Here is a 115,343-nt window from a genome sequence, read left to right on the forward strand (position 1 = left end):
CGCAAAGACAAAACCATGTCTAAAGTGGCTCAACTTTTGTCTGAATACGATATCGAGAAACTAGCCAACTACTTTTACACACTGAATCAAAAAGGGTCACCTCAATGAGTTTAGACAGAAGACAATTTCTTAAAGCTGCGCTTTCCGCTACTGCCGTTTCTGCATTGCCGGTTTCTTGGGTATTTGCGGCTAATCGACCTGAAGATTTGGCAGCACTCGATATCAACGCGTTAACGTGGGCAAAAGCCGAAGATCTTCCTGATTACTACACTGTTTTGAATACCAACCCTCTGAATGCCTACCCACCAGAAAGTATGCTTGCTCCAGCAGTCACACCAGCAGAGGTCCCTTTTGTTCGATGGAATGGCTTGATGCCAGATTTTGAAGAAATGGATCCTGAGACTTGGACTTTTGAAGTGAAAGAAAGTAAAACTTACACGCTTGCAGAGCTTAAATCCAAGTTTAAACATCATACTCAGAGCTTGGTGTTGGAGTGTGGTGGTAACAGTCGCAATAACTTCTATCCAAGTACCAAGGGGAACCAATGGAGTAACGCAGGCGTTTATTGTTCGCAATGGACTGGTGTCTTGCTTAGTGATGTTCTTAAAGATTGTGGCATTAAAGACGATGCGGTTTACGTAGGAAATCACGGCTTTGATAAACACTTAAGTGGTAAAGGCGAAGCGATTTCACGCGGTGTGCCTATTGCGGCTGCAATGAATGATAACGCATTGATTGCATGGGAAATGAATGGAGAGCCTATTCCATACCTTCATGGCTTCCCACTTCGAACCGTGTTTGGTGGGCGGCCAGCCTCGGTCTCTCAGAAGTGCACCACAGGCATTAGTATTCGTAACAAGATTCATGACGGCCATAAGATGGCAGCGCCTGCTTATCAAGTGCCAAAGTATCCGATAGCACCAGGTGAGAAAGTCGATAACAAAGATTTCCGAATCATTGAAGAGATGATCGTTAAATCGTTAATTACTTCACCAAAGAGCGGAACTGAGTTTTCGCTTGGTAAAAAAGTCACGGTCAGCGGTCATGCTTGGGCTGGGCTAAGAACCGTTGAGAAGCTGCAAGTGAGTTACGACTACGGTACTACTTGGCACGATGCGAAGCTTAATAGACCCGTCAATAAAGGCGCATGGCAGCAATGGGAGGCCGATCTCGAACTTCCAATGACAGGCTATTACGAGATTTGGGCAAAAGCGACGGACAGCGAAGGCGACAGTCAGCCCGTTGTGCAACCGCAATGGAATCCGAAAGGCTATTTGTTCAATGGTTGTCACCGTGTTGCAGTCCGAGTGTCGTGATGAAGCAAATTGACGATAAGCCTCTTTGTGATAACCCTACGCACGCCAACTCTGCTCACGCTCGGTTTACAGACGTAAGCAAGCGTTCTTACCGCAAAGGCATAGTGAGAGCGGTACTGGTGTGCAGCTTGTTAACGTCGATGCTCGCACATGCCGATGAGATTCCAGAAAATCCAAAAGAGTATTACGGTGTAGACAAGGCATCTGGGCTAATTATGGCTCCAGGCTGGGAAGTGGTTAATGGCCAGTGTAATGCGTGTCACACCAGCCTAATCGTGGCTCAAAACAGCGGCACTAGAGAGCAGTGGCGAGAAACGATTCAATGGATGGTTGATACTCAAGGCTTGTGGGACTTGTCTGATACATGGGATCCAGTACTGGATTACCTGAGCACTTACTACCAAGACAAAGGCATCGACATGAACAAGTATCGTCGTAAGCCTATTGATAGTGCCTTGATGCCACCAATGCCGGGAGCGCATAAATGACGACAAATTCAATGACGTTCGTGTCTATATTTCTGGCGCCTGCGATTGCCGTTATGCTGCTTTCTGCATGCTCTGATGAACATTCCGAATTTCACACTAAGGTAGTGCCCAAAATTGACGTTGAGCTAGAAAAAGCTGAGCCTTATATACCAAGTTTGGTTGCGGGCGAGAAACTTGCTCAGAACCTTTGTAGCCAGTGCCATGGCGATAAGATTATTCCTTTTGTGCAATCTTACCCAAACATAAAGGGACAAAAGGCGAGTTATATCCTAAAGCAATTACGTGATTTCAAAAGCGATGAACGCCAAGACTTATACATGCAGTCGGTAGTGAAATCTTTGTCAGATAGAGACTTACAAGACGCGGCTGCGTTTTACAGCACGTTAAAACCCTTGGATTTGTACAACCGCTCTAAAGAGTATTATCACCAATAGTTTGGAACGGAGAGGTGGTGACAGACAAGTGAACGATTTACTTATCAAACAAGAATTAAAAAGGGCTGCGAGTGCAGCCCTTTTGGCGTCTATCGATATTATGCGGTTTGCGTTATGCCGCTTTAATGTGCGTTGTAATGTAAGGCTGCCATGCTTGTTGGTAAAGCTCTAGAGATTGGCGTCTTAGGCTGTTGATTTGTGCCGCTTCGATGTCGTTAATCGGACGTTTTTCTGCAATCGCGTGACGCTCAATGCCTTGGATGATTTCGTAAAGCTCGTGTTCCGGACCACTTTTCACATCAGCGATGGCTCTCAAGTGAAGCTGAACTTCGGCAATAACATTGGTTTTAGGTAAACGAACCAAAAGGTTCAAATCACGGTAGCCAGAATCAGCCGGTGATTTGAATTTGTTTTTTACTTTTACCACATCCGCTTCGCGGCTTAGTGCTTCGTAAACTTCAACCAAGCTTTCAACATCGTTAGCGATGATGGTTGCACGGGCTAAGTCGGTAATTCTTGATACATCGCCATCTAACTCAAGGTCAATTTTCTCTTCTGCTCGTGCTTGAGATTTAACGCCGGCAAATAGGGCGTCTGAGTTAGTTAGTAGGGCGGTACTTTTACAGATGGTTTCTAGTTCAGCCTGAGCTTGATGAGCTTTGCTGTACAGAATATCGAAGTCGGTATAAGGCTGAGTCGGACGTGAGTCGAATGCTTTGATGCCGTATAAGCCGCTAAGGCTGTGGCGGAATACGTTTGATGAAACTTGGTTTTGCGCAGGAGTGCGCGATTGATCAGTTGAACTCGTTGAAACAGGTGCTGCTGCGAATGCAGGCGCTCGGCTCAATACTAGAAGCATTAGGGCCGTCGTACGGAGAAATACACTCATTCAAACTCCAAAATACAAGGTTACAAAAACGGGTAATCAAAAGGGGTAACCAGTAACGCATAAGAGTAAAAACAGCTTAACTACACTAACCAATCTCGCTATATATTAGATGGGGTTAGTTAAGACCGAAACCAACTCTAACGTTTAATATTGCTTTAAAATGTGAAGATATAGACAAATCATTTAAGCGTTTGTTCCCAAATTTTGAGAACTTTGAACCTCGGCAATCTTCTTTGTTAACTCGCGTCGTTTTCAAGTTTGAATCAAGCGAAGGTTGCTCTTACTTCTCTATACTGTACCCTTGCATTATGACTGTTTAACATGAACGAAAGATGAATAATCCTGAATTTTGGCACAATAAATGGGCAGCCAATCAAATTGGTTTCCACCTTGAAGATGTAAATCCACTTCTTATCGAGTTTTGGCAAAAGACCAACCCTAGTTACGACAAGAGTGTCTTCGTGCCTCTGTGTGGCAAGAGTGAAGATTTGATTTGGTTAGCGACCAAGCATGAAGAGGTTCAAGGTGTTGAATTAAGCCAGATTGCGGTTCGCGCATTTTTCTCTGAGCACTTATACACCCCGACAGTGACTCAAATCAGTGGCCAACATGAGCTTTATCAATTCGATGAGCTGAGTGTTTACACCGGTGACTACTTCACTGCGCCCATTCAGCCAGTTGACATCATTTATGATCGTGCTTCTTTGGTGGCGTTGCCTGCTGAAATTCGCGTGCAATATGTGGAACGTTTGAAGCAACTGTTAAAGCCAGGCGGCAAGATTTTATTGGTGACATTGGACTACGATCAAAGCGAGATGGCAGGGCCTCCGTTTAGCGTACCTAAGCTAGAGATCGATCAGTTGTTTGCTGGTTATAAGATCACTTTGTTGAATCAAGATATCGCAGACGATGAACACCCTAAGATTGCGAAGAAAGGCTTGTCACGATTCAGTGAAGAAGTGTATTTGATTGAGTCTGGCGCTTAAGCTGAGTTTACATTTGAGCCAACAGCTAAAACGAACAAAAAGACGGGCTCGATAGCCCGTCTTTTTTATTGTTCAGATTTGAACTCTTGATTGTTCAGAATTGAATAGCTGGTTAGTAAATCACTTTTACTTTTGCAGCGCTTTCAATGGCGTCTTCTATTGCTGTCTCTGTGCTATTACGGCGAGTAAGCGCCACACCAAGACGACGGCGACCATCAATGTCAGGCTTACCAAATAGACGAACTTGCGTTTGTGGTGCATCTAGCGCTTCTGCAAGGCCTTCAAAACGGATGTTTGTCGATGTGCCTTGGCCTAAGATAACCGCTGATGCGCATGGGCCGTATTGCGTGATTGATTTGATCGGCATACCGGTAAACGCGCGAACGTGCAGTGCGAATTCCGACGAATCTTGAGACATCAAAGTAACCAAGCCTGTATCGTGTGGGCGAGGGGATACTTCATTGAAGATTACGTGATCGCCTTTAACGAACAACTCAACACCGAAGATACCGTGACCACCTAACGCGTTAACCACTTGCTCTGCCGTGTATTGCGCTGCTTTCAGAGCGTTGTCTGACATGACTTGTGGCTGCCATGATTCACGGTAATCACCATCTTCTTGACGGTGACCGATTGGTGCACAGAAATGAACGCCGTCGACTGCGCGAACGGTCAGTAGCGTGATTTCGTAATCAAAGTCGATGAAGCCTTCAACGATCACACGGCCCGCGCCAGTACGACCACCTTCTTGTGCGTAGTCCCAAGATTTTTGGATGTCTTCTTGTGTTTTGATAACACTTTGACCTTTACCTGATGAACTCATTACTGGTTTCACAACACAAGGCATACCTACGAATTCAACAGCGGCTGAGAAATCTTCAAAGGTGTCTGCAAAGCGGTAAGGGGACGTACTCAGTTTCAACTCTTCTGCGGCTAGACGACGGATACCTTCGCGGTTCATGGTTAGCTTGGTTGCATTCGCAGTTGGAACGACATTCAAACCTTGTGCTTCTAGCTCAACTAACTTGCTGGTGGCAATAGCTTCGATTTCTGGAACCACGTAATCAGGTTTTTCTCGTTCGATGATAGCTTGAAGTGCATCACCATCTAACATGTCTAGTACATGGCTACGATGTGCGACTTGCATCGCTGGTGCGTCTGCATAACGGTCACATGCAATAACTTCCAAACCTAAACGTTGGCACTCAATAGCAACTTCTTTACCCAATTCACCTGAACCTAATAGAAGTACACGAGTAGCATTTTCACGAGTAGCGGTACCAAACATAGAAATTCCTTCCGATCTTTTGAACGATTGATTGAAAACGGGGTGATCATACTTATTTGAAGAATAAAAGCAAACGTTTGCGCGGCTTGTGGCGTGAATTAGAAGCATAAAAAAAGCAGCCCTGGAAAATAGGGCTGCTTATTTAAAATATTGTTAACTACATGTACTTAAATTGCTAAGTAAGTCACTGGAATATCGGGGTTAATCGCTTCCAACGTCGATTGAGTATCCGCTAAGTGGCTAATGCTGCCATCCGCGATTTCAACCAAGGCTGCGTTTTCAATCTGTTCGAAATCGAAGCCAGCCAATTTCAGTTGAACAAGTGCGACTTGTAGTGGCGGTAGGCTCGGGTTGAATGCTGCGTTTTCTGCGTATGCACCCGTTAAGATTTCGCCAGTTGTTAACTGTAGTGAAACGCCGCTTAGATTTTTAGTATATGGCGCATGGCTACGGTTTAATGCTGCTAGTGCGCTTACCACAACAGGGCTGGTTTCTTCTGACGTGTACTGGTGATCCAGCTTAGTCATTAGGCCAGTAGTAATACCCAAATCAGCAGGGCCGAAAGAGTCAGGTAGGTATTCTTGCAATGACATTTCATCACGCTGTGGTAATTGAACTTTAAGTTCTTTTGCCGTCGTCAGTTCGTTCATGAATTGGCGACAGTGACCACAAGGGCTGAAGTTGATCGTGATATCAGAAAGGCCTTCTTCACCCTTCATCCATGCATGGCTGATGGCTGATTGTTCAGCATGAACCGTTTGACCAAGTTGTGCACCGGCAATTTCCAAATTTGCACCGAAGTACAAGCGACCAGATAGGCCACGCACGATGGCACCAACATAGAATTCAGAAAGCGGCGCATAAGAGTATGCTGCTGCGATTGGCAGTAAAGCTAGGCGAGCTTCTTTATCAGAAAGGCCGCTTGCATCCAACAAGCATTGAAACTGCTCTTTAGAGATAGTGGCGTCAAAGTTGTCTGCTAATACGATGTCACTCAAAAGCGCTTTCATTGATGTTGGAGCACTTTCCAGCGCCAGGGTAATACGACTGTTCATGTTGAATCCTTAATTGACCTTAGGCTTTAATTCTATGCAATGCTCAGGATTTTTCTGTGACAATGATCACTATTGCTTTGTTTTTGTTACATTGGTTTGCATAATTAGAGTGAAGTCACAGATGAAATCGATTGCAACGACAAAAACTACCATTGATATCGCACTTATTGCTTGAAATTGAGTTTAGTTTGTCTCGTATTGATGAATAAATGAGAGAAAAAAGCCCAAGCTATCACTGAAATAATCAGGTTATGCTTGGGCTTATTGATATCTGTAACGCTTAAAAGTCGCGAACCAGTGAGTTTAGCTATTTACCAACTCATCTATTAGAGCACGTATAAACCGTAATCAAAGTGGTTAAGAATAGAACCAAACTACAAGCGAAAATATACTCGGTGCGATAATCGAGGTAATGACGCCACAGAGAACAAGCGCTAGAGAACTGAATGCCGCATCTTCTTGGTTCTTTTCAGCACATGTCGCAGTGCCTAATGCGTGAGATACCGTGCCCATGGTTAACCCTCTGGCGATCGGGCTCTTAATGCCAATCAGGTTATAGATTGGGTAAGCAAAAATAGCCCCAAACAGACCAACAATCAAAACGAGAATCGCAGCAATAGCCGCTTCACCACCTAAATGGCTTGAGACTTCCATTGCGATAGGTGTGGTGACCGATTTACCCAGTAGGCTGGCAATTAGGCTTAAGTCTGCTTTAAAGGCGACCGCAATCAATGCTGTTGTTGTCATCGACATCACACTGCCCAGCGTGCAAGCAAAGGTGATGATGCGCCAGTTCGCTCGAATTTGAGGTAACTGTTCATATAGCGGATAAGCAAGCGCCACAACCGCAGGCTGAAGCATGTAAGTAATCCAAGTGTTGTCTGCGTAGTAGGTCTCGAAAGGGACCTTGAAGAACAACAGAATAGGAATAATGATGCCAATGCTGATCAGTAAAGGGTTGCACAGCGGTGAGTTCACTTTCTGGCTTACCCAGCGAGCAAATAGAAACACGACAATAGTGAGTAGAATCCACATGATTATTTACCTCTCGAAAGCAAGCGGTCTAAGAACCATGATAGAGACACCAATACGATCAGCGTTCCGCCAACTGCACTTGCCATAATTGGTAGTGCATTGGCGATAAGCATGTCGAAGTGATCCATTAATCCAACACTGATTGGGACGAACAATAAGATCATCAAACGAATAATCAGACTGGCTCCGGGCTGTACCCAATGTGAAGGGACGATACCTATCACCATGGCAGTAAATAGGATCAACATGCCAAAGATACTGCCTGGGATAGAGGTCTCTAGATATTGTTGTAACGCGTTGCCTGCAGTGAGAGCACCTATGATTAAGGTGAAGGAGATTAAGCAGTAAACGAGTTTGATCAATCTTTCTTTCAAAGTGTCACATCTCTTGATAATGAATTAACTAGCTAACTTTTCTACGTACTGATAAACCGCTTTCAAGATAGCCATTTTCTTCTCGTCGCTTTCATGTTCATGCGCGAGGTTTTCGAGGTTCAACATATAATCCTCTAAACGACTCTCATAATACTCACGACAGTGGTTAGCCCACTTAAGTTGTTCAGCTTCGTCTAGCGTCCATGGGAAATGGCGAGCGCGGTAACGGAACAACAAAGGCTTAATACGTTCGTCACTAAAAGTGATGCCCAGTGCTGCCAAGTTATTTGGGTCAGTTTCGCGAATGATGTTCATCGCGGTCTTGTCAGCTGGTGAAAAGAAGCCGTCGTAAAGGTGTGTGTCTACGTCATTGCTTTTCTCGTATTCACGCTCTTGTGAATATAAACCGATCAGCTTTTCACGGATCTCTGGATGTTCACGTAATAGGGCTAGATTCTTCAAACACTGTTGACGATCGATACCGATCGTTTCAGCATTTTCAGCAGTGAGCGTTTTTGCTGGCGCGAGAATAGGGCACTTGTTGAGTTGTACCAGTTTGATTGGTACTGGCAGTTCGTCTTCAGCAAGCTCACTGCGCTTGGTATAAAGCCTTTCTCTTAGTTCATCAGCATCCATTTCCAGTAAAGGACTTGGGTCTTTCGCTAGGTCGACCACGATAACTGCGTTTTGGTTAGTCGGATGCCACGCCATAGGCACCACCCAGCTTGTGTAATTACAATCACGACCGAACATGCCAGAAACGTGCATTAAAGGCGTCATGTTTACGATGTCGACTAAATCGTTCAACTTGCGCTTATGACGCATGTTGTAGAGGTAATCAAACATCTTAGGCTGTGCGGCCTTTAACTTCTTAGCCAGTTCGATAGTCGCAATAACATCAGCCATCGCGTCGTGCGCATTTTCGTGTTCGATGCCGTTTGCCACAGATAGGTGTTCCAGTTTGAAACTTGGAAAACCTTCATCGTTCGTTGGCCAGTTAATACCTTCAGGGCGCAGTGCATGAACCGCACGCATCACATCCAGTAAATCCCAACGTGAATTGCCGTTCTGCCAGCTCCACGCATATGGGTCGATAAAGTTACGGTAACAGGTATATCGCGTTACTTCGTCATCGAATCGAATGCTGTTATAGCCAAGGCTCGTCGTATTTGGCTTAGCAAGCTCGGCATGAATCTTAGCGATAAACTCAGGCTCGGGTAGGCCTTGAGACATGGCTTTTTGAGGTGTAATACGGGTTATTAATGCAGCTTCAGGTCCAGGCAGATAATCAGCAGGAGGTTGGCAGTAGATAACCAAAGGCTCTCCGATAATATTGAAATCTTGGTCGGTACGAACACCGGCGAACTGACTCGGGCGATCTTTCGCTGGGCTAACGCCCCATGTTTCGTAATCGAAAAAGAAGTAGGTCGACTGATTATCTGAACTCATTGAATTTCCTGAACAGCAAGCGGGAGCCGTTTACTGTGGCTGAAGGTTAGTTTTGTTCAGTATCTGATAGTATGCGGTACGCGTGCAACCCAGATCATAAATAAATTGCCGTAAAACGGTGGTTTACTATTCAATCGAGTCGATAGGTGTGCTTTTAAATCCAATTGTGACTGTTTCTTAGCGACGATTCTGTCTGTTTGCCTCTTTCGAGCACCTTACCTGTTGGTCTTAATGAATTGGGTTTACAGGTACCGCGAACGATCTTGTTTACGTTTTGCTTTAGCGGAAGTGGTTAGAGGCACCCTGATTATCTCTGTATTGATGTTTCAATTGCTGCATCTACCTGTCGAGCGCTCCGCCCAGAAAGGCGCTCATCTACTATATAATCCTCTTAGCCTTAATTAATTTCTGGGTATTTATGAGTGTAGAAATTAACTTAATTGGTGAGTTCTACTTGTCTCATTTTTAATACTTTATAGGCGCCTTGTTTTAATTGGGTAATAAAAGGATTGGTAATATTTCATTTTTATTACAGATTGAGGTCAATGCTGATCTGTTTCACTTTTGAGACTATATTGCAACACGATGATCTATATAATAATTAACCTTAATTAAATAAGTGTTTATTGTTCCCCTTTATGTTTGGTTATTTTAATGGAATTATCTTTCATGAAAAATAATGGCGTACAAAAATAAAGGAATTAAATGTAAAACCAGTTTTATATCTATTTGGTGGAATTATTTAAATACCACTATTTTTGCTAGTGTTATTTGTGTCAATTTGCGTGATCTTATTCTCACTGCGCCTCATTTCTTTATAAATTAGTGTCAATGTATATATTTTATAAATAGGATTGCTGTTACTTAATTGTTAACTCTGATTAACTATTAGGTAACCCTAATAATAAAGCCGATTTTATATAAAGGATTAAAGAAATGAACAAAATTTTTAAGGTTGTTGCTGTCTCTGCACTTTCTATCTCTTCAGCGAACGTTTTCGCTGTGAGTGACACTTTTGATGCAACACTAGAAGTAAAACAAGCAATTACGATGACAAAAACAAGTGATCTTGACTTTGGTATCATCACTTCAGATAACACAACAGATGTTGTTATCGCTCAAGGTGATGCAGGAGCTGCGGCATTTACTCTTTCTGGAGAGTCTGGTGATGCAGTAACAGTAAGTATTTCTGATACTAACTTAGTTAACGGTGTAAATACGATTGCAGCAGAATTCGACTTTAATAACGCTATTACTCTTACTGGTGGTAGTGCGGATCTTAATATTGGTGGCACAGCACGTACTTCAAGTGCAACATTAGTTGCTGGTACTTATACTGCAAACGTTGCAGTAGATGTTACTTACCAGTAATTGATATAAAACAAGTCTAATAATAGCGACTGCTATTTATCAGTCGCTTTTACTATGAAACTATTTTTAAAACATTCCCTTTGTACTGCCATCATGGTTTTTTCTTTTTCATTATATGCATTAGAAATTATTCCAGAAAATATGGAAGTAAAATTTCCAGGTATGTATATCTCTGGATCTGGACAAAATGCCGATGCTAACCCAGCAAATAGCCAGGTTTATGTCGTCCGTTTTTATGTTGAAGGAGAGCCAGGGAAAAAAATTGTGGTTTCTCTTCCTTCAAAGCAATACCTCAACCATTCTCGTAAATCCAAGCGGCTTCGTATTCGGAAGTTCTATTTTGGTTGTGGGTTATCAAAACGAGGCCGAGCCAAAATAAAAGGCAACGGCAGAACCAAATTATTGTGTATTGGTGCAAAAGTTAAAATTGGCGCTAATCATCCTGCCGGTGTTTATACCAGTACTATCCCCTTTGAGGTTAATTATAAATGAAGTTGTTTATCTCATGCGTTTTCGGCTTACTTTTCACCGCTCAAGCCTATGCTCAACTCCTGATCGCTCCGACTCGTTTTGTTCTTGATGCTGATACGTCGGTAACGGAAAAGATTGTTGTCGAAAATAACTCCGATCAACCCATTCGTTTGGAGATAAAGCCGATTTACCGTCCTGTAAAGGCCAGTGGCTTGGTGCGCACTGATACGAGTGTGACCCAGTCAGAGAACATCGCGAACTGGATTAAAGTATCGCCCCCAATTATTCGTGAGTTGAAGCCAAATCAACGACGTACGGTTCGTTTACGAATGACAGCATTGCCAGCAGATATGCCTGACGGCGAATATCGTGCGTATTTGTGGTTTTCTCCTATCGCCAAAGCGAAAGACTTATCGGAAGTCGACTTGTCGGGAAAGGCTAAATCGAATAATGGTTCGGCTTTTGAGCTTAACTTCCACATCAACAGCTATGTGCCTGTTTATGTTCAGAAAGGGGAGCCAGTACAAGACGTTAAGTATCACTGTGATGATCAAAGCATTACGATTCGCAATGACGGTAACTTCCAGTTCAATGCCAAACTGAACGTTGATGACCATATTGAAAAAGTCGTGTTGCTCCGCAATGCTGAACTGACTAAACCTTTACAAAAAGGGTCAAAGGTCTCGTTAGTTCAAAACGAAAACTCGTTGTTCGAATGCGTTTTGTAGCGAGAGTGCAGACGACTCAAGCAAAGTAAAATGCTTAGACGTGTGGTTTGGTATGCCCTGTTGTTGTTCTTTTTGTCTCTGTCTCTGGCGGCGCATTCAGAAGTGAGCCCAGAGCCGAGTGAACTGTATCCTGCTCATATCGAAGTGCGCGTTGGTCGAGTTGGAGATAGCTTCTACCGTGTCATGATGGACGACTACGAAGAGCCCTTTATCTCCATCTCAAACGCTGCGTTTTCATTGTTGGAAATGAACGGTCAATGTGATGAAAGCGGGTACTGCGAAATCTATCTGCCGCAAGATGTCGGCAGAGAATCCCCTCCGTATATTGTCGATACTGAGCAAGCTATCTGCTATCGCGATGAAAACAATATTCAGTCGATTAAATATGAAGTGATTGACTCAGAAACCTACATTCATTGGTACAGTTTACAAGCGTGTATTCCGGCCAAAGTGCGCTGGGATATTGATGATTATCGGCTAACCGTCTCTCCTGAATTTAGCTCATTGACAGAGTTAGAGACGGTTATCTCTAAGATGAAAAATGAATCACGGCAGAAAGCTGAAGCGTTAAAGCGTGCGGGAAATATCCCGGCGATTGAACCTCAGGCTACAGTAGGTTTGGCGACTCGAATCGCTACTTCTGTTTATCATGACAGCGAAACTGGCGGTGATCTTTACGCCATTTCCGATACCATCCTAACGACCGAGAACTCGGTATCTCGATTGTCTATAGACTCACGAGAAGATAACCCCATCGTTTACTACAATATTGCGGTAGAAGCTCATGAAGGTGAAGGCTCTTTAGAAATAGGTCATGTGTTGTTGGATGGCAGCGTTTTTACCGTCAATCAAACATTGGAAGACGGCCTTTATTACACTAATCGAAAGCGACAACCTGAGTTTGGTAACCTGCAATTAGAACGTACCACCCAGCCTAATATTAGTATTGATGTGTTGGTGAATGGCATCTATCAAACCACGTATCGCTCCGATGAATTTGGCCGTTTTGTTGTTGAAGAAGACAACATCTCACCCGGTGACACCATCAAGTTTCGTTACTATCTATCAAAGGGAGTTTGGAGAGAAGAAGAGATCACGGTTGCAGGTTTAGAAGATGCCTTTCTTCCGAGTAACGAGTGGGGTGTTCAAGTTGTCGGGAATGAAGGGGCAGATCGAGCAGGTGCCGTGTCTTTGGAGTATGGACTCGCGGATTACTTCACCGTAGGCAGTGCCTTTATGAGACAAGACGGTAAGGACCTGATTGGCTTTCAGGGACGATACTTGCCCACCCATTGGTTTGCAGGTCACATCGGTTGGTTACCTGATTTCGACCGCTTTCCAATGGAGTTTGATATCTTGTTGGGAAGCGACCAATCCGCTTCGATAGAGCTCAATAAAACTGATGAATTAGATTTGGAGTCGATGGAGTACCACGTCTTCAAATATAATCTGTCTCTAGCCAACCTAACGGCATTTTTGACGGTGAGAGATGACGAGAAAGAATTGAGTGTCGAGCCCAAGTTTAACACCAAGGTATCTCCCAACTTATTTCTCTCTTATGCTGGCGACTATCGTTATATCAAGAGCTCCCATAAAGACGATTATCTACACACAATAGGGTTAGCCAAGAGCGGTTTTTCAGACACCTCTTGGAATGTATCGGGCACAGTGAATGGTTCTGGACACCATGAACGAACCGAGTTTTCGTTAAGGAACGCGTGCAAAGAGTGCATATTAGACCCACTTAATGCTTTTCAAGAACTTACGACCAATGTATCCGCAAGATATCAAAAGCAAGAGGTGTCATTTTCGGCTTCTCTAGAAGCGCGTGTGAACCCTTATCTGCTCTTTAAATTGGAAGGAAACGAAGACCGTTATAGTGTGGAGGTGAGCACTGAATTTGGCGCGAAAACCTATTTTGATAAGAACATAGGCGAGTTCGTTGAGTGGAATAAATACAATCATTCTAAGCTGACGGGAATTGTTTATGATCACCACAAGCAGCCTATCGCGGGTGTGAGCTTACAAATACTGGACCAACGTGCGGTGAGCGATTCAAAAGGGCGCTTCGAATTCTCAAGTGTTCCCGCGCGCGACAATCTGCCTATCTATATCGATGAAGGTGCGCTTGACCTTAACTTAACGCCCATTCAAAACCCTGTATTTGTGAATACTAAACAAGTCGGGTTGACCCATGCTCATATCGAAATGGTAGTGTCATTTGGCGTTGATGGCACAGTAGAGGGAACGCTGGAAGATAACGCATATTTACACTTCAAACACATACAAAAAGGCACGGAATATTCGAGTGAAATCGAAAGCGATGGATTCTATATGGTAGAAGGGCTCATCGCGGGTAAGTATATTGTCACCTTAGAGATGGGCGACAAAAGATACGTGCAAGGTGCCGACTTGGACGGTGACTTTTGGGTAAGCGATCTTACATTCAATCTCATCGACTTCCATAAGGTGTATTAGCACTCATCAATCTACTTAATCAGAGGGAGGCGAGAGGATAAACCTCAGCTTTTGCTTGATCGTCAGTTCTTGGCTTTGCATCGCTTTGAACAAGCCTCTCCATTCCTGAAAGGTCACCGTTATCGGGTTAAAACTGTTTACGGGTTTGGTGACGCCGTAACGCACGATTTCAACCTCAGGTTCGAAGGTACCGAATAGCTTGTCCCAGATGATAAGAACACCAGCGTAGTTTTTATCGATGTATTGCGGGTTTCTGCCGTGATGTACACGGTGGTGAGAGGGTGTGTTGAAGAGGTATTCCAATGGTCCTAAGCTTCGTACCCATTGAGTATGTACAAAGAACTGCAACCCTAAATTTAAAAGCACCACAAATATCACCCATTTAGGGTCAAAGCCTATGATGACTAAAGGCACCCAAAATAACCACATGCCTGCAAATGGGTACATTAAACTCTGACGGAAAGCCGTACTGAAGTTCATGTTTTCTGAACTATGGTGTGCCACGTGTGCCGCCCACATCCAGCGAACGCGGTGGCTTGCCCTGTGAAACCAATAATAGAAAAAATCTTGCAGAACCATCAGTACGATAAAGCTGATCACACCCATTTCGATATCCATTAAGTGCCAGCCGAATAACCAAAGATACAGTTGAACAATCAGTAATCCGGTTAACAAATCGGAGAGCTGGTGCATACCCGCCAACGTAAAGTTACAGAGCACTTCAGACAATTTATAACTCGAATTGTCGGGTAATCGACCTTGCTTCTGGCCAATAAAATACTCGGCCAACATACAAAGCAGAAACAAGGGAGCCAACACAAGCAGTAGCCATTCTGGGTGATTGATCAGTGAGTCGATATCCATTTCCTGTTCCTGTTCCTTTTTTGTTTTTGCTTCGTGACTAGGCGCGCTACCAGCGTGCGAAATGATCTTCAGTAAGACCAAGCACATTCTCTAGCTGATGGATGATCCCGTCGTTGTCTTGAATTGAACCTGAAAAGTGGCCGATGAACTGTCGGAAGTTACTTTTAAGTACCCATAAATTGACCTTTTCACTGCGTTGGTTAACAGGGGTAAACGTCAGGTTGATGCGCCCATCTTGCGATGTGATTGTCCAAGGGTGGTCGATATCATCTCGGTTAAACATAAAGTGCACGGGGTTAAGTAGGTGTCTAGAGCCATCAACCCACAATACGTTCTCGCAAATACCGGTTTCGTTCACGCCTGCCGCGAGGTTTAAGGCAATACTTTTCTGATCGGTAAGTGAATTAATGCTTGCCCAGCGCCAACTGGTTTCACGCCTCATGTATCCAGCGGAAAAATCATACCCTGCAAGTGCTTGGTTTAGGTCGATGATATTTCCTTTGGCTTCGATATGCCCAGATACAGCTAAGGCATTGTGTTTTTGGGTGAACGTCCAACCTGAGTATCCCGTTGGGCTGCACATTGCCATCGGAAGGCTGTTAGCTGGCGGAGTGAATCTGACATCCGCATTGATGATTTTTGTTTTGAGTCGCAGGTGCCATTCGCCATCGTGAATTTCAAACACAATGCTTTGCCCTGCGATGTGTGTGATGCCTTGAAACGGTGAAGAGGTCACTTGTTTATCTAGGCTCAAAGGGCGTAGCCATGAACACTCTTCAAGTTGGTTGTTTTCGATGTCGTATAGATAAACAAAGGCTGAGCCTAGATAACGAATATCTGCAATGGCGACACCAATGATATGAGTAGGTGTAACGATACTGACAAACTGAAATTGTTTATAGTGGAAGTGCCTTTGCCATGCGTTGGCTTTGGTATCCATGGAGTTTCGGTAGTCGAACTGTTCAATGTTAAGAGCGTGAGGAATGCCGTCAAAGTGCCCAATAATGGGCTGACCATTTGTGTCAATAATGCTATCTGGGGCTGGTTGAGTCTGTATCATGGCTCGCTCGTTTACATAACGTTAACAATTGGTGTTATTGTGTCGTTAGAACGATTTAATTGGGAGGTCATTTCCGGACAAAGGTGAATCTTCCATCACGGTTTTATGCATGTCGGTTAGTTATGATTAGTGAACACAAAGTGAAAGCACATAGGGAGCGTGGGGTGGACATTCTCGCTGAGTACATGCCAACAGAGCATCGACATCAATTGGGCACTTTGGATGTCGTACTATTGTTGAACACCTTAGAGCGGAGAGGTGTTGATGTTGAACAACTGTTGATTGGTGCGGGCTTATCTGGTTTGGACTTACGAGACCCGAATGGAAAGTTGACCTACGCTGACAAACTCTCACTGTTCAGCATTGCCAATCAACACTTTCCTGATGACGGGTTGGGCTTATGGCTCGGAGAGCATGCAAGCTTGAGCCACTTTGGTGTGTTGGGCTATGCGCTGTCGACCAGTCAAGATGTAGCAGAGGCCATCAAATCAGGCTTCAAATATCTGCGTTTAAATGGGCCGATATTTTCCGTCAAGTTGCTTGTAGATTCGGATCTGGCGGCGATTCAAATTGAAAATACGTTAGAGGTGGGCGACTTGCTGCCTTTTTGTAGTGAGTATTTTCTCAGCTCTGTTGTGTCTCTGTTTAAAGAACTGACCGGAGAGCCACTTTCAATAAACCAATTGTCGTTACCTTATGCGCCACCCAATTACGCAGAGCGATATCAAAGCCGTTTCGATTGCCCTGTGCATTTCAAGCAAAGGATGTGTGAGCTGCGCTTTGATGCTTCCGTTTTACCGCAACCTTTGCTGACTCACGATGCGACGACGTTAAAACGCTACCTTGCTTCTTGTCAGTCGATAGTTGAGACATTGGATTCTGAGCATCTACTGACAAATCAGATCAAAACGATCTTCTATCAAACCGCGGCCAGTGTCCCCAGTATTGAACAACTTGCTTACGAGTTCGGCTGTAGCTCTCGAACATTAAGACGAGACCTAACCACTCAAGGTTCGAGTTATCAAACACTACTTACCGAGGTTCGCGTCGAGTTAGCCAAAGAGCTGTTACTCGGCACAGCAATGAGCATCGATGAAATTGGCGAAAGGCTAGGGTATAGCGACCCCGCCAATTTCAGACGAGCATTCAAAAGCTGGCTAAATAAAACACCGGCGCAGTTTCGCAACGGTCTCAGTTAATCTGGTTATAACTATTGTCTCTCTTTATTTCTTAAAGAACTGCTCACGAAATTCAGTTATTTGTTGTTGGTAATAACTGTCCCATTCCTGAGTATCCCAATTAGCATGACTTGCAGAGCGTTGAGAATCTAAGCTCGATTTTAATTGATCAAGTTGGTCGTGATACGTCATCACCGTCTGCTGTTGTTGAGCCACTTGTTGTTCACGCACAGCGATATAATCGGCCTGTTCGGCATCTAAATATGCATCTTGAAGTTCAGCCTTGATCGTCGCTAACTCAACAGAGCTGTAGCTGTTTGGCAGTAATGAAACAGCAAGCTCGTATTTTTGAGCCGGAGTCTCTGCATTTAATGTTCCTGTTTTACTTTCCCATTCCGAGATCAAACCTTGGTAGTGCAAGACAAACTCAGTGGGCTCAACTTCCTCAAGCGTGTTTGCTTTGAGCGTAAAGTCCAGATGCGCAAATTGATCGGCAAATAGCTGGTGGGCTAACTCTCCCCAAATCTCTTGTGCAGACTGCTTAAACAGCTCAACACGCGCTTCCAAAGAGTCAACGGATTCAAGTTGAATTGTGCTTTCCATTACTTGCCAATCAGTAGATAGCTTGGGGTAATCACTTAATAGTTCAAACCATTCTATCGGTAATTTAGATTTCAACTGCGCGAGTTGTTCAGTGCAATTGCCCACTTGTTGGCAAAGCGTCCAAAACTTATCGAGTTCATTCAGCAGCGATTTACCTTCAAGTTCAATTAGGTCTTCTGCATATACTTTTCCGTGCAGGTTTTCAGTTTGGACTTGTTTACCTTGCGAAACGCGATTGTCTGAAACGCTTGTCGTCTTTGATGTGGGACCATTGTCATCAGCCGTTTTAGAAACGCGCTTTTTTGCTTCTGTGTGTTGAACAGAAGATTGCGGTGTTTCAATTGATTTTGATGACCATGAGTAGCCAACAATGCTCGTCACAGCGACGAGCATTAGGATTAATATAACTCGATGCATTATCCGTTCACCGCGCTACTTGATGACAGCACTAACAGGGAAGTGGTCTGAAAGGTTGTAGTGCTTCCATAATTCACTGCTGGTTGAGCGAGGAACATCAACGCGGTTATTGTTGTGAGTTTTTTGTGCGTACTCTGAACTCACCACCACGTAATCCAAGTATTCGACGTTCTCACCACCCGACATAGGTTCACCCGCAAAGTTGTTGATGCGTGGGTCAAAGGTAGAAGCGGTATAACCTGAATATTCAGGCTCAGCGGCTTGCAGGTTAGCGAACATGTGTTGGTAGTCGTCTGGGAACTTCAGCTTGTTCACGTTGAAGTCGCCGCTGTAAATAACCGTCTCTGAAGTTGGTATTTCCAGTGATTGAGCAAGCTGACGCATCTGTTTAAATTGGCGCTGTCGGTAGTCACGAGCGGTATCGGTATCAAATGATGCCGTGTGAGTACCAAACACGTGGTAAGCCTGGCCGTTTTTGATGACTTCAGCGTAATTCACGCCTTTGTCTGCGAAGCAGTCCGTTCCGGTGCAATCAGGAAAAACGTACTGTGCTTCGTTGACGATTGGGTAACGGCTCACAATGATCACGCCGCCGTCATAGATGTTGATGCCATCTTTATCGATCATCTTGGTTTGGTAAGGATACTCTTTCGCTAGTTCACGCAGGAACTCATCTCGTCCGTTGGCAAACACTTCTTGAAGCGCTAACACGTCGTAGCCCTTAACGTATTGAGGGATGAGGTCGTAACGATCGCCGATGTGCGAAGCGATAGCGGGTAGAGCCCAAATGTTGTAGGTCATCACTTTCAATGTGTTGGCATCTGGCTCTGGTTGCTCATCCACTTTTTGTGGGGTGATGGTGTAGTAAATATCATCGTAGCGAGCGGTGTTATCAGCTTTGAAGGCAAGTTCCGTATTCACATCAAAAGCGTCGGTTGAATTACGGTGAATATTACGATCATCATGCAGTGTTAAGTCGACGTCTGCTGTGCTCAAACCGTGTTGCAGTGTTGAGTTGTACCAATGTCCTTCCATGGTTTGATTAAGTGTGACGCTCTCCCCAAGAGAATTTGAGACTACTGTGTCAAACTCATATGTCTTACCGGACTTCACGCCTGTCCAGCGGTTGAAACTGATCAGCTTTTTGGTTTCCCACGGGCCAATTTGTTCAACATGTTGCTGCCACTCATCACCGAACTGAAGTAGGTCGGTACCAGTATGATTGGTTTGAATCGTCATCACTTGGTTGGTGTTGTTGGTCAGGTACACATCGGTATCTGCAATAGCCGAGGTTGAGATGAATGAAGCTGATGCAAGTAATGCACTCAGGCAAGTCCATTGAGTTTTCATTTTCACGTTATCCTTACTGATTGGTTTAAAGAATAACGTAGTAAAGAGTTATGACATTGGAGTTATAACTCTATCAGAATTGTCCAAATATTAGATATATGCCATGGTTTTATAAATTCGATTACTCATTGATAATTAACATATTGCTTTGTCGGAATGATAAGTGATACGCGCGCACGCTAACAAACAGAGGAACGATTTGGATTTGAGGCTAAGTCACTAGTGGTGTGTTTTCGTGGAAATCATAGGTCGGGAAATAACCAGAAATGGATGCTGTGAATAACGATAAGGGATAACGCTAACCGCCTTGCTCTATCAGCATAAATTTTGCCATTGTTCAGTAAACAGATTCCTCAAAAACAGGTATGATAGTGTCGTTTTTAATCCTGAACTGGGAAAGTCATGGCAAAGTTAACACTCCAAGAGCAAATGCTTAAAGCTGGCTTGGTAAATGAGAAAAAATTAAAGAAGGCGAAGAAGGGCTCTAAAAAGTCTCGCGTTCAGTCTCGTGAAGCAAAAGCGGCAGCAGAAGAAACTAAACTGGCGCAGCAAGCGAAAGACAAAGAATTAAACCAACAGTTGAAAGAACAGCAGTTGAGCAAAGAAATTAAAGCTCAAGTGAAGCAACTGATTGAGATGAACAAGATCGAACAGAAGAATGGTGAGATCAAATACAACTTCACCGATGGTACGCTAGTTAAATATCTTTACGTAGAAGATCTGACTCAAAAGCAACTAAGTAAAGGTATTCTAAGTATCGCGCGTCAAGGCGAAAGCTATGTTGTTATCCCTACTGCGGTAGCGAACAAGATCGCGATGCGTGACGAAGAATCTATCGTTGATACTCAAGCTTCAAGCTCAGATGAAGTAGACGAAGATGACCCGTACAAAGACTTCGTGATCCCAGATGATCTAATGTGGTAGTCCTCGACTAAACCATTATCTAATTCGTCAATTACTTGTGGCGTTGAAGAAGTATCAAAAGCCCCGATGTGTCTTACATCGGGGCTTTTTCAATGTTGGCAACTGCATAGAATTATTTATGGGCTCATCTGAACAGGTCGTGTCTCTCTATATTTGAGAAATAATTCATTGCCAGTGCCTCACTTACGACCGCTTTACTGGTAGGTAAGTAGGTTACCGACTAAGGCTTTGGCCTGCTAATCGGCAACAATGTCTGCGATGTCGAACGTTGAGTCTTGTTGGTTGTTTTTAAGCTGATGATATTCGAGCTGATATTGCTCATAGCCATCAAAATAGCAGTCGCCGATTTCATTGCGTGGGCAAATTTGTACATCGTCTCTTGCGACCAGTTCAGTTGAACAAGATGGGCAGTGTTTCATAGATCCTCCTGATGGAATCCCAGTGTATAACCGGCCCCATTAACTCAAACTTTTGTTTCGTTGTGATTTCATTTTTAAGTCACGCAACGGGTTTATTTGTCATAAACCAGCCCTTTGCTATTGTGGTTAATCACTAACAAAGGGCCAGTTGTATACGACGTTTATTGATTGCAAACTGGCTTTTTGAGCCTTTTTTATTGGATGCTACATATATTGAAGCGAGAGCGACTGCCACCTCCAAGCATTCTTACATTGTCTTTTCTTCCTAGCGATTTCCAGGCAGTGCTTTCTTCTGCGCTGAGGTTTGATGGTTGGTAATCCAAGTTAGCATATCGCGATACCACTACTTGTTTTTGCATGTTTTCTGAAAGATTGTCGATAATATTGGTTGTTACTTTGCCGTCAGAGTAGGCCATCACTAACACTTCGTCATTGTCTTCCAGTGCCGAGGTTAGGGCTGTTTGGTTGCCTTCGTTGTACTGAACATCTCGATAACCTTGTGTCTCGTCTGTTCTTTGACCGGAAATTGCTCGATACAGCAGGTTCTTTTTCCGTTTCTTTAGCGAGCCCAGTGGCGTTTCATTCGCGGCACTGTATAGGTTGACCACTTTGATGTCGTTCTGAGCTGCGTATTTCAAAATGGAACTTTGGTTACTAAGGCCTCTTCGTGTAAGCGCTGGCGAGTTTTGCAGGCTTTGAGAAAGGCGCTGTTCGGTAGCATCAACGATAACAATCGCTGGCTTGTTCCCTTCACTTAATGACTTTTGGAGTGCTTGTTTAACTTCTATATGAGCTTGCTTTCCTTCTACGGTATCCCATTTAGGGGCATGCTGAGGTGTTGCAGATGGTCTAGTTTCAAGGGCATAGGGTTGATAGTCGTAGTGCTCTTTGGGCCAATAAGTATTGCGCTTCGCTTTTCCTAGATCATCAGCCAAATGAAACTCGCTCACTACTTTTTCATTTTTTAAATACGCCTTAGCCTTTTCTTGTCCCAGTGCTTTCCAATGGAAATACATATCTTCGCGAAGGTTGATCATTGATTGTCTGGCACTACTGATTTCCGTTACAGGATCTCGCCCATTTTCAGCATTGTTGTAGTGTGTAATTCCTGTCGTTTGGTACTCATAATTCGGAATGACATATTCTGTGATTTGGTTGGTGTCGGGATGTCGATGAGACAAAGGTGTATTGCCTTGTGGAACAGCGCCAGAAGCAAAGTCTCGAGCGTGGATGAGCTCATGTCCTAAAGCGACAGTTTGATCAAATGGTGTGTTCTTTCCTGGAATGTTAACCATTTCTGTGGTGGAGAAGAGTATTGTATTCGATACACCTTTACCATTGAATTGTCGTTGCCATGCCAGTGAAGCTTTTTGTTGATCTTCGAATATCGAAGGTACTGTCTCGAATAGTCGGCCTGGGCCTTCAGGCTCCCTGATCACAGTGACAACAGTGGCCTTTGATTGATCGACTCCAACCGTATGTTCAACTAGCGGTTCAACAGCATCATCGGGTGCATTTACTGGTTCGTAGGTCGCGATTTGTCGCAAAATCTCACGCCCTGTTGGCGATAGTTGCAGGTTGCGAATTAACACGCTCATGTCTGCAAGGTAGGCGTCACTCTTGGTTTGCACGTATAGATTTCTGGACATGCGATAGAGGTTTCCATAAGCCGTGGAATTGTATCCTTCGATGACTTTTACGCCGTCTGGATCATCATAAAAGAGTCCAAATTCAGAACCTTTTCCAGCAAATGTACCGCTTGAATTAATGAGTAGCATCAAGGTCAAAAGGGATAGTGTAATTTTATGTTTCATAGACTTATTCCTCTAATGCCAATTGAACTTCAATCCAATCTTCTAGCTCTCTAAGCAACATATGGTTGATGTGTGGAAGCATGGTAAAGTCATCCTCCTTAACGATGGCTCCTAGTTGCGTTACTGCCGTTTGAATATCTCCTTGGCTTAACGTGTTCTTGATATCAGCAAGGTGTGACCAAATCTGATGGGTTGAGATTTCGCCAACTTGAAACGCAATGGTGTCTTGATGGTCTTGTGATAGATAGCTCAAATGCAGAGGTGATAGCGTGCTGTTGAACAGTTGATGTTTACTGTTGGTTGATATATTTGATTCTGACTGCTGATGCTGTGCTATTTGAAGATAGAGAGAAAGATCGCCCAATAAATACTGAAGTTGGTTGGCACTTGTCGCCTTCATAGCCTTTTCCGTTATGCTGTCAATAGCGCTTTGAAAGTTTCGCTCAAAGTGAGCGCTAGGTTGCGACATCACGTTATCGAGTATGTCTGCCATTTGAGGGGCATAAAACCTAAGGTTTGCTGCAGAGTAAACGCTAGGAAACGGTATCGAGTAATTGAGAGAGCGTATGTAAGACATTGAAATAGCCAGTTTGAATTGCGGCTGAATAAAGTATTTAAAAATTTCATATTGTTTGATTTGATCTAATACCCCACCACTTGGTCGTTCTGTTAGCAGCAGCTCGTACCAACGGCTAATCTGATACCAATTTGTACGATTGTCGGGGTTTGAACCGTCGATTCCTTTGCTTTCTAGATAATCCACTAAAGACGTTTGGTAGCTAAGAATCTCTATGTCAGTTAGCAGGGATAATTGCTGCTCAAACACCTGATTAGAGAGCTGGCCAGATATGTAGGCATTAGCAGTATTGATTAAGTGAGTTTTAAATAAGCCAGCTGGCCAACCATCAATAACTCTTGATGCAATATGCTCTTCGACATTAAGTTCAACCTTTTTTAGCAACACTTCTGATAACTCTGGGTCCTTTTTAGGGTGGTAAGTATCGTATAATGCACCAGAGTCTTTACACGCATCGACAGAGGCTTTAATGCCTCCTGGTACAATGGCAGGAACTCCCCAACATTCTCTGGCTGGGCGTATCAGTAAGGTAGCAGTTTTAAGTTGCTCTTCACTGAGATAATCAAGTCCCCAAACTTCGTTTGCATACTCTCTCAGTCCACTTTGCCTGACTTGAAATTCCAATGTGCTTCGGTTGATTTTGCTGTGTGTTATGATCGATGCGACGTGAGGTTTTGACCTTTCTATTAGCCTTTTAACTATGTTCATTCTGTGCGTGGATAGTCGGCGTAAAGCGATTTCAACGAGCTCTCTTTTCTTGCTATGTAATTTTAAAGCGAGCGCGTGGTAGTCATCTTCGTTTAGGTTATTAACTAAATTGTCAATGCGTAAGGGCCCTTCAGTGCGAATACAGCGTTCTAGTTCTGTTAAAGAGGAGCGAACGTTGTGGCATAGAGGTTGGTGCAGATTTGATTCAGGCGATACATGCGCGATAGATTTCAACATTTCTAAATCAATGCGTGCCATTTGCTTAGAAAGTTGCCTATCGTATGCAGCGGTCAGTCGGCGATATTCTGTGTCAGCTTCAAGAAGTAAGTGGTCGACATACATTTTGGCACTCTGTAATACGTGATTGTCGTATCTGTTAAGTAGAGTAATTGCGTCCTCTTTTTTGTGATGGAAGCGATAAAAATCTGGCGAGTGGTCACTAAACACGTAATGTGATTGACTTTCAAACTCTTCAATTTTTTCTTTCGCTGCGAAGTACTTAATATCATTCGACAATAGGTTTAACTCGTCACCAACGAGAGGAATGATGGAAAAAACAGAAGCGGCTTCATCAAGACGGGTAGAGGATTCCTGAGAAAATGTACTTACCATGTTGTCTAGCCAAAAGCCCACAGCGACCGCATCTCCAACTGGCCCTAAAACTTCCAGCGTAGAAGAGCCTGCTTTACCGAGGCGGTTGAATAGACTTTGTTCGCTTAGTGTACTTTCATAAGTTTGCGGGACGCTCGCGAGTGCTTGCTCTGTTTGTGGCCAAGCTGCCGAAAAAGAGTTTGTATGAGCGTCGTGTTCAAGTTCGCCTAGTGCAATGCCAAACTGTGGCTCTGAATAAACTTCGTTTCGAGCCCATGACGTTATTCGATTCTGATTAATCGCGTTTAATGATTGAATATCTTGGACGTCGTCACTAAGACAAAATGCGACGGATAAGGGGCTATACACAATGGCAACGAACCGCCATAAATGGATTTTTTTGGTCATATTTAGGTAGTGGCTTTCTTTGGTGGTTGGGAGGAAAAGCACTTCTCGAACAGTGTTCAAGGACGACAGAGGGAACCTGCCCAGAACAGTTGTTGATTAAGTGTTTTGGTTTACTTGTGGATATGGAAGTAACACTAAGCTCACCACTGGTGTGATGAGCTTAGTGTTGGAGTACAGTTGTATTTTTAGTGTTGTGTTGGAGTAATCATTAGCTGAGCATCGTGATAACCGAGTCGATTTAGCGCGTTAGGGTCGAAATTGGTAACGACGGTTATATCGCCCGCATGGTAGGTTTTGTGGTTGGTTAATATGTTCACGACATCAAATGAATCGACAGACTGCTCCGCACCGATATCGATCATCCCGGAGTATTGTGACTCGGCACTAAACTGACCAGAAACATAAGAGTAGAAGGGGCGAACACTCGCGCCAGCGGCATATTGCATGCTGCTAAGGCCATATTCGTTGATTGCCCAACTCCAATCCCACCATTTCATTTCTCCAGGAATATAGCGGTGATCCCATTGGTAGCGGATGTTCGCTTGTTCTTCACTGTTGGTTCCCATTGTAAAGGTATGAGAAACAGTTGGACGATTTGTCGGGTGATTGCTGATTGCATTGCCGCTAAAGCGAAGGAAGCCAGTAAAGTTAACGTCGTAACTCATCTCGGCTTTTATGCGGTAAGGGTAAGAGATGGTCGAGCGTAAGAACTCGACTTGAAAGGGCAGTACTGAATTTGCGGGAACCGTAATGATAGCTTGCAGTTCGCTCAGTTCAGAACGAGATCCATTATTGGTATCAGAAAAACGCTGTTCTTCCTCTAAAAGTACTCGTACGTCCGTTTTACCAACTTGTGGCCATTTAAAGTTATCAGAGATGATTACCGAATCAGCGAGATCAAATCTATTGGTTTTGTGCCAACGAGTCGATTGTTCAAATTGAAGGTCAACGATGATTTGCTTAGGCTCGTTGCTTTCGTTGATTGCGTAGGCTGATACGGTTTTAATCAGTTCCTGAGCTGGCTCTAAAATCGTGCCGTGCGAAAATGCTTCGCTGTCTAAGGTGTAAGAGAAATTATCGACTGTGATTGTCGTTTTCTCATTACAACGCATGCCACTGCAGCTCCCGTTGTTATTCCCTTTTATCTCCCAACCGTCGTTGAGCTGTTTGATTGACATGTCTTGACCGACATAGCGGGCATTGTTACCACCCACCCATGCAAAACCAAGATTGTGAGCCAAGTAACTTAGTGGTCTGATAAAGTTTCCGTTGTCGTTGATTAAAGCGCTTTGAACCTCAAGGTTGTCGCTCTCTTGAATCGCTTGTTCATCGTAATAAGGGAGGCCCGCATCTGGCGAGTTTGGATAGCACCAAGTGTTGTCGTTTGCTTGCCCTTGTTTGATGAGTCCGTGATAGCCAGAGCCCATAATCTCCCAATCGTCCTGAAGGCCGACAATGTCCCACACGTTCATGCGAGAAATAAGAGCTGTTTTATGTTCTTGAGCTTCAAACTTATTAAGTGGGCGATAGTCTGAACGGCAACTATCGTCACCGAGTTTATCTAAGACGATCTGGTCAGAGTAAATCTTTGAATGAGCTGTAAAAGCTATTAAAGAGAGGGCAGCGCTGAATAGTATGGTTTTACTGACGTTAAGCATGAATAATTTCCTAAATGGCATTTTCTGGCTATTTTTATTAGAAGCGATTGTTAGATTATATTTATATTATTTTGAAGCCGAGGGCCCCTAGCGGTGTGTACTCTGTCATATAAAACAATGCCAAAAATACTGAATTAAATTGAAATAAATTCCTTATTATTATCAGATGGTTACAGTAATGGTTTTATTATTTTATTGATGGATATCTATGTAGGTGTTCATTCGGCATAAAGGCTTACTTAAACCCTAAATGGATAAGCGGTTGGATATAAAAAATGAAGGGCAGTGAGAGGATAAGATAGAAGTACTTTGCGGTTGCTTTGAACAAAAAATGCAACAAACAATCGTTCGATTGCTGCTGCATTATGTTTGTAAACTGGAGCTAACTTAGCTGCCGATAATCTTCTGAGCTTCCAAGCAAGCGATTAAGCATCGCCTGGCTTTTCTCGCTTACTGTTCCAACCCATGAAGTTGTAGACATTGTATCGAGCGAAGCCTATTTGCTCGTGCAGGGCAAAGTCTGTCACTGCAAAGTTGTACCACAATGGCAGCCACGAAATCTGAGCCGCCATATAATCGGCTCTTACCGGAATTACGTTCAATCCAAAGTGGTTGAAATAGAGTTCACTACGACGAATGTGCAGGCCTGATGACACCAAAACAACGTTGTCGAATTGATGATGCTTCATTAGGTCGCTCGTCAATTGCGCATTTTTCCAAGTGTTCACGCTATTTGGTTCTTGGATGATGTCGGCTATTGGAACCCCCAGCCTAAGCAGTTGCTGTTCATAAATCTCAGCTTCTGTGACGCCGTTATTCTGAGCATCACCCCCACTGATGACCACTTTGCATATGGTTTGTTCTTTTGCACAATCTTTATATTGGCTTGCAGTTTCGCTGATTCGGCCAAAAGAGAAAAAAGCTGGCTCGAACTCTTGCGTGCTTTTAATTAGTTGCGTGCCTGCACCCAGAAGAACAATGGCGTTATTGTCAGACCATTGGATATCAGGCTTACTTTCATAATTCGCTTGTAGGTCGTCTAATAAATAACGAGGGATCAAACCTGAACCAATCAATACAAATGACGATATAAGAAGAAGAGATAAAAAAGTAGAAGTTGTTCGCCATTGAAGTAAACGTGTAATGCCAACGAATAGCAGAAGAAGTAAAAGTATAATAAAGCTCATGAGGATCCCGTTATCGAACTGATGCCAAGGTGGTGTCGCATGCTGAAGCGTTGCATCATATATCAATCATGATGATGCTTCATAGCTAACTCATTGTATTATTGAACAAATGCACGATTTCTTTCTATTAATTATTAATGCTCGCGATAGTAGTAACTGAAACGCTTTATTATTGTTCGATTAATCCCTCTTAAAATATAGGTATATAAATCAGGAGGGTTATTTAAACCTTACTCAATGCTATTTAATTTGTTTTTTCATCAAATTCTAGTCATTTCGAACCTTTACTTAAGTTATCAAAGTAATCCTGAACAAACTTAATGAACATTTGATGTTTCTTTGCCGGATATATGACTTGAGGGTAGAACAGATAAATACAGTTATCTTGTTGCAAGCATTCATCAGTAAGCACTCGTTCTAACTCTCCACGTTCAATCTCTTTTTCTACGTAATAACTCGCGATTCGAATGATGCCACTGCCTTTCATCGCTTGCTGTTTGAGTAAGTGGTTATCATTACTCGAGAGCCAGCCAGATACCTCAATGTTTGCTGATCGTAGCGGCCATTCGGTTTGGTGTAACGTCGCTAAGCATTGGTGATGTTTAAGCTCATTCGCATTGCTTGGGTGACCGAACCGCTTAAGGTAGCTTGGTGTCGCGACTAAGTCGTGCTGATAGGCAATTAAACGCTTCGCGATCATGTTTTCAGGTGGGGTGTTAGTGGCACGAAAGGCGATATCGATATCATCTTGGTTAAGATTGAAGTTGGTGTAACTGCTGTTTATCTCGAAGCGAACCTCTGGGTATTGCTCCCTAAATTGTTGGCAGATATCAAATAGGAAGACCTCGGTAAACATCTTTGGTGCTGTCAGCCGTAATGTGCCTTTAACGATGTCGTGTTGTTCTGAAACACTGCGTTCTAGCTGTAGTACTTGAGAACGAATGGTTAAGCCTTGTTGTAAGGCACGTTCGCCTTCTTGGGTTAATCGAACGCTGCGTGTCGTTCTTACAAGAAGAGGGCACTGTAAATCGCTCTCTAGTCGTTTGATTTGCTCTGAAAGATAACTCTTCGATATGCCAAGTTTCTCTGCTGCCTTGGTAAAGTTAAGTTGCTGAGCAAGCTCTACAAATAGGATCAGTCGTTCTATTCTCTTGTGCTCGTTCATGTGCGTGTTCCTTTAAAACGGGTTAATTCTATTGTTCGCCATATCAAACAATTAATTCGTAACTAGCATATTCTGTTTTCTAAAAAGGACAATATGATAGAGGCATATTTATTGGCATCAAATCTTCTAAGCGAGATCAGATATGACGAACAGCATTGATTCAACAAGCAAAACAGATAATAAAAAGAACATTCCATTATCAACCTATCTAGAGAATGTTGGGCAAGTCGCCTATGGATGCATGGGGCTGGGTGGTGGTTGGAACGACAATCCAGTAACGGCGGCTGATGTAGCGCAAACACGCAGCGTAATTGACACTGCACTAGAATCAGGAATCAATCTGTTCGACCATGCTGACATTTATACTTTTACTAAAGCTGAGCAAGCCTTTGGTCAAGCGTTACAGCAAGCTCCTGAATTACGTGATCAATTGTTCATTCAATCTAAGTGTGGGATTCGTTTTGAAGGCGAGGGGAACGTTGGCCGTTATGATTTCTCGGCAGATTGGGTAGGCCAATCGGTGGAAGGCATTCTGAATCGCTTGAATACGGAAAAGCTCGACGTGTTGCTTCTGCATCGTCCTGATCCGCTAATGGAGCTCGATGAACTGGCAAGAACGCTAGAGAACCTGAAAGCACAGGGTAAGGTCGATTTCTTTGGTGTGTCGAACATGAACAGCAACCAAATCCAGTATCTGCAATCTGCGCTAGGTCAGCCGATTGTCGCGAATCAAATTGAAATGAGCTTGGCAAAGCTTGATTGGTTGAATGATGGGGTGATGATTAACTCACAAGGTCACCATCAATCTGATTTTGCTGCAGGCACACTAGAGCATTGCCAAATGAAGGGGATCCAACTGCAAGCTTGGGGCTGTTTGGCACAAGGCCGGTTTGCTGAGCAAGGTTTGTATTCAGAACATGAAAACGTGAAAAAGACCGCGCACTACGTGGCTCAGTTAGCAAATCAATATGGTGTTGAAAGTGAAGCGATTGTGCTGGCGTTTTTACTTCGTCACCCCGCAAGTATTCAGCCTGTTATTGGCACGACTAATCTACATCGAATCAAAGCCTCTACAGTCGCGACGCAAATCACCTTAAGTCGTGAAGAGTGGTACAACTTATACGTGTATTCACGTGGTCAGGCGTTGCCATAGGGGATGAGTATGTTGAATCAAAAAATAGTACAGCAACTCGTGTACAGTGCGCTCGATATTGCAGGGCATAATAACCAAGCAATTGCGGTGAGCGTGTGTGATACACATGGTGAACTGCTTGCGTTTTCCCGAATGGACAACGTCAGCGTGCAAGCCGGTTTGTTAGCTCAAAACAAAGCCTATACCTCAGCACGAGATAGACAACCGAGTGGTAACTTGGGCGCATGGGCGAGGGCGACAGGTAAAGACGTAAGCTATTGGACAGATCCGAAAATCACAGGTTTTAAAGGTGGTGTACCTATTCAACATCAAGGGCAGGTGATTGGGGCGATTGGTATCAGTGGGTTGAGCGAAGACGACGATGAAGTATTAGCTGAAAAAATAATTCAGCTGGTGCTTTAAGTTCTGCTGCTTACAAAGTCACTCTGATAAAAGACAGATAATAAAAAACCGATGCATTTGCATCGGTTTTTTTGCTTACTCATACCAAGATCTTTAATCGCTCTTGAATACGGAAGTCGAATTAAGCGTTCGCTTGTTCCAACTCTTTTTGTTCTTTCTTACCCAGTATACGACTTGTAATCGTACCGGCTGTCATTGCACCTGATACGTTAAGCGCAGTACGTGCCATATCGATAAGTGGTTCGATAGAGATAAGCAGAGCTGCGATAGTCACTGGAAGACCCATAGCTGGAAGTACGATAAGTGCTGCGAAAGTTGCACCGCCACCCACACCCGCGATACCGAATGAGCTCACCGTAATAATAGCAATCAAAGACAGAATGAAGTTGATGTCCATTGGGTCGATGCCCACGGTTGGCGCAACCATGACGGCTAGCATGGCAGGGTAGATACCCGCACAACCGTTCTGGCCAATTGTTGCACCGAAAGTTGCAGACAAGTTAGCAATCGCTGGTGGCACGTTTAGCTTAGTAATTTGAGCTTCAACGTTCAGTGGAATCGTTGCTGCAGAACTGCGTGAAGTGAAAGCAAATGTCAGTACAGGCCAGATTTTCTGGAAGTATTCTTTTGGGTTTACGCCAACAAAAGAGACCAACACACCGTGAACAACAAACATCAGGATGATTGCGACGTAAGAAGCAACAATGAAACCCAGTAGGCTTAGGATGTCTGAAGCACTTGATGTTGCGACAACTTTCGCCATTAACGCAGCGATGCCGTATGGCGTTAGTGCCATAATCATCTTAACTAAGCGCATTACGATAGATTGAGCCGCTTCAACGAAAGTGCGAATTGGTGACTCTAGCTCTTCTTTTTCAGCCATTACTTTACGAGCAGCAATACCTGTAAGCACACCGAAGATAACAACTGCGATGATTGAAGTAGAGCGAGCACCGGTTAGATCTGCAAACGGGTTAGTTGGAATGAAGCTAACCAGCATTTGTGGAATCGTTAGGTCAGACACACTTCCCATGCGGCTTTCTAGTGTTGCAATACGAGCCGTTTCACGAGCACCTTCTGTTAAGCCTTCAGCCGAAAGACCGAATGCTTGAGCTACTGCAATACCCACAATCGCAGAGATCGCCGTTGTTGCCAGTAATACTGAAATAGTGATGCCAGAAATTTTGCCCAGTGAACCGCCTTTCTCAAGCTTCACCACGGCAGCAATCATTGAAACCAATACTAATGGCATGATCACCATTTTTAGTAGTCCAACATAGCCACTGCCAACAACATTTACCCAATCCAACGTTTCTTTGATGACCGGGTTGCCTTCGCCAAATAGCAGCTGTAAGCCTAGGCCGAATGCGCTACCAAAAACTAAACCTAATAGAACAAGGCGAGAAAGTGTGTTTTCTTTTTTCTGCTGTCCGTAGAGAAAAAATAGAATACCAATGAATACCGCTAAGGCAGCGATAGTTGGGAATGACATTTAATGTCCTTATGAATTACTTCAGATTGATGGGCGGCCTAGATATATAGGCTTAAGTACTGTTAGCTAAGATAACGTTCTGTTACAAAACGTAAAATAAAGAAAAGTAATTGATTAGAACAATTAGTAATATCCACTCAATTAGATGAATGGATATCCAACATTTTGGTGAATAGATGAGCTTTTTAGCGATATTTTGCCAATAAATTGAGCATGTCACTTGACGAGTAAATTTCTACATTTTGGAAATTATTTTCGAATAATCGGAACAGCATGGTTTGTGCCACGTCTTTTGACTGAATAGGGCGCAGGTTTTTATATTTACCAATCATAAATGGTGACAACAAAGGGAAGATACTTTGTAGGAGTTTTTCGTCGGCTCGTGGCTGAGCTCTTTCGCCAACAAGAGGGCCAGGACGAGCAATAAACAGCTGTTTGAAGCCGATACGCATCAAATTCTGTTCCATCTGACCTTTGCATTTTAGGTAATGAGAATAGGATGTTGGTGATGCACCATAGCTTGAAACCACAGCAAGTCTTTCTACTCCGATAAACTTCATCGACTGAGCCACTTGGCTGACCAATTCAACATCGACTTTACGCAATGCTTCTTTGGAACCCGCTTTTTTCTTGGTAGTACCTAGGCAGATAATACCTAAGTTGGGCGTCGCTTTGGTATCGTCCCAGCTTGTTACTTGTAGATCACTATGAATGAGCGTGTGGAGTTTGCTGGAGTTAAACTGAGAATCTAGTGCTCTTCGGGACAAAGCGTAGATATGCTCGACCGCGGGTTCGTCTATGAGTAAATCCAAAACGTGTGAACCTATCAGGCCTGTTGCTCCTGCAACAATGACCGATGCTTTGTCTCCTGAAATGCTCATAGCTATCCTTAACCCTTTGCAAGTGCCTGTTTAATATAAACAGTGTTTGAATTTTAAGCGAATAAAACTTTTGAACAACGAGTGGTCAGTTGCGTGGTTGATAGGTTGATAGGTTGATAGGTTGATAGGATGGAAGTCTAACAATAAGTTAAAACGGGGCTGGTGGTCTAAAATCTAATGTTCAATATTAATTAGTGCCAGATATAACAAAGCCCGCTGGGCAACGGGCTTGTCATAATCATGTGAAGGATAGTGGGATTTTCTTCACTTTCTTACTTGCTTTTTTACTCGATTTAATTGGTTTCCTTTTGCTTTGGTTTGCGAACATTTCACCTCCTAAATCTTTGTTTTTTACTAATCTACTGTTTGTTACTAAGTGAGGGGAGTCACTTTTTGTTACTGTCTTACTGAACTTGCTTTGTTGCTAACTTCTCGATGGAGAGAGACCGACAAGTTGCTTACTTAACTTATCAACGGAGAGGGTTTAATAAGTTGTTTTATATAAAGCATAAACGATGCCAAAATGTAACCTATTGATAAATCTATTATCAGTATTGTTGGTGTTTTAGGGTTCGTCAATTTGAATGTCAATTTGAGAAAAAACCAGTGGGATCTGTTTAAATTAAGAACACTCTCTATGGTTTCTGTTGATTAGGCATAGATACGGCATTGCTTAACACGTAAACTGAGTCGTAATTCACATAGACCAAGGACGTGCTATGAACCTCAAGCTTGATACTCTTGCTCCCACTCAGATTTATCACCTGATGACACAAACCGTTGTTCCTCGACCTATTGCGTGGGCATTGACGGAATCTTCTGATCAAGAGTACAACCTAGCGCCTTTCTCTTATTTCACGCCTGTTTCCAGCAATCCGCCGCTACTGATGTTATCGGTTGGGAAGAAGCCATCGGGCGAAATCAAAGATACCACCCGCAATGCCCTTGAAACGGGTAAGCTGGTGATTCACATTGCTTCTTCAAGTTCTGCAGAAACAATGACGGCGACTGCAGCCACACTCGATCACGGTGATTCTGAAGTAACTGCGAATAATATTGAGCTGGTTGAATTTGAAGGCTTTTCTTTACCAAGAGTAAAAGAGTGCGCGGTTGCTTTTGGCTGCACCTTGTACGAAGTAAAAGAAGTTGGAGAGGTGCCACAAAGCCTCGTCTTTGCTCAAGTCGAAACTGTGTACATCTCCGAAGATGTGATTGATCAAGAGAGTGAGCGTCTTAAGGTTGATGCGCTGGCATTGGACCCTTTGTCTCGATTGGGTGGCGGTGAATACGCGACGCTTTCCAATGTGTTCTCTGTCGCACGCCCTAAGTAATAATCCCTAAGTAGCAAACCCTAAATCAACGTACCCAGAATAAGCGTTTTTAAAAACTATGTTAGATACAAAATACTCACAGTCCATCCAACATCGCATCGACCAAAAAACCAAGCCACTCGGTGCGCTTGGCCTACTAGAAAAAGTCGCACATCAACTGGCATTGATTCAGAGCCAAGGCAAAGAAGCTGCGGTGGAACACATCGAATTGAACAAGCCGAGTATCATCATTTTTGCAGGTGATCATGGTATTGCTGATGAAGGCGTGAGTATTGCCCCAAGTGCCGTCACACAGCAGATGGTGTTGAATTTCTTAAGCGGCGGCGCAGCGATTAATTGCTTTTGTGCGGTAAACAACGTCGATATTACAGTCGTGGATACTGGGATATTGTTGCCTGTTGAATCTGACAGTGACATGTTGGTTTCTCAGCGCTTAGGTACGCGAACCAACAACTTTGTCAACGAAGCGGCAATGAGTTTAGAAACGGTTGAACGTGGGATTGAACTGGGTGCAGAGCTTGTATCTAGAACCATTTTGAATGGCACGAATATCATCATGTTTGGTGAAATGGGCATCGGTAATACTAGCAGCGCTTCAGCGATTTTAAGTGCACTAGCAAACCGTACTGCCGTTGAATGTGTTGGCCTAGGCACTGGCATCAACAATGAACAGCTTGCACGTAAAGTGGCTGTGGTTGAGCAAGGTGTTGCTCGCTGCAAAGGCATAGATGCGAAAGAAGTTAAAGATATTAAACAGGTACTAGCACAAGTCGGCGGCTATGAAATCGTTCAAATGGTCGGTGGTTTCCTTGGTGCATACCAAAACAGTACACCGGTATTGGTCGATGGCTTTATCGTGTCGGTTGCGGCGTATGTCGCGACCTTAATTGAGCCGAACTGCCGTGATTATATGATCTTCGCTCATCGCTCAGAAGAGTCAGGCCATAAAATCCTACTAGAGCTACTAGACGCTGAGCCACTGCTCGACCTTGGATTGAGACTGGGCGAGGGCACAGGTGCTGCTTTGGCTATGCCAATTATTCGTGCGGCAGCCGAGTTTTACAACAACATGGCAAGTTTCGAAAGTGCCGGAGTCACTGTTTAATGAGTGATGCACCAGAAAGATCGTTGAAAGATCGAGTTACTTATCAGTGGGAGTTGTTTGCGCTGGCGATGGGCTTCTTTTCTCGTTTGCCAATGCCGAAGAACACTCCCTATTCATCAGAGCGAATGAACCGTTCAGGTCGTTATTTCTCAATGGTCGGTTTGTTGCTTGGCGTATTGTGTGGTGGTCTGTTCTTACTGCTCGATGCGGTATTGCCGAGTACGATTGCGATCTTCTTGATGATGAGTTTTAGCTTAATGCTGACGGGTGCTTTCCATGAAGACGGCTTAACCGATATGGCGGATGGTATTGGTGGCGGCATGACACTTGAACGCCGCTTGACCATCATGAAAGACAGCCGTATTGGTACATACGGTGCGTCTGCTCTGGTTATGGCTCTGCTGGGTAAGTGGGTTTTATTGAATGAACTCGTGAGCATGACTGGACTGTTTATGGTTATCGTCGCGAGTTATACCTTTAGCCGTGCGATTGCGGCTTCCCTTATCTACGACATGCCTTATGTCAGCGATTTGGACACCAGTAAAAGTAAGCCATTGGCCAACAAACAAACCAAGGGCGAGCTTGTCTTTTTGCTAATTATTGGTGTGCTGCCAAGCTTGTGGTTTGGTCTTGAATTCGCTTTGGTTTTATCTGTCGTCGCATTTCTGTTTAGAGCAGGTATTAAAAAGTGGTTAATGGCTCGAATTGGCGGCTTTACTGGCGACTGCTTGGGTGCGGCTCAACAGTTAATGGAGTTGCTGACTTATCTTGTATTCATAGCTGCTTTTTACAATGGCTTTCTATAACGGCGTCCTATGACAAACACGAATCAAACTTTTCAAGCGAATCAAATTAATCAAGCAAGTCAGCGAAGTAGCCATCTGGTATTGGGTGGAGCTCGTTCTGGCAAGTCGGGTTTTGCAGAGCAACAAGCATTATGTGCGCTTGAAGCATGTTCAAATGGACGCCTCAATTATATTGCGACAGCGACATATCTTGATGATGAAATGCGAGAACGAATCGCGCACCATAAAGCACGTCGAGGTGAGCAGTGGATTGAGCATGAAGTACCCGTCGAGTTAGCCGAAAAACTGCAATCTTTTACCCAAGATGATGTGGTGTTGATTGACTGCCTAACATTGTGGTTGAACAACATCATCTTTGAATTGGGTGATGACGCAACCAATGAACAGGTTGAAGCCGTGGTTGAGGCTTTAGTGCAAAGCGTTGAGCAAAGTCCGGCGCAAATTATCATGGTGTCTAACGAAGTCGGTTTAGGTGTGGTACCTCTGGGTAAAGTGTCGCGCTTATTTGTCGACAATGCAGGGCGAATGAACCAAGCGCTAGCTCGCGTTGTCGAACGAGTTACGTTGATCGCCGCAGGATTGCCACTGCACTTAAAACCATCTAATCATTCGTTTGATACTCAAGGCTAGGTCGCACTCATGGTCAATGGAACAACCAAAAATATCTATTTGCTGCGACATGGCAAGGTTGACGGGAAAGCAGCACTGAATGGTTTATCTGACGTGTTGGTTAACCCAAACCTTCAACAGCGGATTTGTGATGAGTTGGCTCAGAACGATGTCGCTTTCGATGGTGTTATTACTTCGCCATTACGACGATGCAGTGATCTCGCGAGCTTGTATGCAGAGCGTATGTCAGTGCCTTTATCTTTTGCTCCAGACTTCCAAGAAATGAACTTTGGTGAGGTTGACGGGGTCGCATTTGATGAACTTCAAGACAAGTGGGCGATGCTAGACACCTTCTGGCAAGATCCCGCAAACCATCAACTGACTGGTGCGGAAAGTTTACAGAGCTTCCATAACAGAGTAACTCAAGCTTGGTCGCAACTTTTGAATGATCCAAGTGACAATCTATTGCTGGTTACTCATGGTGGCGTAATTCGAATCTTATTAGCGCATTGCCTTGATATTGATTGGAAAAATCCGAGCTTGTACTCGAAGTTATCGATTGAGAATGCGTCGATAACCCATATTCAAGTCACTCAGTTTGCGCAGAGCTTTATCAGCGTTAAAGCGATAGGGCTGCCTGTTCTCTGAGTGTTCAAAAACACAGTTTAAGAATTAATAATCTACTAAAAATATTAGAAGTATTAAAAGTAATTAGAAGTATAAAGCGGCGTGAACAGTCGCTATACCAAATTGGTATTACTACCTACGTGAAAGGAATTTAGTCATGACAACTCCAAGTTGGGATTTAAGCATTGCTTATCGCGATCTTGATGATGCAAAAATCGAACAAGACATCGAACTGATTCAACAGTGTATTGAGCTCTTGTACCTGCATGTTGAAAAGCGTCACATCATTCTGGCAATGCAAAACGCAATCCAGACCTCAGAAGCGGCAGGTACGTTACTCAGCACAATCAATACCTTTGCTAACTGTCACGCGTCGGTCGACGCGACACACACAGAAGCAAAAGCACTGCTTGGCCGTGTAGCTAAGCTGAACTCTGAAATGTCTCAAGCATTCAGCCCTTATGAAGACACCTTAATTCACGCAGAACCTGAATTTGTGAATGCCGTATTAGAGCATGATAGTGCCGATGTAGCAGGGCAGCGCTTTGCTATTGAAAGCTCACGCAAACTATCGAGCAGCCGCCTTAGTGTTGCTGAAGAGCAGTTATTAGCTGCGATGAAGGTTGATGGCCGTGATGGATGGGGTCGTTTATACGACAACCTAACGGGTTCTTTAAAACTTTCGCTAAAGCTAGACGGCGAAGACGAAGCTCTAGGTTTCTCGCAAGCGGCGAGCCTGTTGTACGGCAGCGAATTCGACAAACAAGAACCTGCATGGCGCGCGGTTCAAGGTGCGATGAAAACGCATCAAGAGTCTTTTGCTTCGATCCTAAACGCATTGGCTGGATGGCGACTGACTGAAAATAAAAAGCGTTCAAAAATAAGCGACGTACATTTCTTAGATCCAAGCCTACATGGCAGCCGAATTGTTCCAGAAACCCTAGACACCATGATGTCGGTGGCAAAAGCCAATCGCGAGGTTGGTCAGAAAGCGGGTCTGTTGATGGCTAGAGTTCACGGCTTAGATGAAATGAAGCCATGGAACCATTTAGCCGCTATGCCGCCGCTGGGTGACAGTGAATCTAAGGTTTACCCATTTGATGAAGCGATCGAAGTAATCAAAACTGCTTTCGCTGAAGTCAATCCAGAGATGGCTGATTTTGTCGCATTAATGGTTGAAAACGGTTGGATTGATGCCGCTCCGGCTGCGAATAAACGCCTAGGGGCTTACTGCACCAAGTTTGCTGCGACACGTACACCGCTTGTATTCATGACGTGGAGTGGTAGCCGCTCTGACTTAATGACACTGGCACACGAACTGGGCCACGCGTTCCACAACTGGGTAATGAAAGACATGCCGTTGTGTCAGACACGCTACCCAATGACGCTGGCAGAAACCGCTTCTATTTTTGCAGAGAACATCGTTCGTGACCACTTGTTAAAGCAAGCACAAACACGCAATGAGAAGCTGGAAATGTTGTGGGAAGAGCTTTCTTCTTCACTCGCTTTGATGGTGAATATTCCGGTACGTTTCGAGTTTGAAAAAGCGTTCTACGAGCAGCGTGAAAAAGGCGAACTGACGGCTAAACAGCTGTGCGACTTGATGGAAACCACTTGGAAAGATTGGTACGGCGATGCAATGACAGAAGCCGACCCTTACTTCTGGGCGAGCAAGCTGCACTTCAGCATCTCTCAAGTGAGCTTCTACAACTATCCATACCTGTTCGGTTACCTGTTCAGTAAAGGAGTTTACGCACAACGTGATGCTAAGGGCGAACAATTCTACGGTGATTATGTCTCATTGCTTCGTGATACTGGCAGCATGATGGCGGAAGAAGTGGTGCAAAAGCATCTCGGAATGGACCTGACTCAAGCGGATTTTTGGCAACAAAGTATCGACATGGTCAAAGTTCAAATCGATGAATTCGAAAGATTGCTGAATCAGGAAGATTAATTGATCTCAATCTGTTCATAGCAGGTCAGAGCTGTGTTAGCTTACGTGGCTCTTATCTTGCTGACATGACTTGAGAAAAGCTGAGACGACCCAAAGTTACTTTAACTAGAGAAAGTTATTTGGAACAGATGTCGGTTAGTAAAGCCAGCAGGTAATATAAAAATATATGGGTAGTATTTGTGATTGATAACGGAGTTTCTGTTGATAAGTGCGATCCTAGCGACACAATTTCTATGTACAATTTATTAACATACGGCCGTGCAATTAAGGAGTAGCGCATGACGAAGACCCTCTTTCGCCAATCATTTCTTTTTGACAGCCTAGATCTTGAGCAAGAAGTGTTTGCAGGACAGACCGTACTGAGTAACGGTGTTGAAATTAAGCTTCATCAACGTGGTGTATTGGAAGTAATTCCCGCGGATTATAATTCTGAAACTAAGAACATCATCTTCTCAACAGGTGTTCATGGTGACGAAACGTCACCGATGGAGCTAGTAGATAAATTAGTTGAGGATATTGAGACAGGCTTCCAAGTAGTAAATGCTCGTTGCTTGTTTATCATCGCTCACCCAGAAGCGACCAATGCGCATACGCGTTTTCTCGATGTGAATATGAATCGTCTGTTTGATGAAAAGCAGCACGAAAGCAATCGAGAAGTGGATATTGCGAAGAACTTGAAGTTCTTGGTTACTGAGTTTTACAAAGAAACGGAGCCTGCCACTCGTTGGCATCTAGATTTGCACTGTGCAATCCGTTTATCTAAGCATTACTCGTTCGCTGTGAGCCCTAAGGTTCGCCACGAAGTACGCAACAAGGAGCTTTTCGATTTCATTAACAGTGCCCACGTTGAAGCTGTGTTGCTGTCTAATGCACCAACCAGCACCTTCAGTTGGTACAGCGCTGAAAACTTTGAAGCGCAAGCACTGACAATGGAATTGGGTCAGGTAGCAAAAATTGGTGAGAACCAACTTGTTAAGCTCACTGCTTTTGATTTGGCGATGCGTAACTTGATTGCTGAAGCTGAGCCTGAGCATCTGCCTAAGCGAACTATCATGTATCGTGTGAGCCGCACTATTGTTCGTTTGCACGATGACTTTGATTTCATGTTCTCTGATTCTGTAGAGAACTTTACCGCGTTCAAGCACGGTGAAGTATTTGGTCATGATGGTGATAAGCCACTGATGGCGAAGAATGAAAACGAAGCCGTGGTATTCCCAAATCGCAACGTGGCCATTGGTCAACGAGCTGCCTTAATGGTGTGCGAAGTTGAAACTCGATTCGACCACGGTCAGCTTGTGTACGATTAATACCTAGCTGGGTTTAAGCGACTAAAACAACCGCTCAACTGGTTGAAATATCAAGGTTCACATTACGGTGTGAGCCTTGAGTTTATTTAGGGATACAGGTAAGGTTACGCGAACAATTTCAAAGTAGCTTGATATGGATTTCCAACAACTTCTTCACCAAAAACAGCGCAAATGGACGCGAGCCATTTATCTGATGGCAGCACTGCTTGTCGCGCTGAGTGCAATTTACCTAATGGTTGGCGATCTCTTCATTTCCCCTCTGGGCACCTTGTCCGCGTTAGAACAAAAACTACTGATTGATTTACGCTTACCTCGATTATTGGCGGCTATTGCCATCGGGGCAGGTTTAGCTGTATCTGGTGCAAGCTTGCAAGTCTTATTAGGAAACGTATTGGCAGAGCCGGGTGTGCTGGGTATTTCTGGCGGTGCGAGCTTAGCCATGGTGATCGTGCTGTTCTTCTTGCCGTTTGCTCCTACACCAGAACTCTTCATGATCGCTGCCGTTTTAGGCTCACTCTGTTTTACCGTTATTCTGGTGAGCATGGTCAAAACGATGCGACTGACCACGGCCAAATTATTGCTGGTGGGTGTCGCGTTAGGCATTCTTTCAGGTGCGATGGTGACATGGGCGTTCTATTTTAGTGATGACCTCAGCCTACGTTTACTGATGTATTGGCTGATGGGCAGCTTAGGTGGCGTGACTTGGTATCAACACTCGCTCACCTTAGTCATGATTCCCGTGATTGTTTGGTTGTGTCTGCAAGGCAGTAAGTTAGATAAGCTGATGATTGGCGAGACGCATGCCGCACAGTTAGGCGTGAACGTTCCGAGATTACGTTGGCGTCTAATCTTCGCTGTGTCTATTTTAGTTGGATGCGCGGTGGCATTGGGCGGCGTGATCAGCTTTGTTGGCTTGGTTGTGCCACATTTGTTGCGTTTAGCGATTGGTACCGACAACCGATACCTTCTTCCTTTGTCTGCCGTTGCTGGTGCAGCATTGCTTGTATTTGCTGATATTTGTGCAAGAACTTTATTGGATTCAGCAGAACTACCCTTGGGTGTGATGACCACCAGTATCGGTGCGCCTATCTTCATTTGGATGTTAATTAAAAATCATGATTCAAATTAAGAGCCTGAGCGTCGGCGCTCGTTTATTACCACTATCATTTGAGCTCAAGCAAGGGCAGGTGACTCACGTTATCGGCCCCAATGGCAGCGGTAAAAGTACCTTACTCGAAGCGATATCTGGTATTGGTGATGGCTATAAAGGTGATATCAAGTTCGATGGACGAGACTTATCTGTGTTGTCGCTACAAGACTTATCATTACACCGTGCTTATCTTTGTCAAAGCGCAAGGCCAGCCTTCAACTTAGAAGTGTTCCAATACCTTGCGTTGTCTCTGCCAAGCTCTTCACATGGCCTTGATACTGAAATCAACGCAGCTTTGGAAGAGATAAGCCAGATGTTGGACATCACAGACAAACTTCATCGTTCCATTCAGACACTGTCTGGTGGTGAATGGCAACGCGTTCGTTTGGCGGGAATGTGTCTGCAAATTTGGCCGACGCTTAATCCTTACGCAAAGCTGCTGATCCTCGATGAACCTGCAGCTCCGTTGGATATTGCTCAAGAAGCGCTGCTGTATAAGCTTATCGAACGAGTGGCTGATAAGGGCATTGCGGTTATTATGGCTAACCACGATCTGAACAGAACCCTAAGACATGCAGACCAAGTGTTGTTGCTCGACAAAGGCGTACTTCAAGCATCAGGTAGTGCAGAACAAGTGCTTACCCCTGAGCAGCTAGAGTCCGTGTTTAACACTGAAGTCAAAAGTATCTCAGTCGATGATCAAACTTATCTGTTGTTTGGTTAAAAGACAAATTGGTTAAGCCGGTTATTGGGTTCAAGGCGAGTTAGTAAAGGAAGCAAACATGTTTAGATACATCCAAAGGCGAAGAATCAAAAAGGTGATTAAGTTACTGTCTGCAAAGATGGTACAAAGTTACGGGAGTCGTGATTTTTTCTCGATCGGTCAAGTCGAAACAAGTTCTCGTGAGTTGAGTAAACGCCAACAACAGATTGCTTTAGCCTTGTTTGCGGATCCGAAAGATTTAGATGTTGAATTGGTTCCCATTATCCAGCTGTTACGTAATGATGTGTCTAATGACTTCTTCGGCGGCGAGAATTACACCGCGCGCGATGTGCTCAATCTTTTAGGTGGCGGCGGTTGGAAGGGTGGTCGTATGGACGATGACATGTCACATCGCATGGGCATGCATAGCCGCTATTAAATATCGTCTTACCACCTAACACTGTATATCCCCAAAAGCGGCTTAATCATTAAGCCGCTTTTTTATTCACTTTGAATATTGTTTCCTCAATCAACACAGAATACTGAGATCCAATAATTCGAAGCAACATCATCTATCTACAACGCTTTTGTTTGAGTTGTGTGATGCTGATTCCTATCAATATAAAACCCGCTGTCATTGATAAAATTGACGTATATATTTTTCGTTGTTCTTCAATTAATAACTATAAACCTTCGAACTGCAATTTAGGTTGGTAAGTGACCAATTGATGTTGTGCTCAGGGTAAAATAACAGAGAGTGGGAAAGTGAAAACAGCAAATAATAATATTCTAAAAATAGCAGTGGGGATGGCTATGCTATCCAGCGTGCCATCAGTGGCAAACGCTCATGGCTGGTCTGAATTTCCAAGCGCACGTCAGAATACGTGTTACGAGCAGGGCGGAGTTTGGTCAGGTACGCCACCAAATGCGGCGTGTGCTCAAGCAAAAGATATTTCAGGCTCATATCCTTTCGTTCAACGCAACGAGTATGCGAAAAACATCCAAGATTTCAACAACATCAATGCTGTAAAGGCTGCGATTCCAGACGGCACTTTGTGTTATGCCAATGATTCGCAAAAACGCGGCATGGGTGCACCTCATACAGGCTGGACTCGCACCGAGCTAAATACTGGTACATTTGAATATGTATTCAATGCGACTGCACCACACAACCCGTCATTCTGGGAGTTCTACCTAACCAAACCAAACGCCGACCTGAGCAAAGGCCTAGCGTGGGGTGATTTAGATCTTATCCAAGAAGTTGGGAATGTTCCTGTAAGTGGTGGCAAATACCGTATCAACGTAACGATTCCTTCAGAGCGATCTGGCGACGCAATTCTATATGTACGTTGGCAACGTGACGATGCCGCGGGTGAAGGTTTCTACAACTGTTCTGACATCACTATCGCGGGGGGAACAACTCCTCCACCAGATCCTACACCTCAACCTGATCTAGTTCGTGGCGACCTGTTTGTTTCTGACCAGTTTGGTACGCCAGAAATTGGTGAGACGGTTAAATACGACATCATCAACAAGTACGGTGAAGTAGCGCGTAGCTTCGACATCGTTATCGACGCTTCAAACGTTAACGATTGGGCTCGTTTGTTGGCTTCAGAAGTTAACGGCTGGCATGAAGAGTTCAAAGATGGCGCGATCTTCATTGGTGACTGGCACGCTGAAATGCAGCACTACATGTATTTCCAAAACGATCCTTCACGTAACTTCTTCAACTCAAAAGATAGCCGTGCTTCTGGTCAGTTAACGCTGATTGATGGTGGCGACGGTGGTGTTGAACCATTGAAAGGCGACATCTACGAGCTAGTGAAGAGTGACAACGTAGTGAATGCTGGCGACAAAGTTGTGATTGCAACAAGTGAAGCGGCGACATTAACTCAAACTCAAGGTTCTGCGGTAAGCATCCAAAATAACGGTACTGCGTCAGTTGTCGTAGATACGACTGGTATTGTAGCTAATGAAACCTTGTCATTCATGGCTAGTTCTATTGAAAGTGATAGTGTTGAAACCTTCACGTTCGAAGTGATTGCCGATGACGGTGGCGTGACACCAGACCCAGATCCAACGCCGGATCCTGATCCGACTCCAGACCCAGACCAAGGCTCGTGGGATTCATCAGCGACTTACCTAGGCGGTGAAGTAGTGACGTATTCAAACCAGTCGTGGAAAGCACAATGGTGGGTTCAAGGTGGTACAAACCCTAAAGCGACCTACGAAAATGATCAGTGGGGCGTTTGGCGTCCAGCTAACTAGTCGGCTAGTTAATCTAAACTAAGTAGCTCAGTAATTAAGGCACCACACTCGATTTATGAGTGTGGTGTCTTTTCTTGTGGGAGGGATAAACAAGTCGACCGTGAGGGTAATTGGGTTTAGGGTAAGGCTTTGTTATACCTGAATGTCCGAATGCTTCGAATATCCACGGTTTAGTAACCTTTTACACATTAGATAGAAAAGACTTTTTGATGAAAAAATCTCAGATACTCGCCAATACAATCAAGAATCAGATAGAACAAAACATCTGGCTGAGTGGTGAGAAGATCCCATCAATTAGAGACGCGTGTAAGCGCTATAAACTCAGTATCGAGACGGTACTGCAAGCCTATCAACAGCTTGAAGACCAAGGCTATGTGCGTTCAAAGCCTAAGTCTGGCTATTTCGTGTTACCGCATAGAAATGTATTCACCTCAGAATACACGCAACAAAAAGCCATCAAGCCGTATCCCGTTAAAATCAGTGACCTGCTTTACGATGTGCTTCAACGAGCCAAAGACCCTAGCATCATTCCACTTAGCTCGGCATTTCCAGATCCTGCTTTGTTTCCGCATCAAGCGTTGTCGCGCAGTTTAGCCAATGCAAGTCGTCAAATGCCCGATAACAGCATGCTTACTAATCTGCCACCGGGCAGTGAAACGTTACGCAGGCAAATCGCTCAGCGCTATCAAGCTGGTGGGCTAGATGTATTGCCCGACGATATTGTGATCACGTCTGGGGCAATGGAAGCACTTAACTTATGCCTGCAATCCTGTACCGAACCGGGTGACTTGGTCGCGATAGAGTACCCTGCGTTTTACGGTGTGTTACAGACCATTGAAAGGCTTAATCTTACCGCTGTTGAGATCCCGACCGACCCTGAAACCGGTATCGATTTAGATGTATTGGAGTCGGTGTTTGCTTCAATGGACATCAAAGCATGTTGGTTCATGACAGAATCGCAAAACCCTGTTGGCTATTCGATGAGTGATAACAACAAACAGCGACTCGCCGAGTTAGTGAATGACCATAAGATCCCAATGATTGAAGACGATGTGTATCGTGAGCTTCACGTTGGAAACCAAAGTTCATTGCCAGCCAAAGCTTATGACACTGGCGAGCAAATCATGCTGTGTGGTTCGTTTTCCAAATCACTGTCGCCGGGCTTTCGAATTGGTTGGGTAGTTGCAAGGAAACAAGCGTTAAAGATTCAGAGATTGCAGCATCTATCGACACTCTCCAGCAGTATTCCGATTCAGCTTGGCTTGTCTCACTACCTGACGTTTTATAGCTATGACAACCACCTTAAAAAGCTTCGCAAACTGCTGAATGAAAGGAAGAAGGCGCATATAGCACTTCTAGAGTCCAGTTTGCCTAAGAGTGCTCTGATTCATAAAAGCCAAGGTGGTTACTTCCTTTGGGTAGAGTTGCCTCATTCTGTTTGTGTAGAGAAGCTTTATGAGCAAGCACTTGAACACAACATCTCTGTTGCGCCGGGAATTATATTCAGCAGCGACAAAAAGTTCTCTCATCATATTCGTCTCAACTCTTCGTACGCTTGTGACGACAAAATAGCAGAAGCCATTCGTACGCTAGGTGGTTTGATTCAGGCGATGGAATCACAAGCCTAAGTCGTTAGTCGCTCCTCGACTATGTTTACTTGAAATCTAGCTTGTCACTCGTCGGACAATTCAATCTGTTCTGTTTTTTAACAGCTGATCTGTTCTAGTTTGGTTTGTTCGAACTGTGCTGAAATACGCTCCAATTCTTAATATGAAAGCCATCATTATGATGTTTGGAGCTTAAATGTTTGATGTAGTTGAATTGTCGCGTTTACAGTTTGCGCTAACCGCTATGTTTCACTTTCTCTTCGTCCCGTTAACTATTGGTATGTCTTGCTTACTGGCGATCATGGAGTCGATCTATGTGCTTACCGGTAAGCAAATCTATCAGGACATGACTCGCTTTTGGGGCAAACTTTTTGGTATTAACTTCGCTTTAGGTGTCACGACCGGATTAACCATGGAGTTCCAGTTCGGCACCAACTGGTCTTATTATTCTCACTATGTCGGCGACATCTTTGGTGCTCCTCTTGCTATCGAAGCCCTTGTTGCATTCTTCCTAGAATCCACCTTTGTTGGACTGTTCTTCTTCGGTTGGGAAAGACTGTCCAAAGGCCAACACCTTGTCGTGACTTGGTTGGTGGCGTTGGGCTCTAGCTTCTCTGCATTATGGATTCTGGTTGCTAACGGTTGGATGCAAAACCCGATTGGGTCGGAGTTCAATTACCAAACCATGCGTATGGAAATGACTAGCTTCGCCGAAGTGGTGCTCAACCCGGTTGCTCAAGTTAAGTTCTTGCACACAGTCGCTTCAGCTTATACCTGCGGTGCGATGTTTATCCTTGGCGTGAGTTCTTACTACTTGCTTAAAGGTCGTGACGTTGCTTTTGCAAAACGTTCGTTTGCTGTCGCAGCTTCGTTTGGCATTGCTTCTATAATATCGGTGATCGTATTAGGTGATGAGTCGGGCTATGAACTGGGTGACGTCCAAAAAGTGAAACTTGCGGCAATTGAAGCGGAATGGCGCACCGAACCGGCACCTGCGGCGTTTACTTTGTTTGGATTACCAAATCAAGAAGAAGGCAAAACTGACTTTGCTGTGAAAATTCCCTATGTGATGGGGATTATTGCAACGCGATCTTTGGACGAGCAAGTGACGGGACTTCATGATCTGCGTGATCAACATTTAGTGCGTATTCGAAACGGTATTATTGCTTATGAATTGCTAGAGCGTTTGCGATCTGGCGATACCTCACATGAGACAGAGCAAGCTTTCGATCAAACCAAGCACGACCTTGGCTACGGCTTATTGCTCAAGCGATACACAGACACCGTGACTGACGCAACTGAACAACAAATCCAACAAGCAGCCGATGATTCAATCCCAACTGTGTGGCCTCTGTTCTGGTCATTCAGAATCATGGTGGGTTGTGGCTTCATTATGTTGTTTGTCTTTGGTGCGGCCTTCCTGCAAACCTACCGTAAAAACATTACGCAAAAGCCTTGGTTATTGAAGGCGGCACTTTGGTCAATTCCATTACCTTGGGTGGCAATTGAAGCAGGTTGGTTTGTTGCGGAGTATGGTCGTCAGCCATGGGCGGTGGGTGAAATCCTTCCTGTGACGGTCGCAGCCTCTTCGCAAACTGTTGAGAATCTACTTACGTCTCTCGCACTAATTATCAGCCTCTATACCGTCTTCATCATTGTTGAAAGTTACTTGATGATTACCGTTGCTAAAAAAGGCCCAAGCAGTTTAAAAACGGGTCGCTATCACTATGAACAAACAACAACATCACTTGAAGCCAAATTGGCACAACAAGTTCAACAATAAGGCGACTGACTCATGTTTGAATATGACACATTGCGTATAATTTGGTGGGTTCTGATTGGTGTGTTGCTGATTGGATTTATGAGCACTGATGGCTTTGATATGGGAGTAGGAGCGTTGTTACCGTTTATCGGTAAAACCAACTCTGAAAGACGAGTGATGATTAACTCCATTGCACCCCATTGGGACGGCAACCAGGTGTGGTTAATTACCGCAGGTGGCGCTTTGTTTGCAGCTTGGCCGTTAGTGTATGCGACATCGTTTTCAAGCTTATATGTTGCTATGTACTTGGCTCTTATCTCATTGTGGCTGCGTCCTCTTGCACTTGAGTACCGAGCCAAGATAGACAACGACCAATGGCGAAAAGTGTGTGATTTGGCAATTTCATTTTCAGGCTTCTTCCCGCCGATTTTATTTGGTGTCGCGTTTGGCAACTTGATGCAAGGGCTTCCGTTCTCGCTCAATAGCTTGCTTATGGTTGAGTACCACGGATCGTTTGTTGATTTGCTTAATCCGTTTGCTCTGTTGTGTGGCTTCGTTGGGTTATTGATGGCGTTGTTGCAAGGTAGTGCTTGGCTGATGATGAAAACGACAGATGCGCTATACAACAAGGCAAGATTGATGGCGCAGGTAAGTGCAGTGTTTGCGGCTAGTCTCATGGTGCTAGGTGGTTTAGCGATAAGCCAAATTGATGGTTATTTGATTGCCAGTGAGTTGAACCATAGCGCTGTTTCGAATCCATTAAATAAACAAGCAATAGTAGAAACTGGTGCTTGGTTAACTAACTTCGAGATGTACCCTTGGATGTGGTTTGCGCCAATTGGCAGTGTGCTTATTCCGCTATTAGCTTTGATCAGCGCAAGGTTGAAATGGGATGCGATTGCTTTTATTAGTTCAAGCCTGACTAACGCTTGCATCATCTTAACGGCTGGTTTTGCGATGTTCCCATTCATTATTCCGTCTAGCGTTAATCCAAGCCATAGCCTAACTCTGTGGGATTCAACCTCCAGTGAACTGACCTTGAACATCATGACAGGCGTAGCATTCGTGATGGTGCCAATCATCCTGTGTTACACCGCTTTTAGTTATCGCACAATGTTTGGACGACTCGATAACGAGTATGTCGAACGTAATGGCGATTCACTGTATTAAGGAGTTTCTCATGTGGTATTTTGTTTGGATATTAGGCTTATTCCTAGCCTCTGCATTTGCAGTTTTGAATGTCATTAGTTTAGAGAAAAGTGAGTCAGAAACTGAGTCTTAATCGATGGGCTGGGCTATATAAGAAGACCAGAAGTGTGAGTTTCTGGCCTTTATTACACCGTTCTTTAAATCTTGGCTTTATTAGTTAGTGGCACAAAATGGTAAGACTCGATTCGCGCGAATGACTAGAATTATCTCAAACGAAACAAGTGAGCTAAGACTCAGTTTAGTCACTTTATCTTATTCGAATGGATGCTTTCAAAACTCGAAAGAGGATTAACTTATGTACGAACTAACACTGATTCTAAGCCTAATGATGGGTGGCGCTGACAGCACTGCAGAAATGGAAGTTAACACTCAATTTACGACTCTTGAGCAATGTAATGAAGAAGGCGCAGCGTTAGCTAAGAAGCTCAATGCTACGGATCTTAAAGTCATGCAAGTTCAATGTGAACGTGACTAATCAAGAGAGCTAGTTTAACAATATGGGCACATATCTTTGTGTCCATATCACATCAACATAATAACCTATTCTTTACTCTCTCCATCGGAAACTCTTCCGTTAGCCACTACAAGTAAAACCATATTATTAACACGCCTTCGTCAAAATACTATTTCCCCTCCATTTGCTAATTCCTTAATTTGAAACAATTTCATCTAACCTATTGTTAAATATTTACTATTTGATAGTGTGTCTAGGTGCACATTGAGGATGTGCATCACATTTAGCGAAGAATAATAGTAGGAGTTGCGATGAGTATTATAGTGAGACGGTCTGAACCGTCAGATGCAAAGGGAATAAAAGAAGTTTACGAATGCACTAATGCTTATACCGGTACGCTGCAACTCCCAAATCCATCTCTGGAAAGCTGGCAGAAACGAATCTCTAATATGCCCGACAACGTGTACTCGTATGTCGCGATGATCGACGATGAGATTGTTGGTAATTTGGGAATGGAAGTGTGTGTAAACCCGAGAAGGCGTCATGTCGCTTCATTCGGTATGGGTGTTAAAGATGATGTATTAGGCAAAGGTGTCGGTAGCCAACTGCTCGCGACCGCGATCGACTTGTGTGATAACTGGATTAACATTAAACGACTGGAGCTCACCGTCTATACCGATAACGAACGAGCGATCAGCCTGTATAAGAAGTTTGGCTTCGTGATTGAAGGAGAGTCGGCTGGATTTGCCTTTAGAAATGGTGAATACGTTGCGGCTTATCACATGGCTCGACTGGTATAGTGTTCTGCTTCTAAAACACGGCTCCAATTAACACAGCTAGAGTTTTCTAATAGATAATAAAACGCCACGTTAAAATAACGTGGCGTTTTCGATTTCAGTCAACTGAGGCTTTAAAGTGTTTCAGTTGTAGCCTTACTTAAGCCGTTAGAGGCTCAAGGTTCGCAGGGCGGTAGTGTACTGATTTTAGTACTTTACCTTGGCGAATTGTCTTGCCTTCAGAAACGAAATCTTCCGCACACTTAGCGATGATGTATTCGCCTTTTTGAACCGCCATCAGTTTGATGTTCTGCTCAGCATAGAAAGCTTCAGTTTCTGCGTATTCTGTTTCGTTACGACACACTTTGCTCATGTTGCTTGAGTGTACTTCGTCCCAACAAGGTAGAAAGTCGATTGAACGGTTTTTAGAAACATTCAGCAGCAGGTCGATTAAGTAGCTAATTGCTAGGTTGTCTTCAACCTTCGCTTGGCCAAGGTGAACCAAACGTCCCATCAAAACATAAACGCTGTCTACAATAGCGTCCGCTTGTTCGATTTTTGAGTCAGCTTCTGCAAGTTCTGTTAGTTCTTCGATCGCTAGAGAGGTGTGTAGCGTATCGCCTTTTTCGTCCATTGTTTCAGGAGCAGCAACAGGCAGATCAAAAGTATTGCGGAACTCTTCAATGTCGCGGTAAAGGTGATCGTAGATTTCTTGGCTTAGTTGAGAAAGGTTCATTTTCCTGTCCATTCTGTTTCGTTAATGGGGTATTTTACCAAAGCTGGGAATAGGGTGCTAACGCAAAGTCGAAGAAGTCGACTTTTATTCATTGGACCAATGAGGTATTTTGCATACAAACCAATTGATTATTGTGTTTTTTTACCCTTTACTCTTCTTAATATACCAAATATTAATGTTGCCACTAACTCTGGCTGCAATGGGATCCCAGTTATGAACCAAGCTAGTGAAAGTGAAATTGTTATACGCCGCTTGTATCAAATCACCAATGATTATCGAAAGGGTTTCGATATTCAGATCGCTCAGCTGCTTATCATGGGGCTTGAACGCTTCAACTTAGATATTGGTATCTTATCTAAAGTCGATGGTAATACTTATTTAGTTGAACACTGTGTCACACCCGAAGGCGTTGAACTCAATAGAGGGGACACCTTCGATTATCGCTCGACCTACTGTGAGATCACGTGTAAATCGATTAGGCCTATCTGCATTGAACACTGTGGTAAACATGATAAGTATGCGACTCATCCTGCCTACCAGTCATTTGGTCTGGAGTCTTATATTGGTGTCCCTATTTTCGTCAATGATGAGCTTTATGGCACCTTAAACTTTTCAAGCCCGACTCCTTATCATCGTGAATTCAAAGAGTTCGACATTGACGTGATGAGGTTAATGGCTTCATGGATAGAAGTGGAACTCGTTAGAAGACAGCAAGAACGAAAACTCAAAGAGCTAAACGAGAAGCTAGAGTACCAAGCTCTTTACGATCCTCTTACACACTTACCGAATAGACGCTGCTTGTTCAAAACGCTGAATGCGGAAGTAGAGCAGTTAAAAGGTTCTTTAGGAAAAGGGACACTCGCGGTTGTCGACATCGATTTTTTTAAGGTCGTTAATGATACTTACGGCCATCAAATGGGTGATGTTGTTTTAAAGAAAGTGGCGAACGTGTTGAGTCATAACACTCAAGAGGGAGAGTTTGTGGCGCGCTTTGGTGGCGAGGAGTTCATTCTTTGGTACCCCAATAAAACACCAAGTTGTGTTGAAGATAAGTTCATGACTCTTTTGCAAGAGATGAAGAAAATCACACTAGATAGAAAGCCAGTCACGATATCAATCGGTGCATGTCATTTCAAATTGAGTACTGGAGACACTAAAGGGGAAAGAATGTCGGCGTTAGACTCGTTAATCAAAGTTGCCGATGAATGCCTGTACATTGCTAAACAAAATGGACGAGATCAGTTTATTTCTCGTCCATATCATCAAGAACACTCCGGTTCGTAAGCCGAAATTGATTTGTTCTTAATGGGCAACTGTCGCAATTAGCTGAATAGATAAGGGAACAGCTGACGGCGTTCCACTGGCGTTAAAGATTCAACTCTTGCTATGTTCGTATCAGGAATCGCTTCAGGGTTAGGGTAGTGCTTCAACACTTTTTCCATACTTGCTTCACGAATCAAATGGTAAACCGGATACGGTGAGCGATTCGTTAGGTTTTCATCGTCTTCTGGATCTGCACCACCAAAGCAATAGTCTGGGTGGAACGTCGCTACTTGATAAACGCCTTCCCAGTCTTCCTGCTTAATCAGGGCTTCAATCCAATCAATGAACATGTTGTAGTCGAAGAAATCTTGCAGCATGTTAGGTACAACCACCAACGTCGTCTCTAATTCCGCAACTGGCGTGTTATCTAACTCTACGAAATGCGTCATGATGTCTTGCAACAACGCTTCTTCAGTATTCGCTTCACTCACAAAGATCTTAATTTGTTTATTACGTTGTGGCTTGGCTGCGAATGGACACAGGTTTAGGCCAATAACGACATCGTCTAACCATTGTTTTACTTGGTCGTGGATGGTTTGAAGATCTGTACTTTGAGTGTTCGACATAACAGGTTTCGAAATGAAATTTTGCGTAGGATATCAGAACGGACGTTAATCAAAAGCAATAATTCAATCAGACAGTTTGTGTTACTTAAGCTTCAGCTAGCTTTGAGGTTGATCCTTGAAGTTGTTTTAACTGATAGACCCAAGCAAAAATCGCAATATAGAAGATTGAACCACCTGCGATCACACCATTCCAGCCAAACAGTTGCCAACAATACAAGAGTAAGAAACCGCCCAAGCTCCCGCCTATGTAATAGTGGACTAAGTAAAGAGCGGTTGCTGTGGCCTTAGCGCTCGGTGCTTTTTGACTTACCCAAGAGTAGGCAAGGGTATGGGCGAAGAACGCACCGCCACTAATCAGCAATAAACCAGCGAGCATGAACGGAACCTTATCGACCGCAGAAACGAGCATTCCAACTAAGCTGATACACACGCCCATCAATATTCCGCTTAACGGATCAAAACGAAGTGTCCATTTGTTAGAGAGTTTAGAACTTACCGTTCCGGCCAAATAACATAGGAATATGAGTGAAGCCAAACCAACAGGTACTGAATGAGGTTCGGATACCAACCTAAAGCCCATTACCGAATACAGGTTAACGAATAGCGCGAAGTTAGCGCCCCCAATCAACATCGCGAGCCACAAGGTGCGGTTTCTTAAGTGCATCACTACAGAGCGGTTATGATGAAAGAACAGCCCTTTCTGTGGTTTGAAGTTTTGCTGGTCAGGCAGGCTATACGCAATATAGAGCGCGCCAAGTAAAGAGCCGACAACGAAAAACAACACAGTCGCATGCCAGTCGAAATAATCCGTAATCAAGCCACCTAATACACGCCCGAAAATCCCACCTAATGAGTTGGCCGCAATATAGCCACCAATCGCGACCGCAAAAGCTTTGGGTGATAACTCTTCGACCATATAGGCAACCGCTACGCCAGCAAAAGCTGCGACCGCAATTCCCATGAAAGCTCTCGCAATCACCAGTTGTAGCAAGGTTGTCGTGAACACCATGCTCAATCCAATCACAGGAATTGCGAATAAGCTGAATAGAATAATAGGCTTTCGACCGAAGGTTTCAGATGCGATTGCCCAAGGCACCAAGCTAATCGAAAGGCCAAGTGTCGTTGCGGCAAACAGCCAGTTGATCTGAGTTTCTGATACTTGGAAGTGCTCTGCCATGTGCGGCAAGATAGGCTGAAAGAGGTAAAGGTTACAGAAAATAATAAACGAGCCAATCGCCAATGATTGGGTGATGCGTTTGTATTGAGGACTGTCTTTATCAAACATTTACGTTGTGCCTGCGCGAGTTAATAAGCTATTTGTGAACAAGTTATCAGCACAATTGTGATTAAAGAAATATATTAAAAATATCACCTCTATATATAAAATATATCGACATGCTTGAATCAAAACCTCTTCGACATTTTCTGGTCGTTGCTCAATTTGGTAACTTTACTCAGGCTGCAAAAGCGCTGCATATTGCACAGCCTGCATTGAGTATCTCCATTAAAAAGCTAGAACAGACACTTGAGTTGATTCTATTCCGTCGAGGAGATAAATCCGTCACTTTAACGGAAGAGGGAAAGGTACTGTTTGAGCATGCGAAGCGAATCGCCCAGCAGTTTGATGATGCTCAGCTCGCAATGAACGAGTTAAAGGGGTTAGAGAAAGGAGAGGTGCGTTTAGGGGCGCCAAGCATGATGGGAAGCTACTTTTTCCCGCAAGTCGTAATGGCATTTAAGAGCCAATACCCAAACCTAAAACTGACGATTATAGATGCTGGTACTGCTTCGATTCGTGAAATGTTATTAAACGGTGAGCTTGATATCGGCGTGATTAATCATGAAAACGTGCCTGATGACCTCGAAACTGACCACTTGTTAAGCTCAGAAATGTTAGCTGTTGTTGGTAAAGAACACCCATTGGCAACTCAAGCATCCATCACCTTTGAAGAGTTTTTCGCTCAAGAGCTGATTATGTTCAAGTCTGGTTATTTTCACCGTGACTTTATCGATGCGACCTGTAAAAAATACAACCTAGACATGACCATCGCATTCGAAACCAACTTGCTCCCGATGATTCTTTCTATAGTGAAGCGAGAGTTCGCCATTACCGCACTACTCAGCTTAGTGACAGAGTACGAGGAAGATGTTGTCGGCGTGCCATTCAAAGACCCTGTGAAACTGAACCTATCTTTAGCCTGGAGAAAAGAAGGCTATCTGTCTAAGGCAGACAGAACCTTTATTGATTTCGTGAAGCAATATGTGTGATTTTTGGTCGTCATGTCGGCGATTAATATGAAGCAATATCACACTTTTTGTGATTTATGAGATCGATATCACTTATTTAAGCGTGGGTATTAAGGGTTTATGATTTACTTAATATGCCTCGGACTTAATAATCAACAGGACTTTTAGGTATGGTGTTCTGTTGTTATGAAATGCGAATGTAAAGAGCAAAAGTTGGTTAGGATTCATAGAACGTTTATGGATCGTTTCTTTGGTATTAAAGGAAGATACCAGTGCGTGAACTGCGGTATGGTTTTCAAAATCAAAGGCTGATGCGCTGTAATTCTTGTGTCTTACTAAAGATAAAAACAAAGCCCGCACATCCTTGGTTGGATCTGCGTGCTTTGTTGTGCAGAAGTACTAAGCTCTTAGGCCACGTTATGTGTTCTTTGAGTTATACATCTTATCGAAGTTTTTCTGATTCCAGCCGACCATCACTTGGTCACCGATCTTAAGCACAGGGATAGAACGAGCACCCATCGCCTGTAATTCTTTACGGCCACGCTGCATTTTTGCATTCGTTAGGCGATATTCAATTTTCTTCGAATCCAAATAGCGTTGTGCATCTTTACAGTGCGGGCATTTGTCTGCGACGTACAATACAACACGTTTCATTTTTACAATCTCTTTTTGAGTGTAGCTCTTGGTGAATCTCGCTAAAGTGTAACGAATCCTAGGTGATTAGAAAAGTGTGATCAGTTACACTATGCGGCTCAATTTTCAAGACCACAACATATTGTCGTGGTGTAACTTGTACGGTCTTTCAGCATGCATCCTTCTTTACGCTATATTCAAGGCTACCCGAAGCACATTCTCGACCCGGTAACTCAACTTGTTGAATCAGGTAAATTGGTGCCGTGGTTTGAAGCTCGCTACCCAAAGAATCATGAAATCAAAAGCGAGAAAGCCCTGTTTGACTATGCGATTGAGATTAAAAATCGCTACATGAAAAAAACGCCACCGATCAGTAAAGTGATTTACGACGGCAAGATACACCTAATTAATAATGCATTAGGTCTGCATTCTTACGTCGCGAAGAATCACGGTGGAAAGATCAAATCGAAGAACGAGATTCGTATCGCCAGTGTTTTTAAAAATGCACCAGAACCTTTGCTGAGAATGCTGGTGGTGCATGAACTGGCGCACATCAAAGAGAAAGAACACGACAAAGCCTTTTACCAACTATGCTGTCACATGGAGCCGGAATATCATCAACTTGAGTTAGATGCCCGTTTATTCATGATGTATTTAGACTTAAAGAAGTAGCCCAATGAGCCAATCACAAAATAGAACTACGCTAAGCCTGTCGAAAAACAGTACCTCCTCAACAAAAACAAAAGACAACCAAGCTGATCAAGGTAACCGTAAGCACGGTGATATTAAGCCAAATGCAGGCAAGCCAAGCAATAGCAAGCGTATTTCTACAAAGAACACATCTGATAAAAGTCGCAAGAATAGTGCACCCAAAGGCGCTGGCAACAACAACGCAAAGCGACCTTTTGCAAAAGATAGCAAAGGTAAACAGGGTGCGAATAAGGGGTCATCGAATAAGGGTTCTTTTAATAAAACTGCTTTTAACAAAAACGCAGCCCAGAAAAGACGCTCGGCTGAAAAACCTCAAGGCGGATTGCACCCAAGGAACCAACACACAGGCCGATACGATTTTGACTTGTTGGTCGCGGCATTGCCTGAGTTGAAAGAACACTTGATTAAGAATCCAGTAGGGGAAGATACGGTCAACTTTTCTGATCCTATGGCGGTAAAGCTTTTGAACAAAGCTTTACTTGCTCATCACTACGGCGTGAAACATTGGGATATTCCTGCGGGTTACTTGTGTCCGCCTATTCCCGGACGCGCTGATTACATTCACAGGGTGGCAGATATCCTGAATAGCGATGGCCAAGGAGAACCTTATAACCATGCTTCGGTTAAAGCGTTAGATATCGGTGTTGGTGCAAACTGCATCTACCCAATCATCGGTGCGACAGAGTATAAGTGGCGTTGTACTGGCACGGATGTGGATCCTGTTTCAGTGAAAGCGGCGAACTTTATTGCAGAAAGCAATGTGAACCTAAAAGGTAAGATCCGCAGTCGTTTGCAAGCAGACTCCGAATCCATCTTTAAAGGTGTGATCAAGGATAATGAGCGTTACGATGTCACTATCTGTAATCCTCCTTTCCATGGTTCACAAGAAGAAGCTGAGCAAGGTTCTCAACGTAAGCTAGACAACTTAGCAGCCAATCGAGCGAAGAAAGCAGGCCTACCGTTTAAGCCTGAGCGTAAAAACAAGAAGACGGTGCAGAAGCCCGTAGATGCAGCGAACAAACCAACATTGAACTTTGGTGGTCAGAAAACCGAGTTGTGGTGTCCGGGTGGTGAAGCTGCGTTTATCTTGAAAATGGCTAAAGAGAGTCAATTGTTCTCGACGCAAGTCTTGTGGTTTACGACGCTGATTTCTAAGAAAGACAATGTAGACATGATTCGTTCAGAACTTGGCAAGCTGAGAGCAAAACAAGTGAAAGTGATTGAGATGTCGCAAGGACAAAAAGTCAGTCGCTTCGTTGCTTGGACATTTATGGACGACGAACAGCGTCAGCAATGGATCGAATTGAAATAACGAATCCAGAATTGAAGTAACCGGTTCAAAACCGACCTCTAAAATTAACAACGGGCTTGCTGATACTTTCAGCAAGCCCGTTTTTGATCTAATTATTTAATCATCTAAAACCCTAAGCTGGTTCAAGCAGAAAGCAGCTCGTCTAATTCCCTTTGATACTTCTGTTGTAATGCGCCGTTACCGGCTTTCTTTTCTAGTTCGATTAAGATCTGAAGTGAGGGGACTTGATAGCCATAACGTTGATGGAATTTAAACAGACGCAGACGAGCATCATTATAATCCTCAGTGCTGACCTCTATCTTAGAGAGCTGAAGAATTGATTTTACGCGGTTTGGATCGTGGTCAATCGCTCTCGTGAAGTAGTATCGTGCTTGGTCCACTTCGCCCGCCTTAAACGCACAAAAAGCCGCGTTTTCATAACTTGCAGACACTAAATAATAGTAGGGCTGATCGATAGCTTGGTTGAAGTATTTATCGGCTTGCTCGTATTCCCCCTGTTTACATAGAAAGGTGCCGTAGTTATTGAGTACGTTGCCATTTTTTGAATCCAAGCGCAGAGCTTTTTGATAAGTCACTCTTGCTTCACCAATTTCGCCGACTCGTTCAAAGTAGTGAGCCATAGACAGGCGTGCGCGATAGTAACTTGGTGCATGTTTAACGGCGAGTTCAAGATTCTCTCTAGCTCTTACCATGTTGCCTTGCCCCATATACCCCAAGCCTAACTCGATTCGAGATTCAGACATCGCAATAGGATCGCTTTCTATTTTAGGTGGTCCTTCAGTCACAGAAACGCAGCCAACCAAAGAGAATGAGGCGAGTAGCGCGAGATTTGATAGTAGGGGGTATGAAAACAACGATTTGGCAGGCATGTGCGGCTCCTTATGAACACAAACACATCATATGAAATCGCAGTCGTCGAAGTGGTAAATCTATTATGGAATGCGAGCCACACACCATAAAAAAACCGCGCTCAATTAGCTGTTTTATCAACAACCTACCGAGTGCGGCTTTATCAAAATTGATTACAACGAATTATTAATTACTACGAACTGTTGATTACAACGAGCTAACGTTTAATCGTCTTTAGTGAAGTTGTCTTCGCTGAAGTGATCCAGATCGTACGGCGTTTGCTGGTAAACACAGTAGTTTAGCCAGTTGGAGAACAGCAAGTGCCCATGGCTTCGCCAGCTTGCTACCGGCTTATTGTCTGGATTGTTGTTCGGGTAGTAATTGATAGGAATCACCGGCTCCATGCCTTCCCCTAAATCACGAACGTATTCACCGTGTAATGTATGGGCATCATATTCTGGGTGACCGGTTACAAACACGTTTCGCTTATCTTTGGTTGCGGCTAAGTAAACACCAGCAACGTCAGATGTGGCAAGAATATCCAGTTCAGTATGGTCGTTTAGGTATTCTTGTGAGAAATCGGCATAACGCGAGTGAGGCGCTAAAAACGTATCATCAAAACCACGTAGAAGAGGGTGGTATGGGTTATGTATCTCGTGACTGTAAACACCAGAAAGCTTCTCTTTACGTGTGCGTTTTGGCAAATCATACAACAGTTTTAAGCCTGCTTGAGCCGCCCAGCATACATACAGAGTCGAGGTAACGTGTTTATTGGCCCACTCCATGATGGTTTTGAGGTGATCCCAGTAGATAACATCTTCAAATTGAACCAAGCCAAGCGGTGCACCTGTGATGATCAATCCATCAAAGTTTCTCCCTTTGACCATTTCAAATTGGCGGTAGAAGTTATCAAGGTGTTCTGTCGGCGTGTTTTTGCTTGGTCGGTCATCAATGCGCAGCAGCTCAACATCCACTTGCAATGGACTGTTTGATAGTAGGCGTAAGAATTGAGTTTCAGTTTCAATCTTCTTCGGCATTAGGTTGAGGATCAAGACTCGAAGTGGACGAATTTCCTGTGTCGATGCTCTTGATAGCGGCATAACAAAGATGTTTTCTTCACGAAGAACATCAGATGCTGGCAGTTGGTCTGGAATGCGAATAGGCACAGCTTTCTCCCTAAGCTAGATATGTAGACGTCTATACTTCTAAATCTATAGTAGTTTGATACGCTTGTCGATATACAAAGTGGATAGTTGTAAATTATTTGTGTTTTCTATCAGAAGCAATACTTAGCTTGCAGGGGCACGCTGTGTTTTGTTCATACATTTGTGTAAGGGGAATTGATTGGTTCAAGTCTGTAAGATTGGTGGAGTTATCAGAGCACTTAGTTAGTATTTGAGATAAACTTGAGCTTTCGAATTAGCCTGTAAAGTGACAGATGAAGTTAATACTCATTCGAGGGTTGCCTGGCTCGGGTAAATCAACAAAAGCAAAGACCTATGATGCATTACATGTCGAAGCGGATATGTATTACGTGAATGAGCAAGGTGAGTACTGTTTTGATCCTAGGCAATTGCAGCAAGCGCATGAGTGGTGTCAGAACACGACAGAAGATGGCTTAAAGCAGGGGCTTGATGTGGTGGTATCGAATACCTTCATCAAACAGTGGGAAATGAAGGCTTATCGTCAACTTGCACTCAAATACAAAGCATATTTGGTTATCGAAGTCTGCCGAGAGCAATTTGGCAGCATTCACGATATCGAACCATCGGTGATTAAGCGCATGGCGAAAGATTGGCAAGAATAGCCCTGTGCTTTTTTGCAACTTAGTATCTGGCTAACGAATCAAACACAACGACCAATATTTAAACTCAAAGAACAACTCCAAGGTAAAAATTGAAATGGCAAAGCGCTCTGTTGTGGTCGACATGACCTCTTATGGTATTTACTCCACATGGGATTCAAAATCTAAAGACCTGCCAAAAATCCAAGAGTTCACCACCATTGTCGATGCTGAAATTGATGTCGAGTTTGGCTACATTCTGAATATCAAAAAGGCCAAGGGTGAAAAGATCCGTTACTGCATCTACCACCCAGATATCACCACAGACAAAGGTGAAGTCTTAGAACCGTTTGATGGTGAAGAGTACGTCGGCAACAACGATTGGGATTTTTACTTAGGTGACACTATCTGGGCTCCTGTCTCCAACAAACTCGGTAAATGGCGTATGACGGTCGAGCTAAAAGGAAACATCATAGCCGACAAGACGTTCGATTTAGTGGGTAAAGACGAAAACCAGTTCTGGAAGCGCAGGGGATTCTAATTAATCAGCGTGATAGTGCCTAAAAAGTAACGTCATTGGCTTCTGTGATCTAAAGTTTAACTCGACATAATTCAACTACTTATCTCTCAAAAACATAAACCTAATATCAATGTGCAAGGATTAACTTTACGGTGCGGAAAGTGTTAACGATACTCGTCAACTTCTAGCGCATAGTTAGTAAAACGTTGTCATTGGGGTTATTTGAACCCTAACTGGATTCATAGGTTTAGCTTAGAGTTTTCAAAGCTTTAAGTAGGAAGAAAAATGCCAAAGTACAAATTTGAATTAATCTTGGATGTTGATGAGAGTCGAGTTGCGCATAATGACTCTAAAGAAACTCATAAAAATGTTGATGTAGCAGGATACGTGTTCATGAGTAAGAAAGAAACTGAACTTGCTAGGTCGGTTGTTATTGATAATATTTGGCAATCAATGGCGAAAGAAGACCTTGATTATCTGTTGAGACTGAGCATGTCATCGCGACGAATCGAACTCGGACTGAGGGAGATTCAGGAATGACAACTAAGTTAATACCCACGGTTTTACTTTCGGTGTTTGTATTGTCGGGATGCAGTACTGGAATAAATCATGTTGGCGAGCCTCAGCAGTTTAATCCAGACGGTGTAATGGTTGATGAGTATAGTCTCAACGATTATGGCTATGGTGTTCACATAGTGGCTGAATTTTCGGAATACCAAGGAATGAGAAGTTCAGAAAGCGGTTTTAGAGGGTGCACCAATATTTTGAACAACGTTGCGATGAAGCACGCAACAAGCAAGGGTGAACGAGTTACTCGTATAAGCTGGAGAGAAATGAAAGACTACGGCTATATCGATCATGGACGAGACATCATTACTGCTGTTATGAATGTTAATTGTGAGTACTATTTTGATTACATCAAATAGCGGCTATTAATCGAGAACAATAGACAATAGACAACAAAAAAGCCGAGTCACACGTTATGTGGGGACTCGGCTTTTTGATATGAGCTAAATGGTATTCCTACCTAGCTTAGAAGCAAGGCTATTGAGTCACGTAAGCGACAACAAACTCAGTGATTGCGACCATGTCTTTCACTGCAATGTACTCTTCAGTGGTGTGAACTTTCGCCATACCCGTAGATAGGTTAACCGTTGTTAGACCTTTCGCGTTGAAGTTGTTTGCATCGCTACCGCCGCCAGTGCGTTTGGTGTTCGCCGTTACGCCAAGCTTTTCGAATGCTGATTTGATAGAAAGAATATGCGGATGATCGTCTGCAATCACGAATGCATCGTAAGCGCGAGTTGATTCGATTTCTACTTCAGCACCGAACTGCTTCGCGCTCTCTTGGAATGTCGAAATCATGTGTTGAACTTGCGCTGTTAGCTTCTCACCGTTCAGTGAACGCGCTTCTGCTACGACTTTAAGCTCTGGCATTACAATGTTAGTTGCTTGACCGCCTTCAACAATACCCACGTTTGCTGTTGTTTCTTCATCAATACGAAGCAGGTTCATTTTAGTGATAGCGTCTGCTGCTACTTGAATCGCGCTGATGCCTTCTTCTGGTGCTAAACCAGCGTGTGCAGGGCGACCTTTGATCTTCGCAACGATTTTCTGTTGGCCAGGTGCTGCATTTACGATAGTACCAATCGGGCCGCCTGTATCTAGAACAATAGCGTGCTCAGATTGAATGTAAGACATATCAAAGTTCAAAGAACCAAATAGACCGCCTTCTTCGAATACGGTGAACGCGATTTCAATGGTTTTGTGCGCTTGGCCTTCAGCTTGGATTACGCGAACCGCTTCCATAATAGCTGCGATGCCAGATTTATCGTCGCCGCCTAGGATCGTGTTGCCTTTTGAACGGATGATGCCGTCTTCGATGATTGGCTCAATGCCGATACCTGGCGTTACTGTGTCCATATGGCAGCTAAATACTGTGCTACCTGGAAGTGTGCCATCTAAACGAGCGTAGATGTTGAAACCGTTCGACACTTCTTCAGGAACGGCCAGTTTATGTACGTCAAAGCCTAGTTCGCCTAGCTGCTCAGCCAGTGCTTCCGCGATGGCTTTTTCGTTGCGTGATTCACTATCGATTTTCACAAGATCGCAGAAATGGTCGACAAGACGTTGTTCATTAATTTGGGTCATTGTTAATTCTCATTATGTTTCCGCTCGTTCGTCAGAAGTCACGGCTATAGGAACAGGAAAATCACTATAACGCCAATGTGCCAGATGAATGCCTGAGTTAAATCAAGAAAGTTGCCTGATTATTCTATTTAATTAGAAAAATCTTATTTATATCGTCGAGCTGGCAACATTTTAATCTGTGTAGGGCTCGGGTATAATACGTTTCTAATATAGATAAACAGCAGTGATATGAGAATTCAATTTGGAACGGCCTTGATACATGAATAAAAACAACGTTTTAGGGTCCTTTCTACTCGTTTTAGCAATGAGTGCCGTACTCGGGCTTTATTTGTTGTACCCATTGCAGGACGACGACCTGAGTCATACGCAATCAACGAATACTGCTGCTTACACCCCAGAAAACGAACTTTCTAAGTCCGCATATGGGCTCCAGTTAATCAAACTGCTTGAGCTATCTCGAGGTGATCCACTTCTCGCGCAACAAAAGCTTGCGGAGCTTGCAGACACTTCACCTGCAAAACCTTCAGCTATTTACCAAGCTTACCGTCTGATGATTCTGTCAAATGTCGCCCATCATCAGCAAGATACAGAAGCCGTCATAAGATACATTCAACAGCTTGAAGAATTGGCTGACCACAAAGATTTGTTGTGGTTGAAAGCCCAGTCGCTTGTTGAATTATCCATCGAGAATTTGAAAGAAGGTGAACTCGCTGCCTCTGAAGTTCAAATTCGTTCCGCAATCGATATTGCAGAATCCATAAGATACGAAGAACTGTTGGTCAAAGCCTATAATACGGCGGGAGCAATCAATAACGTTCGTAACGACCTCCAAGATGCTCAATACTTTTTCCATCAAGGGATACAACTAGGGAAAAAGTACCCAAAACATATTTATAACAGCAAGCTCATGTCTAACATGGCATTGCTTTACATCTATTTGGAAGATTGGCCGAAAGCACTCAAGATCATTGAGAAGGCCAAAAAACTCTATTATCAAAGCGGATTACTTGAAGATGAGGCCATTGGTATCCTCTACATTAACGAAGCCTTTACCTATTTAAGCAGTGGCGACCTCGTAAAAGGTCGTATTGCTTATAACAAAGCGAAGCAGCTCAATAGTGAGAGAGTAAGTACGCGATACAAGGTTCTATTGCTCAGAACATACAGTGATGTATTGCTTGCGGAAGGGGAATTCCAATCAGCACTCAATGTGACGAATCAATGCATTCATTATCCTGGGGTCGAGAAATACACGCTTCAACATGGGCAGTGTTACCTCAACCGAGCGTTGGCGAAAATCGGACTGAATAAAGATGATGATACCCTGACAGATTTTCAACACGCGTTCGACATTTTTGAAGTGGTGGGTAGCCGAAGTTGGAAGGTACTCGGATTAAAAAGGTTGGCTCAATATTACGAATCAAAAGGTAATCTTGATAAGGCATTACACTATTACAAGCTATATTATAAAGCTAATAAAGCGCTGCTTTTTGACAAGCGCCAGAGTGATATCTTTCTTTTAGAACAAGACTTTGCAACAGCGACACTCGCGAAGGAAAACGAATTACTCAACACGGAAAAAGACCTGAATGAGTTGTTACTGCAAAAGCAGCAGCTTAGGAATCGAATCGTTGTCGCATTGATCATTATGGTGGGTATTAGCGCACTGCTATTGATGATTCGGTTGCGTTCAATCCAAAAAAAGAACAGTGCCTTGTTAACCCAATCAACGACTTGTGAGCTTACCGGCTTGTTCAATAGGCGCTACCTCGAACAATTACTAGCTCAACCTATGCCATTCGGGCACACCCAATTTGGAATGAGTTTGGCGATTCTAGACCTCGATTTCTTTAAGAAAGTGAATGATACCTACGGGCATGATGTTGGTGATCAAGTGCTGGTGGAAGTGGCTAAGCGTTTAGGTCAGGTAGTACTTCAAAATGATGTTGTTGCACGTTGGGGCGGGGAAGAGTTCGTTCTGTTACTTTCAGGCTCTCAAGATCCAGAACAACAGCTAGAAACCATCAGGCTAGCCATCGCTCAGCATCCTATTGATACTCATGCTGGAACGTTGAGTCTTACCTGTTCAATCGGTGCCACTATTAACATCGCTCAAGAGCAAGTTAACAATGGTACCTATAAGAAGTCGCTTAAAGCCGCTGATGATGCTCTGTATCAAGCCAAAGAGGCAGGTAGAAACCGAGTGGTTATCGCTGAAAGTTAATCTCTAATCCGGGAATAAAAAGCCATTCTGATCGTGGTTAGATAAGAATGACTTCTAGGCGGTAATTTGGGTATCAGTGTTAGATGAGCGTATTTACTTACTTTACGATACCTTGCAGCATTTCTACTAATTCGCCTTCTGTTGCAGGCTCTTTTGCTAGTTCTATCACTGCAGAAGATCCACCTTTCAGCATGTAGGCTTGCGTCCCGCAATGGTCGTAGTGGAACCACTTACCATCTACACAAACATCGGTGTAACATCGAGGGTCTTGTTTTAGTGTCATATCAACTTCCTTATTAACATTTGCCTAACGTTTTTTAATCTAAGTGATCACAAATGTGCGCAAATTGATCTACATCAATCTAGGGTGTAAATATTCTTAGAATGATCAAATTGGTGAGCTATGTCGAACTCATCAAGTGACACTTTCTTCTTAGAACGCTTGAAAGGGCGTGATGTTTGTTAGTAATTGATTTTCTTTTTCTTGCCACATGCTGGCTTTCTACTTAGGCTACAAACTCTTCTAATCTCCCTATTTACGTGATTGCATTCAAAAATGACTAATATTTTTATCGTTGTAGTGGTTCTTGTTGTGTTCTTTTACTTTATTCAAAAGTATGTGTTTAAACACGACGACACCAAAGACCACGCTTACCAAAAGAAAGGGGCATTGCTCAACGTACAGCAAGCCACCTTTTATACGGCCTTGATCTCCGCTGTGGGTAATCACGGCGTGGTGTTTGCAAAAGTGAACATGGCAAACGTACTTGCGCCTGCAAAATCGAATACCAAGAAAAACTGGTTCATCGCGAACAATAAAATCGCACGAAGCTACTTCGATTTTGTGGTGTGTGACCCGCGTACATTAGAGCCCAGAGTCATCATTGAGCTCGACAACGGCAAAGAGCTGAATAAAGGCAAGGTAGATCGCGAGAAGCTGCTAATACACGTGTGTAAATCGGCAGGGTTACCCTTAATTGGCGCATCGGTAAAACACAGCTACCAAGTAAGTCGTTTGAAAAGGTTATTGGCAACTCATATTGACCTTATTGAACCATCGAAAGAAGTTCGATTCTGTAAGAAGTGCGGTAGCCCGATGATCATCAAGCTGGCAAGCCAAGGTGATTATAAAGGTCGACGCTTCTTTACATGTAGTCGTCAACCTAATTGTACTTACACCGAGAACTACAATGTTGTGTTCGATGTGGATGAAGATTCTAACTAATATCTTGAGTCAAAACGCTTCATCTGGGGGATAAGGCACGAAAGAGGCAGATGTATGTAGCTATTGAAGTAGAGGCAAAATGTGATCTACTTCAAGCCATTGATCTGCTTTGTGTTTAAAATTTATTCTGATTGTTGTTTTTAAAAGCAAACGATCAGTTTTGTGCAAATTTATCCTTGCGCGCTACCCATTCACTCGCTATTATCCATCTCGTTCTGAAGCGTTAGCCACTTAATAAAGCGGTTAGTTAAGTTTCACAACATTGCCCGCTTAGCTCAGTTGGTTAGAGTACTTGCATGACATGCAAGGTGTCACTGGTTCGAGTCCAGTAGCGGGCACCAAATTCGTTCAAAAAAGCCCACCTAGCGTGGGCTTTTTTGTGTCTGTAATTCCTATCTTTATTAAATGTTCAATTTTTCCATGATGAACGATTCTAAGAATTAAGCTTACGACCTCTAATTGTTATTTTGCCCTTGTTGCCGCTAATTAATCGAAAGCGGGCGATCTTCATCACAATTACTAATACTTATCTAACGCTAAATCGTCATATGCAACCAACCCAGATATTATCGAGTGAGATTGATATACGAGTTGACTTATGTCGGTAAACACTTCTTTTTACAACGAAAACGCGCTCCAGCTTTCAAAGCAATATGATTCTTTGGAATTTGAAAATGTCCACCGTGCGTGGCATGTGTATTGGCCTTGCGGTGCTACAAGGATACTTGATGTCGGTGCTGGCTCAGGCCGAGATACGAGGTGGTTTGTTGAACAAGGTTGCTCAGTGGTAGCTGTTGAACCAGCAAGCGAACTTCGACAGTTAGGGATCTTAAACTCCTCGACTCAAGTTCAGTGGTTAGACGACGCTCTGCCTGCTTTAAGCAAAGTCAGAAAACTGTGTATTCAGTACGATTTGATTTTACTTTCAGCGGTATGGATGCATTTAAATTTGTCGGTTCGAAAAAAGTCGATCGATGTATTGTCTGAACTGCTTTCCGAGAATGGAAAACTAGTGATCACATTGCGTCATGGCGGCTTTAATGATGGCCGCAGTGCTTACCGTGTTTCAGTTGAACAATTAGAAAGGTTAAGTGAAGCTGTAGGGCTGACAGTCTGTCACGTTGCTGAAGACACTGATTCATTGAAGAGAAAAGAGATATCTTGGCAAACCGTAGTGTTAGAACATACAAGATCTAACAAAAGCAAGGGTCGATAATGGCATTAGAGTATTACTTAGATCGTTTTCAAAACCTGAAAATGAACAATGCTGGTGGCAAAAAAAGTCCTCATAAAGTCTGTATGTTGCTGGCTGTTATGGATCTAATTCAAGCAGGGCATATTTCGACCAATAAGATCTGCCTTAACCAAGCCCTTAAAGAACGGTTTACTCATCACTTTGATAACCTAGCTCAGGGGGCTGACAAAAATACCCCAGAAAACCCTTTCTTCCATTTGAGAAGTGAAGGCTTTTGGCACCTTTTCTTCAATGACGGTTATGACGATACATCAACCAGTCGTTATTCAGTAAAGGCGGTCTCGCACGCATATATTGACGATGAGCTGTTTAGCTACATGAAAAGCTATATCGTTTCTAACGAACTAAAGGATGCTTTAGTTTCTAATCTATCTGATTTAGCGACGTTATATCATCAGTGGTTGATTGATATTGGTAAATCTGAAAAAACCGCGAAGAACTACCTTGGAGCCATAAGAGGCTCGATATCTAATTGGTTGATGGATGCTGGTGATCTTGAAGCACCGCTTACCGATATCAATTCGTATCGTGAGTTTGTTGGCTATGAAGAAAAAGCGAGAAAGTTGGAACAGTTTCAAGTTCGTGACTCTAGGGGTAAGGGGATGTACAGTGCCGCTTTGTCTCATTACCACAAGTTTTTAGCTGATCTATCTCAAGTAGATGTGAATGCAGATATTAAACAAGTTATGACTGATAACACTCTGTCCGAGACTGAAAAGACTATTTTGGTCAATACAAGGGTAGGGCAGGGTCACTTTAGATCAAAACTAATTCAGATGTGGGGTGGTTGTGCTATTACGGGGTATCGAAATACACAGCTGTTATTGGCTTCACACATTAAACCTTGGCGAGACTCTAGCAACGAAGAAAGACTAGATAGGTTTAATGGTTTATTGCTTCTTGCCAACTTAGATAAAGCGTTCGACCTTGGTTTCATCTCCTTTGATGATTATGGAAAAGTAATGATTTCAAGCTACTTGGAATCACCTGATGTGATCGGTTTGAAGGAAGATATGGCATTTAGCATCATGCCGGCTCACAGACCATACCTTCGTTACCATCGAGGCGAGTTATTTAAGGGCCGATAATTCATTGCCTTAGGTTTACCATTGGCTTAGAAGACCAAGTATGGCCTTAGTTCCTCAATGTTTTCTAAGATGATCTGTTGCCCCTTTGGGTTTGAATCTAACACATTGATATCGATATTATATACGCTGATAAAAGCTGCATAGGGTGAAGTTATTATAGTGGAGCTTTTAGTACGAGTTATTTGATTCATTAGATATTATTAAAGTGCTGAATAATCTTAAAGGTTAGTTTCTAACTAGGTTTTATTACAGATTTATGAACGGCTAGGTAATGAAGAATTCGAAGTAAATAAAAGTGCATATATTATCTGATGTATACAATGTAAATTATATGTATTTTATATGATTTGTTTGGCGTTTATATTCTGATAAATATCGGTATTGAAATATCACACTCGAAGCGGGAGAGTGCAATAGAGTGTGATTGTCATGATTTTAATAGAGCATTATTGGGCTAAGTCAGCAACAAATGTTTGTTTATAGCTGGAGCTCGTTTTTAGCTCGTCCTTAATCCATTGGTTAAACAAGCTAAAGTCAGAATGTATTTGCCAGAAAAGGGATGCAATAACTCGTTTGCCAAAAAAATCGGGGTGGTCTGTAATCACCTTAAGTTTACTGTCTTCTACGTTCCCTTCGATGAGAAACCCCGGTAAAAAAGCAATGCCTTTTTGAGCTTTGCACAGTTCGATAATGGTGGCTAAATCATCTAGTCGCCATAGGTTATATGAGGCGATGTTCGACAAATTCAGCAGCTCTTCACAACCATCCATTAATAGAACGCGCTGAGATGGCGTATGAGACTTCAAGGATACTAAGTCTTCGTGTGCTACCCACCAACAGTTGACGTGAAAAAGCTCTTCTATATTAAAGTCGTTATTTGTCTTGTGATAGGGGTTACCTAACGCTAGGTCTATCTTTCCTTCATTAACGTAATTACCTAAAACGAAACTTGGTTTAGTCACAACAAGTAGGTCGACATTAGGGAAAGCCTCTGAAAATGCCAACAATGCCTTTTTTACGTTTTTGTTGAAAACTAATGGATCGATACCCACGCGGTAAACTATCTGGTCGGATAGATTCATTTGTTCTGCAATAGTGATTAACTCACGATATTTCGATACGACAGGTAAAGATAGTTGGAATAGGCGTTTTCCTTTCTCAGTTAACCAGACTTTAGAGTGTTCTCTATTAAATAAATTGAAACCCAAGTCAGACTCAAGGTTTTGCACAGCGGTACTAACCGTTGACTGAGACTTGCCAAGCTTACGTGCAGCAGAGCTAAATGAACCTTCTTCAACTACTGCTATGAACGAAACAATATTTTCGAAATGTAGTTTCATGATTCGACTAACCTTTTGACACAAAGAAATTATATTTTTTATGGTTTGTTGATTCGAAGAACAATAGCGTGATGATAATTGTATTTCAACATGTTTTATAAGGAGTAATAAAGATCGATGAATTATCTATTAGGCTAGTTCCAAAGCTTATATAAATTTTTGATTAAGTTAAACATTGACCTATGTCTTATTTTTTCAAGTTTATAAATTTAAATATTCATTTTGTTTTTTAGCTGATTTTTAATGTAAGTGTTTGTCATTTATGGACTTTGTATTTTTGTTGGTATTTTTAAGGTGTTTGTTTTGATCATTTTTTACACGACCTATAGATTGAATCGATAGGGGGTATTTTCCATAGATTGGTGGTGCTAATTATAATGGCGACGAATTTTCAACAGCCCTTATAGGAAGACATAATAATGATTACTAAGCTATACGTTAAAACAAGCATGTTTCTATCACAATTCAAGAACGATGAGCGCGGAGTAACTGCAATTGAATATGGTCTTATTGCAGTAGCAATGGCTGTATTAGTAACTACTGCAGTAGGCGCAGATGGTTTCATTGGCAAACTTGAAGGTGCTTTTGAAGATGTAGCTACTGCTATCGATACTGCTAGCAGCTAACATCAAGCCTTATTGGCTAATGTAGAATATATCGAAAGATATTTGTGCCAGACCTATGTTTTCATTGGTCTGGCTCAGTTAATTGGGAATACCAATTAATATATGCTAACGCCAATCCATATAAATTTAGGCAATATTTCCAATTTTGAGTTTTGAAGTGTATTTACTGATTTTGGCAATCGTGTGTGTCTATGTATCGGTTACCGATTTTCTCTATCGCAAGATACAAAATTACGCATTGTTGATATTACTCTTTTTGCAATGTTTTCTGTCACCGTTAGACATTCAGATTATGAGTTTTTTACTTGTGTTAGGGGGAGGGTTGCTTGTTTACGCCCTGATTTGGATTGGAGCCGGTGATATTAAATATGCCGCGGTTCTATCACTAACCATACCTCTCAACGATTTACTTTGGGCGTTTGTTATGACGGCTTTTACTGGCGGATTTTTAGCCGTTATTTATCTCGTAAATAACAAGCTGATAAGTAAAAAGCTAATAAGAAAAGCGTCGAACGACCAACAAGGAATTCCATATGGTATAGCAATTAGCATTGGATTCTACTTGGTAATTTTAACTCAAAACACGCCACATATATAAACCTCCAAGAATGAGAACATTATGAGATCTCGACTGGTATTACTTGTTGCCATTGCTGCCTTAATAGTTGGCGCGCTAGGCGTTGTCGATTTGTTGAAGAGTGAACCTCAACCGACAACGACCGCTGAAGTGGTGGAAGAAACAAATGAAGAGCATGTTGCCGTTTGGATGACCACGGAACCTTATGAAAAAGGACGTGCGATCGATGCGCAAGGTGTCGTAAAACAACAACTCCCTCTTAGTGAAGCATTAACGCTTGGTGTCAGAGAAGACGCACAAATCAGCTTTTCGCCCTCTATTTTGCTCAATCGCAGCCTTAGCGCAGGTGAGGTTGTGCTACCTGAATATCAAGTGACGCCTGGCCAGCCCGGATACATCGACCTTTTGATCTCGGAAGGCATGACGTTATACCCACTTAAAGTCAGTGACAAAAACCTAATCAACGATTACATCCGCCCTGGAACGTCCATCGATATCCTCACTGTGAGTTCTCCAAACGATAACTTAGCTGGAAATATCGATAAGCCGAAGCGCTTTAGAGGGGTGAAGGCGTCAATGTTTCTTAAAAACGTCAAAGTACTCAACATTGGCAATGACGCAACTGGCGACAGTTCTATTACCGCTCGCGCTCCGAGTAAAGAGGATGGACTGACGACGGTGGTCATCGAAGTTAGCCCCGACGAGTTACCAAAACTTGCGCTAGCACAACGAACAATGCACATCGAAATTTACCGAAGCCAAACCTACACGCAACCCGAGTTCGCGGAGGTGCGCAATATTATCGATAATTATACAGGGATTGCTGAGTTACGTGGTAACGAGAACAACCCGAGAGAGGCTTTGTGATGATGATTCACCATCGAATCAAACAAGTACTGTTTGCTTCCATTCTAGCGCCGCTGATTGGCTTACTTTCTATAACAAACGCTTTTGCCGCCGATCGCTCCATCACGCTCAACGATGGTCAGCACATCCAGTTAAAAAGTCCGATTGGCCAAGTGTTTATCAATAACCCTGACATCGTCGACTACAAAATAATCAACGACAACACGATAGTTGTGTTCGCCAATGCTATTGGGCAATCACGACTGATCGTCTATGGCATTGATGGTGATGTTCTGCTTTCAGACCGCATTATTGTTGATTTGGATTTAACGGATATTAGACGACAACTCAAATTTCATTTCCCTGATGCCAAAGTCAAGATTCAGTCTGTGGGAGAGCAAGTCGCCGTGAGTGGTCTTGTTGATTCCGAAGCGACTCGTGACGACATCTATCGTTTGGTTGCCACTCTGCTTGGACGAGAAAAAACAGAGAAATGGGACAAAACGGTGAAACTGGAGTTTAAGTCCGACAACTCAAATTATGAAGAGCCCGAAAGCATGGTGTTTGCCCGTAATATGACGTGGGAAGGGATCATCGAACGCATTGAAGTGGCGACGACTCAGCAAGTGAACGTCAAAATATCAGTAGCGCAAGTAACTGAATCATTTGGACAAACTGTTGGTGTTGATTGGAGCTCAGTGGGTTCAAGCGTTGGCGAATTTGTTTTCGACCAGTTCGACGCAGCAAACCTAAGTACGTTAATTACTGCACTAGGCAACGACCAAATCGCAGAGGTTCTGGCTGAACCTAACTTAACCGTGTTATCCGGTGAGTCTGCAAGTTTCCTTGTAGGCGGCGAAGTGCCCGTTATCGTGTCGACGAACAGCAACGTGAACATCTCTTTCAAAGAGTTCGGCATCAAACTCGATCTCACTGCGAAAGTGCTTAGCCAAGACAGAATCCGTATGCAATTAGCCCCGGAAGTAAGCGAAGTTGAAGGTTATGTAGAAGCGGCCGGAATCAAAGTCCCGCAACTGGCTTCTCGACGTGCGATGACCACCGTAGAGTTAGCCGATGGCGATAGCTTCGTTCTTGGTGGCTTGATGAGCAGTGCTGATTTGGAAAAAATGCAAAAAATCCCTTTTGTGGGCGATATACCAGTTCTAGGTGCCGCATTCCGCAAAGCGACCACAGAAAGAAAACGAACTGAATTGATCATCGTTGCCACCGTGAATCTTGTTGAACCAATTAAACCGAAAGACATTCAACTGCCTTACATCAAGAAGACTTCCACATTGGCGCGTTGGCTAAACATTAAGTGGGATGGTAAGTCGGTGACATCTTCCGATGCAACGATTCGTCTGTTGTCGCAAGGAGGGTTTATCCAATGAAGAAATTACTATTAATGGCGTTATTTACCACGTCACTTTTAGGCTGCGCCTCTGAGCAATATTTTGTTGGTCATGGTGCTGAAGCCTTGGTGTACAAAGAGCACCACAGCTTTGAGTTTGCGATGAAAAACCGCACTGAAACCACCAAGCAGATTACCGCTTTGATTCAAGATATTGAATCAACGGACAAAGAAGCCACTTATGTCGTGGATTACAAATCAACCCGCAGCAAACAGATGTTGCAGGCGATTTTCGAACAATATCCGTCGCATGTCATCGCGCCACAAAGAGTCTTGTATCGAAATGCTCAGTTGTTACCGAGCGACTTAAAGATTCAGGTGACCTTAATGCGTTTGAAGACTCAAGAATGCGCACCAGCACAGATTCACGTTCGGTTGAGGCAGCCAGACTGCTTTGCTGAATCGATGCGCTTGAAGCAAGTGGCTTACAAGTCTCGATTGGTAGGAGAGCAATAATGTTTGACCTGACTAAAGCATTAACAACAAAGGCCAAGCCAGTTCAGACCGGAACGACAGGTGTTGCCGGATGTACTTTGTTCTATCAATCTCAAGAGTGTTTAGACCTTGTTCAAGAAGTCTTTCGATTTGAAGGGTGGAATGATCCTGCATGCGTTAAAGCCAAAGCCGGCTTGACCAAGCTGACAGAACAACAAAGTAGCCACATTGTGATTCTAGAGCTTAATGAATCGACTAATGTGGTTGAAGACGCTAAATCCTTTGCCAGCAAACTACCCACGCATAAAGGGGTGGTTGTGATTGGTAAAGAGGATGCGATTTCTACGCTTCGTTCTCTCAAAGACATGGGTTTTTACTACGTGTTCTGGCCAGTGAATAAGCAGGAATTTGCTGACTTCTTGAACCACGTTGGTAAGAACCTGAAGACTTTCTCTGGTGTGAGCCAAAAACGTAAAGCGAAGCGAGTTGCGATTGTCGGTTCAAAAGGCGGCGTGGGTGCATCGTTTCTATCAACCGAGTTGAGCTCACTATTATCGACACAAGGTTCGGACACGATTCTCGTCGATCATCAATATGCGGATACCAACCTTGATGTCTTGCTCGGCCTAAAAGACTTTAAGCCGAGAACCATTGACGAGTTCACCGCACCATTGCATGAAATGGATGAAGAAGGGGCGTTGAGTTACTTAATCAATGCTCGCAAGAACTTACGTCTGTTGGCGATTGATGGCGACATGAGTCAAACCGATGTTCTTAATTACAACCAAACCTTGTGTGACCTGTTAGCGCGCAACACCAATTTCATTATTGAAGACTTTTCGGGTGGCGTGGATTTCAAAGTTGAACCTCAACTCTTGGTAGAAAACTTTGATGTGGTTGTGTTGGTGTTGGATGCGTCAGTGTCTTCAGTAAGAAGTGCAAAACGACTGTATGAAAAAGTCTCCAACTTACAGCTTTCGCTATCGTCGCGTACTCGTGTGATTACCGTGGTGAACTACCATCGTCCGGAAAATGCCTACGTCTTACAAAAGCCCAACCTGATTAAGTATTTAGGCGCCAATGTTGACCTCGAAGTCGATTATTGCAAAGCGTTAGCGCACATCATTATCGATGGTAAACGCGGCCATAAGCATGACCGTCACATAAGCCGTTCTATGGAGCAACTAGTGAAGCTGATCAATGGTCAGCCGATGGACCAGAAGGGCATGAACTCTTGGTTGAAAAAGGTGCGTGTTAAATGAGTTCTAACAAAGACTTATACCTCGCGTTTCGTGGGCAGATCTTTGAAGCCCTAGATGCAGAAGCGGTTCAGAAAATGAGCCGTCGAGACCTTGAATCGCAAATACAAGCAGCGGTTGATTTGTTGGCGAATAGCTACCAAAGACCGATTACCTCGATGATGAAGTCAGGCTTGGTGAAAAGCCTGATTGATGAACTGTTTGGCTTGGGGCCTTTACAGCCCTTGGTCGAAGATCAGTCCATTTCCGACATTATGGTCAACGGACCCAACAACATCTTTTTCGAACGACACGGCAAGGTGAAAAAGTCCGAAGTCTCGTTTGTGAATGAAGAACAGTTGTTAGCCATTGCTAAGCGTATTGCCTCACGTGTCGGAAGACGTGTCGATGAACTTTCGCCGACGGTCGACGCCAGGTTAGAAGACGGCAGCCGTGTGAACATCGTGATTCCTCCCATTTCGTTGGATGGTACTTCGATCTCTATTCGTAAGTTCAGAGAGCAGAATATCGGCTTTGAAGATTTGATTGGCTTCGGGTCTATGTCTCCAGACATGGCGCGAGTGCTGATGATCGCTTCGCGCTGCCGCATCAATGTGTTGATTTCTGGCGGTACAGGTTCAGGTAAAACGACATTGCTTAACGCGTTATCTCAATACATTGCCGAAGATGAACGTATTGTCACCATTGAAGATGCGGCTGAACTGCGCCTGCAACAACCCAATTTAGTTCGACTCGAAACACGTACCTCGAGTGTTGAACAAACTGGAGCAGTGACTCAGCGTGAGTTAGTGATCAATGCGCTTCGTATGCGTCCAGACCGCATTATTCTCGGTGAGTGTCGTGGCTCCGAAGCGTTTGAAATGCTGCAAGCGATGAACACCGGACACGATGGGTCTATGTCTACATTGCACGCCAACACGCCGCGTGATGCGATTGCTCGTGTTGAATCGATGGTGATGATGGCGAACCTAAATCAGCCTCTTGACGCGATCAGAAGAACGATCGTGAGTGCCGTGCAAATGATTGTTCAGGTTAACAGGTTGCGGGATGGGTCTCGTAAGATCACAAGCATTTCGGAAATCGTCGGCCTAGAAGGCGACAGCGTGGTGATGGAAGAGATTTATCGTTTTCGTTATGACGACGCGCATTATGGAGAAACCGTTAAAGGTGAGTTTGTTACCGACGGCATTATGCAGCGATCTGAGCTTGTGAAAAAAGCGCAATTCTTCGGGCTCTACGAAGAGCTGAAAGCATCGTTTAAGGGGGCCTAGCATGCTTTGGCTTTCGTTAATCCTCTTTGCGTTTGTGCTGCTTTTGATCCGAGATTCAAAGGTAAAAAAGGTCAATCAGTTTTTCAATATTGAAGAAGTAGAAGCTGAAAATTTCAATGCCATTAACGTCAAGTCATTGGTACGTAAGCAAAACTGGCAAAAACTCAAAGAGTCGGTGTCACCCACGTTGATGGTGTTAGGTCCACGCTCTTCTTTGTACATTGCGCTCTATATCACGGGCAGCATCATCGCATCTTGGTACATCGTTGTTGAGTTGTTATCAATCACCAATACGTGGTTTGTACTGGGTTCATCTATGGTGTTTACCCTTTGCGGTTATCGATTCCTGGTCACAAGAAGACGTCGAGAATTTGAGAATACGTTCCCTGATGCGCTGAACATTCTGATGAGTGCGGTAACGGCAGGTGACAGCTTAATGCAAGCTATCGGTTATGTTGGCGATGTGATGCATAACCCGATTGGTCGTGAATTTAAGCTAATGGGTGACCGACTGAAATTGGGTGAGTCACCAGAAGTGGTGCTTAAACGATCGTGCAAAAACTATCCTTATCCGGAGTTTCTTTTCTTTACCGTGACGATCAGAGCGAATATCGCGCGAGGCGGCCAACTCAAGGGTGTGTTAGCACGGCTGATTAGAGTGCTGGTGGACTCTCGAACACTCGAGAAAAAGAAGATGGCGATGACTTCAGAAGCCCGAATCTCTGCCAAAATTGTTGCAGCGATCCCTTTGATTTTTATGCTCATTCTTAACTACGTCAATCCAGATAATGTGGAGTTTGTTCTCTACGACCCTGAGGGAAGGCTGGTACTGTTTTACGTATTGGGTAGTGAGCTTTTCGGTTTATTCCTTGTTTGGTTATTAGTGAGAGGAGTACGCGCATGATGTTACTGGCTTCCCTTATCGTTTTGTTTTTTTCGTTACTGTTTCTGATTGTCGATTCGATTCGTAAGGAGCAAAGACATAAGAAGGTTGCGCTCTATATCGGAGATCATTCTGCTCGTGCGCCGTCGCGCGTAAATCGCTTTTTTGTTCGTTTTGGCAAAGAACATCGACAAGAACTCGAGCAAAAAATGATTGAGGCGGGTTACTACAACACGGACTGGGCCAAATTCTATTTTCCGGCCAAGTTGTTGGTATTAGCGTTGGTTTCTGGCTTGGTGCTGTTAGGGGATATGACACCCACCAACAAACTGATCGTGGTTATTTTCTCGCTGATTGGCGTCATTGTCGTCCCAGATACAATGCTGCAAATGCGACGTAAGATGTTGATCAGTAGAACCTCAGCTCAACTGCCGTATCTGCTCGACATGATGTCGGTATGTGTTCAAACCGGTATGACGATTGAAGCGGCGCTGGTTTATTTGGGCAAAGAGCTTGCTGAATTCGATTCAGACCTTTGTTACCAAATTAAGCGCACATCCGATTCAGCGAAAATACACGGACTGGAAAAGGCGCTCAATGATCTGAGTGAACGTATTCCAACGCCTCCAGTACGAAGCTTTGTTCTGACCATCATTCAAAACCTGCAATACGGCACATCCGTGGCTCAGGTGCTAAGTGATCTCGCAGAGGACATGCGAAAAGTCCAAATTCTTACGGTTGAGGAAAAGGTCGGTAAGCTCTCCGCGAAGATGAGTGTCCCTTTGATCCTTTTCATCATGTTCCCGATCGTCATCTTGATTCTCGCGCCGAGCATCATGCAAATGACATTGAACATATAGGGAGACGACAAGTGATTGGAAAACGTTTTTGTCTGATTTTGTTGTCGATGAGTGTGCTGGCGGGTTGTCAATCGGCCCCTTCACCACAAAACCAGCAGCTTGGCGACGTGACTAGCATGGAAAAAGTGAAGAACTATGACGGCTTGATTAGTTATTACAAAACCGAGCTAGGGCAGGGTTCCGAAGACCCAGAGGTAAAAGAGAAACTGGCATGGGCATATTTTCATAAAGGGGATATCGAGTCGGCAGACTTCTATGTTCAGCATTTGCAAAAAGAGGGGTTTGAAAACCCCAACTTGTACCAGTTAGAAGGGCAAGTATTTGATGCAAGAAATGACGTTGAAAGTGCCATTGCTGCTTATATGAAGTCAGTAGATGCGGGAAACACAACAGGTCAAATTCACGTCTTACTCGGTGTGTCATACACAAAAGTTGGAAGATTTAATGAAGCTTACCAAGAACTGAATCGAGCTCGTTTACGCGGTTATGACGATGTCGTTGTTAAGAACAACATTGCGATGATTCAAATGGCGAATGGTGACTACCAACAAGCGATAGAAACGCTAGCCCCGGTTTTAAAAGAAGACCCGGCGAATAAGATCGTTAAAGCGAACCTAGCTATCGCACTAATGAAAACCCAGCAAATCGACTCAGCCAAAAAGTTACTTAAAGGTGACTTCTCAGCGGAAGAGATCCAGAGCATCGCCGCTGAATTAACTCACTTAGGAGTTAACGATGAAGCGTCTTAATAAGCAGAAGGGTGTGACGGCGATTGAGTTTGTGTTGGGTGCGCTTGTTCTGTTTTTCGCCACCTTTGCGATCTTCGAATCGAGTTACCAAATCTACGTTGTGAACATGACCGAGTATTCGCTGAGAGAAACCATCAGAAATACCAAAATATATGAAGGCGAAGGGATCAACGAGCAGTACGAAAATAAGTTCAAATCGTTAATCGAAGATGATGACAATCTATGGAGTTTCTTAATTGATAGCTCAAGGTTCTCCATCACAGGTCAGTACTTCAAAACCTATGACGATTTCGTCGCGAACAGGGGGCACTCTGATCAAGGGTTGAACTTCAATTACGACTTAGCCGAGATCACCGTGACCTACCGCTATACCCCAGTCATTAAACTGGCTGGTGCAGCGGATAGGGATATTTCAAGCACTATGGTTTTGAACTTAGAACACGAGGGGTGGGATAATGATGCGCCGTAAACAACGTGTGTCTTACGCGATTCGCCAGCAAGGTTCATTTACCGTTGAATTGCTGTTCATTCTTGTGGCGTTGTGGGGTGTTTATCTGTTTGGCGCAGACTTGAGTCATCAGCTACTCGTGCGTGCCAAGCTCGATCGATCCAGCTTTGCTTTAGTCAACGTGATCAAAGAGCGTACTCGTTACTTTGATGCCGACGTGTTGGCAGGACAAAACCTACCCGTAACTAATTCAGAGTTAGAAGACATGGCTAAAGTGGCAAGTCGAATGCTCAATACACCAGTTGATAACGTGGCGATCAAGATAGAGTCATTGACCAATAAAACGAATGTCGCTGAATTCTCAACCCGCAAGTACAGAAACTTAAATTGCCAAACCGATTCGATTCTCGAGCATGCGGGTTTAGCTCCGGTAGAAAAGGGCGTTGTGTATCCATTGTACCGAATCAGTCTTTGTGAAGAGCAAAGCTCTTGGTTCAAGCCCTTCTTCAACGGTGGTACCAGCACCACGGTTAAGATTGGCTCTTCTTCAATCATGCCTGGGAGATAATGAAATGAAAATGCAGCACGATCGTCATATCAATCGCCAGCATCTCAGTCTCCAAAGACAGCAAGGGGTTGCAGCGGTGTGGATGGGCTTATTGCTTGTGCCAATTATGGGCATGACCTTTTGGGCGGTTGAAGGCACACGTTATGTTCAAGAGACTAGCCGATTACGAGATTCAGCAGAGGCTGCTGCGATTGCGGTGACGATTGAAGATCAACCGGATCAGGCACGTGGGCTCGCGACCAAGTATGTCGAAAACTACGTGCGAGACATCAAATCAACCAATTTATCAGCAGACCGAGTTCATCAAGCGGAAGACGAGGGCAATGGGGTTCTGGAATACATCCAATACACAGTGAATGCCAAGACGACGCACGACTCTTGGTTTGCGAGTAGCTTTATCCCTTCGTTTGATCAGCAGCAAGACTTAGCGGGACGTTCGTTAGCTCGGAAGTACCCTGTTTATCTTGGTGATAACAATATCGATATTGTTTTTGTGTCGGACTTTTCCGGTTCAATGAACGATAGATGGGGCTCAAGTCGACACATAAAAATCGACGATCTAAAGACTGCCATCGATGAAATATCCAGCAAAATTCTTTGCACATCGATTAAACAGGACTATGTCGATGGAGAGTGGAAATACGTTTGTGACGAACCGGGTGAAGATACAACCGGAGACAAGCTGCTTAACCGAGTTGGCTTTGTGCCTTTTAACGTTCGAACGAGGGAAATCGTCTCGGGAAATCAAGCTCGTGCGACAAGCCAGCTGAGCTACAAAGATAACTATAAAACGAACGTATCACCTTATTCCTACAACGATGTTAACTGGGATTACTGGCGTACGTATTCGCAAGATTATGTACTTAGATGTGCTGGTCGCGAGTCACGTTGTCCAAATCCAAAATCGGATAATAGAAAGTACGCCAAACGTATTAAAGATGTGATTGATCTAGATCGTTACCTTGTTGCCGATGTTTATAACTATGTAGATTTACCGACATCAGTGTCGACGATGTTTACGGACAAGTCGGGGTTACAGCCCGATTTCTATGGCGTGAGTGGAACAAAGCTATTTAACGCGCATGGATCTTCCAATTCATCGCAGTTTTCCAACATTCGCTTATCAAACAAGCTGTCAGATTTAGACCCGATTAATTCGATGTGGGCAGACGGCGGGACTGCGGCTTTTCAAGGTATTTTGAGAGGTTCTCAAGTGCTCCATGACGGTGATCCGAACAGTTCCGACCAAGAAGAACAGCAAGTCTACAACAAGAAAATTAAGATGCTGCTGATTTTAAGTGACGGGCAGGAAAGCCCTGATAACGGCATCCTCAAAGGGTTAGTCGATAGAGGCATGTGTGACAAAGCAAGAGAGGAAATACCAGGCTTATACATAGGTGTCATCGGAATTGATTTTCGAGCATCTCAGCAAAGTGGTTTTCAAGACTGCGTTGTCGACCCAAATGAAGACATTATCGATGTATCTAACCTAGATGAATTGATTGAAAAGATAGAAGAACTCATCCGTAAAGGCTCAAAAACAAGCGGAATCACTAAGTTGTACTAGAGGAAAATATGAAAAAGTTAATGATCAGTTCAATCGTCATATCGACATTGCAATTTAGTCTTATCGCTCATGCAGAAGAAGGTATCAGTACTTATTGCGACACTGCGTTCAGTGAATATCAACACAGTGTTACGGTTGACGATGTCGTTGGCATTGCACAGCACAGACAGGGCTTTTTACAAATAGAGCAGCCGTCTGACAGCAGTGAGCTAAAACAAGCGTTAGCAGGTCAATCCAATCTAGGTATGAACCAGTCAGGATGTAAGACTTGGATCAGTAACCAAGAACGTCAAGGGTTATTAGCACGCCTTCATTTTGGATTTGACCAACACAACTTAACGCCGATGGGCAGTAAAGCTCTGAGTCAACTTGCAGGCGAGTTAAAGACTAACGGCAGTGCGATTACGGTGGATGGACACACTGATAGCACTGGCGAAGCAGGTTACAACCAAGCATTGGGGCTTCAAAGAGCGCTGACGACGTCGGACGGTTTAATCGCGGATGGTGTCGAGAAAAATCGCCTTGTGATTCGTTCGTTTGGTGAAAGTAAGCCTATTGCCTCCAACGCAACGTCAGAGGGTAGAGCCAAGAATCGACGCTCCGAGATTTGGGCTTCTGAAAACGATAGCGTTGAATTAGAAAATTAGGATGTTGGGGTTGGTTGTTGCTTGGCAATAGCCACCCTAAATTATCGCTTTTAGAATTTTGTTGTAACGGACTCTAATGAATATTCAATCAAGTTTAACTGTCTGACACTAAAGAAATATTAATGCTTTTTGATAAAATCTCTTCTGAAGGGATGGAAAAAAATATCGATATAGATACGTGGGTATCTATATTGGATAACATACGAGACATAATGGATGCATCTAATGCAGGCATCATTATGATCTCTGATTTGAGTTGTTCTGGTTCTGAAAGTGTTTGGAGTTCCTCGAACGTATCGTGCAACCAGCACAAGAGCAGAATTAGCTGCTTTTGTGAGTATGTGCATAACGAAAATCGCACGGTCTATTTGAGTGGTCACGCTGGTGGAGAATACGTTTCTGCAAAGGGAGCAGATGCCTATAAGTCTTTTTGCGGTGTTCCGGTAAGAGATATCGATGGCGAAGTGTTTGCGGTGCTTTTGGTGTTTGATTTGAGCCCAACAACGTATACGCAAAGCCAAGTTAACTTGATTGAAAACATTTCAACCTTGCTGCGTTCCGAAATCCTATTAAAAGAAGAGAGTCGGATTTTATACAAAAACAGTCACTTTGATATCATGACAACGCTGCTTAATCGAAGGGGCTTTTTTCATGAATTCAACAAAGCAAACATCAGCGACGGAGAGATTGTTTGTTTGTATTTCGACTTGGATAATTTGAAGTACATCAATGATACCTATGGCCACTTCAAAGGTGATGACTATATCTCTGGCTTTGCGTCATGTATAAAAAACAATTCAAAGTACAACATCATATCGGCCAGAGTCGGTGGTGATGAATTCATCGTCGTCATACATTCAGAAGAAACTGGTTATGCTTCTGAGTTAGTTAATAAAATTCACGCTGAATTCGATGACTTCATTGAAGGTTTTCGTTGCGATGATGAGGTTCCGCTCGGTTTTTCATATGGCTGTGGTACTGCAGACTCTCGAAGCTTCAATATCATCAATCTAATAAAGTCGTCCGATGAAAACATGTACCTCAACAAGAAGAACAAGATTTAGATATTGGTGACAGCTGTAAAAAAGCCCACTGGATGTGGGCTTTGATGTAGATGTAGATGTCGATGTAGATATAGTAGCTTTCTAAACTAGCCTCGAATGATCATTTGCTCGCGCTCTGGACCAACCGATACCATTACAATTGGCACGCCCATCAACTTTTCGATGCGAGTTACGTAATCTTGTGCTGCTTGAGGAAGGCTCTCAAACGTGCGGCAACCCGTGATGTCTTCATCCCAGCCAGCCATATCTTCATATACAGGTTTTAGCTCAGCCGTTTGTGGCCAAATCGGGTTCTCAGTGTGTTCACCTGAGTAAGCTGTACAAATCTTAAGTTCAGATAAACCAGACAGGCAATCGATTTTAGTCAGTGCGATTTCAGTCGCGGCTTGCAGGTCAACGCCATTGCGAGTTGCTACAGCATCAAAGTAACCCATATCACGTGGGCGACCCGTTGTTGCACCATACTCGTTTGAGCTTTCGCGGAAGCTGTCTTGCTCTTCCATTGCTGTAACTAGCGTGCCTGTACCAACAGACGAGCTGAACGATTTAGCAACGGCAATTACACGCTCAGGGCGAAGGGCAGGTAAGCCACTACCGATACCCGCGTAAGCTGCGGTTACATTCGAAGACGTCGTCCAAGGGTATTCGCCGTAGACAAGGTCACGGCCTGCACCAAGTTGAGCTTCAAACAGTAGGTTCGCGTCTTGTGATTGCAGTGCTTTAAGCGGCTCAGTCACGTTGCAAATGAATGGGCGCCAAGCTTTAGTCACTTCAAGTAGCCACTCTGTCATTTCAGAAGCAGTCTGAGTGAAATCACATTGAGGGTATAGCGCTTTAAGTTGAGGCATCTTCCAATCAAGTAAGAATTGAATGCGCTGCTCTAAAATCTCAGGTTGATTCAGCCAACCTACAAGAATGCCTTTCTTCATCACACGATCGCCGTACGCTGGTGCAATACCTTGACGTGTTGAACCGTAAGCGCCGTCACCTAAACGTTCTTCTTCAAGCGTATCTTCAAGGGCGTGTAAAGGCAGGCACAGTGTCGCACGGTCTGAAATCGCCATTTTCACTTTGATACCAGCCGCTTGTACTTCTGCAATTTCTTCAGTTAGTGCTGCAGGGCTGATTACCATGCCAGGGCCAAGAACCGCTGTACAATCAGGATTAAAAATACCACTCGGTAGTTGGTGCAGTTTGAATGTACCGAAGTCGTTTACTACGGTATGACCAGCATTGTTTCCGCCTTGAAAGCGAATGCTAGCAGAAGCTTGGTCTGCTAAAAAATCAACGATACGGCCTTTGCCCTCGTCGCCCCAGTTTGCGCCCACAACAACTATAGATGGCATAATTTTTCTCCTAACTGATTGAGAAATCATGTTAGGCCTACAAAGTGGATAAGAGAAATTAATTATCTTTATTATCTTGATAAGGATTTCATATATCATGTAAAAAACCTGGGAGGGACATGATGCTGGATATCAATTTGTTGAAAACGTTTGTAACGCTAGCGGAATATAAGCATTTCGGAAAAGCAGCCAACGCACTCCACATGACGCAACCGAACGTGAGTTTGCATCTAAAGCAGTTAGAACAACTTACACGCATCAAGTTAATAGAGCGAAGTCCGTTTCAACTGACTCAAGCAGGCGAAAGGCTCTTAGAGACAAGTCAAAGAACGTTACTCGAACTGCAGATCTGTCAGGCCGATCTCAATGCGATTAACGATCTCAAAATAGGGACGTTAACCATTGCCGTGAGTGACATCATTTCTCGATTCTTATTGATCCGTCCTTTCCAAAAGTTTAAAGCGCAGTATCCGGGTATTGACCTTACCTTGTTGAATACCACGTCATCTCAGGCATCGAGTTTAGTTAAGAATGCTCAGGCGGATCTCGGTTTTGTGATTGCGAAAGAGCAACACAACGAGTCGCTCTATTTTACTAAGCTTCAAGAGCTTTCATGGTGTGCGTTAGGCGATGGCTTAGATATCCAAGACTCTGATCGTTCCACTGAAAGTGATCTAACAGATGAAGGTGTAGAAGCGGAACTCACCTTGATTCTACTTGGCCACGATACGAGAACCCGCGACTTTATTGATGAAGGTTTGCCAAGCCTAAACTTACCGAGTCACAGGGTAATGGAAGTAGGGAGTGTAGACGCTCAAATCGACTGGGCAGAAGCGGGGTTTGGAGTAGCTATCATTCCTGAGTTTGCAATATCTACTAAGCAACATCTGAAATCAAAAGTGACGCCATTAACCAACTTCTCAAGCACAAGCCTTGGTTATATCGTGAGGCAGAACCAAGTCTTGTCTAAAGCGACCAAGCAGTTATTAGGCTGGGTGAATGATGAGATTACTCTGTTACAAAACAAATAAACGCCATCACTGACTTTGAGTTACCTGAGCCTGCCAAGTGTGGGCTTTTTGTGTTCTGTTAATCATCGTTTTCTAGCATGCTAATTCGTAGGTGACTTCCCAAAATAAAAGGGTCGCTAATGAAGTGCTTGGTTGATACGGTATAATTCAATGATATGAAAGTTACTTTAGTACGCTAGTTTGGTAAATAGAACATGAAAAACACTGATTTTAGTCTGATCCCGTATTTTGTTGTCATGATGGAAGAGCTCTCTATCTCGAATACCGCGAAACGTTTTGGCGTAACCCAGCCCGCGATTAGTAAGGCGCTTAACCGACTAAAAGAAACCTATGATGATCCGTTGTTTGTGAAAACGAAGGAAGGTTATAGACCGAGCAGTTTTTGTTATGACATCTACCCTCAGATAAAACAGGCCTACGATGCCTTTGAATCGACTTTTCCAAGTAAGCGAAAGTTCGACCCAACAAAAATTGAAAGGTCGTTTAATGTCGCTTGTATTAGTGGTGCAACTTATTCATTGATGAAGCGTGTATCCGATATCCTCTATGCGGAAGCGCCAGATATCGGTCTTCATATTGACCCTTACTATACCGCAGACATCATCCTAGACCTTCGCCAACACCGATATGATTTGTGTATAGTCCATACGCCTATCAACGATCCGGCAATGGAATGTATTCAGCTCTCTAACGAACCTATGGTGGTTGCTTATGATAAAAACCACCCTAGATTAGCGGACGAGATTACGTTAGAAGAATACCTTGAAGAGAAGCATGTTCTTCATAGTATGTGGGATACCAAAGAATCGCCATTAACCAAAACCAGTAAGTATGCGAAGAGTAGAAAGGTTGCACGAAAGGCGCCTGGCCCATTTGAAATGCTTGATATGGTAAGAGGGACGGATTGGCTTTGTATTAGCCAAAAATCGATACTTGAAAGGTATGGCCTGCTGGATGATTTTAAGCTGTCGCCTTTACCGTTTGAATCGGATCTTGGTACTGAATATCTGGTGTGGCACAAGAGTCGTAATGCAGATATGGCGCATTCATGGTTTAGAAAAAAGATTGTTGATGCCTCACAAAAAAAGCCCCAGTGGGGCTTTAATTAGTCAGTTATCTTTAATGGTCGGTAGCCGGGTTATTTAGCTGTTGCTACGCTGTTTAACCGTTGCTCCGCTATTTCGCGTTTTGTGCTTGCATCTGCTGAATTAGCTTTTGCATTTTTAGCGTGTTGTAATTGATATCTGCGGCGCTGAAGCCTTGGCCTTGTTGCATTGGGTAATCGTTTAGAGAGCCCATGAATTTAATCACTTCTTGAGACATTGGTACGAATAACCACATGTTATCTACCATCCAACGAGTGTACATGCCAGATTCTTTCGCTGCTGTTTCAAACGGGTCCATACGTAGGTTTGTAATTGAAGCCCAAGCAGGAGCTTGACGAATAGCCGATTGCATTGTGCCTTCCATCATCGCGAAGCTTGCTTTCCAATCGTTCCAACGAAGCGCATTGAAGTCACCGTTTGCAGAGAAGTAGAAAATAGTTTCACGAGGTGATTTTTCTGCCTCTCCTTCAAAGTATGGCATGAAGTTCGAGCCATCTAAGTGAACACGCCAATCTTTATTATTTAGAGAAACACCTTCTTTAAGGTCTTCAACGATAGAGTCATTACCGGCAGCAGCAGCTAGTGTCGGTAACCAGTCTTCTTGGGACATTAGCGCGTTAACCGCAGAGCCAGGTTTGATTACACCAGGCCATTTCACGATTTGTGGAACACGCATGCCGCCTTCGTAAGTTGTACCTTTTTCACCGTGGAAAGGAGATGTACCGCCGTCAGGCCATGTGAACTTCTCTGCACCGTTATCGGTAGAAAGGATAACAATCGTGTTGTCAGCAACCTCTAAGCGTTCAAGAGTATCAAGTAATGCGCCAACGTTGTCGTCTAATTGAGCCATACCATCAGCGTAGATGCCTTGACCAGAAATACCGCTGTAATGTTCGTTCAGACGAGTCCAAACGTGCATACGAGTCGAGTTGTACCAGATAAAGAACGGCTTATCTTCTTTTACAGATTTCTCCATGAACGTGATAGCCGCTTCGGTAAAGTCCTCATCGATGTTTTCCATACGAGTACGAGTCAGTGGACCCGTATCTTCGATTTTGCCATCAGAGGTTGCTTTGATAACGCCACGAGGCCCGTAGTTCTTTCTGAATTCTGGGTCTTTAGGGTAAAAGTAGGTTTCAGGCTCTTCTTCCGCGTTTAAGTGGTAAAGGTTACCAAAGAACTCATCAAAACCATGGTTTGTAGGAAGGTGTTTGTCTTGATCGCCTAAGTGGTTTTTGCCGAATTGTGCAGTCGCGTAACCTTCTTCTTTAAGAGCATCACCTATGGTAGGAGCCCAGTCAGGAATACCGTGTGCAGAACCTGGCATACCGATAGTAAGTAGGCCGGTACGGAATGGGTGTTGACCCGTCACGAACGAAGCACGGCCAGCCGTACAAGATTGTTGTGCGTACATATCCGTAAAAATAGCGCCCTCATTAGCAATACGGTCGATGTTCGGCGTTTCGTAGCCCATCATTCCACGGTTGTAAGCGCTAGTGTTGTAGTAACCAAGATCATCTGCCCAGATAGCAAGAATGTTTGGTTGGTCCGCTGCTGCAACGCCTTGAGCAACGCTGAGCGCACCCATTGCCAACACGGTTTTGGTTAATTTAGTCAAGGTAATGTCCTTTCTTTAGTTTCTATTTGTTTATAAAGAAAATACCAATTTCGCTTTAACTCAGAGGACTACTGGGTATGAATTCTAGTTAATTGGAAGACTATCTTGGTGGAGATGCGCCTTCAGAAGACAGGTTCAGAGGCACTGTAGAGGTAATGCAGAGGCGGTTTGGTTCTAGGAAGAGAAAAGCAAAAGAGACAAGATCTGGAATAGTTTGAAAAGCAGAATAAGTAAATCGTAACCGGTAAAGCCATTGAGAACTTCACCACAGGAAATCTAAATAGATACTTATTGGTTTTGTTCATGGACGTTTCTATGATATCGATTAACCATTTAAACTTGGCCGAATGTTGATATTTTGGCTAACAGCAGGTGTCGTAACACAAAGTTTTTCGCCGGCTTTTCTTAAGCTTTGTTCTTGGTAAACGGTGATGAACACCTTTAATAGATTCAAATCGACACTATTAAATTTCACGCTCTCACCATAAAGTTTTGCTTAACCAATCCTTAAGTTTATATGAATTCAGTTAACGTCATACGCATTGTATAGTATTGGCACGTTTACGCATTAAGTCGTTCCACCTTATCAATTACGGCCGTTGGCTCACGAATTTGCGGCGACCTACCAAATAACACCACGATCCAACGTACCAGGGCTTAATGGCCGGTTAATCGACCAAGAACTACGGATTAGAACAATAGAGTTCAACAAATTAGTAGAGAGGGGTAGGTGCTCCTTTCTCTTGTTTAATTTAGGGTCTTAGTCGAGTTCATTTTCAATATTTATCACGATCAAGGAAGTCATTACATCAACTAAGGCATGTTAATGATTCAGCAATATAGAGTTAGAGTTATAACAACTTTTATTTTTATCCTTTTATCGGTAGCTAGTTCTATCGTTAACGCCGCTTCATTAGAAGAAATACAATTGTCATTGCTCAACGATGTATCTTCATTAGAGCAAGCGCACCAAACCCAAGATATCGCGGAAAATGAGCAAGAATTCTTAGAAAACATTTTGAGAAGAAAGAATGATCATTTCAGAACGCATTTATCACAAAATCATGCTCGACAAAGTACAAAAGAGAGTGCATCAAACCTTTTATTATCTCAAGTTGAGTTGCTGCAGCGCTTGCTCAATCTGAGCGAGAGCAAAATCAATACATTGGCGTACGACTTTCGCGCTGCAAGTGAAGAGCTCCGAGGGAGCTTGTTTGAGCAACTTCAACGTCGCTCGATACTTATGGATACTTACTACCAGCAGTTGATGAAAACGTTGGTTGAACTCGAACCTCATGATATTGAATTGGATACCGCTAAGTTACAGTTCCAGCAATCATTGGACGAAAGAGTGAACTTTCTTACCAACATCATTTTGTACAAAGAAGCCAAGATACTTGAATTGGAACAGCGCCGTACCTTTATGAAGGACGATGATGAAGCACTAGCCAAAGCTCTTGAACTACAAAATACAGAATTCGAAATCGTGATCCACAGCTTCAAGTCTGCGATTGGAATCATGGATAAACTCGATGTTGATACTACAGACCATCTCGCGTTACTGGATCAGATAAAAAGGCACCTTCAAAAAGACGTCTTGGATGTTGAGGTCGCTTATTCCTTTCTAGAAGACACTGTGGTGTCTTTTCGGCTGTGGTTAGTTGATAAAGCACCATCACTGTTCGTTCGACTATTACTGTGTTTCACCATACTGTTTGCCGCAAGAAAGATTGCGAACATTGTTGCGACTGGTGTCGGAATGAGCGTAAAAAGCGCCAAGATGAACTTCAGCGTGTTAATGCAAAACTTCTTCACATCAATTGCTTCTAAGCCGTGATGTTTATTGGTGTGCTGGTGGCACTATCTCAGGTGGGCATTGAACTAGGGCCGCTTCTGACCGGTCTTGGTGTGGCGGGTGTCATCATCGGTTTCGCCTTGCAAGATACGCTCTCCAATTTTGCTTCTGGTGTGATGATCCTTATCTATCGTCCTTACGATGTCGGGGATCTGGTCAAGGTGAATGATATTCAAGGCACCGTTAACAAAATGAGCTTAGTGTCGACAACGATTCAAACGGTTGATAACCAAAGGTTGGTTATTCCCAATAACAAGATTTGGGGCGACGTTATCAATAATATTACGGCAGAACACATCCGACGAATCGATATGGTGTTTGGCATTGGCTACAAGGACGATATCGATAAAGCTAAACAACTTTTTATGGATATCTTGCTCGCTGATGAAAGAGTCTTACCGACGCCAGAGCCGATGGTAAGAGTGCACTCTCTCAATGACTCATCCGTCGACTTTATTGTGCGACCATGGGTCAACACCAGTGACTATTGGGAAGTGTATTGGGATATGACCGAGAAAGTGAAAAAAGCACTCGATGCAGAAGGAATCTCAATTCCATTCCCGCAACAAGATGTGCATTTGTATACCCATAATTCAAACTAGTTCGACATTACCTAAACTTACAGTCAAAGCCATTTCTGATCGGGAAGTGGCTTTTTAATTTGTATCGAAAATACAACGAGTTCAAACAGAGCAAAGAACAGAGTTCCTCGTAGGCAATAATACGGTTTAGCAAAAGGGAGCAAACGATTTTCGCAAACATGAGAATAAGCCGTAAATAAAATTTCGCCTATAAATTAATCGCAAGCCAAAAGTAACCTCAATTCAGCATGTTACCTAGGATTGAGGTTATACATGGCCTACAAGCGTTGTTGTGCTGTCCCCAATTTTTGAATTGATAACTGTACATGTTATCAAATTGTGTTATTGATAAATCTAATTTTTAGTAAGGCAGTGGAGCGTCAACAGAATGAATGTCACATGCTTTGTATGTGGAAAAACCAAGGTCTATCCAAACGTTTCTTACTGAAATTTGAGTCTATTAAAATAATACTAATATCAAGAGCTACATACATGAATATAAAGAAAAAGCTGTATTCGTTAGGGATGTTTTCTATCTTAGGGATGGTTTCACTCCTTTTCACCACATCACAATTCGCAGACACTACCGCTCAAATGAGCGAAGCTAAACAAATCACCAAAGAACTCGAAGTGCGATTGCTCAACCTTCGCCGCAACGAGAAAGATTTCTTGCTGCGTAGTGATTTGAAATACCTCGACAAGTTCGATGTTAACTACAACAAATTCCTAGCGTCTGAATCAGAACTTAACGCCGTGCTGAACAACTTGGGTTTAGCGAACAGCACACACTTGCGTGAAGATATTGAAACGTACCACACAAGCTTTGTTAACCTAGTAAAGGCCAGCGAAGTGTATGGATTAGCTCGAGACAAAGGTTTACTTGGCCAATTTCATGAAGAGTTAGACAGCATCAGTGCAACAGTCAGCGCTGAACAAAAAGTCGAGCTGTATCTGTTTAACGATCTGATTGAAAAGGGCACATTCGACCCGAGTGTTCTGTCTATTACCTCTAATACGGCAAGCTCTACTGCTTTTGTAGATGCTGCGCGTCAAGTGGTTGAACAGAAACGTGTGATTGGCATAAAGCATAATGAAGGTCTGTTAGGAGAAGCACGCTCAGGTTCTCACGCGATTGAAACTCAATTCAAAGAGTTCTCTGCCGTGTTAGAGCAAGAAACCCAACAAGAGATGGACAAACTATCGCTGATCAATAACATCCTTTGCGTCACGTTACTTGTGTCGATCATTCTGTTCAGCTGGTTAATCGTCCGTTCTATTATTGGCAAGATTGAGTCATTGCTTTCAGTGATCCGCAACATCGTGGATTCTAACGATGTGTCGATTCGTTCACACCTAGACGGTAAAGACGAACTGAGCACGTTAGGCCAATACTTCAATCAATTACTTGATCAACTTGAAGGTCTTATCGCGGCATCTCAATCTAAGTCACTTCAACTGACTCAAAGCACATCGAACATGCATGATGAGCTTGAATCGGTAATCAAGCAGTTTGAAGTGCAAGCTAACCACACCTCGACCATGACGACATCGGTACAAGAGATGGTGTTAACGATTGGCGAGATCTCAGAAAGCACATCGGTTGCCGCTGAAGGTGTACATCAAGCGAAAGTGAATGCGGATAAAGGCCGTGAAGTGGTGGTAGACACCATCAGCAACATTACTCAACTGTCTGAGCGCCTTTCAAGCAGCCAAGACTCGATTAGCTCGTTGAACCATCATGTTGATCAAATCGGCGATGCAGTAAATATCATCCAAGGTATTGCAGAACAGACTAACTTATTGGCACTAAACGCAGCGATTGAGGCAGCACGTGCCGGTGAACAAGGCCGAGGCTTTGCCGTGGTTGCAGATGAAGTTCGAGCTCTTGCAAGCAGAACGCATCAGTCAACAACCGAAATCACCAGCGTTGTTACAGCAATTCAAAGCCAAATGAACGCTTCAATGACCGAGATTGGCGAATGTAACCAACAAGGTCAACTGACTCTTAAAGATTCAGAAGAATTGGATGCGAGCTTACAGCTTATCTTAAGTGATATGGAAAGCATTCAAGGGAACTCTGAGCGTATAGCATCAGCGATTGAAGAGCAGGGCGCAGTGATGGCGCAAGTGAGTGACTCAATCACAGAGCTAAACACTATCTCTAACGATAACAACGCATCAGCTCAGCACTGTTTAGTTGAAGTCGATAAAGTCGCAGAGCAAGCCCATGATATGGATAAAGCCGTGGCGCAGTTCAAAACGTCGTAACATTCCTGGAACTAACTAAAACCAAAGGCGCGGATAATCTGCGCCTTTTTTGTATCTGAAATTCACTAATCAAATGACGCGAACGAAAAAACGGCCCTAACTGGGGGAAGGTTAGGGCCGCTGTGTTACGTATTTTAAAGAAGGGGATTTACTTGCTGCGGCCTTCCAGCACATCAAGTGCTAGCTCAACCGCTTTATCAATATTGGCGCATCCCGCTAACTTACCTGAGCTGATAGGACCAAGCACATTAGCGTATAACGAGAGCTGCTTGTTAAATGGCAGGCTCAACTGCTCATATAAACGCTGGCGAATCTCGGCATGTTGCTCAGGAGCGTGAGTAGCAAGGCTTTTCAAAGTGTCATAAACAAGAGTGGTGGTAGTGTTCATATGGCGCTTTATCTTTGAGTGGGGGATTTCTATTTTATGATCATTTTGACTGATGTTACCGTGATTAATGTCGTATTGTAATATGAAATAAGCGTTATCTCTTTCTATCTGAAAGAACATTCATCAAGAGCGCCAATAAAGCGTACTAAGTACAAATAAATCATTTACAACGTACCAAATACGCATTAAGATTTGTCCCAATTAAAATATGTGCAGATAGGAGCAAGTGATGACGTATTGCTTCTTACTGCGAATAGCAAAAGCATGGCGACGAAAATAATGGACTAATTCGTACTGCTGGCTTTAACAAATGGCTTATAGAACGGGTTTACTTGGACAATATGATTTCAAAAGAATACCAAGTTCAAAATGGTGAATATGAAAGTGTCGTGGCACATAAGATGCTGGATTTGTTCATTATCGTCGCGGCATTAACGGGCGCGAGTTGGCTTTATATCGGTAGTGTATCAAAGGATTACGTCACCCTAGCAAGCTTAGGTTGCGTACTTCACTTATTGTTCGCACAAGTTTTTGAGCTTTACCGCAACCAAGATTTCACAACAACATTTCAAAAAATTCAGAGACTGACCTTGTGTTGGGGAATGACGATTCTTGTCATTCTAATGATTGCTTTTTTTGCGAAGCGTTCGGAAGACCATTCACGTGTAGTTATCGCAATTTGGTCGATGGCCGTGCCTTATTTCATGATTTCGGCAAGGGCATTAGAACGATTCACCAAAACAGGCATGTTTACGCAAGGTCAGTATAGAAACAAAGCCATCGTCATCGGAGCGACGCAAACGGGCTACCATATGGCCGGAGCGCTAGACCAAAAAGGTTCACTTTTAACATTTGAAGGTATCTACGATGACGCAGAAAAGAGCATTAACCAACCAACAACGACTCCGTCTAATGGAGTTGTGGCTTATCCAGTCAAAGGCAGTATTGAACAAGCATTGGTTTTAGCAAAATCGAGACAGTTAAAACATGTGTTCATTGCATTACACCCCCTAGGAAGCCAAAAAACCAAGGCATTGGTTGATCGTTTTTCTGATTCAAACGCCCGTGTATACGTTGTGCCTAACTTACAAACGTTTGATCTCGTACAATCTCGCTGGAGAACCATTAACGGCGTCGCGACAGTAAGTGTGCACGATACGCCGTTTAACAGCGTAAGAAGCAGCATCAAACGAATGGAAGATATTGTTTTTTCGACGCTTATTTTAGCAATGATATCACCGGTATTACTAGCCGTTGCCATAGGCGTAAAGTTAAGTTCACCAGGCCCCGTGATCTTTAAGCAAAAACGCTATGGCTTAGACGGAGAGGAAATTCTGATTTGGAAATTCCGTTCAATGAGCACACAAGATAACGGTGCCGTGGTTAAACAAGCAACGAAGAATGACCCTCGAGTCACTAAATTTGGTGCATTCATCCGTAGAACATCGCTTGATGAATTACCGCAATTTATCAATGTACTGCAAGGGAGAATGTCAATCGTTGGCCCTCGTCCACATGCGGTTGCACACAATGAAGAATACCGTCAAATCGTAGGTAGATACATGCTTCGTCACAACGTGAAACCGGGGATAACTGGCTTAGCGCAAGTCAGTGGTTATCGAGGCGAAACCGACACGTTAGACAAAATGGAAAAACGTGTGGAATACGATTTGAAATACATTCGAACTTGGTCGCTTTGGTTAGATATCAAAATCATCGTGATGACGGTATTTAAAGGCTTTGTCGGCAAAACGGCTTACTGACCGCCCTAACAGAATTAGACAAGCGTAAGCGCGAGTCACCGAACAATGAGTAAGCGGCCCATCAACATTGGGTCGATTTGCTTATTTACTTACTCATTTACTAATGAAAAACCATTACCAATGACAAACGATAAGAGTAAACACATGTTTAAAAAGTTACTTGGTTCATTGATTGTGATGTTTACCGTGTTCACATCGACAGTAAGCAATGCAAAGCCAGCCCAAATTCTTTACACACTAACGGCGGGCGATACCATCAGTATCACTGTTTATGGTGAAGAGAACCTCACGATTGAAGAACTAAAAATCGATAACCGCGAGACTGTTGATTACCCGTATCTAGGGAAAATCAAGCTAGGTGGTAAAACACTTGAGCAACTTCAATTAGAAATCACTGACGGTTTGAAGGGCAACGTCCTGATCAACCCAAAAGTGAACGTGTCGATGGTGCAATACCGAAACATCTACGTGAATGGCCTAGTTAATAAGCCGGGTGGTTATGAATATGAACCAGCCTTAACCGTGCAAGAAGCGATTTCATTGGCTGGTGGCGTGTTAACGAAATACCGCCGCAGTGCTAAGGTTTACCTAATCTCTGAAGGTGAATACGAAGGTTACACTTCTGAGCAGCTAACAAAAGCATTTGAAAGTGACACTGAAAATGAAGTCGCTCTGTATCAGAAGATAAAACCAGGCGACACGCTGCATGTTATCGGATCGTTTTGGTAATTTTCAATCTAACTAAAGCTAAGTGCTTAAACTAAAAGCAAAGGGCTTAAACTAAAAGCAAAGGGCTTTAGTCAGAAACTAGACGTTAGCTCAGAATCAGATGTGAGCCAAAATCGCAATCATCCCATTTAAATCTATTGAGAATACAACTCGCTATGCAATTGCTCTCTAAAGAAAATAATACGAACAGTGAAGAGATCATCGATCTTGGGAAATACTTCCAACTAGTAAAACAAAGTTGGTTGAAGATCACCATGTTCACTTTGGTTATCACTATTTTAACCACGCTAGCGGTGTTCGCACTAACGCCCAAATACGTAGCAACCGCAACGCTATTAATTGAATCGAAGCAAAAGAAAGCTGTTTCAATAGAAGAAGTGGTAGGCATCGACTCAAATCAAAAAGAGTACTACTTAACTCAGTTTGAGATCTTAAAGTCGAACCAAATCGCTGAGCGTGTTATCGACAAGCTAGGTTTAACCAATAAGCTAGAATTCAACGCGTCATTGGACCCAGAGTTGTCGCTGAAAGAACAACTTGTGGATTCAGTGAAGTCTCTACCTGTCTTTGATGCGTACCGTGATAATACACCGATAACCGAAGAAGATGCTCAAGAAGCAATTCGCCAGTCGGTACTGGATGCATTCAAAGAGCGCTTAACGATTTCTCCGATTCGAAAAACTCAGTTGGTTAACATCAGTTTTGAATCAGAAGATCCAAAGTTAGCAGCAGTAATCGCAAATGCCATAGGTGAGGAATACATCAACCTAAACCTAGAGGCGAGCTTAGGTGCAACGCAACAAGCATCACACTGGATCACTAGCCGTTTATCTGAACTAAAAGAACAACTATCGAGCTCTGAAACGGCTCTAACAGACTTTCTTGCTAAAGAGAAACTGGTTGATGACAGTGGTGTAGAGGGCGGCATTGATGCACAAGCTCGTTCGACAATCAGTAGCTTAACGAAACGCTTAACAGAAATTACCGACCGAAGAATCGAAATTGAATCTTCTTACAGCACATTAAGAGCGGCACAAGGTAAAACTCAAGAAGCATTCATCACCATTCCGCTCGTATCTAAGCACCCTCAAGTTCTGGCGTTAAAAGAGCAAAAGATCTTAGCCGATAAAGAGCTCAGCAAGCTAGCGAAACGCTATGGACCTGCTCATGAAGATATGAAGGCTGCGAATGCAAAGGTGCGTTCTTTAGATAACCAAATAAGATCAGTGGTAAAAGAGCTGGTTAATGGCATTGACCAAGAGCTTAAATCGGTAGTGCAACAAGAGCGCTTACTAAAAGCAGAGCTGAAATCAAATAAAGATGCTTACCAGACTATTTCAGTTAAAAAGCGTCAATTTGAAGCGTTAAAGCGTGAAGTAAAAACCAACCGTGACGTTTTCAACTTGTTCCTGTCGCGTCAAAAAGAGACTTCGGCAACCAGTGACTTTGCAGCAGAAAGCGCACGCTTTACTGACTACGCGATGATCCCACAAAAAGCCGCTGCACCGAAGAAAGGGCTAATTATTGCGCTTTCATTCGTAGCAAGCTTTGGCTTTGCGGTTGTGATGGTGTTCCTGTTAGACGCACTGCGTAATACCGTTGAATCAGTAAAAACATTCGAAGATCGCTTTGGTTTAATCCCATTGGGCGGCTTACCAAAAGTATCAATGAAGAAATACAAAAAGAAAGCGTTAGACAAAGCACTGTATTTTGAGAAAGAAGCTAACTCCTTCAGCGAATCAGTTCGTTCAATTCGTACTGCATTGACGTTATCAAAAATGCAATCAAACAGTAAGCGACTAGCGATTACCTCTTCATTACCGGGCGAAGGTAAAACCACAACGTCTATCAACCTGGCGATGGCGTATGCACAAGTAGAACGTACATTGCTTATCGATGCGGATTTACGTAAACCAGCAGTAGCAGAGCGTTTTGGTTTGAAGAAGTTCCAGCAGGGCATTACTAACCACTTGTTAATGGGCGACGCATTAGAAAACTGCTTATACAAAGACGAGAGGTCAGGCCTAACGATTTTACCTGCAGGTATGTTAACGCCAAACCCACAAGAGCTTTTAACATCAGAAGCATTCGCTAAAATGTTAGACCAGCTAGATGAGCAATTCGACCGTGTAATCATCGATACGCCACCAACGTTACCTGTCGCAGACAGCCTAGTAATAAGCCGTTTGGTGGGCTCAATTACCGTTGTGGTTAAAGCTAACAGCACACGCCTTGCAAGTGTAAGAAACACGCTAGGCCGCTTTATGACACACAACATAAAGATAGACGGCATCGTGATTAACCAAGTCACTGAAAAAGCGTTAAAGAACGAGTATGGCTATGGCGGTTACTACGGAAGCTATGGTGACAACCACCTAGCGAAACAACCCGTTTAACTAAGCAACACAGTTCAATTAACACCGCAGTGAAAGGCCAAGTTGGAAACAGCTTGGCCTTTTTAAATCTGTTACAACTGATTTCATTTGGTAATGAATTCAGCGTGTTGTCTTTATATTTACATTCAATCACACAACTATAACAACAAATAGTACCAGATACGCAATAAACTCTTTACAGCGTACTAAATACGCAATAAAATCACACCCCATAAAGTGATAGCTATAAAACTGGTCTGAATGAAGCTCATTGGCTTCAATCGTTATGAAGACCAAGTTAGCTAAAAGCACAAAGTCAAACAACGAAAAATTAGAAAATTGATAGCAGATTAGGGGCTGAAACCTAAGGGCGGTAGCGTAGCAAAAGTCGCCTTATTTTGCAGGAATCGTAATTCCCCTTAGCGAGGAAAGACAGCACACATGTAATTCCTCAGAGTGACGAATGACTACATTACGTCATTCCCTACAGCGAGGAACGAGCGTGATAGGGAATCTCGCTTTTAGTTTAGAGATCCTCAACTCAGTCGTTCCTCCTTCTCGAGGATGACGGCGCTACAACGCGTTCGTCATTCTAATAGCGACGAACCAGAACAAACGCGCGGTTCCCAATAATGAGGAACGACAACAAACACGTCATTCCCTACAGCGAGGAACAAGCGTGATAGGGAATCTCGCTTTTGGGTTTGAGACCCCCGAATCAGTCATGCCCACAGAGAGCAACGACAACATACACGTCATTCCCTAAAGCGAGGGACGAGCGTAATAGGGAATCTGCTTTTAGCACCTCCCCTTGAATTCAAAATTCGTACTTAATACTTAAATTAAGGGCGGCAACACCAAAGGCAATAACAACGTCATGACAGTCTTAAATAGCACCAAAAGAACACACCTTAAGCAGTTAGAAGCGGAGTCGATTCACATCATCCGTGAAGTCGCTGCCGAGTTTGATAATCCAGTAATGCTCTACTCAGTAGGTAAAGACTCAGCAGTAATGCTGCACCTTGCTCGCAAAGCATTTGCACCTGGGAAGCCTCCGTTTCCGTTAATGCACGTAGACACAAACTGGAAATTTAAAGAAATGATCCAGTTCCGTGACCAAATGGCTGAAAAAGTAGGCATGGACTTAATCGTTCACCAAAACCCAGAAGGCATCGAAATGGGGATTAGCCCATTTGTTCATGGTAGCTCTAAGCACACCGACATCATGAAGACTCAAGGCCTAAAACAAGCGTTAGACAAATACGGCTTTGATGCAGCATTCGGTGGCGCACGCCGCGACGAAGAAAAATCTCGCGCTAAAGAACGTGTGTATTCATTCCGCGACAAAAACCACCGTTGGGACCCAAAAAACCAGCGCCCAGAACTTTGGAACGTCTACAACGGTAAAGTCGACAAAGGCGAATCTATCCGTGTATTCCCACTATCAAACTGGACTGAGCTAGACATCTGGCAATACATCTACCTAGAAAGCATCGAAATTGTGCCTTTATACCTTTCTGAAAAGCGCCCTGTGGTAAAACGCGACGGTATGTTAATCATGGTCGACGATGAGCGTATCCCCATTGAAGAACACGAAGAAGTACAACAGAAAATGGTTCGCTTCCGCACACTAGGTTGTTACCCACTAACTGGTGCTGTGGAATCAGAAGCGACAACACTGCCAGAAATCATTCAAGAGATGCTGTTAACCACAACATCAGAACGCCAAGGCCGCGCTATCGACCACGATTCATCTGGATCGATGGAAAAGAAAAAACGTGAGGGATACTTCTAATGAGCCATGCATCAGACCTAATCGCATCAGACATTCAAGCATACCTAAAGCAACACGAAAACAAAGATTTAATGCGCTTCATTACTTGTGGCTCAGTAGACGATGGTAAATCGACCCTTATAGGCCGTTTGTTGTTTGACTCAAAGTTGATCTACGAAGATCAAATGGCAGCGATCGAAAAAGACTCTCAAAAGTTCAACACCACTGACAAAGAGTTTGACTTAGCACTATTAGTAGACGGCTTACAAAGCGAACGAGAGCAGGGCATCACCATTGATGTGGCTTACCGTTACTTCTCGACAGACAAGCGTAAGTTCATTATTGCCGATACCCCAGGGCACGAGCAATACACACGCAACATGGCAACAGGCGCTTCAACCTGTGACTTAGCCATTGTAATGGTAGACGCACGCCACGGTATTCAAACTCAAACGCGTCGTCACAGTTACATTTGTTCTTTGCTGGGTATTAAGCACATTATTGTTGCTATCAACAAAATGGACTTAATGGAATACAGCCAAGAAGTATTCCAAAAGATCAAAGCGGATTACCGTGAAATGGCCAAAGAGCTGGATATTCAAGACTTACGTTTTGTCCCTATTTCAGCTCTAAACGGCGACAACGTAGTAACGCCAAGTACGCACATGGATTGGTATCCAGGTGCAACACTAATGAAGTTGCTTGAAACGGTGAAAGTCGAGCAAGACAAAAACTTAACTGACTTCCGTATGCCGGTGCAGTACGTTAACCGCCCGAACCTAGATTTCCGTGGTTTCTGCGGAACCATCGCTTCTGGTGTAGTTCGTCCAGGTGATGCCATCACTGCAATGCCATCAGGTAAACAAAGCACAGTGAAAAGCATTGTGACCTTTGAGGGTGACATTGAGCAGGCTATTGCAGGTGATGCTGTAACAATTACGTTGAACGATGAAATCGACGTTAGCCGTGGTGATGTGCTGGTTCACAGTAACAACCTACCAATGGTAAGTGATGCACTACAAGCAAATATGGTTTGGATGGGTGAGGCGCCACTACAAACCAATAAAGAATATCTGTTTAAATTTTCTTCAAATTTGGTAAATGGTCGAATTTCTAAAATCATCCATGAGGTGGATGTCAATACGTTAAAGCTGAAAGCTGAAAACTGTAAAACCAATATATTAGAGCTAAATTCAATTGGCTTAGTGGAGCTTAACCTAAACGAAGCCATTGCTATTGACTTATATAAGAAAGTAAAACAAACCGGTGCGTTTGTAGTTATTGACCGAATGACCAATGTGACGGTTGGAGCAGCTTTGGTATCTAGTCTTAAGGCTGACAATTTAGAGCCTTCAGTTGATAGAGCATATACCGAAGCTGAGATTGCCCTTAATAAATATGTGAGAGATTTTTACCCTGAGTGGAGGTGTCTCGATGTTGAATGATGTTTCACTTTATTTGCACGTTGGCTTACATAAGACTGGCTCATCTGCAGTTCAAAGTTATTTTCTAAAAAATTATAATGAAAATATTAAATGCGGATTATTATTTCCTAAGTTTGGATTTGAGAATACGGAATATAAGGGTGGAAGAAAAGGTACAACGTCTGGACATAATGAATTAATAAGGGTTATTTCTTCCAAAAATAATAAAACAAAAGAGAAGTTTATTGACGGAATAAGGAGTGAAGCAAAAAACAAAAAAATAAATAAGGTTTTTATTGGCTCCTCAAAACCACCGCCTAGGGCGGTGGTGATTGTTCCTCTAGGCTATAGCCTGAAGAAGTGCCCATGTTAGAAGTAACCTCTTATTCACCACAAGTAAGAGGAAACAACCACATGGGCGATTACAGAAGTTCATCACATGTCTATTGGCGTTGCAAATACCATATAGTTTGGACTCCAAAGTATAGATATAAGATTTTGAAAGATAAGGTTGGAAAGGAGCTTTATCGTTCAATTTATATTTTGTGCAATATGAAAGACTGCGAGGTTTTAGAGTTAAATGTTCAACCAGATCATGTTCATCTTGTTGTCATTATTCCTCCCAAGTTGTCGATCTCGAGTTTGTTAGGAGTTTTAAAGGGCCGGACAGCAATTAGACTTTTCAATAAATTTCCACATATACGTAAGAAACTATGGGGAAATCACTTTTGGGCTAGAGGGTATTTTGTAGATACGGTCGGTGTGAATGAAGAAGTCATTCGACGATATGTCCGACACCAAGATAAACAGGACATAGAGTATGAACAACAACTGCAGTTATTGAAGAACTGATAGCGTGGACGCCCCCTTCTAGGGGGTTATAAAGCAAAACCGCCTTCTAAGAAGGCGGATATTTTTTTTCATGCGAGAATATATCTCATCATTTAAATTCAGATAGTTCAAAGGATATTCAGGATTTATTTGATGATTTTAAAGATGTAATGTTGATAATTACAGTAAGACACCCTGTTGATTTTTTAGATAGTTATTATAAAGAGGTTGTTACTAATGGTTGGGATTTTGAATGTGCAAAACCTAAGGCGTTTTTAAAGGAAAATATGTCATTAGTCTCCTATGAGAAGAAGTTTGAAAAATATGATGAAAACTTTGGTGTTAACAATGTGATAAAAGTTATTTATGGTGATGAATTGTTTAAGTTGGGAGTTGAAAGAGTATTTTCAAATATTCTTGGTGTCAAGTATCATGAAGTTATGGGAGGTTTAGTTAACAAAAGTTCTTCCGTGCAATACGTTAATTATGTTAGGCGGATAAATAACACCTTGTTTAATGTAAATAGAATGAGGTGTATTCTTAATTCTGTTGAAGATAAAAGCAGAACAAATGGAAATAATGGTTATGTATTTTCAAGTGATCTTGTCGATTTTATTGTCGATGGATTTGAGCTTGGAAATAAAAACTTATCAAAATATGAATTCCATACTGGCAATGTAAAAGAAGTGTTAGGTTCTCCATCTAAGCTAAGTGTTAACACAGTAGATATAAACTTAGAATATTTTGACCCAAGCCTTGCGTATGAGGATATTAGTAGAATTGATGTGTTGAAATATCTATACAGAAAGTCTCCAATAAAATTCAGAAAGCTAATGTTAAGGTGTTATTTTAGGCTGAAACGCTGATAGAGAGAATTTAAATGTCTAGAAATATTCTTGCAGTTAGGTTTTCTGCATTCGCTATATTTATTTTGTTCGCATCCCCAGTTTTTAATTTTTCTGTTTATAAAATTGGAAGTTCCGACATTAGATTAGGATATGTATTGTTCCTATTAGGTTTTCTTTTTATAAGGACACCCAAGACGATATCTTCATATTACTTGTTATTTATATTGCTGATTAACGCTTACATAGCGATGAAGTCATCTTCATTGTTTTTATTTGCTTGGCCTATCATGATGATAGGTAGTTATTATATTGGCAAGGAAATAAGTAAAGTATATTCCTTGTATAAGGAAGAGGTTAACTATTTAGTTAAGAAGTTATCTATTTCTCTGATCTTAGTTTTTATTATTTTTAACTTCTATGAAGTAATTTTGGTTGCTAACGGTACAAACCCGAAAACGGCTATTTATTATTATTTAGGATATTATTCTCACTTCAATATAGCCGCGACTTCAGCCTTTTTACTTGCAATATTATTTATTGAAGATAAGAAAATGTTCTTTACATTGGTTTTTTTTGGCTTATCAATAACACTTATAAACTCATCTCGCACAGGATTCTTAGCTTTTCTTGCTTGTATTTATTATTATAATGTTGTTAACAATATTTTTAAGGCGAAAATGTCTTATTTGTTAATGTTGGGTGGGGTATTTTTTTTACTTCTATTTTTGGTTAAGATTTTTTTTCCGGAAATGTTTTTAAGGCTGTTTGATTTTGAACAGGAGATTGAATATTTTCATACAGGACAGGGACGGTTGGCTTTATGGAAAGCTGCATTTGAAACTTTCCAGCAGAATTACTGGGGATATGGCATAGGTAACTCCAAAGAAGCAATGTTAAATAGTGCTTCTTTTGATTTGTGGTATCGAGAAGATGCGGTGCATAATATTTATATTCAAACATTAATAGACAATGGGTTTGTTTCTTTCTTACTGTTGATTTTTGTTTTTTTTAAATTTTTTAAAAATAGATATGTGAGTAACGTTCACTATTTTTGTTTTTTGTTTTTATTCTTGAGTTTATTTCAAAATTCAGGGTATGAACATATAATTTGGTTTTTTATAGGTTTTTCTGAAGAGTAATTTATGAGAATTGATATATTTTCTGACATTCCTTATGATTATTATCAGCATGTTAATCAAGCTATCTTTCGTCATTATCATAATAGTGGTTACAACGCGCGATTCTTCGAAAAGATTTTCTTGCATAATCCTACATTAAGTCGGTTTAAAAAGCTTGTAAGTGACGTTAGTTTTAATAATGAAGGAGCTAGTAATCTTAAATTGGTTTCTATAAAAGGGTTGCCATCAATAAATACCTTTTTTGACTATTTTTATTCGATTTTCTTAATAAATAAACATAACATTGAAGGTGACATTTGTATAACCTTTGTAGCATCTAAATTAGCAATTAATATTTTTAATAGGTACAATAAAAAAATATATTACTGCGTACATGATTATGAATCTCAGGGCTTGTCTCAACGTAAGATTAATCAGGAGAAAGTGGTTGTAGAGAGTTGTGATGTTGTTTTTTGTGATAATAATGATGTTCTAGAAAGGTTATCTAATGGTCAGCATTGGGTTCATCTTTTTAACAGCAAAAAAGGCGACAAATATATATTGGTTCCTCCTCTAGTAAATGAGTTGTTTTATAATCTTAGTAATGAATCTCTAGATTTTGATTTTTGTTATTTTGGTACTTTACACAAAGATATCGATGTTGAATTACTAAGAAAAATAGCTATATCGGGAAAGAAAGTATTAATTATAGGTGATTGTACAGATGGTTTGGTTGATTTGGTTAATATTGTTTTTTCGAAGCCAACCTCTAATATAAAGGAACTAACTAATCTAATATCAAGAAGTGAAGCTATTTTACTACCTTATAAAAATAGTGATTTTATGAAAACGGTCACACCTGCAAAAGTACTTCAATCTTTAGCAACAAAGAAAAAGGTACTCACGAGCAATAGAAGAATATCAGATTTGTATGGTATAGATTATCTTAATGAAGATTTGTCGGAATCTAGTGTCGATGATTTATACGAAGATATTACGATTTTTTCAGAAAAAAACATTCTAAATAAAATTAGTAAGGTTGTTTGATTATGATGATTTCAGTTTTAATGTCAGTGTATAAAAATGACAGCCCTGAACAGTTTGATGCATCATTGCAGAGTCTGTTAACGCAGACATATAAAGCATCAGAAATACTGCTGATAGTTGATGGTCCTGTTGATGAACCATTGAAAAATATCATTGTTAAGTATTATGATTTATTCCAATTGTCTGATACTGAATTTAATGTTCATCATAATCAAGAAAATATCGGCTTAGCTTTAAGTCTAAAAAATGGATTAGAGCTAACAAAGTTCAATATTGTAGCTAGAATGGATAGTGATGATATTTGTCATCCACAAAGGTTTGAAAAACAAATATCTTTTATGAGTCAATATGACTATGTATATACTTCATCAAGAGAATTTATTTCCTATGTTGGGGATTTAGAACAAGGTAACATTGCTCTAAACCCAGAAAGAGTTGGAAAAATATTAAATTATAGAAATCCAATCGTACATCCTTCGCTCATGTTCAATAAGAGGGAAATATTGGATTTAGGAGGGTATAGAGACTTTAAATTCTTCGAGGATTATGATCTGCATATTAGGGTTTTTAATAGCAATATTAATATATTATCAATTAGAGAACCTTTGATTTTTGTACGGGTTGGATCAGGGTATAGTAACAGGAGACATGGTTTTTCTTATTTCAAGCTTGGTCTTTATCATAAGGTTAAGTGGTTTAAAGAAGGTAACTTAAATAGATTGAAAGTTATGTTTTCACTATTTCCATTCTATATTTTTTGTATGTTTCCAGGTGAAGCAAAAGAACTTATTTATAAATATCTTAGACGTGTTAATTAAAGTTGGTTGATGATATGAAAAGAATTTTAATCACAGGTGGTTCAGGTTTTATTGGAACGCATTACGCTAGAATGTTATTAAATGATGGTTGTGTCGTATACAATCTAGACATTCTAGAACCAAGGTTCGAGCACGAAAGATACTTTTTTATACATCAAGATGTCAGAGCTTTATCTGAGTTTAACATTGATGATATTGATACAATTCTAAATTTTGCCGCAATCCATACTACGCCAGGTCACCCATGCCACGAGTATTATGAGACTAATATTTCTGGTGCAAATGAGATTTGTGCCCTTGCAGAGCGCAATGGAATTAAAGAGATCGTCTTTACAAGCTCGATTTCCGTTTATGGTCCAGATGAAGAACAAAAAGATGAGTCTACAGTTCTAACCCCTAACTCTGCTTATGGCTTTTCCAAAATGCTGGCGGAAAAAATTCACCAATCTTGGTTGAAACGTAATGAAGGCACTAAGTTAACGATTGTCCGCCCTGCGGTTGTTTTTGGCCCTGGAGAGGGGGGGAACTTTACCCGATTAGCAACCATGCTGCGTAAAGGCGGTTTTGTTTACCCTGGGCGTAAAGATACGATTAAATCTTGCATTTACGTTGAAGACTTAATTCATGCTATTGAACAAGCAAGATCTACGGATAATTGTTTCGAACTGTTTAATGGGGCTTATGCGGAACGCTACACGTTAGAACAAATTATTGATACATTTCGAACTAAGTATTATCCGAACGCCAAAACAATCATGATTCCCAAGTTTGTTGTGATTTCTGCTGCTAAGCTTTTGGGAATGTTTAACGTCTTGAACATTGGCATTCACCCAGATCGAGTAATGAAGTTAATCAAGTCAACTAATATTTATCCAACCTGGCTTGTCGGTAATAAAGTCGAGCTTCCTGGTGACTTGAGTTCAGCACTCGATCGTTGGTCAGATGCTACCAACGGCAAGTTTGATTAAGTTAATTAGAAATGAATTTATTTTTAAAATCATTACAAGTTTTCCTAGTTAGAGGCTTCGGTGCAACTGCTGGCTTTTTAATGAGCCTGATTGTTTCCAATGCCACGGATGTAGCAAGTGCGGGAGTGTTCTTTTTTGCTTTTGCATTAACTCAGCTCGGCGGTAGTTTGTTAGCTTTGGGCTCAGAACACTATTTACTTAAAGTTACTGGCGCTGATTTTGGTATCTCGTGGAAGCGTATCAACCAAACCGTTTCTGTTCTGTTTAGAACAGTCTCAATTTTGGCTGCTCTATTATTGGTTGTTTGTTTGATGCTACCTGATCAAATTGCCAATTGGTTAGGTATGCTTGAGATTGCAGGTTTCTTATCACTAATAGTAGTGTGCGTGTTCTTTTTTGCGTTGCAACAGATGCTTTCCGCTGTCTTGCAGGGCAAGCAGCAAGTAATTTGGGCAAGTACAGTGCAAAATGTGATTTCTCAGCTTTCGTTTATCATTGTGCTTGGTGTTTTGATGTTCTTCGGTTTTGACCAAACTGGAGACTCACTCTTCTATATTTACACTATTTGCGTTGGTTCTGCGATGTTGTTTGGCGGTGCGCTTTGGTTTAATACCAAAGGCACGTCGTTTGATATTACAGCCACATTTTCACCAGAACTAAAATCCAGTTTGTCATCGCTATTTGTTGCTATGTTGATGAGTCAATGTGTTATATGGGCAGGGCAATTTGCAACGGCTAAGTACTTATCTAGTTCAGATGTGGCTTTCTTTGCGTCTGCCCAGCGAACTGCAACGCTCGCTTCTTTTGTTTTGATTGCTGTTAACTTAGTCGTGGCACCTAAATTCGCACAAGCGTTTGCTAAAGGTAACTCTGGTGAAGTTAATCAGTTGTCTCTGCTTTCAAGCCGTTTGATGATTGCATTAGCTGTTCCCGTTCTTGCCTTGATGGTTGTTTACCCTGATTTCTTGATGGGGTTATTTGGTGATGAATACAAAGTAGCAGCGCCGTTGTTACAGATATTAGCAGTAGGGCAGTTTATTAATGTAATCACAGGTTCTGTTGGCTATTTACTTAATATGACAGGCCATGAAAAAGACATGCGTAATGTGGTGCTGTTTTCTGGTCCATTAGCCATTGTGTTAGCTTTTGGTTTAACCAGCCACTTTGGTTTAATGGGTGCGGCTTTTGCGACTGCTATTTCTGTTGCTACGCAGAATCTACTAGCGGTTTGGATGGTAAAGAAACGTTTGGGCTTTAATACGTTGAACGTATTTAGAAAGGTTTAACTGTTGGGTCGTAACTTTGAGTTGGTCGTATGTTTGATTCTCAATTATTAATCGCTGTATTAGTTGTTGCGCTGCTTGTTGCCTTAGTTCTGTTTCATATTCGCCCGTTATTGGCGTTTGCTGGTGTTGGTGCTGCATTGTTTATTACTGGTGCAGTTGACCAGACTATTTACTTAGGTGGTTTCACCAACGGTTCTTTAATGACGTTGATGGTGTTGATTATTTGCAGCTTTGCAGTTGAGAAAACCTGTCATGTGCGCTATTTAGGGGCATCGTTGTTCAATGGCAAGTTTGTTCCGAACTACATAAAGTTATTGGTAGTGAGCAGCTTTACCTCGGCTTTTGCCAATAACACGGCGGTAGTGGCAACGCTAATGGGCTGTATAAAGAAGAACTTACCAAGCAACGCGAACAAGTATTTATTGCCTCTTTCTTATGTTTCTATCTTAGGGGGGACGTTAACGTTGGTTGGTACTTCGACTAACTTAATTGTCTCGGGTTTTGCCCAAGAAGCAGGGCTGGCGCCGTTCTCTATGCTGACGACTACGCCTGTCGCGATTGTTGTCGTAGGCATATGCTTAGTCTGTTTGTTGTGTTGTATTCCTTTGCTTCCATCTAGTAAGACGAAAGAGCAACATCGAGAAAATACGAGTTACTTTATTGAAGCTCAAGTTTTGGCGGTTGTTAATACTCATTCATTAGTGGGTAAAACGGTCTTTGAGAACGGGTTGCGTGACTTGGGGTCTTTGTATTTGAGTGAAATCATTCGCAAGGGCGGTGTTGTTACACCTGTATCACCCAATGAGGCTCTGCATCCTAATGACAGGTTATTGTTTAGCGGTGACGTAGCCGCATTAGAAACTTTGCAACAGTTTAAAGGCTTGAAAACTGTGGGCGTTGTGAGTGAACAAGACGCGCATATTGGTCAAACAGTCGAAGCAGTACTCTTGGCAGATTCAGTTGTGGTTGGTAAGACTATTAAGCAGGTTAAATTTAGATCTCTGTTTGATGCATCTGTTATAGGTATTCGCCGTGGCAACCAAAAGCTTAGCGGGGGCTTAGGCAATACAGTGTTGCAAGCGGGCGATATGTTGCTTCTTGTTATCGGAAATGATTTTAAAGACAGGAACAATCTAAAGCGTAACTTCGTTTTCATTGATGGTGCAGATTTTAGTAACAATTCGGGTGAGCAACAAACTCTTTCTAAAAATAAGTCTCGCTGGGTTCTTGGTGGTTTTGTAGCAGCAATTGGGTTGTCGGCTATTGGTTTACTGCCATTACTTAAAGGTTTACTCATTTTGTTAGGTGGTTATGTGGTAACGGGTGTATTAAATGTTCAATACGTTCGTCGTCGTATCCCGTTTGAAATTATTGTGATTGTGGGTAGTGCGTTGGCGTTGGCTCATGCTATGCAAACGAGTGGGTTAGCGAATACGGTGAGTGTTTCTTTGCTAACGTTGACCAACGGATATGGTGTGTATGGTGCGTTTATTGGGGTGTTCTTGGCAACGTTGTTGCTTACAGAATTAATCACTAATAATGCAGCTGCGGCGATCATTTTTCCTATTGCTCTTGCTACAGCGCAGCAATATGGCGCAGACCCAATGCCGTTTGTTATGGCGGTGGCTTTTGGTGCGAGTGCGAGTTTTTTGTCGCCGTTTGGGTATCAAACGAATTTGATGGTGTACTCGGCGGGTAATTATTCTATTAAGGATTATGTGAAACTGGGTCTGCCGCTTTCGATTGTTTATTCCATTACCGCGTTAGTGATGATTCCTGTGGTTTATCCGTTTTAAGAGATCCCCCGACTCAGTCGTTCCTCCTTCTGGTGGATGACGGTAAGGTAAGTCGGGTAGATGTTTGCGTTCGTCATTCCCTAAAATGAGGGGCGAACGTAATAGGGAATCTCGTTTGTAGCTTGAGATTCCAGATACCTCGTTCCTAGATTCTGGAATGACGGTTGTTTTAGGGTCTCGATGAAGGTTGCTTTCGAGTTTTGGCGGTTATTTTAAAGCTTCCATGCCAGTTATCGTCATTCCTTAAAGTGAGGGATGAACGTAATAGGGAATCTCGCTTGTAGTTTGGAGATTCCAGATACCTCGTTCCTCGGTTCTGGAATGACGATTGTTTTAGGGTTTTTGGCGGGTATTTCGAGTTTTTGACGGTTATTTTAAAGTTTCCATGCTAGTTATCGTCATTCCCTAAAGTGAGGGACGAACGTGATTGGGAATCTCGCTTGTGGTTTGAGATTCCAGATACCTCGTTCCTTGGTTCTGGAATGACGGTTGCTTTCGAGTTTTGACGGTTATTTTAAAGTTTATATAAAGGTTATTCATGGCAAGTCCATATCAAGAAAAAGCAGATGCGACAGGAAAATCGAGTGATGTGGTTTGGCACAATGCTACTGTTACACATCAACAAAGGGCTGAACTGAAACAACAAAAACCTGTTGTGCTGTGGTTTACAGGCCTAAGTGGTTCTGGCAAGTCGACGGTTGCTAATGCTGCAGAAAGTCAGTTATTGGCTTTAGGCAAACACAGTTATTTGTTAGACGGCGATAATGTCCGTCATGGTTTGAACCAAGATCTAGGTTTTAGTGATGAAGATAGAGTAGAGAACATTCGCCGCATTGGTGAAGTGGCTAAACTGTTTGTTGATTCAGGAAGTATTGTGTTGACGGCGTTTATCTCACCGTTCATTTCAGACCGCCAACAAGTGCGAAATCTTTTAGGGGAGCAGCAGTTTTTAGAGGTGTTCATTGATACGCCGTTAGAGGTGTGTGAGTTGCGTGATCCTAAAGGCTTGTATAAGAAAGCACGTAAAGGCGAAATCAAACACTTTACGGGTATCGATTCAGAATATCAGGCACCAGTGCAGCCAGATATTCTCGTAAAAACGGCAGGTAAGAGCATTGAAGAGTGCGGCGAGCAAGTTGTGAATGCGCTGCGTGAGCATGGTTATATTTAATACTTACCTTGGCCCGTACTAATAGCACCTTGCTGCAATCATGTTATATCACCTAACAACTTGATATTGATGTGAAATAGAGCTGCCTGTAAAAATAGACCAATAAGTGGCATATCAATACTTTTAGCCCCATTCGAATTAGATAGTGAGAGGACCCCAATGCATTACGACGTATTCAATGGAGACGCAGACGGCATTATTGCGTTGTTGCAATTGCGCTTAAGTGAGCCAAAAGAAAGTGTGCTTATTACTGGCGTGAAGCGAGATATTAAGTTGCTTTCTCAAGTTGTTGCTCAAAAGGATGTTTCTTCTGTAACGGTATTAGATGTATCGATGGAGAAAAACCATGATGCGTTGCATTCGATGTTGGATGAAAAGATCGATGTGTTTTATTGCGACCACCACCGTACGGGTGACGTGCCTGATTCTGCATACCTTGAAACCTTAATCGATACCGCGCCTGAGTGTTGTACTAGCTTGTTAATCAATCAAAAGCTCAATGGCGAGCATGTGGCGTGGGCTATTGCTGCGGCCTTTGGTGATAACCTTAAAGCGGTTGCTAATCTGCTTGCGGTTGAAAACGGTTTTGATGAATCACAAATAGCGTTCTTGGAAGAGTTGGGTACCTTGGTGAACTATAACGGGTACGGGGCATCACTGGATGATTTACACTTCACGCCTGTTGAACTTTACCAAGCGCTCTATCAATACCCGAATCCGTTTGATCTTTTAAATGATGAGGATTCAGTGTTCTATCGTTTACGGGCTGCTTATCAAAGCGATTACCAACAAGTCACTAGTCTTGCTCCTGTTTATGAGAGTGAAACGGCACGTGTGTTTGAACTACCGAGTGAAACTTGGGCAAGGCGCATTAGTGGGGTGTTTGGTAATGAGACCGTCAATCAAGACCCGAATCGAGCCCAAGCAGTGTTAACCCTGAATCAAGATGGTGAGTCTTACATGGTGAGTTTGCGTGCGCCGTTGTCGAATAGAGCAGGGGCCGATGAGGTATGTTCTAGTTTTGAAACAGGCGGTGGGCGTAAAGCGGCTGCTGGTATTAATGTTTTGCCAGAAGCGGATAAGCAGCGTTTTATTCAAGTGCTCACTGATTACTATTCGAATTAGTCGAGAGATGCGAGATTCCCTATCACGTTCGTCCCTCACTGTAGGGAATGACGGGGTGGGGTGTTGTTTGTTAAATCCATTGTCATTCCAGAACCGAGGGACGAGGTATGTGGAATCTCTGACCGGAGTGAAATTCCCTATAACGCTCGTGCCTTACTGTTGGTAATGACGAAGTTGGGTATTGTTTGCTAATTCCACCGTCATTCCAGAACCGAGGTACGAGGTATGTGGAATCTCTGACCTGAGTGAGATTCCCTATCACGTTCGTTCCTCACTGAGGGAATGACGGGGTTGGGGTGTTGTTTGTTAATTCCATCGTCATTCCAGAACCTAGGTAAGAGGTATGTGGAATCTCACAATATATCGTCGTAGAGATCGCGCCAACTCGGATTCCGCTCGCTAATCAGTTCCTCCTTCCATGAACGATTCCATCTCTTTAACTGCTTTTCTCTGTCAATCGCAGTTTTGAAATCTACGAAAATTTCAAAATAAACTAATTTGTGCACATTGTATTTCTGAGTGAAGCCCTCTACGTCTTCCGTCTTATGTAACCAGACCCGTTGTGCAAGGTTTCCTGTGACACCAATGTATAGAACTGAATTGGAGCTGTTAGATAGTATGTATATAGCAGGTTGTTTCATGGTTCCCCCTTCAACGTTGATCGTAAAACTACCAAACGCAGAAGCACTCATGGCATCAAATAAGTACTAGCTAACAAAAAACAGATTCCCTATCACGTTCGTGCCTCACTGTAGGAAATGACGGGTTAGGGACGTTGGATCTGAATGACGCGGTTGTTGTTCCTTGTTGTAATAAATGATGACGAGGGTTGCTCGGTAATTCCACCGTCATTCCAGAACCGAGGGACGAGGTATGTGGAATCTCATACTCCAAGTAAGATTCCCAATCACGCTCGTTCCTCACTGTAGGGAATGACGGGTGAGGGAAGTTGGATCTGAATTAAGTGGTTGTTGCTCCTTGTTGTAAGAAATGACGGCGTAGGTTAGTTGTGAATGACGCGCGCGTGCTCGTTCCTCGATGTAAGGAATGAAGAGCAGAATAAACACTTCATAACGCAGTCATCCTCGAGAATTGTAACAACTGGCACAGGAGCTTAAATGGTCGTCATTCCAGAACCGAGGGACGAGGTATGTGGAATCTCTGACCAGAGAGAGATCCTCTATTACGTTCGTCCCTCACTTTAGGGAATGACGGGTTAGAGACGTTGGCTCTGAATTCGTGCGCAGCGTTGGCTGAATCAATGTTCTTGTTTCTAAATAGAAACTGGTTTCAGGTTTGAATCTTGAATTAGAATCTAATTTATTAGGCGTTTTCGAATAGACTAATAATTCAAATTGTGGAACGCTTTATTCATTAATCCCGTTGTAAGTGATTAATGAATAAAGCGTTCATTAAATCAGTATTCATAATCGTATAGTATGAATTTACCATTGCGTACCTAGTACTTGATAAGTATAATCTCGACCTATTAATCCTAGTCATCTGCTAGGAATATAAAAAAAAGTTCAAATGTTGGATTTTCCTACGCTAGGTATGTTTGATGAAATACTTTATCTATAATGGGTACTAGGTACATAAAAGGTCCTTTAATGATTAAATACTGTTTGTTTCCTGCTGCTGGCTACGGAACTCGCTTTTTACCAGCAACAAAATCAATGCCTAAGGAAATGATGCCAATCGTGAATAAACCATTGATTGAGTACGGGGTTGATGAAGCGATACAAGCAGGGATGCAGAGCATGGCGATTGTAACAGGTCGCGGAAAAAAATTCGTTGATGGACCATTTCGATAAGAACTACGAGCTCGAGCACCAAATTCTCGGTACCACAAAATAAGGGTTGTTGAACGAAATTCGTGAGCTTATCGATTCTGCCCACTTTACCTACATTCGCCAACGCGAAATGAAAGGATTGGGACATGCGATTCTTACTGGCAAAGAGTTGATAGGTAACAACCCGTTTGCTGTGTTGTTGGCCGATGATTTGTGTGTAAACCGAGAT

Annotated in this window: 107 protein-coding genes, 1 tRNA gene and 4 pseudogenes (2 of these 112 cut by a window edge); 79 read left to right on the top strand and 33 right to left on the bottom strand. The window is 42.9% G+C overall.

Annotated features, from left to right (window positions below; genetic code table 11):
- The 4 genes in view from QWZ07_RS12550 to QWZ07_RS12565 are tightly spaced (each overlapping or abutting the next) and all read left to right on the top strand, a layout consistent with a single transcriptional unit that may run on beyond the window.
- Positions 1-108, top strand: partial view of a c-type cytochrome gene (locus tag QWZ07_RS12550; protein WP_192853109.1) — the 3' portion only. The gene continues 198 nt to the left of window position 1, outside the view; the window shows 108 of its 306 coding nt (coding positions 199-306); its start codon lies off the left edge, out of view; the stop codon is at positions 106-108.
- Positions 105-1,316: a molybdopterin-dependent oxidoreductase gene (locus QWZ07_RS12555; protein WP_192853110.1), complete on the top strand. Its 1,212-nt coding sequence runs from the start codon at positions 105-107 to the stop codon at positions 1,314-1,316. The genes QWZ07_RS12550 and QWZ07_RS12555 overlap by 4 nt, the downstream gene beginning before the upstream one ends.
- On the top strand, positions 1,316-1,804 hold the full coding sequence (locus QWZ07_RS12560) for a cytochrome C (RefSeq protein ID WP_192853111.1): 489 nt from the start codon (positions 1,316-1,318) through the stop codon (positions 1,802-1,804). Before QWZ07_RS12555 ends, QWZ07_RS12560 begins: the two co-directional genes overlap by 1 nt.
- On the top strand, positions 1,801-2,238 hold the full coding sequence (locus tag QWZ07_RS12565) for a c-type cytochrome (protein WP_192853112.1): 438 nt from the start codon (positions 1,801-1,803) through the stop codon (positions 2,236-2,238). Before QWZ07_RS12560 ends, QWZ07_RS12565 begins: the two co-directional genes overlap by 4 nt.
- Before the next feature lie 112 nt (positions 2,239-2,350).
- Here the strand turns inward: QWZ07_RS12565 and QWZ07_RS12570 are convergent, their stop codons facing one another.
- Entirely contained in the window at positions 2,351-3,127 is a 777-nt protein-coding gene (locus QWZ07_RS12570) for a RelA/SpoT domain-containing protein (RefSeq protein ID WP_017104499.1), read from the bottom strand.
- Positions 3,128-3,459: 332 nt separating this feature from the next.
- On the opposite strand from QWZ07_RS12570, the gene QWZ07_RS12575 reads away from it, so the two are divergent.
- On the top strand, positions 3,460-4,113 hold the full coding sequence (locus QWZ07_RS12575; protein WP_192853113.1) for a thiopurine S-methyltransferase: 654 nt from the start codon (positions 3,460-3,462) through the stop codon (positions 4,111-4,113).
- A 112-nt stretch (positions 4,114-4,225) separates the two neighbouring features.
- Here the strand turns inward: QWZ07_RS12575 and purT are convergent, their stop codons facing one another.
- The 5 genes from purT to sbcB form a co-directional block, all read right to left on the bottom strand.
- Complete coding sequence (gene purT, locus QWZ07_RS12580) at positions 4,226-5,401, bottom strand: formate-dependent phosphoribosylglycinamide formyltransferase (RefSeq protein ID WP_102338860.1); 1,176 nt, start codon at positions 5,399-5,401, stop codon at positions 4,226-4,228.
- A 167-nt stretch (positions 5,402-5,568) separates the two neighbouring features.
- A complete protein-coding gene (gene cdd / locus QWZ07_RS12585; protein WP_192853114.1) occupies positions 5,569-6,456 on the bottom strand; it encodes a cytidine deaminase in 888 nt (295 codons plus the stop codon).
- A 357-nt stretch (positions 6,457-6,813) separates the two neighbouring features.
- Positions 6,814-7,491, bottom strand: a complete 678-nt coding sequence (locus tag QWZ07_RS12590; protein ID WP_017104495.1) for an LrgB family protein — start codon at positions 7,489-7,491, stop codon at positions 6,814-6,816.
- A 2-nt stretch (positions 7,492-7,493) separates the two neighbouring features.
- Positions 7,494-7,865: a CidA/LrgA family protein gene (locus QWZ07_RS12595; RefSeq protein WP_017080643.1), complete on the bottom strand. Its 372-nt coding sequence runs from the start codon at positions 7,863-7,865 to the stop codon at positions 7,494-7,496.
- Between the two features lie 24 nt (positions 7,866-7,889).
- Complete coding sequence (gene sbcB, locus QWZ07_RS12600; RefSeq protein ID WP_192853115.1) at positions 7,890-9,314, bottom strand: exodeoxyribonuclease I; 1,425 nt, start codon at positions 9,312-9,314, stop codon at positions 7,890-7,892.
- Positions 9,315-10,250: 936 nt separating this feature from the next.
- Here sbcB and QWZ07_RS12605 point away from each other — a divergent pair.
- From QWZ07_RS12605 to QWZ07_RS12620, 4 genes are read left to right on the top strand one after another with little or no spacing between them, the layout of a single operon-like run.
- Positions 10,251-10,685, top strand: coding sequence for a DUF4402 domain-containing protein (locus QWZ07_RS12605; protein ID WP_017104493.1), 435 nt, complete (start codon positions 10,251-10,253; stop codon positions 10,683-10,685).
- Between the two features lie 54 nt (positions 10,686-10,739).
- Positions 10,740-11,177, top strand: coding sequence for a DUF4402 domain-containing protein (locus tag QWZ07_RS12610; protein WP_029223395.1), 438 nt, complete (start codon positions 10,740-10,742; stop codon positions 11,175-11,177).
- Positions 11,174-11,884 carry a fimbrial biogenesis chaperone gene (locus QWZ07_RS12615; protein ID WP_102384522.1) on the top strand — a complete coding sequence of 237 codons (711 nt, stop codon included), beginning with the start codon at positions 11,174-11,176 and terminating at the stop codon, positions 11,882-11,884. Before QWZ07_RS12610 ends, QWZ07_RS12615 begins: the two co-directional genes overlap by 4 nt.
- A gap of 30 nt (positions 11,885-11,914) precedes the next feature.
- Positions 11,915-14,362, top strand: coding sequence for a carboxypeptidase-like regulatory domain-containing protein (locus QWZ07_RS12620; RefSeq protein WP_192853116.1), 2,448 nt, complete (start codon positions 11,915-11,917; stop codon positions 14,360-14,362).
- Between the two features lie 15 nt (positions 14,363-14,377).
- Here the strand turns inward: QWZ07_RS12620 and QWZ07_RS12625 are convergent, their stop codons facing one another.
- Together QWZ07_RS12625 and QWZ07_RS12630 are read right to left on the bottom strand one after the other, a co-directional pair.
- Positions 14,378-15,226 carry a sterol desaturase family protein gene (locus QWZ07_RS12625; RefSeq protein WP_192853117.1) on the bottom strand — a complete coding sequence of 283 codons (849 nt, stop codon included), beginning with the start codon at positions 15,224-15,226 and terminating at the stop codon, positions 14,378-14,380.
- Between the two features lie 46 nt (positions 15,227-15,272).
- Positions 15,273-16,286 (bottom strand): DUF2804 domain-containing protein, encoded by a 1,014-nt coding sequence (locus QWZ07_RS12630; RefSeq protein ID WP_192853118.1) that lies wholly within the window; start codon positions 16,284-16,286, stop codon positions 15,273-15,275.
- Between the two features lie 164 nt (positions 16,287-16,450).
- On the opposite strand from QWZ07_RS12630, the gene QWZ07_RS12635 reads away from it, so the two are divergent.
- The gene (locus tag QWZ07_RS12635; protein WP_192853166.1) at positions 16,451-17,485 is read left to right on the top strand and encodes an AraC family transcriptional regulator; all 1,035 of its coding nucleotides are present in this window, start codon (positions 16,451-16,453) and stop codon (positions 17,483-17,485) included.
- A gap of 24 nt (positions 17,486-17,509) precedes the next feature.
- Here QWZ07_RS12635 and QWZ07_RS12640 read toward each other — a convergent pair whose 3' ends face one another.
- Together QWZ07_RS12640 and QWZ07_RS12645 are read right to left on the bottom strand one after the other, a co-directional pair.
- Positions 17,510-18,460 (bottom strand): chromosome partitioning protein ParA, encoded by a 951-nt coding sequence (locus QWZ07_RS12640; protein ID WP_192853167.1) that lies wholly within the window; start codon positions 18,458-18,460, stop codon positions 17,510-17,512.
- A gap of 39 nt (positions 18,461-18,499) precedes the next feature.
- Positions 18,500-19,834, bottom strand: a complete 1,335-nt coding sequence (locus tag QWZ07_RS12645; RefSeq protein WP_192853119.1) for a sphingomyelin phosphodiesterase — start codon at positions 19,832-19,834, stop codon at positions 18,500-18,502.
- 402 nt (positions 19,835-20,236) lie between these two features.
- Between QWZ07_RS12645 and QWZ07_RS12650 the strand changes: the two genes are divergently transcribed.
- Entirely contained in the window at positions 20,237-20,758 is a 522-nt protein-coding gene (locus tag QWZ07_RS12650; protein WP_004734880.1) for a DUF2058 domain-containing protein, read from the top strand.
- Between the two features lie 236 nt (positions 20,759-20,994).
- On the opposite strand, the gene QWZ07_RS12655 is transcribed toward QWZ07_RS12650, so the two are convergent.
- The 6 genes from QWZ07_RS12655 to QWZ07_RS12680 all read right to left on the bottom strand — a co-directional run bounded on the left by QWZ07_RS12655 (position 20,995) and on the right by QWZ07_RS12680 (position 29,285).
- Positions 20,995-21,177 carry a hypothetical protein gene (locus QWZ07_RS12655; protein ID WP_017077989.1) on the bottom strand — a complete coding sequence of 61 codons (183 nt, stop codon included), beginning with the start codon at positions 21,175-21,177 and terminating at the stop codon, positions 20,995-20,997.
- Between the two features lie 194 nt (positions 21,178-21,371).
- A complete protein-coding gene (locus QWZ07_RS12660; RefSeq protein WP_192853120.1) occupies positions 21,372-22,991 on the bottom strand; it encodes a M91 family zinc metallopeptidase in 1,620 nt (539 codons plus the stop codon).
- Positions 22,992-22,995: 4 nt separating this feature from the next.
- Positions 22,996-25,275, bottom strand: a complete 2,280-nt coding sequence (locus tag QWZ07_RS12665) for a hypothetical protein (protein ID WP_192853121.1) — start codon at positions 25,273-25,275, stop codon at positions 22,996-22,998.
- 185 nt (positions 25,276-25,460) lie between these two features.
- Complete coding sequence (locus QWZ07_RS12670) at positions 25,461-26,933, bottom strand: aerolysin family beta-barrel pore-forming toxin (protein ID WP_192853122.1); 1,473 nt, start codon at positions 26,931-26,933, stop codon at positions 25,461-25,463.
- A 425-nt stretch (positions 26,934-27,358) separates the two neighbouring features.
- Positions 27,359-28,120, bottom strand: a complete 762-nt coding sequence (locus QWZ07_RS12675) for a YdcF family protein (RefSeq protein WP_102310933.1) — start codon at positions 28,118-28,120, stop codon at positions 27,359-27,361.
- Positions 28,121-28,391: 271 nt separating this feature from the next.
- A complete protein-coding gene (locus QWZ07_RS12680; protein WP_192853123.1) occupies positions 28,392-29,285 on the bottom strand; it encodes a LysR family transcriptional regulator in 894 nt (297 codons plus the stop codon).
- 142 nt (positions 29,286-29,427) lie between these two features.
- Here QWZ07_RS12680 and QWZ07_RS12685 point away from each other — a divergent pair, with 142 nt between their 5' ends.
- Complete coding sequence (locus QWZ07_RS12685; protein ID WP_192853124.1) at positions 29,428-30,438, top strand: aldo/keto reductase; 1,011 nt, start codon at positions 29,428-29,430, stop codon at positions 30,436-30,438.
- 9 nt (positions 30,439-30,447) lie between these two features.
- On the top strand, positions 30,448-30,840 hold the full coding sequence (locus tag QWZ07_RS12690; protein ID WP_192853125.1) for a GlcG/HbpS family heme-binding protein: 393 nt from the start codon (positions 30,448-30,450) through the stop codon (positions 30,838-30,840).
- A 121-nt stretch (positions 30,841-30,961) separates the two neighbouring features.
- Here the strand turns inward: QWZ07_RS12690 and QWZ07_RS12695 are convergent, their stop codons facing one another.
- Together QWZ07_RS12695 and QWZ07_RS12700 are read right to left on the bottom strand one after the other, a co-directional pair.
- Positions 30,962-32,332 carry an L-cystine transporter gene (locus QWZ07_RS12695; protein WP_065103637.1) on the bottom strand — a complete coding sequence of 457 codons (1,371 nt, stop codon included), beginning with the start codon at positions 32,330-32,332 and terminating at the stop codon, positions 30,962-30,964.
- A 185-nt stretch (positions 32,333-32,517) separates the two neighbouring features.
- Complete coding sequence (locus QWZ07_RS12700) at positions 32,518-33,213, bottom strand: NAD-dependent epimerase/dehydratase family protein (protein WP_076671698.1); 696 nt, start codon at positions 33,211-33,213, stop codon at positions 32,518-32,520.
- A gap of 719 nt (positions 33,214-33,932) precedes the next feature.
- Between QWZ07_RS12700 and QWZ07_RS12705 the strand changes: the two genes are divergently transcribed.
- The 17 genes from QWZ07_RS12705 to QWZ07_RS12785 all read left to right on the top strand — a co-directional run bounded on the left by QWZ07_RS12705 (position 33,933) and on the right by QWZ07_RS12785 (position 50,905).
- On the top strand, positions 33,933-34,544 hold the full coding sequence (locus QWZ07_RS12705) for a flavin reductase family protein (RefSeq protein WP_192853126.1): 612 nt from the start codon (positions 33,933-33,935) through the stop codon (positions 34,542-34,544).
- Positions 34,545-34,602: 58 nt separating this feature from the next.
- Positions 34,603-35,649 (top strand): nicotinate-nucleotide--dimethylbenzimidazole phosphoribosyltransferase, encoded by a 1,047-nt coding sequence (gene cobT, locus QWZ07_RS12710; RefSeq protein WP_192853127.1) that lies wholly within the window; start codon positions 34,603-34,605, stop codon positions 35,647-35,649.
- Positions 35,649-36,455 (top strand): adenosylcobinamide-GDP ribazoletransferase, encoded by an 807-nt coding sequence (locus QWZ07_RS12715; protein WP_192853128.1) that lies wholly within the window; start codon positions 35,649-35,651, stop codon positions 36,453-36,455. Before cobT ends, QWZ07_RS12715 begins: the two co-directional genes overlap by 1 nt.
- Before the next feature lie 9 nt (positions 36,456-36,464).
- Positions 36,465-37,085, top strand: coding sequence for a bifunctional adenosylcobinamide kinase/adenosylcobinamide-phosphate guanylyltransferase (gene cobU, locus QWZ07_RS12720; RefSeq protein WP_017109806.1), 621 nt, complete (start codon positions 36,465-36,467; stop codon positions 37,083-37,085).
- A 9-nt stretch (positions 37,086-37,094) separates the two neighbouring features.
- Positions 37,095-37,712, top strand: coding sequence for an alpha-ribazole phosphatase family protein (cobC, locus tag QWZ07_RS12725; RefSeq protein WP_017109807.1), 618 nt, complete (start codon positions 37,095-37,097; stop codon positions 37,710-37,712).
- A gap of 136 nt (positions 37,713-37,848) precedes the next feature.
- Positions 37,849-39,645: a M3 family oligoendopeptidase gene (locus tag QWZ07_RS12730; protein WP_017109808.1), complete on the top strand. Its 1,797-nt coding sequence runs from the start codon at positions 37,849-37,851 to the stop codon at positions 39,643-39,645.
- Between the two features lie 278 nt (positions 39,646-39,923).
- Positions 39,924-40,952 (top strand): succinylglutamate desuccinylase, encoded by a 1,029-nt coding sequence (locus tag QWZ07_RS12735; RefSeq protein WP_017109809.1) that lies wholly within the window; start codon positions 39,924-39,926, stop codon positions 40,950-40,952.
- A gap of 133 nt (positions 40,953-41,085) precedes the next feature.
- The gene (gene btuC / locus QWZ07_RS12740; RefSeq protein WP_017109810.1) at positions 41,086-42,081 is read left to right on the top strand and encodes a vitamin B12 ABC transporter permease BtuC; all 996 of its coding nucleotides are present in this window, start codon (positions 41,086-41,088) and stop codon (positions 42,079-42,081) included.
- Positions 42,068-42,826, top strand: coding sequence for a vitamin B12 ABC transporter ATP-binding protein BtuD (btuD, locus tag QWZ07_RS12745; protein WP_192853129.1), 759 nt, complete (start codon positions 42,068-42,070; stop codon positions 42,824-42,826). Before btuC ends, btuD begins: the two co-directional genes overlap by 14 nt.
- Before the next feature lie 58 nt (positions 42,827-42,884).
- Complete coding sequence (locus QWZ07_RS12750; protein WP_192853130.1) at positions 42,885-43,244, top strand: DUF6559 family protein; 360 nt, start codon at positions 42,885-42,887, stop codon at positions 43,242-43,244.
- A gap of 368 nt (positions 43,245-43,612) precedes the next feature.
- A complete protein-coding gene (locus tag QWZ07_RS12755) occupies positions 43,613-45,073 on the top strand; it encodes a lytic polysaccharide monooxygenase (protein ID WP_479683703.1) in 1,461 nt (486 codons plus the stop codon).
- A 209-nt stretch (positions 45,074-45,282) separates the two neighbouring features.
- Entirely contained in the window at positions 45,283-46,701 is a 1,419-nt protein-coding gene (locus QWZ07_RS12760) for an aminotransferase-like domain-containing protein (protein WP_192853131.1), read from the top strand.
- A gap of 175 nt (positions 46,702-46,876) precedes the next feature.
- Positions 46,877-48,463, top strand: coding sequence for a cytochrome ubiquinol oxidase subunit I (locus tag QWZ07_RS12765; protein ID WP_192853132.1), 1,587 nt, complete (start codon positions 46,877-46,879; stop codon positions 48,461-48,463).
- Positions 48,464-48,475: 12 nt separating this feature from the next.
- A complete protein-coding gene (cydB, locus tag QWZ07_RS12770; protein WP_192853133.1) occupies positions 48,476-49,612 on the top strand; it encodes a cytochrome d ubiquinol oxidase subunit II in 1,137 nt (378 codons plus the stop codon).
- A gap of 10 nt (positions 49,613-49,622) precedes the next feature.
- Positions 49,623-49,724 carry a cytochrome bd-I oxidase subunit CydX gene (gene cydX, locus QWZ07_RS12775; RefSeq protein WP_192853134.1) on the top strand — a complete coding sequence of 34 codons (102 nt, stop codon included), beginning with the start codon at positions 49,623-49,625 and terminating at the stop codon, positions 49,722-49,724.
- A 222-nt stretch (positions 49,725-49,946) separates the two neighbouring features.
- Positions 49,947-50,126, top strand: coding sequence for a hypothetical protein (locus QWZ07_RS12780; protein ID WP_004734908.1), 180 nt, complete (start codon positions 49,947-49,949; stop codon positions 50,124-50,126).
- A gap of 290 nt (positions 50,127-50,416) precedes the next feature.
- Positions 50,417-50,905, top strand: a complete 489-nt coding sequence (locus QWZ07_RS12785) for a GNAT family N-acetyltransferase (protein ID WP_017109820.1) — start codon at positions 50,417-50,419, stop codon at positions 50,903-50,905.
- Positions 50,906-51,041: 136 nt separating this feature from the next.
- Here the strand turns inward: QWZ07_RS12785 and QWZ07_RS12790 are convergent, their stop codons facing one another.
- On the bottom strand, positions 51,042-51,617 hold the full coding sequence (locus tag QWZ07_RS12790; protein ID WP_192853135.1) for a nucleoside triphosphate pyrophosphohydrolase family protein: 576 nt from the start codon (positions 51,615-51,617) through the stop codon (positions 51,042-51,044).
- Between the two features lie 213 nt (positions 51,618-51,830).
- Between QWZ07_RS12790 and QWZ07_RS12795 the strand changes: the two genes are divergently transcribed.
- Positions 51,831-52,901: a sensor domain-containing diguanylate cyclase gene (locus QWZ07_RS12795; RefSeq protein WP_192853136.1), complete on the top strand. Its 1,071-nt coding sequence runs from the start codon at positions 51,831-51,833 to the stop codon at positions 52,899-52,901.
- 38 nt (positions 52,902-52,939) lie between these two features.
- Here QWZ07_RS12795 and QWZ07_RS12800 read toward each other — a convergent pair whose 3' ends face one another.
- Together QWZ07_RS12800 and QWZ07_RS12805 are read right to left on the bottom strand one after the other, a co-directional pair.
- Positions 52,940-53,506 (bottom strand): DUF1415 domain-containing protein, encoded by a 567-nt coding sequence (locus tag QWZ07_RS12800; RefSeq protein WP_192853137.1) that lies wholly within the window; start codon positions 53,504-53,506, stop codon positions 52,940-52,942.
- A gap of 85 nt (positions 53,507-53,591) precedes the next feature.
- Positions 53,592-54,791: an MFS transporter gene (locus tag QWZ07_RS12805; RefSeq protein ID WP_192853138.1), complete on the bottom strand. Its 1,200-nt coding sequence runs from the start codon at positions 54,789-54,791 to the stop codon at positions 53,592-53,594.
- A gap of 110 nt (positions 54,792-54,901) precedes the next feature.
- Here QWZ07_RS12805 and QWZ07_RS12810 point away from each other — a divergent pair, with 110 nt between their 5' ends.
- On the top strand, positions 54,902-55,774 hold the full coding sequence (locus QWZ07_RS12810; RefSeq protein WP_192853139.1) for a LysR family transcriptional regulator: 873 nt from the start codon (positions 54,902-54,904) through the stop codon (positions 55,772-55,774).
- 396 nt (positions 55,775-56,170) lie between these two features.
- On the opposite strand, the gene QWZ07_RS12815 is transcribed toward QWZ07_RS12810, so the two are convergent.
- Complete coding sequence (locus QWZ07_RS12815) at positions 56,171-56,407, bottom strand: glutaredoxin family protein (protein ID WP_004734934.1); 237 nt, start codon at positions 56,405-56,407, stop codon at positions 56,171-56,173.
- A gap of 153 nt (positions 56,408-56,560) precedes the next feature.
- Between QWZ07_RS12815 and QWZ07_RS12820 the strand changes: the two genes are divergently transcribed.
- Together QWZ07_RS12820 and rlmF are read left to right on the top strand one after the other, a co-directional pair.
- Complete coding sequence (locus tag QWZ07_RS12820; RefSeq protein WP_004734935.1) at positions 56,561-57,058, top strand: YgjP-like metallopeptidase domain-containing protein; 498 nt, start codon at positions 56,561-56,563, stop codon at positions 57,056-57,058.
- Between the two features lie 4 nt (positions 57,059-57,062).
- On the top strand, positions 57,063-58,409 hold the full coding sequence (gene rlmF / locus QWZ07_RS12825; RefSeq protein ID WP_192853140.1) for a 23S rRNA (adenine(1618)-N(6))-methyltransferase RlmF: 1,347 nt from the start codon (positions 57,063-57,065) through the stop codon (positions 58,407-58,409).
- A 122-nt stretch (positions 58,410-58,531) separates the two neighbouring features.
- Here rlmF and pilW read toward each other — a convergent pair whose 3' ends face one another.
- Positions 58,532-59,278, bottom strand: coding sequence for a type IV pilus biogenesis/stability protein PilW (gene pilW / locus QWZ07_RS12830; RefSeq protein ID WP_192853141.1), 747 nt, complete (start codon positions 59,276-59,278; stop codon positions 58,532-58,534).
- 204 nt (positions 59,279-59,482) lie between these two features.
- Positions 59,483-60,424: a homoserine O-acetyltransferase MetA gene (gene metA / locus QWZ07_RS12835; protein ID WP_017105520.1), complete on the bottom strand. Its 942-nt coding sequence runs from the start codon at positions 60,422-60,424 to the stop codon at positions 59,483-59,485.
- Between the two features lie 272 nt (positions 60,425-60,696).
- On the opposite strand from metA, the gene QWZ07_RS12840 reads away from it, so the two are divergent.
- The 4 genes from QWZ07_RS12840 to QWZ07_RS12855 all read left to right on the top strand — a co-directional run bounded on the left by QWZ07_RS12840 (position 60,697) and on the right by QWZ07_RS12855 (position 62,487).
- Positions 60,697-61,065 carry an AAA family ATPase gene (locus QWZ07_RS12840; RefSeq protein WP_102278569.1) on the top strand — a complete coding sequence of 123 codons (369 nt, stop codon included), beginning with the start codon at positions 60,697-60,699 and terminating at the stop codon, positions 61,063-61,065.
- Positions 61,066-61,159: 94 nt separating this feature from the next.
- Positions 61,160-61,582, top strand: a complete 423-nt coding sequence (locus tag QWZ07_RS12845; protein WP_017109831.1) for a DUF3859 domain-containing protein — start codon at positions 61,160-61,162, stop codon at positions 61,580-61,582.
- A gap of 264 nt (positions 61,583-61,846) precedes the next feature.
- On the top strand, positions 61,847-62,101 hold the full coding sequence (locus tag QWZ07_RS12850) for a hypothetical protein (RefSeq protein ID WP_192853142.1): 255 nt from the start codon (positions 61,847-61,849) through the stop codon (positions 62,099-62,101).
- The gene (locus QWZ07_RS12855) at positions 62,098-62,487 is read left to right on the top strand and encodes a hypothetical protein (RefSeq protein ID WP_099166891.1); all 390 of its coding nucleotides are present in this window, start codon (positions 62,098-62,100) and stop codon (positions 62,485-62,487) included. The genes QWZ07_RS12850 and QWZ07_RS12855 overlap by 4 nt, the downstream gene beginning before the upstream one ends.
- 118 nt (positions 62,488-62,605) lie before the next feature.
- Here the strand turns inward: QWZ07_RS12855 and QWZ07_RS12860 are convergent, their stop codons facing one another.
- A complete protein-coding gene (locus tag QWZ07_RS12860) occupies positions 62,606-63,712 on the bottom strand; it encodes a M20/M25/M40 family metallo-hydrolase (RefSeq protein WP_192853143.1) in 1,107 nt (368 codons plus the stop codon).
- Between the two features lie 259 nt (positions 63,713-63,971).
- On the opposite strand from QWZ07_RS12860, the gene QWZ07_RS12865 reads away from it, so the two are divergent.
- The gene (locus QWZ07_RS12865; protein ID WP_192853144.1) at positions 63,972-65,936 is read left to right on the top strand and encodes a tetratricopeptide repeat-containing diguanylate cyclase; all 1,965 of its coding nucleotides are present in this window, start codon (positions 63,972-63,974) and stop codon (positions 65,934-65,936) included.
- 97 nt (positions 65,937-66,033) lie between these two features.
- Here the strand turns inward: QWZ07_RS12865 and QWZ07_RS12870 are convergent, their stop codons facing one another.
- Complete coding sequence (locus tag QWZ07_RS12870) at positions 66,034-66,219, bottom strand: hypothetical protein (protein WP_102310959.1); 186 nt, start codon at positions 66,217-66,219, stop codon at positions 66,034-66,036.
- Positions 66,220-66,492: 273 nt separating this feature from the next.
- Between QWZ07_RS12870 and QWZ07_RS12875 the strand changes: the two genes are divergently transcribed.
- The 4 genes from QWZ07_RS12875 (at position 66,493) to QWZ07_RS12890 (ending at position 69,504) form a co-directional block, all read left to right on the top strand.
- Entirely contained in the window at positions 66,493-67,161 is a 669-nt protein-coding gene (locus tag QWZ07_RS12875) for a DUF2726 domain-containing protein (RefSeq protein ID WP_102278572.1), read from the top strand.
- Positions 67,162-67,425: 264 nt separating this feature from the next.
- Positions 67,426-67,502, top strand: a tRNA-Val gene (locus QWZ07_RS12880).
- Positions 67,503-67,759: 257 nt separating this feature from the next.
- Positions 67,760-68,377, top strand: coding sequence for a class I SAM-dependent methyltransferase (locus tag QWZ07_RS12885; RefSeq protein ID WP_102344635.1), 618 nt, complete (start codon positions 67,760-67,762; stop codon positions 68,375-68,377).
- Positions 68,377-69,504 carry an HNH endonuclease gene (locus tag QWZ07_RS12890; protein WP_192853145.1) on the top strand — a complete coding sequence of 376 codons (1,128 nt, stop codon included), beginning with the start codon at positions 68,377-68,379 and terminating at the stop codon, positions 69,502-69,504. The genes QWZ07_RS12885 and QWZ07_RS12890 overlap by 1 nt, the downstream gene beginning before the upstream one ends.
- Positions 69,505-69,530: 26 nt before the next feature.
- On the opposite strand, the pseudogene QWZ07_RS12895 reads toward QWZ07_RS12890, so the two are convergent.
- Positions 69,531-69,635: pseudogene (locus QWZ07_RS12895) on the bottom strand (WYL domain-containing protein); the annotation flags it as partial.
- Positions 69,636-69,950: 315 nt separating this feature from the next.
- Complete coding sequence (locus QWZ07_RS12900; protein WP_065112441.1) at positions 69,951-70,844, bottom strand: LysR family transcriptional regulator; 894 nt, start codon at positions 70,842-70,844, stop codon at positions 69,951-69,953.
- Between the two features lie 419 nt (positions 70,845-71,263).
- Here QWZ07_RS12900 and QWZ07_RS12905 point away from each other — a divergent pair, with 419 nt between their 5' ends.
- The 15 genes from QWZ07_RS12905 (at position 71,264) to QWZ07_RS12975 (ending at position 84,055) form a co-directional block, all read left to right on the top strand.
- The gene (locus QWZ07_RS12905; RefSeq protein WP_017080668.1) at positions 71,264-71,470 is read left to right on the top strand and encodes a Flp family type IVb pilin; all 207 of its coding nucleotides are present in this window, start codon (positions 71,264-71,266) and stop codon (positions 71,468-71,470) included.
- 157 nt (positions 71,471-71,627) lie between these two features.
- A complete protein-coding gene (locus QWZ07_RS12910; protein ID WP_192853146.1) occupies positions 71,628-72,068 on the top strand; it encodes an A24 family peptidase in 441 nt (146 codons plus the stop codon).
- A gap of 21 nt (positions 72,069-72,089) precedes the next feature.
- The gene (gene cpaB, locus QWZ07_RS12915; protein WP_102278598.1) at positions 72,090-72,914 is read left to right on the top strand and encodes a Flp pilus assembly protein CpaB; all 825 of its coding nucleotides are present in this window, start codon (positions 72,090-72,092) and stop codon (positions 72,912-72,914) included.
- Positions 72,914-74,284 (top strand): type II and III secretion system protein family protein, encoded by a 1,371-nt coding sequence (locus QWZ07_RS12920; protein ID WP_102278599.1) that lies wholly within the window; start codon positions 72,914-72,916, stop codon positions 74,282-74,284. The genes cpaB and QWZ07_RS12920 overlap by 1 nt, the downstream gene beginning before the upstream one ends.
- Positions 74,281-74,760, top strand: coding sequence for a hypothetical protein (locus QWZ07_RS12925; RefSeq protein WP_192853147.1), 480 nt, complete (start codon positions 74,281-74,283; stop codon positions 74,758-74,760). The genes QWZ07_RS12920 and QWZ07_RS12925 overlap by 4 nt, the downstream gene beginning before the upstream one ends.
- Entirely contained in the window at positions 74,760-76,001 is a 1,242-nt protein-coding gene (locus tag QWZ07_RS12930; protein WP_192853148.1) for a CpaE/TadZ family protein, read from the top strand. The genes QWZ07_RS12925 and QWZ07_RS12930 overlap by 1 nt, the downstream gene beginning before the upstream one ends.
- The gene (locus tag QWZ07_RS12935; protein ID WP_004733950.1) at positions 75,998-77,269 is read left to right on the top strand and encodes a TadA family conjugal transfer-associated ATPase; all 1,272 of its coding nucleotides are present in this window, start codon (positions 75,998-76,000) and stop codon (positions 77,267-77,269) included. The genes QWZ07_RS12930 and QWZ07_RS12935 overlap by 4 nt, the downstream gene beginning before the upstream one ends.
- Before the next feature lies 1 nt (position 77,270).
- Positions 77,271-78,173 carry a type II secretion system F family protein gene (locus tag QWZ07_RS12940; protein WP_076671770.1) on the top strand — a complete coding sequence of 301 codons (903 nt, stop codon included), beginning with the start codon at positions 77,271-77,273 and terminating at the stop codon, positions 78,171-78,173.
- Entirely contained in the window at positions 78,170-79,012 is an 843-nt protein-coding gene (locus QWZ07_RS12945) for a type II secretion system F family protein (RefSeq protein ID WP_192853149.1), read from the top strand. Before QWZ07_RS12940 ends, QWZ07_RS12945 begins: the two co-directional genes overlap by 4 nt.
- A gap of 47 nt (positions 79,013-79,059) precedes the next feature.
- On the top strand, positions 79,060-79,761 hold the full coding sequence (locus QWZ07_RS12950; protein ID WP_192853170.1) for a tetratricopeptide repeat protein: 702 nt from the start codon (positions 79,060-79,062) through the stop codon (positions 79,759-79,761).
- On the top strand, positions 79,748-80,230 hold the full coding sequence (locus tag QWZ07_RS12955) for a TadE family protein (protein WP_102362292.1): 483 nt from the start codon (positions 79,748-79,750) through the stop codon (positions 80,228-80,230). Before QWZ07_RS12950 ends, QWZ07_RS12955 begins: the two co-directional genes overlap by 14 nt.
- The gene (gene tadF / locus QWZ07_RS12960) at positions 80,220-80,777 is read left to right on the top strand and encodes a tight adherence pilus pseudopilin TadF (RefSeq protein ID WP_192853169.1); all 558 of its coding nucleotides are present in this window, start codon (positions 80,220-80,222) and stop codon (positions 80,775-80,777) included. The genes QWZ07_RS12955 and tadF overlap by 11 nt, the downstream gene beginning before the upstream one ends.
- 10 nt (positions 80,778-80,787) lie before the next feature.
- The gene (locus tag QWZ07_RS12965; protein WP_192853171.1) at positions 80,788-82,344 is read left to right on the top strand and encodes a TadE/TadG family type IV pilus assembly protein; all 1,557 of its coding nucleotides are present in this window, start codon (positions 80,788-80,790) and stop codon (positions 82,342-82,344) included.
- A gap of 8 nt (positions 82,345-82,352) precedes the next feature.
- Entirely contained in the window at positions 82,353-82,991 is a 639-nt protein-coding gene (locus tag QWZ07_RS12970; RefSeq protein WP_192853150.1) for an OmpA family protein, read from the top strand.
- Between the two features lie 122 nt (positions 82,992-83,113).
- On the top strand, positions 83,114-84,055 hold the full coding sequence (locus QWZ07_RS12975; RefSeq protein ID WP_192853151.1) for a sensor domain-containing diguanylate cyclase: 942 nt from the start codon (positions 83,114-83,116) through the stop codon (positions 84,053-84,055).
- A gap of 86 nt (positions 84,056-84,141) precedes the next feature.
- On the opposite strand, the gene QWZ07_RS12980 is transcribed toward QWZ07_RS12975, so the two are convergent.
- Positions 84,142-85,401 carry an adenylosuccinate synthase gene (locus QWZ07_RS12980; RefSeq protein ID WP_192853152.1) on the bottom strand — a complete coding sequence of 420 codons (1,260 nt, stop codon included), beginning with the start codon at positions 85,399-85,401 and terminating at the stop codon, positions 84,142-84,144.
- Positions 85,402-85,520: 119 nt separating this feature from the next.
- Here QWZ07_RS12980 and QWZ07_RS12985 point away from each other — a divergent pair, with 119 nt between their 5' ends.
- Positions 85,521-86,432 (top strand): LysR family transcriptional regulator, encoded by a 912-nt coding sequence (locus QWZ07_RS12985; RefSeq protein WP_192853153.1) that lies wholly within the window; start codon positions 85,521-85,523, stop codon positions 86,430-86,432.
- A gap of 194 nt (positions 86,433-86,626) precedes the next feature.
- Entirely contained in the window at positions 86,627-87,541 is a 915-nt protein-coding gene (locus QWZ07_RS12990; protein WP_192853154.1) for a LysR family transcriptional regulator, read from the top strand.
- 67 nt (positions 87,542-87,608) lie between these two features.
- On the opposite strand, the gene QWZ07_RS12995 is transcribed toward QWZ07_RS12990, so the two are convergent.
- On the bottom strand, positions 87,609-89,126 hold the full coding sequence (locus QWZ07_RS12995; RefSeq protein WP_225998447.1) for an arylsulfatase: 1,518 nt from the start codon (positions 89,124-89,126) through the stop codon (positions 87,609-87,611).
- 382 nt (positions 89,127-89,508) lie between these two features.
- Positions 89,509-89,631: pseudogene (locus QWZ07_RS13000) on the bottom strand (LysR family transcriptional regulator); the annotation flags it as partial.
- Positions 89,632-89,982: 351 nt separating this feature from the next.
- On the opposite strand from QWZ07_RS13000, the pseudogene QWZ07_RS26490 reads away from it, so the two are divergent.
- Together QWZ07_RS26490 and QWZ07_RS13015 are read left to right on the top strand one after the other, a co-directional pair.
- Positions 89,983-91,613, top strand: a pseudogene (locus QWZ07_RS26490) (mechanosensitive ion channel family protein).
- 522 nt (positions 91,614-92,135) lie between these two features.
- Positions 92,136-93,860, top strand: coding sequence for a methyl-accepting chemotaxis protein (locus QWZ07_RS13015; protein ID WP_192853172.1), 1,725 nt, complete (start codon positions 92,136-92,138; stop codon positions 93,858-93,860).
- Positions 93,861-94,008: 148 nt separating this feature from the next.
- Here QWZ07_RS13015 and QWZ07_RS13020 read toward each other — a convergent pair whose 3' ends face one another.
- The gene (locus QWZ07_RS13020) at positions 94,009-94,248 is read right to left on the bottom strand and encodes a PAS factor family protein (RefSeq protein WP_192853157.1); all 240 of its coding nucleotides are present in this window, start codon (positions 94,246-94,248) and stop codon (positions 94,009-94,011) included.
- A gap of 341 nt (positions 94,249-94,589) precedes the next feature.
- Between QWZ07_RS13020 and QWZ07_RS13025 the strand changes: the two genes are divergently transcribed.
- From QWZ07_RS13025 to QWZ07_RS13100, 16 genes are all read left to right on the top strand, one after another.
- On the top strand, positions 94,590-96,011 hold the full coding sequence (locus QWZ07_RS13025; RefSeq protein WP_192853158.1) for an undecaprenyl-phosphate glucose phosphotransferase: 1,422 nt from the start codon (positions 94,590-94,592) through the stop codon (positions 96,009-96,011).
- 144 nt (positions 96,012-96,155) lie between these two features.
- A complete protein-coding gene (locus QWZ07_RS13030) occupies positions 96,156-96,740 on the top strand; it encodes a polysaccharide biosynthesis/export family protein (protein WP_065112459.1) in 585 nt (194 codons plus the stop codon).
- A 155-nt stretch (positions 96,741-96,895) separates the two neighbouring features.
- Positions 96,896-99,136, top strand: a complete 2,241-nt coding sequence (locus QWZ07_RS13035; RefSeq protein ID WP_192853159.1) for a GumC family protein — start codon at positions 96,896-96,898, stop codon at positions 99,134-99,136.
- 856 nt (positions 99,137-99,992) lie between these two features.
- Positions 99,993-100,910 (top strand): sulfate adenylyltransferase subunit CysD, encoded by a 918-nt coding sequence (gene cysD / locus QWZ07_RS13040; RefSeq protein ID WP_192853160.1) that lies wholly within the window; start codon positions 99,993-99,995, stop codon positions 100,908-100,910.
- Positions 100,910-102,334, top strand: coding sequence for a sulfate adenylyltransferase subunit CysN (gene cysN / locus QWZ07_RS13045; protein ID WP_192853161.1), 1,425 nt, complete (start codon positions 100,910-100,912; stop codon positions 102,332-102,334). The genes cysD and cysN overlap by 1 nt, the downstream gene beginning before the upstream one ends.
- A complete protein-coding gene (locus QWZ07_RS13050) occupies positions 102,324-102,686 on the top strand; it encodes a hypothetical protein (protein WP_192853162.1) in 363 nt (120 codons plus the stop codon). The genes cysN and QWZ07_RS13050 overlap by 11 nt, the downstream gene beginning before the upstream one ends.
- 41 nt (positions 102,687-102,727) lie before the next feature.
- On the top strand, positions 102,728-103,165 hold the full coding sequence (gene tnpA, locus QWZ07_RS13055) for an IS200/IS605 family transposase (protein WP_192854770.1): 438 nt from the start codon (positions 102,728-102,730) through the stop codon (positions 103,163-103,165).
- Positions 103,166-103,314: 149 nt separating this feature from the next.
- Entirely contained in the window at positions 103,315-104,010 is a 696-nt protein-coding gene (locus QWZ07_RS13060; protein WP_192853525.1) for a hypothetical protein, read from the top strand.
- Positions 104,011-104,024: 14 nt separating this feature from the next.
- Complete coding sequence (locus tag QWZ07_RS13065; protein WP_261890871.1) at positions 104,025-105,131, top strand: O-antigen ligase family protein; 1,107 nt, start codon at positions 104,025-104,027, stop codon at positions 105,129-105,131.
- Positions 105,132-105,134: 3 nt separating this feature from the next.
- The gene (locus tag QWZ07_RS13070; RefSeq protein WP_192853527.1) at positions 105,135-106,157 is read left to right on the top strand and encodes a glycosyltransferase family protein; all 1,023 of its coding nucleotides are present in this window, start codon (positions 105,135-105,137) and stop codon (positions 106,155-106,157) included.
- Between the two features lie 2 nt (positions 106,158-106,159).
- The gene (locus tag QWZ07_RS13075; protein WP_192853528.1) at positions 106,160-106,975 is read left to right on the top strand and encodes a glycosyltransferase; all 816 of its coding nucleotides are present in this window, start codon (positions 106,160-106,162) and stop codon (positions 106,973-106,975) included.
- A gap of 14 nt (positions 106,976-106,989) precedes the next feature.
- A complete protein-coding gene (locus tag QWZ07_RS13080; protein ID WP_192853529.1) occupies positions 106,990-107,943 on the top strand; it encodes an NAD-dependent epimerase/dehydratase family protein in 954 nt (317 codons plus the stop codon).
- 11 nt (positions 107,944-107,954) lie between these two features.
- The gene (locus QWZ07_RS13085; protein ID WP_192853530.1) at positions 107,955-109,229 is read left to right on the top strand and encodes an MATE family efflux transporter; all 1,275 of its coding nucleotides are present in this window, start codon (positions 107,955-107,957) and stop codon (positions 109,227-109,229) included.
- Between the two features lie 29 nt (positions 109,230-109,258).
- Positions 109,259-111,025, top strand: a complete 1,767-nt coding sequence (locus tag QWZ07_RS13090) for an SLC13 family permease (RefSeq protein WP_192853531.1) — start codon at positions 109,259-109,261, stop codon at positions 111,023-111,025.
- Positions 111,026-111,563: 538 nt separating this feature from the next.
- Positions 111,564-112,196 carry an adenylyl-sulfate kinase gene (gene cysC, locus QWZ07_RS13095; protein WP_192853532.1) on the top strand — a complete coding sequence of 211 codons (633 nt, stop codon included), beginning with the start codon at positions 111,564-111,566 and terminating at the stop codon, positions 112,194-112,196.
- Between the two features lie 159 nt (positions 112,197-112,355).
- Entirely contained in the window at positions 112,356-113,321 is a 966-nt protein-coding gene (locus QWZ07_RS13100) for a DHH family phosphoesterase (protein WP_192853533.1), read from the top strand.
- 353 nt (positions 113,322-113,674) lie between these two features.
- On the opposite strand, the gene QWZ07_RS13105 is transcribed toward QWZ07_RS13100, so the two are convergent.
- Positions 113,675-114,013, bottom strand: a complete 339-nt coding sequence (locus tag QWZ07_RS13105; RefSeq protein ID WP_318842398.1) for a GIY-YIG nuclease family protein — start codon at positions 114,011-114,013, stop codon at positions 113,675-113,677.
- A 918-nt stretch (positions 114,014-114,931) separates the two neighbouring features.
- Between QWZ07_RS13105 and galU the strand changes: the two are divergent.
- Positions 114,932-115,343 (top strand): annotated as a pseudogene (gene galU / locus QWZ07_RS13110) (UTP--glucose-1-phosphate uridylyltransferase GalU); it runs 395 nt beyond the window's last position.

The organism is Vibrio lentus, assembly GCF_030409755.1.
Lineage (GTDB): Bacteria > Pseudomonadota > Gammaproteobacteria > Enterobacterales > Vibrionaceae > Vibrio > Vibrio lentus.

Excerpts from the sequence above, each read along its gene's own strand:
- QWZ07_RS12555 (WP_192853110.1), top strand. The coding sequence starts at position 105 with ATGAGTTTAGACAGAAGACAATTTCTTAAAGCTGCGCTTTCCGCTACT.
- QWZ07_RS12560 (WP_192853111.1), top strand. The coding sequence starts at position 1,316 with ATGAAGCAAATTGACGATAAGCCTCTTTGTGATAACCCTACGCACGCC.
- QWZ07_RS12565 (WP_192853112.1), top strand. The coding sequence starts at position 1,801 with ATGACGACAAATTCAATGACGTTCGTGTCTATATTTCTGGCGCCTGCG.
- QWZ07_RS12570 (WP_017104499.1), bottom strand. The coding sequence starts at position 3,127 with ATGAGTGTATTTCTCCGTACGACGGCCCTAATGCTTCTAGTATTGAGC.
- QWZ07_RS12575 (WP_192853113.1), top strand. The coding sequence starts at position 3,460 with ATGAATAATCCTGAATTTTGGCACAATAAATGGGCAGCCAATCAAATT.
- purT (WP_102338860.1), bottom strand. The coding sequence starts at position 5,401 with ATGTTTGGTACCGCTACTCGTGAAAATGCTACTCGTGTACTTCTATTA.
- cdd (WP_192853114.1), bottom strand. The coding sequence starts at position 6,456 with ATGAACAGTCGTATTACCCTGGCGCTGGAAAGTGCTCCAACATCAATG.
- QWZ07_RS12590 (WP_017104495.1), bottom strand. The coding sequence starts at position 7,491 with ATGTGGATTCTACTCACTATTGTCGTGTTTCTATTTGCTCGCTGGGTA.
- sbcB (WP_192853115.1), bottom strand. The coding sequence starts at position 9,314 with ATGAGTTCAGATAATCAGTCGACCTACTTCTTTTTCGATTACGAAACA.
- QWZ07_RS12605 (WP_017104493.1), top strand. The coding sequence starts at position 10,251 with ATGAACAAAATTTTTAAGGTTGTTGCTGTCTCTGCACTTTCTATCTCT.
- QWZ07_RS12610 (WP_029223395.1), top strand. The coding sequence starts at position 10,740 with ATGAAACTATTTTTAAAACATTCCCTTTGTACTGCCATCATGGTTTTT.
- QWZ07_RS12615 (WP_102384522.1), top strand. The coding sequence starts at position 11,174 with ATGAAGTTGTTTATCTCATGCGTTTTCGGCTTACTTTTCACCGCTCAA.
- QWZ07_RS12620 (WP_192853116.1), top strand. The coding sequence starts at position 11,915 with ATGCTTAGACGTGTGGTTTGGTATGCCCTGTTGTTGTTCTTTTTGTCT.
- QWZ07_RS12625 (WP_192853117.1), bottom strand. The coding sequence starts at position 15,226 with ATGGATATCGACTCACTGATCAATCACCCAGAATGGCTACTGCTTGTG.
- QWZ07_RS12630 (WP_192853118.1), bottom strand. The coding sequence starts at position 16,286 with ATGATACAGACTCAACCAGCCCCAGATAGCATTATTGACACAAATGGT.
- QWZ07_RS12640 (WP_192853167.1), bottom strand. The coding sequence starts at position 18,460 with ATGCTCGTCGCTGTGACGAGCATTGTTGGCTACTCATGGTCATCAAAA.
- QWZ07_RS12645 (WP_192853119.1), bottom strand. The coding sequence starts at position 19,834 with ATGAAAACTCAATGGACTTGCCTGAGTGCATTACTTGCATCAGCTTCA.
- QWZ07_RS12650 (WP_004734880.1), top strand. The coding sequence starts at position 20,237 with ATGGCAAAGTTAACACTCCAAGAGCAAATGCTTAAAGCTGGCTTGGTA.
- QWZ07_RS12655 (WP_017077989.1), bottom strand. The coding sequence starts at position 21,177 with ATGAAACACTGCCCATCTTGTTCAACTGAACTGGTCGCAAGAGACGAT.
- QWZ07_RS12660 (WP_192853120.1), bottom strand. The coding sequence starts at position 22,991 with ATGAAACATAAAATTACACTATCCCTTTTGACCTTGATGCTACTCATT.
- QWZ07_RS12665 (WP_192853121.1), bottom strand. The coding sequence starts at position 25,275 with ATGACCAAAAAAATCCATTTATGGCGGTTCGTTGCCATTGTGTATAGC.
- QWZ07_RS12670 (WP_192853122.1), bottom strand. The coding sequence starts at position 26,933 with ATGCTTAACGTCAGTAAAACCATACTATTCAGCGCTGCCCTCTCTTTA.
- QWZ07_RS12675 (WP_102310933.1), bottom strand. The coding sequence starts at position 28,120 with ATGAGCTTTATTATACTTTTACTTCTTCTGCTATTCGTTGGCATTACA.
- QWZ07_RS12680 (WP_192853123.1), bottom strand. The coding sequence starts at position 29,285 with ATGAACGAGCACAAGAGAATAGAACGACTGATCCTATTTGTAGAGCTT.
- QWZ07_RS12685 (WP_192853124.1), top strand. The coding sequence starts at position 29,428 with ATGACGAACAGCATTGATTCAACAAGCAAAACAGATAATAAAAAGAAC.
- QWZ07_RS12690 (WP_192853125.1), top strand. The coding sequence starts at position 30,448 with ATGTTGAATCAAAAAATAGTACAGCAACTCGTGTACAGTGCGCTCGAT.
- QWZ07_RS12695 (WP_065103637.1), bottom strand. The coding sequence starts at position 32,332 with ATGTCATTCCCAACTATCGCTGCCTTAGCGGTATTCATTGGTATTCTA.
- QWZ07_RS12700 (WP_076671698.1), bottom strand. The coding sequence starts at position 33,213 with ATGAGCATTTCAGGAGACAAAGCATCGGTCATTGTTGCAGGAGCAACA.
- QWZ07_RS12705 (WP_192853126.1), top strand. The coding sequence starts at position 33,933 with ATGAACCTCAAGCTTGATACTCTTGCTCCCACTCAGATTTATCACCTG.
- cobT (WP_192853127.1), top strand. The coding sequence starts at position 34,603 with ATGTTAGATACAAAATACTCACAGTCCATCCAACATCGCATCGACCAA.
- QWZ07_RS12715 (WP_192853128.1), top strand. The coding sequence starts at position 35,649 with ATGAGTGATGCACCAGAAAGATCGTTGAAAGATCGAGTTACTTATCAG.
- cobU (WP_017109806.1), top strand. The coding sequence starts at position 36,465 with ATGACAAACACGAATCAAACTTTTCAAGCGAATCAAATTAATCAAGCA.
- cobC (WP_017109807.1), top strand. The coding sequence starts at position 37,095 with ATGGTCAATGGAACAACCAAAAATATCTATTTGCTGCGACATGGCAAG.
- QWZ07_RS12730 (WP_017109808.1), top strand. The coding sequence starts at position 37,849 with ATGACAACTCCAAGTTGGGATTTAAGCATTGCTTATCGCGATCTTGAT.
- QWZ07_RS12735 (WP_017109809.1), top strand. The coding sequence starts at position 39,924 with ATGACGAAGACCCTCTTTCGCCAATCATTTCTTTTTGACAGCCTAGAT.
- btuC (WP_017109810.1), top strand. The coding sequence starts at position 41,086 with ATGGATTTCCAACAACTTCTTCACCAAAAACAGCGCAAATGGACGCGA.
- btuD (WP_192853129.1), top strand. The coding sequence starts at position 42,068 with ATGATTCAAATTAAGAGCCTGAGCGTCGGCGCTCGTTTATTACCACTA.
- QWZ07_RS12750 (WP_192853130.1), top strand. The coding sequence starts at position 42,885 with ATGTTTAGATACATCCAAAGGCGAAGAATCAAAAAGGTGATTAAGTTA.
- QWZ07_RS12755 (WP_479683703.1), top strand. The coding sequence starts at position 43,613 with ATGGCTATGCTATCCAGCGTGCCATCAGTGGCAAACGCTCATGGCTGG.
- QWZ07_RS12760 (WP_192853131.1), top strand. The coding sequence starts at position 45,283 with ATGAAAAAATCTCAGATACTCGCCAATACAATCAAGAATCAGATAGAA.
- QWZ07_RS12765 (WP_192853132.1), top strand. The coding sequence starts at position 46,877 with ATGTTTGATGTAGTTGAATTGTCGCGTTTACAGTTTGCGCTAACCGCT.
- cydB (WP_192853133.1), top strand. The coding sequence starts at position 48,476 with ATGTTTGAATATGACACATTGCGTATAATTTGGTGGGTTCTGATTGGT.
- cydX (WP_192853134.1), top strand. The coding sequence starts at position 49,623 with ATGTGGTATTTTGTTTGGATATTAGGCTTATTCCTAGCCTCTGCATTT.
- QWZ07_RS12780 (WP_004734908.1), top strand. The coding sequence starts at position 49,947 with ATGTACGAACTAACACTGATTCTAAGCCTAATGATGGGTGGCGCTGAC.
- QWZ07_RS12785 (WP_017109820.1), top strand. The coding sequence starts at position 50,417 with ATGAGTATTATAGTGAGACGGTCTGAACCGTCAGATGCAAAGGGAATA.
- QWZ07_RS12790 (WP_192853135.1), bottom strand. The coding sequence starts at position 51,617 with ATGAACCTTTCTCAACTAAGCCAAGAAATCTACGATCACCTTTACCGC.
- QWZ07_RS12795 (WP_192853136.1), top strand. The coding sequence starts at position 51,831 with ATGAACCAAGCTAGTGAAAGTGAAATTGTTATACGCCGCTTGTATCAA.
- QWZ07_RS12800 (WP_192853137.1), bottom strand. The coding sequence starts at position 53,506 with ATGTCGAACACTCAAAGTACAGATCTTCAAACCATCCACGACCAAGTA.
- QWZ07_RS12805 (WP_192853138.1), bottom strand. The coding sequence starts at position 54,791 with ATGTTTGATAAAGACAGTCCTCAATACAAACGCATCACCCAATCATTG.
- QWZ07_RS12810 (WP_192853139.1), top strand. The coding sequence starts at position 54,902 with ATGCTTGAATCAAAACCTCTTCGACATTTTCTGGTCGTTGCTCAATTT.
- QWZ07_RS12815 (WP_004734934.1), bottom strand. The coding sequence starts at position 56,407 with ATGAAACGTGTTGTATTGTACGTCGCAGACAAATGCCCGCACTGTAAA.
- QWZ07_RS12820 (WP_004734935.1), top strand. The coding sequence starts at position 56,561 with ATGCATCCTTCTTTACGCTATATTCAAGGCTACCCGAAGCACATTCTC.
- rlmF (WP_192853140.1), top strand. The coding sequence starts at position 57,063 with ATGAGCCAATCACAAAATAGAACTACGCTAAGCCTGTCGAAAAACAGT.
- pilW (WP_192853141.1), bottom strand. The coding sequence starts at position 59,278 with ATGCCTGCCAAATCGTTGTTTTCATACCCCCTACTATCAAATCTCGCG.
- QWZ07_RS12840 (WP_102278569.1), top strand. The coding sequence starts at position 60,697 with ATGAAGTTAATACTCATTCGAGGGTTGCCTGGCTCGGGTAAATCAACA.
- QWZ07_RS12845 (WP_017109831.1), top strand. The coding sequence starts at position 61,160 with ATGGCAAAGCGCTCTGTTGTGGTCGACATGACCTCTTATGGTATTTAC.
- QWZ07_RS12850 (WP_192853142.1), top strand. The coding sequence starts at position 61,847 with ATGCCAAAGTACAAATTTGAATTAATCTTGGATGTTGATGAGAGTCGA.
- QWZ07_RS12855 (WP_099166891.1), top strand. The coding sequence starts at position 62,098 with ATGACAACTAAGTTAATACCCACGGTTTTACTTTCGGTGTTTGTATTG.
- QWZ07_RS12860 (WP_192853143.1), bottom strand. The coding sequence starts at position 63,712 with ATGACCCAAATTAATGAACAACGTCTTGTCGACCATTTCTGCGATCTT.
- QWZ07_RS12865 (WP_192853144.1), top strand. The coding sequence starts at position 63,972 with ATGAATAAAAACAACGTTTTAGGGTCCTTTCTACTCGTTTTAGCAATG.
- QWZ07_RS12870 (WP_102310959.1), bottom strand. The coding sequence starts at position 66,219 with ATGACACTAAAACAAGACCCTCGATGTTACACCGATGTTTGTGTAGAT.
- QWZ07_RS12875 (WP_102278572.1), top strand. The coding sequence starts at position 66,493 with ATGACTAATATTTTTATCGTTGTAGTGGTTCTTGTTGTGTTCTTTTAC.
- QWZ07_RS12885 (WP_102344635.1), top strand. The coding sequence starts at position 67,760 with ATGTCGGTAAACACTTCTTTTTACAACGAAAACGCGCTCCAGCTTTCA.
- QWZ07_RS12890 (WP_192853145.1), top strand. The coding sequence starts at position 68,377 with ATGGCATTAGAGTATTACTTAGATCGTTTTCAAAACCTGAAAATGAAC.
- QWZ07_RS12900 (WP_065112441.1), bottom strand. The coding sequence starts at position 70,844 with ATGAAACTACATTTCGAAAATATTGTTTCGTTCATAGCAGTAGTTGAA.
- QWZ07_RS12905 (WP_017080668.1), top strand. The coding sequence starts at position 71,264 with ATGATTACTAAGCTATACGTTAAAACAAGCATGTTTCTATCACAATTC.
- cpaB (WP_102278598.1), top strand. The coding sequence starts at position 72,090 with ATGAGATCTCGACTGGTATTACTTGTTGCCATTGCTGCCTTAATAGTT.
- QWZ07_RS12920 (WP_102278599.1), top strand. The coding sequence starts at position 72,914 with ATGATGATTCACCATCGAATCAAACAAGTACTGTTTGCTTCCATTCTA.
- QWZ07_RS12925 (WP_192853147.1), top strand. The coding sequence starts at position 74,281 with ATGAAGAAATTACTATTAATGGCGTTATTTACCACGTCACTTTTAGGC.
- QWZ07_RS12930 (WP_192853148.1), top strand. The coding sequence starts at position 74,760 with ATGTTTGACCTGACTAAAGCATTAACAACAAAGGCCAAGCCAGTTCAG.
- QWZ07_RS12935 (WP_004733950.1), top strand. The coding sequence starts at position 75,998 with ATGAGTTCTAACAAAGACTTATACCTCGCGTTTCGTGGGCAGATCTTT.
- QWZ07_RS12940 (WP_076671770.1), top strand. The coding sequence starts at position 77,271 with ATGCTTTGGCTTTCGTTAATCCTCTTTGCGTTTGTGCTGCTTTTGATC.
- QWZ07_RS12945 (WP_192853149.1), top strand. The coding sequence starts at position 78,170 with ATGATGTTACTGGCTTCCCTTATCGTTTTGTTTTTTTCGTTACTGTTT.
- QWZ07_RS12950 (WP_192853170.1), top strand. The coding sequence starts at position 79,060 with ATGAGTGTGCTGGCGGGTTGTCAATCGGCCCCTTCACCACAAAACCAG.
- QWZ07_RS12955 (WP_102362292.1), top strand. The coding sequence starts at position 79,748 with ATGAAGCGTCTTAATAAGCAGAAGGGTGTGACGGCGATTGAGTTTGTG.
- tadF (WP_192853169.1), top strand. The coding sequence starts at position 80,220 with ATGCGCCGTAAACAACGTGTGTCTTACGCGATTCGCCAGCAAGGTTCA.
- QWZ07_RS12965 (WP_192853171.1), top strand. The coding sequence starts at position 80,788 with ATGCAGCACGATCGTCATATCAATCGCCAGCATCTCAGTCTCCAAAGA.
- QWZ07_RS12970 (WP_192853150.1), top strand. The coding sequence starts at position 82,353 with ATGAAAAAGTTAATGATCAGTTCAATCGTCATATCGACATTGCAATTT.
- QWZ07_RS12975 (WP_192853151.1), top strand. The coding sequence starts at position 83,114 with ATGCTTTTTGATAAAATCTCTTCTGAAGGGATGGAAAAAAATATCGAT.
- QWZ07_RS12980 (WP_192853152.1), bottom strand. The coding sequence starts at position 85,401 with ATGCCATCTATAGTTGTTGTGGGCGCAAACTGGGGCGACGAGGGCAAA.
- QWZ07_RS12985 (WP_192853153.1), top strand. The coding sequence starts at position 85,521 with ATGATGCTGGATATCAATTTGTTGAAAACGTTTGTAACGCTAGCGGAA.
- QWZ07_RS12990 (WP_192853154.1), top strand. The coding sequence starts at position 86,627 with ATGAAAAACACTGATTTTAGTCTGATCCCGTATTTTGTTGTCATGATG.
- QWZ07_RS12995 (WP_225998447.1), bottom strand. The coding sequence starts at position 89,126 with ATGGGTGCGCTCAGCGTTGCTCAAGGCGTTGCAGCAGCGGACCAACCA.
- QWZ07_RS13015 (WP_192853172.1), top strand. The coding sequence starts at position 92,136 with ATGGTTTCACTCCTTTTCACCACATCACAATTCGCAGACACTACCGCT.
- QWZ07_RS13020 (WP_192853157.1), bottom strand. The coding sequence starts at position 94,248 with ATGAACACTACCACCACTCTTGTTTATGACACTTTGAAAAGCCTTGCT.
- QWZ07_RS13025 (WP_192853158.1), top strand. The coding sequence starts at position 94,590 with ATGATTTCAAAAGAATACCAAGTTCAAAATGGTGAATATGAAAGTGTC.
- QWZ07_RS13030 (WP_065112459.1), top strand. The coding sequence starts at position 96,156 with ATGTTTAAAAAGTTACTTGGTTCATTGATTGTGATGTTTACCGTGTTC.
- QWZ07_RS13035 (WP_192853159.1), top strand. The coding sequence starts at position 96,896 with ATGCAATTGCTCTCTAAAGAAAATAATACGAACAGTGAAGAGATCATC.
- cysD (WP_192853160.1), top strand. The coding sequence starts at position 99,993 with ATGACAGTCTTAAATAGCACCAAAAGAACACACCTTAAGCAGTTAGAA.
- cysN (WP_192853161.1), top strand. The coding sequence starts at position 100,910 with ATGAGCCATGCATCAGACCTAATCGCATCAGACATTCAAGCATACCTA.
- QWZ07_RS13050 (WP_192853162.1), top strand. The coding sequence starts at position 102,324 with ATGTTGAATGATGTTTCACTTTATTTGCACGTTGGCTTACATAAGACT.
- tnpA (WP_192854770.1), top strand. The coding sequence starts at position 102,728 with ATGGGCGATTACAGAAGTTCATCACATGTCTATTGGCGTTGCAAATAC.
- QWZ07_RS13060 (WP_192853525.1), top strand. The coding sequence starts at position 103,315 with ATGTTGATAATTACAGTAAGACACCCTGTTGATTTTTTAGATAGTTAT.
- QWZ07_RS13065 (WP_261890871.1), top strand. The coding sequence starts at position 104,025 with ATGTCTAGAAATATTCTTGCAGTTAGGTTTTCTGCATTCGCTATATTT.
- QWZ07_RS13070 (WP_192853527.1), top strand. The coding sequence starts at position 105,135 with ATGAGAATTGATATATTTTCTGACATTCCTTATGATTATTATCAGCAT.
- QWZ07_RS13075 (WP_192853528.1), top strand. The coding sequence starts at position 106,160 with ATGATGATTTCAGTTTTAATGTCAGTGTATAAAAATGACAGCCCTGAA.
- QWZ07_RS13080 (WP_192853529.1), top strand. The coding sequence starts at position 106,990 with ATGAAAAGAATTTTAATCACAGGTGGTTCAGGTTTTATTGGAACGCAT.
- QWZ07_RS13085 (WP_192853530.1), top strand. The coding sequence starts at position 107,955 with ATGAATTTATTTTTAAAATCATTACAAGTTTTCCTAGTTAGAGGCTTC.
- QWZ07_RS13090 (WP_192853531.1), top strand. The coding sequence starts at position 109,259 with ATGTTTGATTCTCAATTATTAATCGCTGTATTAGTTGTTGCGCTGCTT.
- cysC (WP_192853532.1), top strand. The coding sequence starts at position 111,564 with ATGGCAAGTCCATATCAAGAAAAAGCAGATGCGACAGGAAAATCGAGT.
- QWZ07_RS13100 (WP_192853533.1), top strand. The coding sequence starts at position 112,356 with ATGCATTACGACGTATTCAATGGAGACGCAGACGGCATTATTGCGTTG.
- QWZ07_RS13105 (WP_318842398.1), bottom strand. The coding sequence starts at position 114,013 with ATGAGTGCTTCTGCGTTTGGTAGTTTTACGATCAACGTTGAAGGGGGA.